Raw genomic sequence first — 114,021 nt, forward strand, 5'->3', positions numbered from 1 at the left:
TTTTTTTTTGGCAACTCCCCCCCTTCTCTTTCTTTGTTTTTTTCTCTGTTTTTTTCTTTTTTTGCCTCTGCCCCACCCACTCCTTTTTCTCTTCCCCCCCGCTACCGGAAAGCCGATCAACCGCGCTGGCGCACGGCCTCGAACAGGCTGACGCCGGCGGCTACGGAGACGTTCAGGCTCTCGATCTCGCCCGGCATCGGGATCTTGACCAGGCCATCGCAGTTCTCGCGGGTCAGGCGGCGCAGGCCGTCGGCTTCGCCGCCCAGCACCAGGGCGATATTGCCCTTCAGGTCCAGCTGGTACAGCGAGGCGGTGGCTTCACCGGCCAGGCCGTAGATCCACACGCCCTGCTTCTGCAGGTCCTTCAGGCAGCGCGACAGGTTGGTCACCGCCACCACCGGGATCAGATCGGCGGCACCGGCCGAGGTCTTGCGCACGGTGGCATTCACCGAGGCCGACTTGTCCTTGGGAATGATCACCGCGGTGGCACCGGCAGCGGCAGCCGAACGCAGGCAGGCGCCGAGATTGTGCGGGTCCTGCACCTCGTCCAGCACCAGCAGCAGGGCCTTGCCTTCGGCGGCCGTGACCAGGCCTTCCAGCTCGTTCTCGCTGTAGGTCCGGGCCGCGGCATAGCGTGCGGCCACGCCCTGGTGGCGTACTGAACCGCCCACGCCGTCCAGCGCCTGGCTGTTGACCTTGCGCACGTCAATGCCCTTGCGGCGGGCGTTTTCCTCGATCTCGGTCAGGCGCGGGTTCTTCGCACCGGCCTCGACCAGCACTTCGCGGACGTTCTCGGCGTCGTTCTCGATGGAGGAGGCGACGGCGTTGACGCCGACGATCCACTGGCTGTTCTTGCTCATGCGGGGGCCAAACCGGATAGGGGGTGGCTATGGTAGAGCATCGGCGCGGACCGCGCTGCGCGCTCGCCGGGCATGGCCCGGCGCTACCCGGTGGGTGCAGACCGTTGGTCCGGGTCGGTGCGGACCGTTGGTCCGCACGCCTTTGCTCGCCGGGCACGGCCCGGCGCTACCCGCCGCTCAGCCTTCGGAGGAGCGGCTGCGTGGCGGCCAGTGCGGGGTGTCGTGGTCGGGGTGCTGGTGGGACACGATCGTGGCCAGGAACTCCAGCGCCGCGATGTCCTCCTCGGTGCGCCGCGCCGGCAGGCCAGACAGGCTGTCGACGAACCCCAGCTTGCGCTCCACCCCGTACTGGATCGTCGGCGGCAGGCGTTCGGGTTGGTCAAAGGCACCAGCGGCCACGGCCACGCCATCAGGGGCTTCATAGGTCAACGGGGTACCGCAGTCGGCGCAGAAACCACGCCGCACCACGTTGGACGACTGGAAATAGCGCGGCTGCCCGCGGGTCCAGCTGAACTGCACGCCGCGCACCGAGACCAGCGGCGCGTAGTAGGCACCAAACGCCTTCTGGCACATCCGGCAATGGCAGATCGAACTGTCGGTCAGTTCACCGCGCGCCTGGAAGCGGATCGCGCCACACTGGCAGCCTCCGCTGTATTCGGGTTGGCCCTGCATGGTGCGTTCCTCCGAAACGTCGTGCCAACCAACGGTTGGCACCTACCGGGTGAGGTGGATACCTACCGGGTGAGGTAGGTGCCGACCGTTGGTCGGCACACCTTTCAATACTTCTTCTTGGTGCGCTTGGCCGGCGTACCGCGCTCGGGCAGCGGCGGCAGGCCGTCACCTTCTTCCTCGCCCTTGTGCTCGACCAGTCGGAAGTCGATCTTGCGTTCTTCCATGCTGGCCTTCAGCACCAGGATGCGTACCTGGTCACCCAACCGGTAGCTGCTGCCACGGCGTTCACCGGTCAGCGTCTTGCGGGTCGCATCGAACTTGTAATAGTCCTGCGGAAGCTGGGTCACGTGCACCAGGCCCTGCACCTTCGAATCGGCCAGCTCAACGAACAGACCGAAGCTGGTCACGCCGCTGATCACGCCATCGAACTGGCCACCCACGTGCTTTTCCATCCACGCCGCGCGGTAGCGCTCGTCGACTTCGCGTTCGGCCTCGTCGGCACGGCGCTCGCGCTCGGAACACTGCAGCGCCAACGCCGCCATCTCGCGCGCGTTGTAGGTGAACTTGTCCAGCGGCTTGCCGGACAACGCGTGCTTGATCGCGCGATGCACCAGCAGGTCGGGATAGCGACGGATCGGCGAGGTGAAGTGCGCGTACGCCTCCAGTGCCAAGCCGAAATGACCATTGTTGTCCGGGCTGTACACGGCCAGGCTCTGGCTGCGCAGCAGTACAGACTCCAGCAGCGTTGCATCGGGGCGGTCGCGGATCTTCTTCAGCAGCTTGGTGTAATCACCCGGGCGCACCTTCGACCACGGCGGCAGGCTCAGCTTGAATTCCTTCAGGAACTCCAGCAGGTCGGCGTACTTGGTCTCCGGCGGCTTCTCATGCACACGGTACGGGGCCGGCACATGGCGCGACAGCAGGTACTTTGCTGCCTCCACGTTGGCCGCGATCATGCATTCCTCGATCAGCTTGTGTGCGTCGTTGCGCACCAGCATCCCGGCCTGGGTCACTTCGCCACGGTTGTCCAGAACGAAGCGTACTTCGCTGCTCTCGAACTCGATGGCGCCACGCTTGGCGCGCGCCTTGGCCAGCACCTTGTACAGCTGGTGCAGGCGCTGCACCTGCGGCAGCAGGTCGCCGATGAACGCCTTGGCGCCAGCATCGTCCTCGCCCACCGCCTGCCAGACCTGGGTGTAGGTCAGGCGAGCGTGCGAATTCATCACCGCTTCGTAGAAGCGCGAGTGGGAGACCACGCCATCGCGATCGATCTGCATGTCACAGACGAAGCACATGCGGTCGACCTTCGGCATCAGCGAGCAGATACCGTTGGACAGGGTCTCCGGCAGCATCGGCACCACGAAGCCCGGGAAGTACACCGAGGTCGCACGCTTCTGTGCCTCCTCGTCCAGCGGCGTGCCGGGACGCACGTAGTTGGAGACATCGGCAATGGCCACCACCAAGCGGAAACCATCGGCGTTCGGCTCGCAGTACACCGCGTCGTCGAAATCCTTGGCGTCCTCGCCATCAATGGTGACCAGCGGCGTGCTGCGCAGGTCGACGCGGTCGCCGATCATCGCCGGCTCGACCACCAGCGGCACCGACGCGGCTTCGTCCAACACGTCCTGCGGGAACTCGAACGGCAGTTCATGGCCGTGGATGGCGGTCTCCACCACCAGCGAGGCGGTCAGCTTGTCGCCGAGCACCGCGATGATGCGACCGATCGGCGGGCGCCGGCTGTCCGGCGCCTGGGTCAGTTCGCAGACCACCAGCTGGCCGTCGCGCGCACCACCGGTCTGGTCCGGCGGTACCTGCACGTTGCGCTGGATGCGCTTGTCATCGGGCACCACGTAATTGATGCCCATCTCGATGCTGAAGCGACCGATCAGGCGGGTCATGCCACGTTCCAGCACGCGGGCGATGCTGCCCTCGCGACGGCCACGGTGGTCGATGCCAGTGACGCGGGCGAGCACCTTGTCGCCGTGCATCACCTTGCGCATTTCATACGGCGGCAGGAACAGGTCGTCGCCGCCCTCGACCGGGCGCAGGAAGCCGAACCCTTCCGGGTTGGCGATCACCACACCCGTGACCAGGTTGAGGGTCTGGATCGGCGCGAAGCCGCCGCGGCGGTTCTGCACCAACTGGCCGTCACGGACCATGGCGCCGAGCCGGCGCGACAGCGCCTCGGCACGGTCAGGCGCGCCCAGGCCCAGGCGTGCACCCAGCTCCTCGGCAGTCTGCGGTCCTTCGCAACGCTCGAGCAGGGCCAGGATGGCTTCGCGACTGGCGATGGGCTGTTCGTATTTCTCTGCTTCGCGGGCGGCATAGGGATCGTCGATCACTTTGCCTGTCGGCGGCAGCTTGCGGCCCGGGGCCGGGCCCGGGGCATCAGCGCCGCGGATCCTGCGGCCACGTGGCGGAGCGCCACCGTCGGCCAATTCCGGGAGCCAGCCCGGCAGCGGCTTGCCCGGCTTGGTGGTGCGGGCTGCGCCCGCCTTGGCGCCCTTCTTAGGGGCCTGGCTGCGGGACGTGGTCCCGCCCTTGCTTGGTTTTTTGGTAGTCATCGCCCTACATGGTAGCCGTTGATGGCGTGCAGAACGGGTCAGCGTGCCTTTTGAAGAATCTGCGTGAAAAGATTCAGGGAAGTCGTTGACAGCCTGCCAATTCATCTTCACAATTGCGCCTCTGGAACGCCCAGGTGGCGGAATTGGTAGACGCACTAGTTTCAGGTACTAGCGGGTAAAACCGTGGAGGTTCGAGTCCTCTCCTGGGCACCAACGAAAAAACTCCTCGCTTCGGCGGGGATTTTTTTTGCCTGAGATCCGGCAACGGGCTGGGCACTGGGGTCGGATCCCTTCCTGCGAAGAAAGGGCTCTGACCCCATCGCCAGAATCCATCGCGGGATTCATCCAGAAGTGTTGACACCCCCGTAACAACACCCCATAATTCTCCTCCTCGACGCCCAGATGGCGGAATTGGTAGACGCACTAGCTTCAGGTGCTAGCGGGGGCAACTTCGTGGAGGTTCGAGTCCTCTTCTGGGCACCATGTCGAGAAAGAAAACAACCCGCGCAAGCGGGTTTTTTCTTGCCTGTGATTCGGGACTCTGTAGAGTCGACCGCGACCTCCTTCAGAACAACGGCCGCAGCACCAGCTCCAGCCCGAGCAGCAGCAGGAACCCGAGGAAACACGCACGGAACACGCGTGCGCTGATCCGCTGCCGGATCACCTGCCCCAGCCACATGCCCAGCAGTGCCGGCACCACCGCCAATGCGCTCAGGCCCAGTTGCTGGATACCGAACGCGCCATGCAGCACCAGACCCGTCGTCAGTGAAATCGTCGATACGGTGAACGCCAGCCCGAGCGCCTGCACCAGCTCTTCGCGCTGCAGCCCCAGCGATTGCAGGTACGGCACCGCCGGCATCACGAACACGCCGGTCGCACCAGTCACCATGCCGGACAGTGCACCCACCAGCGGCCCCAGCCAGCGCTCGCGCCGTTCTGGCACCCGGAACACCGGTGCAAACAGCGCGTACGCGGCATAGATCACCAGCGCCATTCCCAAGGCCATGCGCGACCAGGTGCGATCCACCCGTACCAGCAACGCGGCCGAACCCAGCGTCACCACCACCACCGCCAGCATCATCGGCCACAGGCGCCGCATGATGTGGCCCAGTGAGGGGCCGGACAACAACTGCCACGCATTGGTGACGAAGGTCGGGATGAACAGCATCGATGCCGCCGCCACCGGTGACAGCGCGCCGCCCAGCAGGCCCATCGCCACCGTAGGCAGGCCCATGCCGGTCACGCCCTTGACCACACCGGCCAGCACGAACACCGCCACCAGCAGGGAATAGAAGTACGTCGTTTCGTTCATGCCGTCATTGGATCGGGCGGGCCATCGGCGCACAATGCGGTCTTCCCGGCCCTGCCTTCGGCTGAACCGAAGGCTCTGGTGTCACGAGGAGGACAACCCATGCGGATGGACATTGCCGACCTGCGCCTGTTCCTGGCGATTGCCGAGGCGGGCAGCATCACGGCCGGTGCAGCGCAGGCAAACCTGGCACTGGCTTCAGCAAGCGAACGCCTGCGCACGATCGAAGCCGATGCCGGCACCGTACTGCTGAACCGCCATCCGCGCGGCGTCAGCCTCACCGAAGCCGGCGCCGCTCTCGCCCACCATGCACGCTTGATCGTGCAGCAGCAGGCGCAGCTGCGCGGCGAAATGCAGGCGTTCGCCCACGGCGCGCGCGGCACCCTGCACCTGTACGCCAATACCGCCGCACTGACCAACTACCTGCCGTCGCGGCTGGCCCCCTGGCTGGCCGAACGGCCGCGACTGCATGTAGAACTGCTGGAACGCACCAGCCCTGAGGTTGTACGCGCGATCAGTGCCGGCCAGGCCGAGGCCGGCATCATCAGCGACGCGGTCGACGCTGACGGGCTGCAGCAGCACGTGGTTGCCGAAGATCCGCTGGTGATGATGCTGCCCGCTGATCACCGCTTCGCCCCGCAGCGCGCGCTGGCGTTTGCGGACGTGGCCGGCGAGACCTTCGTCGCCCTGGCCGATGGCAACGCACTGCAGACCTACATCGAGGACCAGGCGCACGACATCGGGCGCCGTCTCGACGTCCGCATCCGCATGAAAACCTTCGAAGGCGTGTGCATCATGATCGGCCATGGCATCGGCGTCGGTATCGTGCCGCGCTCCATTGCCCGCCAGCATCGGCGCAGTACGCATACCGTTGCGGTGCCGCTTGCCGATGCGTGGGCACAGCGTCGCCTGTGCGCCTGTTTCGCACACTGGAAAGCGCTGTCACCACCGATGCGCAGCCTGCTGCTGCACCTCGGCGTCGAAGCAGAAAAAAAAGTGTGAAACAGTGTTGACACATTCGCTGCCATGCCGCAAAATTCTTCTCCTGAGTCGCCCAGGTGGCGGAATTGGTAGACGCACTAGCTTCAGGTGCTAGCGGGGGCAACTTCGTGGAGGTTCGAGTCCTCTCCTGGGCACCATGACTCAGCAAATGATCAAACCCGCGCAAGCGGGTTTTTTCATGCCTGCGGTTTGGGATGCGCGATGCATTGCGATTGCCGCTCAGCGTGTCGTATCCGGCACCTCCCTGGCAGCCATCTGCTCGTGCGAGCTCCCACCGGCGCGTCGCTATCACGCCCTGAACGACAACCTTTTCGGGATTCATTCCACGTTTGGTTCGAATTCGTACTTCTCCTGGACGGAATCCACTCGCGATTCCTCGCCTCCGGCAGGCAGATTCTCGGGTGCCGGGTGCAGCTACCCCACCATGCCCTGCCCCTGCGCGCCTTTCCCCAATAAAGGACGCTCCATGCAGCGCAGCATCATCTGCCCCCACTGCCACACTGCCTCCAACCACGGCGTAAGCGTCTGCGTGGGATGCCAGGCCGAAGTCCACTATGGCGCTTCCAGGGAAGCGTACGCGGTTGTTTCTGTTGCCGCCCTTGTCTGCGGCGCATTCGTCGGCAGCCACCTGCAGGCCACTGCCGGCTGGGTCAGCGACGGCGTCGTGCTTGTGGCAGGAATGTGGGCGCTGGCCCAGCTGTTCCGCGATCGCGTGGTTTTCAAGCGCGTATATCGCACACGCTAGACTCGCACCAATGCGCGTGGCCTGGATGTCCTTCGGTACGCCACCTGACAGACATGACCTGGCGTTGACAGCAACACGCAAACAAGAACCCCGCCTTCCGGCGGGGTTTTGTCTTTCATCAACAATGATCGATCAGTGCCCGCCGCCCGCAGAGGCTGCACCGGCACCGGCACCGAACGGCGGCTTGGCCAGCCACAGGAAGGTGATGATCGCCAGGAAGATCCAGCCCAGCAGGAAGAAGATGTCGTTGAAGCCCATCTGCGAAGCCTGGTGGTTGATCATGTTGTTCAGTACCGCTGCGCCATGCTGCAGGTCGCCCTGCCCCATCGCCGCTACCTGGTCCTGCATGCCCGGCTGGTAGACCGAAATATGCTCGGTCAGGTCCGCATGATGCACCTGGGTACGGCGCGCCCACAGCCACGTCGTCAACGATGCCGCGAAGCTGCCGCCCAGCGTACGCAGGAACGTGGCCAGGCCGGAGCCCGCCGCGATCTCGCGGCCATCCAGGTCCGACAGCAGAATCTGCAGCACCGGCATGAAGAACAAGGCCACGCCGATGCCCATGATCAGCTGCACGCCGGCCACGTGCTGGAAGTCCACCTGCAGGTTGAAGCCGGAGCGCAGGAAGCTGGTCATCGACAGGAACACGAAGGCGATGGTTGCCAGCATGCGCATGTCGAAGCGCGAGGCGTACTTGCCCACGAACGGGGTCATGATCACTGGCAGGATGCCGATCGGCGCCGTCGCCAGGCCCGCCCAGATCGCGGTGTAGCCCATGTCACGCTGCAGCCACTGCGGGATCAGCAACGCCACGCTGAAGAACGCCGCATAGGCCACCACCATTGCCAGCGTACCGGCGCGGAAGTTGCGGTGCCGGAACAGCTTCAGGTCGACGATCGGATCCTTGTCGGTCAATTCCCAGATCAGGAACACGGTCAGCGTCACCACCGCCACGCAGGCCAGCACCACGATCTTCATCGACGAGAACCAGTCTTCGTCGTTGCCCAGGTCGAGCACCAGCTGCAGTGCGCCGACACCGATCACCAGGGTGACCAGGCCGACGTAGTCCATCTTCGGTTTCTCGATGTGCTCCGGGCGCCCCTTCAGCTGGTTGCCCACCACCAGCGCGGCGAAGATGCCCAGCGGCACGTTGATCAGGAAGATCCATTCCCAGCTGTAGTTGTCGGTGATCCAACCACCGAGGATCGGCCCGCAGATCGGCGCCACCACGGTGATCATCGCCAGCAGCGCCAGCGCCTGTCCGCGTTTCTCGCGTGGATAGATCGAGACCAGCAGCGACTGCGTGATCGGGTACATCGGGCCGGCCACGAAGCCCTGCAGCGCACGCGACAGCACCAGCATGCCCATGCTCTGCGCCAGGCCGCACAGAAGCGAAGTGATGACGAACGCCAGCGTGGCCCAGACGAACAGCTTGCGTTCGCCGAAGCGGCGGCTGAGCCAGCCGGTCAGCGGCAGCGCGATGGCCGTGCTGACCGCGAACGAGGTGATGACCCAGGTCGCCTGCTGCGAACTGGCACCGAGATTACCGGCGATGGTCGGCAGCGAGACGTTGGCGATGGTGGTGTCGAGCACCTGCATGAACGAGGCCATCGCCAGGCCGACGGTGCACAGGGCCACGCTGGGCGGCAGGAACCCCGGGGTCGCACCCGGCGCCGCCGGTGCGCCCGGGGTGCCGGGCGCGGCTGGAGCTTGTGCGGACATGGCGACCTCAGCCCACCTTCGCCTGCTGCGGCAGGTTGCCCTGGATGATCGTGTGGATCACCTCGTCGGCATCATGCAGCTGCTTGGCATACACGTCGGTGTCGAACACCGTGCCCTTGGCCGGGGTGCTCGGCAGCACTTCGCCCTTCTGGTCGCGCAGGCTCACTTCAGCCTTCATCGACAGGCCGATGCGCAGCGGATGTTCGGCCAGCTGCTTGGCATCGATGGCGATACGCACCGGCACGCGCTGCACGATCTTGATCCAGTTGCCGCTGGCGTTCTGTGCCGGCAGCAGCGAGAACGCCGAGCCGGTGCCCAGGCCCAGGCTGTCGATGCGGCCCTTGTACTTCACGTCACCGGCGTACAGGTCCGACTTCAGCTCCACTTCCTGGCCCAGGCGCATGTGGCGCAGCTGGGTTTCCTTGAAGTTGGCCTCGACCCACATCTGCTCGGTCGGCACCACCGCCATCAGGGCATTGCCGGGCTGCACGCGCTGGCCGACCTGCACCGAACGACGGGCCACGTAGCCGGTAACCGGCGCGACGATGCCGGCGCGGGCGTTGTTGAGGAAGGCCTGGCGCAGCTGCGCGGCGGCAGCCTGCACATCCGGCTGGGTGGCGATCACGGTGTCGTCGACCAGCGCGCGGTTGCGCTCGACTGTCTCGCGCGAACCGGCCACGGCCGCTTCGGCAGCGGCCAGCTCATCGCGGGCGTGGGCCAGTTCTTCGTTGGAGATGGCGCCGGTGGCGGCCAGGTCCTTGCGGCGGGCGAAGTCGTCGCGCACGCGCTTCAGGGTGACCTGACGGGCGTTCAAGTCCGCCTGCGCACCTTCCACGCTGCGGTACAGGCCACGGGTCTGGCGCACGGTCTTGGCCAGGTTGGCTTCGGCCTGCTGCAGGGCTACTGCGGTGTCGGACGGGTCCAGCTGCACCAGCAGCTGGCCGCGCTCCACGCGCATGCCGTCATCGGCGTTGATGGCGACCACGGTACCGGCCACCAGCGGGGTGATCTGCACCTGGTTGCCCTGCACGTAGGCGTCGTCGGTTTCTTCGAACCAACGGCCGAACATGAAGTACCACAGCGCCAGTGCGGCAAGCAGCAGCACGACGATCACGAACAGGCCGCGCAGCAGATTGCCGCGGCGGTTGGGGGCGGCCGGGGCCGCAGTGTCTTGGGTCTGGCTCATGGCAGGGATCTTCAGGAATGCGAGGAATCGGAATGGGGAGCAAGCGGCGCGGCGCGGTCGGCATCACTGGGCTGGAAACCACCGCCCAGCGCCTTGCTCAGGCGCACCGAGGTCTGCACCTGCTGCGACTGCAGGCCGGCCAGCTGCTGCTGTGACTGCAGCAGGGTGGATTGCGCGGTCAGCACGTCCAGGTAGCTGCCGATGCCGGCGCGATAGCGCTGCTGGGCCAGGTCGAAGGCGGAACGCGCGGTGTCCACCGCCTGCTGTTGCGCGTTCGACTGCTGCGCCAGCGAGCGCACCGCGTTGACCTGGTCAGCGACGTCGCGCAGTGCATCCAGCACGGTCTGGTTGTAGTTGGCTACCGCCAGGTCGTACTGCGCATCGGTGTTGGCCAGGTTGGCGCGCAGCTTGCCGCCTTCGAAGATCGGCAGGCTCAGCGCCGGGCCGATATAGGCGAAGGTGGAGCTGCTCTTCAGCAGGTCGCCCACGTTCGGTGCGACCACGCCAGCCAGTGCGGTCAGGTTGAAGCTCGGGTAGAACTTGGTCCTGGCGACCTTGATCTGCTTGTCGGCCGCTTCCACGCGCCAGCGCGCGGCAACGATGTCCGGACGACGGCCGAGCAGCTCGCTGGGCAGCACGCCCGGCAGCTGCAGCGCCATCGGATTCAACGCCTGCGGACGCTGGATCGACAGGCCGCGGTCCGGGCCCTTGCCGACCAGGGCGGCCAGCGCGGTGCGGGCGGCGTCGATGCGCTGCTGTGCGGCCAGCACCTGCTGCTGCGCGGCCGGCACGCGGGCCTCGGCCTGGCGCACCTGCAGATCGCTGTCGATGCCGGCGCTGCGGCGCTGGCGGGTCAGCTGAAGCGACTTCTGCGAGCGGGTCAGCTCTTCCTCGGCCACGTCGTTGAGCTGCCACGCGTAGGCCAGGTCGGCATAGGCTTGGGCGATGCCGGTCGACAGGTTCAGGCGCGCGGCCTGGGCTTCAACAGTGGCGGCATGCGCGCCATCCACGGCGGCCTCCCACGCAGCGCGCTTGCCGCCCCACAGGTCCACGCCATAGCTGAAATCAAACGCGACCTGGCTGCTGCCAGCGTAATGGCCTCCCATCTCGCTGCCGGCCATCGACTCGGGCAGGCGCAGACCGGTGTAACCACCGGACACCGACAGGCTGGGCAGGCGATCGGCACGCGCGGTGCCGACCTGCGACTGCGCCTGGCGCAGGCGTGCATCGGCGGCATCCAGGCTCGGATGGCCGGCCAGGCCTTCGCTGATCAGTGCGTCCAGCTGCGGATCGCCCAGCGCTTTCCACCAGTCCTGGGCGGGGAAGCCGGTGGCGCTCAGATCGGTGTCGGCCAGGGTGCGTTCACTGTGCAGGCTGTCCACTTCGAGCACATGGCCCTGCGGGTTGAGGCCACGACTGCTGGCGCAGGCGGCCAAGGCCAGGGCCAGCGCTGATACCAGCAGCGCGCGCCCGGACCGGCGGAGAGTGGAATGCGGGATCGGGTTCATGGGGTCGTCAGGGAATCGCGGATTCGGGTGAGGAGGGACAGCAACTGCGTGCGTTCGTCGGCGGACAGATCACGCAGGGCGTAATCCATCACCGCGTCGCCACGCAGCTTCAGCCGCGCCCACAGCGCGCGGCCTTCATCGGTCAGCACGATCTGCAGCGCACGCCGGTCCTGGGCATGCGGCTCGCGGCGTACGCAGCCCAGTGCCTCCAGCTTGTCCAGCAGACGGGTCACCGCACTGGGCACCTGGTCGATGGCCTGGGCCAGTTCATTGGCCGTGCACGGCGCCATGTTCGAAAGCACCTTCAACCCGATGTAGTGGGTGAAGCCGATGCCGAGGTCTTCTTCAGCCATGGAGGCGTCGAGTTGGCGGACCAGGCCGTCGCGCACCTGGCGCAGCAGCAGGCCGAAGCTGGGGGGAGTGGTTGCAGGACAGATCATGGGGGAGCATTCTCTTCCAAAAAAAATATTTCTCAATGGAAATATTCGATCTGGCATCGAATGCTGTGTTGCAGCAGTGGGCTGGATCAGTGAAGGCGCTCACCTTAATGGCCCACTCAGCTGGCCCGGTAGTACAATTCAGCCAATGGATGACACATTTCAGCCAGCAGATATGATGAACAAGGCAGAAATCCCCCCTCCCAAGCGCCTGCTGCGTGATGACGCACTGGACTGGTTCGAGCGCAATGACGGCCCTCCGGTTGTCGCTTTCCGCTTCGACAGCCCGCAGGGCCTGGTCCGTGAAGTGGACTGGCATCACCACCAGCGCGCACAGCTGATCTGTGTCGAGCGCGGTCTGTTGACCACCCGCACTTCGCACGGCACGTGGTCGCTGGCGCCGGGTTCGGCCGGCTGGATGCCGCCGCTGGAGCCGCATACGGTCACCCTCGACGGGCCATTGCGTGGCTGGGGCATGGCGCTGGCCGCGCCCGCCTGCGCCGCCCTGCCCTCCGACCCCTGCGTGCTGGGCCTGTCCAAGCTGGCGCAGGCGCTGGCCGACCGTATCTGCGAATGGCCGCTGGGCTATGCCACCACCCCTGAGCGCCAGCACATCATCGATGTGCTGCTGGACGAAATCCGCACCGCCCCGCGCCAGCGCATGCACCTGCCGATGCCGCACGACCGGCGCCTGCTGAAGATCGCATCGCAGCTGCTGGCCGACCCGTCCGACGAGCGCAGCCTGGCCGAATGGGCGCACTGGGCGGGCCTGTCGCCGCGCAGCCTGACCCGCCACTTCCGCGACGAGACCACGCTCAGCTTCGCCCAGTGGCGGCAGCAGGCCCGCCTGTCCGAGGCGCTGCGCCAGCTGACCGACGGCCGCAGCGTGGCCGATATCGCCCACGCGCTGGGCTTCAGCAGCGCCAGCGCCTTCGTCACCGTGTTCCGCCGCCACTTCGGTTTGCCGCCCGGGCGCTACCTGGCGCGGGCCGGACATGGCCTGGAAACCGGGCTGGACCCTGCGCGTGGCTTGGCATCCCCGGCCGCATCCGGATAATCACAGGATTGCGAGCGGCGACCGCCGTCGCCGCCTCCCGACAATAGGTAACAACGCCGCATGACCGATCTTGCCCGCCCCGTGTTCCACGGATTCGAACAACTGCCGCTGCGCGAGTACGCCGAACGCGCCTACCTCGACTACTCGATGTACGTGGTCCTGGACCGTGCCCTGCCGTTCATCGGCGACGGCCTGAAGCCGGTACAGCGCCGCATCATCTATTCGATGAGCGAGCTGGGCCTGAATGCCGCGTCCAAGCCGAAGAAGTCCGCGCGCACCGTCGGTGACGTCATCGGTAAGTACCACCCGCATGGCGACAGCGCGTGCTACGAGGCGCTGGTGCTGATGGCGCAGCCGTTCTCGTACCGCTACCCGCTGATCGAGGGCCAGGGCAACTTCGGCTCCAGCGACGACCCGAAGTCGTTCGCGGCGATGCGTTACACCGAATCCAAGCTGACCCCGATTGCCGAAGTGCTGCTGGGCGAACTGGGCCAGGGCACCACCGACTGGGCACCGAACTTCGACGGCACCCTGCAGGAGCCGACCTGGATGCCGGCGCGGCTGCCGCACCTGCTGCTGAACGGCACCACCGGCATTGCCGTAGGCATGGCCACCGACGTACCGCCGCACAATCTCAACGAGATCGTCAGCGCGCTGCTGCACCTGCTGGACAACCCCGAGGCCAGCGTGCGCGACCTGTGCGAGCACGTGCAGGGACCGGACTACCCCTCCAGCGCCGAGATCATCACTGCGGCCAATGACCTGCGGAACATGTACGAGACCGGCAACGGCAGCGTGCGTGCGCGTGCGACCTTCACCAAGGAAGCCAACAACATCGTGGTCACCGCGCTACCGTTCCAGGTGTCGCCGTCGAAGGTGATCGAGCAGATCGCCGCGCAGATGCGCGCCAAGAAGCTGCCCTGGCTGGAAGATATCCGCGATGAGTCTGACCATGCCAACCCGGTGCGCGTGGTGCTGGTGCCGCGTTCCAACCGCGTCGACGCCGAGCAGCTGATGGGCCACCTGTTCGCGACCACGGACATGGAGCGCAGCTACCGCGTCAACCTCAACGTGATCGGGCTGGACGGCCGTCCGCAGGTGAAGAACCTGAAGATGCTGCTCAGCGAATGGCTGACCTTCCGCAGCAACACAGTCACCCGCCGCCTGCAGCACCGCCTGCAGAAGGTCGAGCGCCGCCTGCACCTGTTGGAAGGCCTGCTGGTCGCGTTCCTCAACCTGGATGAGGTGATCCACATCATCCGGACCGAGGACGAACCGAAGGCGGCGCTGATCGCGCGCTTTGGCCTGTCCGACGACCAGGCCGAGTACATCCTGGAAACCAAGCTGAAACAGCTGGCGCGCCTGGAAGAGATGAAGATCCGTGGCGAGCAGGACGAGCTGGCCAAGGAGCGCGAGAAGATCCTCGGCATCCTCGACAGCAAGACCAAGCTGAAGAAGCTGATCCGCGACGAACTGACCGCCGATGCCAAGAAGTTCGGCGACGCACGCCGTTCGCCGCTGGTGCAGCGCCAGGCCGCGCAGGCCATCGACGAGACCGAGCTGGTGCCGAGCGAGCCGATGACGGTGGTGATGTCCGAAAAGGGCTGGATCCGCGCCGCCAAGGGCCACGACATCGATGCCTCGACGCTGTCCTATCGCGATGGCGACGCGCTGCAGGGTGCGGTGCGCGCACGCAGCACCCAGCAGGTCGCGTTCCTGGACAGCGAGGGTCGCGCCTACTCGACGCCGGTGCATACCCTGCCCTCCGCGCGTGGTAACGGTGAACCGCTGACCGGCCGCTTCTCGCCGGCCGCGGGCACCAGCTTCGTGACCCTGGCCAGCGCCGAGCCGGAGACCCGCTTCGTGCTGGCCTCCACCCACGGCTACGGCTTCGTCACCCGCTTCGAGAACCTGATCGGCCGCAACAAGGCCGGCAAGGCGATGCTGAACCTGTCAGCCGGTTCGACCGTGCTGACCCCGTCGGTGGTGGCCAACGTCGCCACCGACCGCATCGTGGCGGTGACCAGTTCGGGCAACCTGCTGGCAATCGCCGCCAACGACCTGCCAGAACTGGACAAGGGCAAGGGCAACAAGATCATCGAGATCCCCAAGGCCAAGCTCGCCACCGAACGCGTGGTCGCCATCGTGGCGATCAGCCCGGGGCAGACCCTGCAGGTACGCAGCGGGCAGCGCACGATGGGGCTGAAGTTCAACGAGCTCGACGCCTACCTCGGCGCCCGCGCCACCCGCGGGCACCTGCTGCCGCGTGGCTGGCAGAAGGTCGAAGGCCTGTCGGTGGAATGAGGGCTGGGGGTCGGATCCCGTTCCGTCGGAACGGGCTCTGACCCCGGGCAACGTCCCTGGTAGGTGTCAACCTTGGTTGACACGCCTTGCCGGAGATCAGACACGAAAAAGCCGGGGCATTCCCCGGCTTTTTCGTTGTCGGCTGGCGGGCGGTGGAGCAGCTGGCTGGCGAAAGCTGGCTGGCGATGCTCCGGTGCTGGCGGGCGACAGAACGCTGTGCTTCTTCTGGTAGAGCCGACCGCTGGTCGGCTGCTCTGCGAAATGCAGCCGACCAGCGGTCGGCTCTACAGTGAGCGGTGCCGGCTCAGTGCGCCGGGGCGCCGTTGCCGTCGATCTTGCTCAGCTGGTACAGCTCCAGGCCGATGCGCTTGATCAGGCCCAGCTGCTGTTCCAGCCACCAGGCGTGGTCTTCCTCGGTGTCCTTCAGCTGCGCCAGCAGCATGTCGCGGCTCACGTAGTCGCCCTTCTCTTCGCACAGCTTCATGCCGGCGGCGAGATTGTTCCGAACCGCGTATTCAGTATCGAGATCCTTCTGCAGCATCTCCTCCACGGTCTTGCCCGGCTCGGTGGCATGCGGGCGCATGTCCGGGTCGCCGCCGAGGAACAGGATCCGGCGCAGCAGCGCGTCGGCGTGCTGGGTTTCCTCTTCCATCTCGTGGTTCAGGCGTTCGTACAGCGCGAACAGGCCCTGGTCCTCGTAGCGGCGGGAATGGATGAAGTACTGGTCGCGGGCAGCGAGTTCGCCGCGCAGCAGTTCCTTCAGGCAGGCGATGACGTCCGGGTTGCCTTTCATGGGGGGGCTCCTGTGAATCGATGTGACATAGGGTGCCGCATTTCAAAATACGGTGATCTAATCGGAATCAGTCGCAGTTGCGCCTGCGGCTACAATCGGCCCACGAGTTCGGAAAGGACGTGCGATGCGACGTACATGGCGTTGGGTGCTGGGCGTGCTGATCGCCATCGTGCTGGTTACCGTACTGGGCCTGTGGCTGCTGCTGCGCGGCAGCCTGGCCGACCTCGACGGCGAACATGCACTGCCTGGGCTGGCCAGGCCGGTCACCATCGAGCGCGATGCGCTGGGCGTGGTCACCATCACTGCCGGCAGTCAGGCCGACGCGATGCGTGCACTCGGCCACGTGCACGCACAGGAGCGCTATTTCGAGATGGACCTGATGCGCCGCAGTGCCGCCGGCGAGCTGTCGGCGCTGTTCGGGCCGAAGGCCATCGACGCCGACAAGCGCATGCGCGTGCACCGGCTGCGCGCGCGCACCGAGGCGAACATGCAGGCTGCGCTGGGCGACAACATCGAAGCCGTGAGCGCCTACGTCGGAGGGGTCAACGAGGGCCTGACCGATCTCTCCGTGCGACCGTGGGCCTACCTGCTGCTGCGGCAATCGCCACAGCCGTGGCAGGCCAGTGACAGCGTGCTGGCCGGCCTGGCCATGTACGCCGACCTGCAGGACCCGAACAACCAGACCGAGCTTGCCCTGAGCCGCATCCGCGCGGTGGTGCCGCCGGCGCTGTACGCGCTGATTGCCCACGACGGCACCGAATGGGATGCACCGCTGTTCGGCGAAGCCACCGGCAACGCGGCCCTGCCCGACGCAAGCCAGCTCGATCTGCGCACATTGAAGGGAAAGCAGAGCACCGAGCAGGAGGAGGCGGACGTCATCGGCAGCAACAACTTCGCGGTGGCCGGCGCACTCACTGCCGACGGCCGCGCGATCGTCGCCGACGACATGCACCTGGGCCTGCGCGCGCCTGGCCTGTGGTTCCGGGTGCGCCTGCGTTACCCCGACCCGCAGGCTGCTGGCGGCCAGGTCGACGTCACCGGCTTCTCGCTGCCTGGCCTGCCGGCGGTAATTGTCGGCAGCAACGGCCACGTCGCCTGGGGCTTCACCAACAGCTACATCGACACGGCGGACTACCGCACGGAACCGGCCAACGCCGCCGTCACCGTGCACGAGGAACGCATTGCGGTGGCCCGCCAGGCCGATGTGGTGTTTCCGGTGCGCGAAACCGCCTGGGGGCCGATCCTGCACACCCATGCCGATGGCAGCGGCGATGCGCTCCGTTGGGTCGCGCACCTGCCCGGCGCGGTGCGCCTGGACTTCGGTGACCTGGCCCGTGCCGGCGACCTGGACGGCGCCCTGCACTTCGCCGACCACGCCGGCATTCCCGCCCAGAACCTGGTGGTCGGCGACCGCAGCGGACGCATTGCCTGGCGGCTGATCGGTGCCCGTCCTGACCGCGGCCCCGGCTGTGCACCGGCCGGCTTCAATGCCGCCAGCAACCAGGACTGCGCGCCGTGGCCGATCCGCAGCGATGCCTCGCCGGCACTGATCGATCCCCCCAACCATCGCCTGTGGACCGCCAACGGTCGCGTCCTCGACGGCGAGGCGCTGGCTACCGTCGGCAACGGTGGCTATGACCTCGGCGCGCGTGCGCAGCAGATCCGCGATCTGCTCGCCATCCAGGACCGCTTCGACGAACACGACCTGCTGGCGATCCAGCTCGATGATCGCGCTGTGTTCCTGCAGCGCTGGTGGGCGTTGCTGCATGACGTCATCGAACGCAGTGACGATCCTGCGCTGAAGCGGTTGAAGTCCGTCAGCCACCAATGGGGCGGCCGGGCCTCGGCCAGCTCGGTGAGCTACCGGGTGGTGCGCGAGTTCCGAACGCAGGTGATGGATACCCTGTCCGATGCACTGCTGGCACCGGCCAACGCGCAGCTGGGCGATGACTATCTGGACCCACGCCTGGCACAACTTGAAGGTGTGGCCTGGCCGATGCTGCAGCAACGCCCCGCCAACCTGTTGCCACCGGCCTACGACAGCTGGGACGCGCTGCTGCTTGATGCCGCACGCCGCACCGAGAGCGAGCTGGCCAAGCAGGGCCCACTGGCCCAGCGCACCTGGGGAGAGCGCAACACCGCGGCGCTCTGCCACCCTGTCACACGGGCGTTGCCCGAGGTCGCCAAGCGCTGGCTGTGCATGCCCGCCGACCCGCTGCCCGGCGACCGTGACATGCCGCGCGTGCAGACGCCCAACTTCGGCGCCTCCGAACGCATGGTGGTTTCGCCCGGCCACGAGGCCGACGGCATCGTGCACATGCCCGGCGGCCAGAGCGGGCACCCGCTGTCGCCGTACTGGGGCGCCGGCCACGAAGACTGGGTGCATGGGCGGCCGACGCCGTTCCTGCCCGGCAAAGCGCAGCACACGATGACGCTGGTACCAGCGCGGTAGTGCCGGCCGCTGGCCGGCAACCTCATGATGCTGGACACACCAGCCTGGATGCCGGCCAGCGGCCGGCACTACCGTCCAGCGCTCAGCCCCGGCGTCGCTCGATCAGGTTCAGCAGCGGCCCGGTCATCGCCGTGGTCACCAACGCCATGATCACCAGCACCGCGAACAGGCGGTCGCCGAGCAGGCCCAGCTCGTAGCCCAGGTTGAGCACGATCAGCTCCATCAGGCCACGGGTGTTCATCAACGCGCCCAGCCGCCACGCTTCGCGTGTGGGCATGCCGGCGCTGCGTGCGGCACTGAAGGTGCCCAGCAGCTTGCCGGCCGTGGCCACCGCAATCACCACCACGCACAACACGATATCGCTGGCCTGCAGCGCATCGGCGCGCATGCGCAGGCCGGTCATGGCGAAGAACAACGGCAGCAGCAGGGTCACCGCGAACGGTTCGACGCGGGCCATCAACAGGTCGCGCAGCTGCGCGTTGGACGATACCGCGACGCCCGCAGCGAATGCACCGAACAGGGCGTGGATGCCCAGCATCTCGGTGACCAGCGCACTGGCCAGCGACAGCAGCAGGATGCCCAGCAGCCAACGTCCCTCACGGCCCGGCGCGATCTGCTGGCGGGCAAACCACGGCTTCACCAGCCCCAGCATCAGCGCCACGAACACGACCACGCACAGCAGGTTGAGGCTGGCCGGCAACCAGCCGCTGGCCTGGGCCGCAGCGACGATCAAGGCCAGCAGGCACCAGGCGGTGGCATCGCCCAATGCCGCGCAGGCGATCGCGGTCTGACCCAATGGCGTCTGTGTGATCCCACGATCGGCAAGGATGCGCAGCAACACGGGGAACGCGGTGATGCTCATCGAAATACCAACGAAAAGCGCGAAGGCAGTGAAGCCCACGCCCTGCGGGCCGTGCTGCGGATACAGCCAGATCGCCAGGGCGACGCCAAGCACGAACGGCACCGCGATGCCGGCATGGCTGACCGTGAAGGCGAAGCGCCGGCGGCCACGCAGCGCCGCCAGGTCCAGCTCGGCACCGGCCACCAGCAGGAACATCAGCACGCCCAGCTGGCTGAGCATGCCCAGCGGCCCCAGCGAAATGGCCGGGAACAAGGCACCATGCAGCTGCGGCAGCAGGCTGCCGAGCACCAGCGGCCCCATCATCAGGCCAGCGGCCATCTCGCCGATCACCGCCGGTTGTCCAAAGCGCTTGAGCAGCGCGCCCGCGCCCTTGGCCACCAGCAGCAGCACCAGCAGCTGCAGCAGGAACAGGCCCAGTGGGGACTCCAGATGCTGAGCCCAGCCGCCTTCAGCGGCGGCGGTGGCACGGGCAACCACCGCAGGCGCCGCCGGCCCGGCATATCGCGCCAGCAGCACGCCGGCCAGCAACGGCACCCCGGCCCAGGCCAGGTAGCGCCATCCCCACTTGATCGGCGGCGCCCGGCCCCCGGTCTGTACGTCCATGAACATTCCCCAATGTGCAGGGGGCGATGATACGAAAAAGGGGACGGAGGGAATTAAGTCGTTTGTGGCAAAAACGACTTAATTCCCTCCGTCCCCTTTTTGGGACTTAGGCCAGTGCCTGCTCGTGCACGCCGGCAATCGCGCGGCCCGAGGGGTCCGCCGCTGCCGCGAAGCTGGCATCCCAGGCAATGGCGGCCGGCGACGAACAGGCAATCGACTTGCCGCCCGGCACGGTCTCCGCCGCAGCACGACTCGGGAAGAACTGCTCGAACAGGTGGCGGTAGTAGTACGCCTCCTTGGTCTGCGGCGGGTTGTGCGCGAAGCGCTTGTCCGCTGCCGCCAACACACGGTCGCTCACCTGCGCTTCGGCATGCGCCTTCAGCCCGTCGATCCAGCCGTAGCCGACGCCATCGCTGAACTGCTCCTTCTGCCGCCACAGGATGCTGTCCGGCAGGTAGCCCTCGAATGCTTCGCGCAGCACCGCCTTCTCGATGCGGCGCCCACCGAAGCCGGCACCGACCATCTTGTGCGCGGCATCGAAGCGCATCGCCACGTCGAGAAACTCGCGGTCGAGGAACGGGACACGCGGCTCCACGCCCCAGGCCATCATCGACTTGTTGGCGCGCAGGCAATCGTAGTTGTGCAGGGCATCGAGCTTGCGTACCAGCTCGTCGTGGAATTCGCGCGCATCCGGCGCCTTGTGGAAGTACAGGTAGCCACCGAAGATCTCATCGCTGCCTTCGCCGGAGAGCACCATCTTCACGCCCATCGCCTTGATCCGCCGCGCCAGCAGGAACATCGGCGTGGAGGCACGGATGGTGGTGACGTCATAGGTTTCGATGTGGCGGATCACTTCCGGCAGCGCATCGAGGCCTTCCTCGAAGGTGTATTCGAAGCCGTGATGCACGGTGCCGAGTGCCTCGGCAGCGATCGCCGCGGCCGCCAGATCGGGCGAGCCCTTCAAGCCGATCGCGAACGAATGCAGGCGCGGCCACCAGGCTTCGGTCTGCCCGCCATCCTCGATGCGGCGGCGCGCATAGCGCGCGGCCACCGCCGCCACCAGCGACGAATCGAGGCCACCGGACAGCAGCACGCCGTACGGCACGTCGCTCATCAGCTGGCGTTCCACCGCATGTTCGAAGGCCTGGCGCAGCTCGGCGAGGTCGGCCTGGCGGCCCTGCACGTCGCCATAGTCCCGCCACGGCTGCTGGTAGTAGCGCACCAGCTCACCGCTGGCACTGTCGAAATAGTGGCCCGGCGGGAACTGCGCGACATCGGCACAGGTATCGACCAGTGCCTTCATTTCCGAGGCTACGCGCAGCCGGCCTTGTGCATCGTGACCCCAGTACAGCGGCACCACGCCGACCGGATCGCGTGCCACCAGTACACGGCCAGCATCGCGATCCCACAGGGCGAAGGCGAAGATGCCGTTGAGCTGTTCCAGCCACTGTGCTGGCGTACCGCCCTGACGGTACAGCGCGTTGATCACTTCACAGTCCGAACCGGTCTGGAAGTCGTAGGCGGTGGTCAGCACCGCCTTCAATGCCTGGTGGTTGTAGATCTCGCCGTTCACCGCCAGCGCCAGCTGGCCATCGGCCGACAGCAGCGGCTGCGAACCACCGGCCGGGTCGACGATGGCCAGCCGCTCATGGACCAGCAGCGCACCTTCGTCGAGGTACACGCCGCTCCAGTCCGGGCCACGGTGGCGCTGGCGCTGCGACAGTTCCAGCGCATGGCGGCGCAGGGCGGGAAGATCGTCACCGGCCTGCAGGCCGAAGATTCCGAAGATCGAACACATGGCAGAGCTCCTGTTGTGGGGATTTCACGGGGAAGGTGTTCGACCGGCAACCAGGCCCGGGTGGGACTGCACCCGGGCACAAAAAAACCCGCATCGGCTGATGCGGGTTTTCTGGTGTCCGGGCGTGTGTTGCTGTCTATCTACCCAGGGCGCAGTCCCGCATCGGCCGCGCACGATTATTCGCGCGCAGATTATTGCGGTTGTTGTTATTGACGGCGGTGGCCAAGCGGATTGACATGGCATCGACCCTACCCCGGTTTCCGGCGCGGTGCAACAGTTGCGTCGGCAACCACGCCTGAAGCGCATAATGGCCCGCCCTGAACCGTGTAACAGGAATGCAACACCGCAATGGACGCACCGGGGCGCTGGCCGCCCTGCTCTGCCTAGGCCTGGCCGCCTGCCAGAGCCTGCCCCCACCCTCCACACTGCAGCTGGACCAGCAGCAGGCACTGGAGCAACGCGGAACCGATGGCAGCTTCGACGGTGCCTGGGAAACCGCGCGGACCTTCGAGCGCTTCAACGATCTGCGCGCCGTCACCTACTACGAGCGCGCCGCGGCGGTCACGCCCTGGAGCTTCCACAACACCAAGGCGGAAGAGGCGCTGGGCCGGATCTGGACCTCCGGCACGCTGCGGTATGCCGACAGTCCACACATCAACCCAGCACCGGTGCTGCGCGCGTCCTGGCGACGTGGCGAACGCTGGTCTCTGGCCGCCGCCAATCACGGCAATCCGTACGCGTTCTTCGACCTGGCCAAGGCCTATCGCGAGCGCGACGACGCCCAGCGCGCACTGCGTTGGGACCTGCGCGCGATGGTATACCAGCGCTATGCGTCGTCATCGTCGGGACTGCCCGGTGCGGTAGCGGCCACAGGCGATACCGTGCATCCGCTGGTGGCGAGGATCCAACGCCGCGCCGCTGCAGGCGACGCCGACGCACAGGTCGATCTTGGCGCGCTGCTTGAAAAGGGCGTCGGCCTGCCACGCGATCCTGCCCGTGCCCTGCAGCTGTACCAGCGCGCCGGTGAGAGGGGCAATGTGTTCGGCCAGTACTTCGCCGGGCTGCTGCTGGGCCGGAGTGCGCCGGGCGTGGAGAAGGACACCGATGCTGCGGCGCGCTGGTTCGCGCGCGCCGAGGCGCAGCACTTCTACATGGCCGCGCCAAGTTATTGGAAGAAGGCGATCGAGCCGCCGTTCTTCATTTTTTCGGAGTAGAGAAGCGGCCCCGGCGGGAGGCGTGCCGACCAACGGTCGGCACCCACCTCAGCAGGATCGAGGCATCCCCACTGCGGGGCTCACACCAGCAACCGTTCCACCAGCCGCTGGTACAACCCCGGCAGTGCTTCCAGCTCGTCCACGCGCACGTTCTCGTCCACCTGGTGGATGCTGGCGTTGACCGGCCCCACTTCGATGCACTGCGCGCCCAGCGGCGCGATGAAGCGTGCATCGGAGGTGCCTCCGCCGGTGCTTTCTTCCGGTGCGCGGCCGATGTGCTCGGCCAGTACCGCGCGCGCAGTCGCACGCAGCGTGCCTTCCGGGGTGTAGAACGGCTCACCGCTGCGATGCCACTTGAGCGTGTACTGCAGGCCATGCTGGTCCAACAGTGCAGTGATCTCCGCCTCCAGCTTCGGCGCATCCCAGTGCGGGTTGTAGCGGATGTTGAAATCCACCTCCAGCTCGCCGGGAATCACATTGTTGGCACCGGTACCGGCATGGATGTTGGAGATCTGCAGGCTGGTCGGCGGGAAACTCTCGTAGCCGTCATCCCAGCGCCGCGCACTCAGCTCGGCCAGGGCCGGCGCCGCCTGGTGGATCGGGTTACGTGCCTTCTCCGGATACGCCACATGACCCTGCACGCCCTGCACGCGCAGCTTGGCCGACAGGCTGCCGCGACGACCCACGCGCAGCAGGTCACCCAGCGTCGCGGTCGACGACGGCTCGCCGGTGATGCACCAGTCGATGCGCTGGCCGCGCTCGGCGAAAAGCCGTGCAACGTGGCGCACGCCATCGATGGCATCGCCCTCCTCGTCGCTGGTCAGCAGCACCGCCAGCGTGCCGGGATGATCGGGATGCGCGGCCACGAACTGCTCGGCGGCCACCACGAACGCCGCCACGCTGCCCTTCATGTCGGCGGTGCCACGGCCGTACAGCACACCCTCACGGATCTGCGGCGTGAACGGATCGCTGGCCCAGGCCTCGCGCGGGCCGGGCGGCACCACGTCGGTGTGGCCCAGCAGCACCAGCACCGGCGCACCCTGCCCATGGGTCGCCCACAGGTTGTCGACCTCGCCCAGGCGCAGGTGATCGCACTGGAACCCGGCCTGCTTCAGGCGTGCCGCCAGCAGTGTCTGGCAGCCAGCATCATCCGGCGTCACCGAGGGTCGTGCGATCAGTTCGCAGGTCAGGTCGAGGACCGCACTCATGCGTCACCCACGCCGAAGCGGGCCTTGAAACCGTTGTCACTGAACCCCTGGCTGACCGTGCCATCGGCAGTGACCACCAGCGGACGCTTGATCAGCTGCGGGTACTCGCGCAGCAGCAGCTTCCATTCGGCCTCGGAATCAGCAGCCTTGCGGTTGTCCGGCAGCTGCCGCCAGGTGGTGGAGGACTTGTTGACCATCGCGGCCAGGCCACCCAGCTGCGCCGCCCATGCCAGCAGCGTTTCCGGGCTGGGTTTGTTGTCGCGGTAGTCGACGAAGGTGTACGGCACGCCGAAGCGGTCCAGCCACTTGGTCGCCTTCTTGCAGGTATCGCAGTTCTTCAAACCGTAGACAGTGGTGCTCATGGCCATCTGTGATGCTGGAAAACAGAGGGCCAGAATCTCACAACAGGCGCTCGGACACGACCCGGAACGGCACCCTTGGCAGCCGGAAGGCCAGCCCCTCGTGCAGCGCCACGCCCATTGCCTGCAGGCGCGGGCACTGCGGTTCGCCTTCCAGCTGCAGCGGTTGCAGCTGTGCGATCTCCACCGGCAGCGCGATGCGGGTGCTGGCCCAGCGGGCGTCGCAGGTACGGGCGATGGCCTCGTCCTGGCAGGTGACGAAACGCAGCACGGCCTGGTGCCCGCCGAAGGCCGCCGACCACGCCGCCGCATCCTCCCGGCCTGCAGCGGCCTGCCACTGCAGGTGCAACCTCGGCGCACTGCCCTGCCCGCCTTCGATCAGGGTGTACCCATCGCCATCGGTGCGCACCACATGCTCGAAGCGTGTGGGCAGATGCGGCTGCATGGCATCGCTGAACGCACGCGCGCCAGCCACGAAGGGCAGCTGGTCCATCACATTGCGATCGAACAGCACCACCGGCGTTCCGTCCGGATCGTCGTCGCGGCGCAGGTACCAGCGCCAGTTGCTCTGCCTTGGCGACGGCATCAGGAAACGCAGCGGCCCGGCCAACGCCGGCCCGAAGTGGCCGTGACGGTAGCTGAGGATGGTGTAAGGCGTACGTCCGGCATGGACCACGTAATGATGGCCCGGTGGCGGCGTTGGTGCGTGGCGCACGTCGACCCACCAGCTCACGTAGACCACATCGCGCACGTCACTGACCAGCGCCAGCATCGGCCAGCGCCGCGACAGTGCGCGGCGCAGCCGGGTCCAGCGCGGAGCGTGCAGCAGGCGCGGCAGCATCCGCCCGACCAGGGTGTCGGACGGATGCCGGTAGATCGCGGACTGCGCCAGATCCTCCGGCGCAATCACCTTCAGTCGGCCAGGCCGCGCAGCAGGTCGTTGACGCTGGTCTTGCTGCGGGTCTTGGCATCAACCTGCTTGACGATCACCGCGCAGTACAGCGAGTGGGTACCGTCCTTGCTCGGCAACGAGCCGGACACCACCACGCTGTACGGGGGGATGTAGCCGTAGCTGATCTCGCCGGTGGCACGGTTGTAGATGCGGGTGCTCTGGCTGAGGAACACGCCCATGCCGATCACGCTGTGGTGGCCGACCACCACGCCTTCCACCACTTCCGAACGCGCACCGATGAAGCAGTGGTCCTCGATGATGGTCGGGCTGGCCTGCAGCGGTTCCAGCACACCGCCGATGCCAGCGCCGCCGGACAGGTGGCAATGCTGGCCGATCTGCGCGCACGAACCCACGGTGGCCCAGGTATCGACCATGGTGCCTTCGCCGACGTAGGCGCCGATGTTGGTGAAGCTCGGCATCAGCACCACGTCCTTGCCGAAGTAGGTGCCGCGGCGGGCGATTGCCCCCGGCACCACGCGCACGCCGCCACGGCGGAACTTCGCCTCGTCATAGCCGGCAAAGCGCGATTCGACCTTGTCCCAGAACGGCGCCGGCTTTGCGTCGACCACGGCCATGTCATTGACGCGGAAATACAGCAGCACCGCCTTCTTCAACCACTCGTTGACCTTCCAGCCGCCGTGGCCGTCCGGCTCGGCAACGCGGAATTCGCCGCTCTCCAGGCCATCGATCACGCGGTTGACCAGCGGCTTGGTCGAGCCTTCCAGCTCGTGCAGGGTCAGCGTGGCGCGGCGCTCGAAGGCGCTCTCGATGCCGAACTTAAGTTCTTCCACGCCCGGCGACGCCGGCTTGCGCAGCGACTTGCGGGCGATGGTCTCGGCGCGCGTGGTTTCAGCGCTCTTGGCCGGAGCCTTCTTCGCTGCTGCGGCTTTTTTCACCGGGGCCTTCACTGCAGCGGCCTTCTTCGGCGCAGCGGCCTTCTTCGCGGCCGGCGTGACGGCAGCAGTTTTCCGGGCCGCTGCGCTCTTGGTGGTCGCGGCAGTCTGACCAGCCTTCGGCTGTTGTGGAACTTTCTTGGCGGGCTTGGTGGCCATCAGGCGGGGTCTCCGGCGTTTCGATCAGGGTCCAGGCAGGCCAGCATTGCGTCATGCAGCTGCTGCCGGGCGGGTTCAGTCAGGGGGAGGTCGTGTTCGTCACTGATCACGAAGGTATCTTCGGCGCGTTCGCCAAAGGTGGCAATGCGCGCGTCCTGCACGCGCAGGCCCTGGTTGCGCAGCACGAACGCCACATCGGCCAGCAGGCCGGGACGGTCGGGGGCGACCAGGGCAAAACGGGTCGCGCCGGGTTCATCGCGGAACTCGATGCGCGGCGCAAAACGGAAGTGGCGCAGCTGCCGGGGCACCACACGGCGTGACGGCCGCAGGCGGGTCAGGTCACCGCTGAGCGCTTCACGCAGGGCGGCTTCCAGGTTGGCACTGCTGCCATCGGCGAAGGTATCGGCCGGGCTCACTTCAAACGTATCGAAAATGGTATCGGCCGGGCCATCCAGCACGCGCGCACGATGGATGCCGTAGCCCTTGCGGTCCAGCGTCATCACGATCGCTGCGAACAGGCCGTCGCGGTCAGGCGAGTGCACGAACACTTCCAGCGCGGGATCGTCGACGCTGATCCGGCGCACCTTCACCAGCGCCTGCCCCTGCTTCACCGGCACCAGGGCAGCGGCCTGCCAGGCCAGCTGCTCCGGGCGCAGGCGGATGAAGCCTTCGTCGGGCATCACCGCGAACTGGCGATCGATGGTGGCGTCGTCGTAACCCTGCTCGCGCACCAGTGCGCGCACGCTGTCACGTGCTTCGGCCACGCGCTCGGCGGCCGGTACCGGATGCTCCAGGCCCTCGCGCAGCGCACGCCGCGTGGCGAAGTACAGGTCGGCCAGCAGCCGGTCCTTCCATGCGTTCCACAGCTTCGGGCTGGTGCCGGCGATGTCGGCGCAGGTCAGCAGGTACAGGTAGTCCAGACGATCACGGCTGCCGATCAGGGTGGCGAAGCGATGGATCACCACCGGATCGGCGATGTCCTGCTTCTGCGCGGTCATGGACATGCGCAGGTGCTGCTCGACCAGCCACGCGACCAGCTCGGTATCGGAGGCACTCAGTCCGTGCGCCTGGCAGAACGCACGCGCATCGACCGCCCCCAGTTCCGAGTGATCACCGCCACGGCCCTTGGCGATGTCATGGAACAGGCCGGCCAGCAACAACAGTTCCGGTTTGCGCAGGCGTGGCCACACCTCGTGCGCGATCGAGAAGCGCTCGTCGGCACGGCTGCTGGCGAACAGGCCGATGTTACGCAGGACCATCAGCGTGTGCTGGTCGACGGTATAGACATGAAACAGATCGAACTGCATGCGCCCGCTGACCTGGGCGAAGGCGGGAATCCACTGCCCGAGCACGCCCAGCCGCGCCATGCGCGAGAGCGTATCGACCGGGCGCTGACCGCGCAGCAGCGCCAGGAAATGCTCGCGTGCATCGGAATCGGCCTGGTCGTAGGCCGGCAGCAGTGGCAACGATTCGGCCAACGCGCGCGCGGTCAACGAATGCAGGCCGCGTACCTGCGGGTTGTTGGCCCAACCGGCGAACAGCGCGAATACCTGGCCGATGTCGCCACGCGGCCATTCGGCCTCGTTGGCGGCCAGATAGCCACGACGCAGGGAGAAACCAACGGTCAGCGGTTCCGGCTGCGCCTCGCCATCGAACTGCTCCTCGAAGCGCTGCAGCAGGCGGTCGCTGATCCGGCGCACCACCAGTGCGGCGCGGTAGAACCCCTGCATCATTTTCTCGACACCGAGGTTCTCGGCGTCGTCTTCGAAGCCCAGGCGCGCGGCCAGGGTCTTCTGGTAATCGAAGCGCAGGCGCTCTTCCGGGCGACGTGCCACCAGGTGCAGGCCAAAGCGCAGGCGTGCCAGCACCGCGCGCTCGCGCTTCAGTGCAGCCGCTTCGTCGGCCCCCAGGTGGCCCAACCCGACCAGCGCTTCCAGATCGCGCACACCGAACGCGCGCAGCGCCATCCATCCCAGCGTATTGAGGTCACGCAGGCCGCCGGGACCATCTTTCAGGTCGGGCTCCAGGTTGTCGGCGGTGTCGCCGAAACGCTGGTGACGGTTGCGCAGTTCTTCCAGCTTGGCCAGGAAGAACGCACGCGCCGGCCACAGCTCACGGTCATCGATGGCTTCGCGCAGCGCGCGCCGGATCGCATCTTCGGCAAGTATCGGGCGCGCCTCGATCAGTGCGGTCATCACCGTCTGGTCGGCAGCAGCCTCACGGCACTGCGCGGCCGAGCGCACGGCGTGGCTGACCGCCAGCCCGCAATCCCACAACAGCGCGAACAGGCGCGCCAGCGCGGCCTCGTGGGCCAGCTGCGCCGCCGGCTCTCCGAATACCAGCAGGTCGATGTCCGAACACGGGAACAGTTCCCCACGCCCGTAGCCGCCCACCGCGAACAGCGACAGGCCGCTGTCGGTGGGCAGGCATCGCTGCCAGGCAAGGCGGATCAGGTGGTCGGCAGCGCGCGCTCGCAGCGCCAGCAGGCGCTCGATGTTGTCGCCCTGGTCGAAGCGGCGGTAGAGGCGCGCGTCGGCCTGCTGCAGCGCCTGGCGCGCGGCAGCAGCCCAGTCCGTGTCATTGAGCGACGCGGCCGGCGTGTCCAGCAGCGAACTCGCCGGCAGCATCCTCAGGAGACCTGCGACTCGCCCGGCGACAGGGTCAGCACGTCGACGCCGGTCTCGGTGACCGCGATCATGTGCTCCCACTGCGCCGACAGCTTGCGGTCCTTGGTCACCACGGTCCAGCCATCCGGCAGCACCTTGTTGTAGCGGGTGCCCTCATTGATCATCGGCTCGATGGTGAAAGTCATGCCCGGCTGCAGTACCAGGCCCTGGCCGGGACGGCCGTAGTGCACCACCTGCGGTTCGTCGTGGTAGACCTTGCCGATGCCGTGGCCGCAGTACTCGCGCACCACGCTGAAACGCTCACCTTCGGCATAGCTCTGGATGGCATGGCCAATGTCGCCCAGCGTCGCGCCCGGACGCACCGCGCGGATGCCGCGCCACATGGCTTCGTAGGTGGCTTCCACCAGCCGCCGCGCCATCACCGAGGGGGTGCCGACGAAGAACATGCGGCTGGTGTCGCCGTGCCAGCCATCCTTGATGACGGTGACGTCGATATTGATGATGTCGCCATCCTTCAGGACCTTCCCTTCGCTGGGAATGCCGTGGCAGATGACGTTGTTGACCGAGGTGCACACGGTCTTCGGGAAGCCGCGGTAGCCGACGTTGGCCGGAATGGTGCCCTGCACGTTCACGATGTGGTCGTGGCAGATGCGGTCCAGTTCCTCGGTGGTGACACCGGGCTTGACGTGGGGGGTGACGATGTCGAGCACTTCGCTGGCCAGGCGGCCGGCGACTCGCATCATCTCGATTTCCTGCGGGGTTTTCAGATTCACGCTCATGGCGCCCATTATCGCCGATCCGGCCGCAATCCGAACGAACGCCACCCAACTGGCGATCCGGGCCATGCACGGTTCCGGCAAGGAATGTGAAAGCGTGATGGTCAACACCCTTTCGATTCCCCGATTCTCACGGAATACAGACACTTGCGATGCCTAAGCTGGGGCCACTGTCGTCAAAGCGGCGCCGAACGTGCCGTCTTCGCTCTGTTCAACAGACCTTCGGGTCAGGGAGGTTGTCCATGCGATCCACAGTTCGTCTCCCCTTGGCCCTGGTCCTGGCCCTGCTGGTTGCCGGCCCCGTCGCCGCTGCCGACACCGTCACTTTCAACGTGCTGCTGACCATCAACAAGGCCTGCACCATCACCGCGGCTGCGGCGACCAACGTCAACTTCGGCAATGCTGATTCAAGCTCCGTCACCCCGCTGAATGCGCAAGGCACGGTAACTGCCCAGTGCAGCGTGACCACCCCCTACACGATCGCGCTCAATGCCGGCCTCAACCCAGGCACCGCCGGCGATGTGACCACCCGCCGCATGCGCAACACCGACTCCGGGGTGACCGCCAACAACTTCGTCGGCTACCAGCTCTACCAGGATTCGGGCCACAACACGGTATGGGGGGCCAGCACCGGCACCAACACCGTGGCCGGCACCGGCACCGGCGCCAACCAGGTCTACCAGGTGTATGGCCAGGTGGCCAACCCCAGCGTCAACAACGCTGCCCCAGGTTCCTACCAGGACACCATCACCGCCACCATCACCTATTGAGGGCGTGCTGATGCCAATGCCCCGCGGACGCCGCTTGCAACAGCTGGCGTTGATGGTGCTCGCGTTGCCGCCTGCCTTCTGCATGGCGGCCAGCCTGCAGGTATCCCCCACCCAGTTCGAACTGCGCGCCAACCAGAACGCCGAGGCGCTGTGGATCAGCAACAGCGGCACCGAGCCGGTGCAGGTGCAGGTGCGTATCTACCGATGGCAGCAGGCCGACGGGCGTGACCAGCTGGAAGCCAGTGACGCCCTGCTGCCCAGCCCGCCCATGCAGTCACTGGCGGCCGGCCAGCGGCAGCTGGTCCGCCTGGTCCGCGTCGATGCCAGCGCCCCCGCCGTCCAGCAGGCATTCCGGGTCATCGTCGATGAGATCCCTGCCTATGACCCCACCCGCCAGGGGATGCAGTTCGTATTGCGCTATTCCATTCCCGTGTTCGTGCAACCCGAGGGCAAGCCACCCGCACCCCGGCTGCAGGCGCGGCTGATCCAGGACGGTGCCGGCCCGGCAATGCTGGAAGTGCACAACAGCGGCGATGGACAGGCGCAGGTCGCCGACCTGGCCGTCCTGCTGGGCCAACGCAGCACGCCGTTGCTGCCTGGCCTGGTCGGCTATGTGCTGCCCGGGCAGACCATGCGCTGGGCGCTGCAGCAGGCCCCTGCACAACTGGCAGGCGGCATCTTCAGTGCGAGGATCAATGGTGGGTCGCAGCTTACGCCCCTGCCCACGACGCCGCCGGCTCGCTGAGGCCTGCGTGCTGGCCTGCTGCACCGGACTGGCATCGGTTTCCGTGCATGGCGCCGGCCGCGGACTGCCGGCTGGCGCCGACATCTCCGCTGAAGTCTCTCTGCCGGCCCCCACGCCATTGACCGCGCCGCAGGCGCTGTATCTGGACACCAGCCTCAACCACGCCCCGCGCGGGCTGCTGCTGTTCCACGAGCAGGCCGGGCGACTGCAGGCGCCCGCTGCCACGCTGCGCCAGCTCGGCTTTCCGGTGCAGGGCGATGCACCGGTTTATCTGGATCAGATCACGCAGCTGGTGGTGCATTACGACGCCAGCCTTCAGGTTCTCGACCTGCAGGTGCCGCTGCAGCAGCTGCAGCTGCCGGTGGCACAGCTGGGCAGGGGCAGCGAGACCGCTCCGGAGGCGCAGGTATCGCCGGGCATGGCTCTCAATTACGACGTCTATGCAAGCCACAGCGACGGGCTGGGCAACGTCAGCCTCAACAGCGACCTGCGTCTGTTCGGGTTCGGCAACGGCACCCTGCGCAACACCACACTGATGCGCAGCTACCAGTTGCCCGGCGAAGGCTGGCAGCAGGAATCGGTTCGGCTGGATACCAGCTGGCGCCTGGACCTGCCAGAGCAGGCACTGACCCTGACCGTAGGCGATTTCTACAGCGGCTTTCTGGAATGGTCACGGCCGGCGCGCATGGCCGGCATCCAGATCGGTCGAAACTACGGGCTGCAGCCGTACCGTGTCCTGACCCCGACGCCGGCCTTCCTCGGCGAGGCGGTGGTCCCCTCCAGTGTCGAGCTGTACATCGACGGCCTGCGCCAATACAGCGGGCAGGTGCCGGTCGGCCCGTTCCAGCTGGCGGCGCAGCCAGGCATCAACGGCACGGGCACGGCGCAGGTGGTGGTCACCGATGCGTTCGGCCGCATGCAGACGCTGGATTTTTCCTTCTACGGCACCCAGCAGCTGCTGGCCGCCGGCCTGTCCGACTGGTCGGCGGGCATCGGCCGGCTGCGGCGCGACTATGGCATCCACTCCTTCCGCTACGACGCCGACACGGTTGCCAGCGCCACCCTGCGACGGGGCGTCAACAACCGCTTCACTGCAGAGGCCCATGCCGAAGGCGGAGGCGGCATCGTCAACGCAGGGCTTGGCGGCGCCTGGCTGCTGGGGCGGGCCGGTGTGCTCAGCGCCAACTGGAGCGAAAGCCGCGACGGCCAGCGCAATGGCCGCCAGTACGGCATGGGCTACAACTGGAACAACCGCCGCTTCAACGTCAATCTGGCCAGCCGCCGTACCAGCGGCGACTACCGCGATCTGGGCAGCCTGCAGGACAACGTACCGCCCCGGGTGAGCGAGCAGGCCTCCTTCGGCGTTGACCTGGAGCATCTGGGCTCGTTCAGCATCAGCTATCTGCGCCTGGACCAGCCGCAACCATTGCTGGACGCACCGCAGCCGGCGCCGCCGCAGGCGCTGCCCTTCAGCCGCAGCCGCTACCTGAGCCTGTTCTGGTCGCGCGCGTTCGGCCGCTGGAATGCCTATCTGTCAGCCACCCAGGACATCGACCAGCGGCGCAACCGCAGCGTCTATCTATCGCTGGGCACCCGGCTTGGCGAGGATCGCCAGGCCAGCCTGTCGGCCCAGCGCAATGGCGAGCGCCACTACGCCAGTGCCGAGATCATGCGCCCGGTGCCCGGCGATGGCAGCCGCGGCGGCCCCGGCTGGCGCCTGCAGGCACGCGATGATGGCGGCGGCCTGGCCGAGATTGGCGCACTGGGCGCTCATGGCCGCTATTCGGCCGGCATTTCCCGCAACAGCGGCCAGACCTTCGCTTACGGCAATGCCAGCGGCAGCCTGGTATGGATGGCCGGCAGCGTGTTCGCCGCGCGCGAGGTACCCGATGCCTTCGCGGTGGTGTCCACCGGCCGCCCCGGCGTTCCGGTGCTGCTGGAGAACCGCCCGGTCGGCGTCACCGATGACAAGGGCCTGCTGCTGGTCACCCCCCTTCTGTCGTGGCAGCGCAACCGCTTGACCATCGACACCCTTGGCCTGCCCGCCGATCTGCGCGCCGAACAGGTGGAGACACTTGCTACCCCACGCCAGAGCGCCGGCATGCGGGTGGAGTTCCCGCTGCGGCAATCGCATGGTGCATTGCTGACGCTGACAGACGCCGATGGCAAACCACTGCCGCTGGGTGCACGGGTGCAGGGTCAGGGCATCGCACCGACCGTTATCGGGCACGACGGCCAGGCCTGGCTGGAGTTCAGCGCCGAGGCGGCGACTCTGCTGATCGACAGTGAGCTCGGCCGCTGCCGTGCGCAGGTGCAGCGGCCGGCAGCGGGCACGCGCCGGTTGCCGGCGGTGCGCTGTATCGCCGAGCCACGGCCATGATCCGTCTACTGGGTGCGCTGCTGGCGCTGTGGCTGGGCATGCAGGCCCTGCCCGCGCAGGCCGCGACCAGCTGTTCGCTGAGCAGCCCCACCCTGGCCTTCGGCACGGTTTCCAACGGCCTGGTCGATACCACCACCTCCTTCACCATCACCTGCACCACCGGAGCCGTCGCCCTGCTGGCCAATGTACGCGTCACCTTCTGCGTGGGCCTGCCGGCGGGAACGGGCGGCACCACCATCACGCCATCGCGCACGTTCGCCAACAGCTTCGGCGACCGCCTCAACTACCAGATCTACAGCGACGCCAACCGCACCACCGTGATCGGCAGCAGCGTTGCCAGCAGTCCGGCCTGGGCCATGTACCAGATGCAGTACCCGGTGCCGGCGCTGGGTGGATCGGGGTCGGGCACGGTCATCCTCTATGGCCGCTATCCCGCCAGCCAGGTGCTGTCGGCCGGCACATTCACCAGCACCCTGGCGGCGACATTCCAGTACGCCTACAACGAACCCCTGCTGGGTACGCCGCCCTACCCGGCCAACTGCACCGTGGCTGCCCCCACCGTCACCGGCAACTCGGGCCTGATCACCGCGACGATGTCGGTGATCGCCAACGCCACGGTCAATCCAGCCTGCGGCACCTATGTAACCGCACCGATGGATTTTGGCAGCAGCACCGGCACGGTCCTGGCAAACATCGACCGCACGGCGGTGTTCAGCCTGACCTGCGTCAACCGCAGCCCGTTCCAGATCGGCCTGGACAATGGCAGCAATGCCGATGGCAGCGGCAACCGGCGCATGCGCGTGGGCACTACCGGCGCGACCGTGCCCTATGAGCTGTACCAGAACGCGGCCCGCACACTGCGCTGGGGCAACGTGCTCAACACCAGCACGGTGGCCGGGACAGGCAATGGGTCCGCCCAGAACCTCACCATCTACGGCCGGGTCGCGCCAACGCCTGCGACCTCCACACCGCCGGGCGTCTATACCGATACGGTCACGGTTACCATTACCTACTGACGACTCACTGCCTGCCGCCGCCGATTACAGATCGCCGCGCATGCGCCGATACCGGCTGCGTCCCTTCCGCCCTTCCATGCGATGCACCTGCGTTTCCTTCTCGCCCTCGCCTTCGTCGGCACGGCACCCTGCGTAGGGTCCGCACAACCTGCCGCCCTGCCGGCACAGGACAGCCTGACCATCACCCTGCGGATCACCGATGCACGCGCGCAGCCCCTGCAACGCAGCGACGCCCCCACACCGGTGCCACCACAAGTGCAGGCGCTGACGCCCGCACCACCCGCGGAGGCGGCGGCTACCCTGGTGACGGTGACCTATTGATGCTGCGCCTGTTGCTGTGTCTGGCGCTGTCAGCTGTACCGCGCCTCAGCTACGGCCTGGAGCTGTCCAGCACCGAAGTGCGGTTGTCGGCTGCACGCGCCGACGGTGAACTGTGGTTGCGCAACACCGACGCCACCGGCTGGAGCGGCCAGGCCCGACTGTACCGCTGGGAGCAACAGGAGCAGAGCGAAGTGCTGTTGCCCGCCGACGACGTGGCCGTGAGCCCGGCCCGACTGGAGATCGCTGCAGGCCAGCGGCAGAGGCTCCGCCTGGTCAGCCTGGCCCCGCCCCCGGCCGGCGTGCAGCGGGCCTACCGGCTGGTGATAAGCCCGGCGCCAGACCTGCCATCTGCGCTGGCCATCCGCTACTCATTGCCGGTGTTCCTGGACCCACCCACCCCGGTGACAGCAGCCCTGCAGGTGCAGGTGCGCTCCCCTCCCGGCCTGCCCCCGCAGCTGTGGCTGCATAATGGCGGCTCCGGCCGTGCCCAGCTGGTGGACCTGGTGTTTGTTGATTCCCGCGGCCACCGCCAGCACCTGATCGACGGGCTGGTCGGCTACGTGCTGCCGGGGCGCGCCCGCCTGTGGGCGCTTCCATGGCGAGCCGATGCCTACGCGGGCGGGGGGTTCAGGGCCCGCCTGAACCATGCCGGCGAGGCCGCGCTGGACGCCGCTCCCCCGTCATTTGCGGCAGCTGCCGCCGCCGGGCTATAATCGCCGGGATGACCTGCCGCCTTGTGCGCGGGACACCGTCCACACCGGACGTCACCGGTGAATCCACACCTGCTGCCCCCATCCGTGCCGGGGTGCTCCGCAAGGAGTTCGGCCACGGAGGCAACAGGGAAGCCCAACCCCGGAACCATCCGCGCTTCCACGCGTCCCGCATACCTATCCCCGCGGGCGGAATCGCCGGTTCCATATCAGGAGTATTGCAATGCCCCAGGTCACCATGCGTCAGATGCTGGAAGCCGGCGTCCACTTCGGCCACCAGACCCGCTACTGGAACCCGAAGATGGCTCCGTACATCTTCGGCGCCCGCGGCAAGATCCACATCATCAACCTGGAAAAGACCGTCCCGCTGTTCAACGATGCGATGAACTTCATCTCGTCGGTTGCCCAGAAGCGCGGCACCGTCCTGTTCCTGGGCACCAAGCGCAGCGCCCGCGAAACCATCAAGGAAGAAGCCGAGCGTTGCGGCATGCCGTTCATGAACCAGCGTTGGCTGGGCGGCACCCTGACCAACTTCCGTACCGTCAAGCAGTCGGTTGCCCGCCTGAAGGAACTGGAAGCCGGTGAAACCGACGGCACCTTCGAAAAGCTGGTCAAGCACGAAGTGCTGGGCCTGCGTCGCGAGCGCGACAAGCTGGAAGCCTCGCTGGGCGGCATCAAGGACATGAACCGCCTGCCGGACGCCATCTTCGTGATCGATATCGGCCACGAAGACATCGCCATCAAGGAAGCCAAGAAGCTGGGCATCCCGGTCATCGCCGTGGTTGATACCAACTACAACCCGGAGCTGGTGGATTACGCGATCCCGGGCAACGACGACGCCATCCGTGCCGTGCAGCTGTACTCGCGCGCCGCTGCCGACGCCGTGCTGGAAGGCAAGGCTGCTGCTCCGCACGCTGCTACCGTCCGTGAAGAAGAGTTCGCCGACGCTCCGGCCGAAGACGCCAAGCCGGCCCGCCGCGCTCCGGCCAAGAAGGCTGCTGCCGACAAGGGCGAAGCCCAGGCCTGATCCAGGCCCCGATGGGCGCCACGCGCCCACCAGTCCTGTCCGCTGCCGATGGCGCGACGACAGGACACTGTCACACGGGCCGGCCACCATGCCGGCCCAACCCCTTTCTTTCGTGAGGTAATCCCGTGGAAATCACTGCTTCCCTGGTCAAGGAACTGCGCGAGCGCACCGGCGCCGGCATGATGGAATGCAAGAAGGCTCTCACCGAAGCCAACGGCGACATCGACGCCGCTGCTGAAGCCATGCGCAAGTCCGGCGCTGCCAAGGCCGACAAGAAGGCTGACCGCGTGGCCGCCGAAGGCCGTCTGGGCCTGGCCCAGGATGGCGGCAAGGCCGTGCTGGTCGAAGTCAACTCGGAAACCGACTTCGTCGCCAACGACGTCAACTTCAAGAATTTCGTCGATTCCGTCGCCGCTGCCGCCCTGGCATCGGGCGCCAACGACGTCGAAGCTGTGAAGGCTGCCAAGCTGGCCGACGGCCGCACCGTTGAAGAAGCCCGCGCCACCGCCGTGCAGACCCTGGGTGAGAACATCCAGATCCGTCGCATGGTGAAGGTTGATGGCAACAACACCATCGGCGCCTACGTCCACACCAACGGCAAGGTTGGCGTGCTGGTCGACCTGGTCGGCGGCGACGTCGAGCTGGCCCGTGGCCTGGCCATGCACGTGGCTGCCCTGAAGCCGCCGCACAACAAGGCTGCGGACGTCCCGGCCGAGTTCGTCGAGAAGGAAAAGGAAATCGAGCTGGCCAAGATGTCCGAAAAGGACAAGGCCAAGCCGGCCGACATCCTGGAAAAGATCATCAGCGGCAAGATCAACAAGATCGTCAGCGACGTGACCCTGTACGGCCAGACCTACGTGCTGGGCGACACCACCGTCGAGCAGGTGGTCAAGGCCGCTGGCGCCGACGTGGCAGGCTTCAAGCTGCTGGTCGTCGGCGAAGGCATCGAGAAGGTGGTGGAAGACTACGCCGCCGAAGTTGCCAAGGCGATGCAGGTCTGATTCCAGCCTCCCGGCTGTGATGCGACCAGAAGGAGCCGCGGGAAACCGCGGCTCTTTTTTTATGTACGGGCCAAGGGGTGAACCCATGCCCCGCCGGTGGATGCGCACCGCTGGTGCGCACACCGACACCTTTGCGTTGCGCGCGAATCAGGCCGATACTCGGCGCAGGGAATCCACAGTCACATAGCAGGAACGAAAGTCGCGGACTGTGATGCAATCCTAGGTATTCTTGTCCTAATGGAATTGAACGACCCGACATGCCTCCTGAGCTGACAGCTGCCCTGGCGCTCTGCCGCAACCTGCCTTCGCCACCCGGTATTGCCCTGCGCATCATCGAACTGGCCCAGGACCCGGAAGCGGACATCGCCACCGCCGCCGACATCATCGCCATCGACATGGCGCTGAGCGCTCGCATGCTGCGCATCGCCAATTCGCCGCTGTATGCCAGCCGCCGCCGGATCGAGAACCTCGGCCAGGCACTGACCATGCTCGGCCTGAACGCCACGATCAGCCTCGCTCTGGGCTTCACCGTCACCCAGGGCCTGACCGGCGGTGCCGGTGCCGACCACGACCTGCGCCAGCGCGCCTGGAAGCGCAGCATCCTCAGCGCACTGGCCGCCAGCCAGCTGGGCCAGGCCCGCGGCCTGCGCCGGCTGGAGGAGCTGATGCTGGCCGGCCTGCTGCAGGACCTCGGCGTGCTGTGCCTGGCCCAGGCCGAGTCGGAACGCTACCTGCCGCTGCTGCGCGAGGCCGGCGACAACACCGACCTGGTGGCGCGCGAGCGCAGCGAACTGGGCTGCAGCCACGCCGATGTCGGCGCCTGGGTGGCCGAACAATGGGGCCTGCCGCGCTACCTGGTGGAAAGCATCAGCCACAGCGAGGACGAAGGCGCTGCCGAATCGCCGTTCCAGGCGTGCGTGCAGCTGTCCGGCGCGGTGGCCGACATCTGGCTGGATAGCGATGCCGACGCTGCCCGCGAACGCGCCCTGCAGCAGGTTCACGACCGCCTGGAGCTGGACAGCGCCCGCTTCGACCAGGTGCTGGCCCGCATCAGTGCCGCCCTGCCGGACATCGCCAGCCTGTTCGAGGCCGGACTGAACTCGCCGTCGCGGGTGCGCGAACTGATCGACCACGCCCAGGAACTGGCGACCCTGCGCAACCTGCGCGAACTGCAGGATGCCGACCAGGCACGTCGTCGCGCCGACGAATTCGAGGCCCGGGCCAAGCGCCTGGCCGACCAGGCGCACCGCGACGCACTGACCGGCGTGCTCAACCGCCGCCAGTTGGAGGCGGTGCTGGAACAGGAATTCCTGCGCGCCGGCCGCCAGGGCTGGCCACTGTCGGTGGCCTTCATCGACCTCGACGACTTCAAGAAGATCAACGACGCGCACGGCCACCTGACCGGCGACGAAGTGCTGCGGGCCTTCGCCGGCAAGCTGCAGGGCCAGCTGCGCAACAGCGACACCGTAGCCCGCTTCGGCGGCGAGGAGTTCGTTGCGCTGCTGCCCAACACCAGCGAATCGGTGGCACTGGACGTAATCCGCCGGGTATTGGCCAACATCGTTGCCACGCCGATGGCCGAGATCGAGAGCGGGCCGCTGTTCGTCACCTTCTCCGCCGGCGTGGCCACCCAGGGCGGCTACGAGCGCTTCGCTGACGTGCAGGACCTGCTGCGCGCCGCAGACGACGTGCTGTACCGCTCGAAGAACCTGGGCCGCAACCGGGTGATCGCCCGCTCGCCCGGCGCCCTCGGCCACGACGAGCTGTCAGCCACTGCCGGCGCCGAACTGGGCTGAACGAACGCCCCGGATGACCGGGGCGAACGCCGGTATTTTACGCCGCAGTGCACAAAACACTTTGGCGCAACGCTGCATGCGCGTAGAATCGCCCGCGATTTCCACGCACCCGAGGTCCCTATGTCCAAGCTCGCCTATCGCCGCATCCTTCTGAAACTGTCCGGGGAGGCGCTGATGGGAGATGAGGACTACGGCATCGACCCGAAGATCATCAACCGCCTGGCCCGCGAAGTCATCGAAGCCCAGCAGGCCGGTGCGGAAGTGGCACTGGTGATCGGTGGCGGCAACATCTTCCGCGGCGCCGGCCTGGCCGCCGGCGGCATGGACCGGGTCACCGGCGACCAGATGGGCATGCTGGCCACGGTCATCAATGCGCTGGCCATGCAGGATGCCCTTGAAAAGCTGGGCGCCAAGGCCCGCGTGATGAGCGCGATCAAGATCAACGACGTGTGCGAGGACTACATCCGCCGCCGCGCCATCCGCCACCTGGAAAAGGGCCGCCTGGTGATCTTCGCCGCCGGCGTCGGCAGCCCGTTCTTCACCACCGATTCGGGCGCCGCCCTGCGCGCCATTGAAATCGGCGCCGACCTGCTGCTGAAGGCGACCAAGGTCGATGGCGTCTACGACAAGGACCCGAACAAGTACAGCGACGCGGTCCGCTTCGACAGCCTGAGCTACGACGAAGTGATCCGCCGCGGCCTGGAAGTGATGGATACCGCCGCCTTCGCGCTGGCCCGCGACAGCGACCTGCCGATGCGCGTATTCGACATGGGCCAGCCCGGTGAGCTGCTGAAGATCCTCAACGGCGAGAACATCGGCACCCTGGTCCAGGGCCGCGATCCGGCCTGAGCCTGAGCGCCAGGCGAGCTGCGGGCCGATTCAGGCCCGGCAGCGTCCCGTATTCGCCTATAATCGCCCGATTCCAGTTACACCCAGGACCGGGCGATGCTCAACGACATCAAGAACAACGCGCAGACGCGCATGGCCAAGAGCATCGACGCTCTGAAGCACACCCTCACCTCGATCCGCACTGGCCGCGCCACGCCGGCCCTGCTGGACCGCGTCACGGTCAATGCCTACGGCAATGCCAGCACCCCGCTGAACCAGGTTGCGTCGATCTCCAACGCCGACGCCCACTCGCTGCTGGTCACGCCGTTCGACAAGAGCATGATCAAGGAGATCGAGAAGGGTCTCTACAACGCCGAGTTCACCCCGAACACCTTGGGCACCGCGATCCGCATCAACATGCCGCCGCCGACCGAAGAGCGCCGCAAGGAGCTGGCCAAGCAGGTGCAGAAGGAAGGTGAAGGCGCCAAGATCGCGATCCGCAACATCCGCCAGGACGCGAACAAGGAAATCGCCAAGCTGGACAAGGACAAGGCGATCAGCGAAGACGAGAAGAAGCGCGGCGAAGACGACATCCAGAAGCTGACCGACGCCAATATCAAGGACGTCGACAAGGTCGTCGCCGACAAGGAAAAAGAACTGCTGTCGGTCTGAAGTCGATGCCTTCAGTCCCGCCTCCGCTGCCGGCTGCCCTGCCCCGCCACATCGCCATCATCATGGATGGCAATGGACGTTGGGCACAGCAGCGCCGTCGTCCGCGCGTGATCGGCCACCGTGCCGGCGCGCGCGCGGTCAACCGCACCATCGAGCGCTGCCTTGAACTGGGCATCCCGGCGCTGACCCTGTTCGCCTTTTCCAGCGAGAACTGGGGCCGGCCGCAGGAAGAAGTCGATGCGTTGATGAAGCTGTTCCTCGGCGCGCTCGATCGCGAAGTGGACGAGCTGCATCGGCGTGGCGTGCGCGTGCGCTTCATCGGCGAGCGCGAACGCTTCGGCGCCGGGCTGGTCAGCCGCATGCAGCTGGCCGAGCAGCGCACCGCCGACAACACCACCCTGACCCTGTCGATCGCCGCAAGTTACGGTGGCCGCCAGGACATCGCGCGTGCCGCGCGCGAACTGGCCGCCGAAGTCGCGGCAGGCCGCCTGCTGCCCGAACAGATCGACGAATCGCTGCTGGGCCGCCAGGTCGCGCTGGCCGATCTGCCACCGCCGGACCTGTTCATCCGCACCGGTGGCGACACCCGCATCAGCAACTTCCTGCTGTGGCAGCTGGCATATACCGAGCTGTGGTTCACCGAGGCACTGTGGCCGGACTTCGACGCCGCCCTGCTGCAACAGGCGCTGGACGCCTATGGCAGCCGCGAGCGCCGCTTCGGCCTGACCAGCGCCCAGATCGCCGCACTGGCCACCGAGACCACCAGCCCATGACCAAGACCCGAGTCCTCGCCGCGCTGATCATGGCGCCGGTCGCCATTGCCGCGATCCTGCTGCTGCCGACGCAATGGCTGGCCGCCGCCGCCGCTGCCGTGCTGCTGATCGGCCTGTGGGAGTGGCTGAAACTGGCCGGGATCGAAGACACCCTGGCGCGTACCGTGCTGCTGGTGCTGAACCTGCTGCTGATGGTGCTGCTTGTCTGGGCCGATGGCAGCACGCTGGTGCTGTTCCAGATCACCACCCTGGCCGGCGTTGCCTGGTGGCTGGCAGCGCTGGTCTGGCTGCGCTTCTTCAACTTCGGCGCACAGCCTTCGGCGCCCTCGCGGATCGTGAAGATGCTGGCCGGCACCCTGGCCATCGTCCCGGCCTGGGCCGCGCTGGTACTGATCCACGCTGGTGGCGATCCGCCTGGCAAGCAGGGCCACCTGTGGCTGCTGGCCGCGCTGGCGCTGGTCTGGGCCGCCGATTCGGGCGCCTATTTCGCGGGTCGTCACTTCGGCAAGCACAAGCTGGCCCCGCGCATCAGCCCGAACAAGACCTGGGAAGGCCTGTTCGGTGGCCTGCTGGCCGGTGTCGCCGTGGCCGTCGGCCTGGGCTGGCTGGCCGGCATCGACATCGCACACCTGCCGGGCCTGCTGATCACCTCGGTGGTGGCCGTGTTCGCCTCGGTGCTGGGCGATCTGTTCGAGAGCCTGATCAAGCGCCACGCCGGTGCCAAGGACTCGGGACACCTGATCCCGGGCCATGGTGGCGTGCTCGACCGTGTCGACGGTGTTCTCGCCGCCGTGCCTGTGTTCGCGCTGGGCAAGGAAATCTTCGGGTTCTGACCATGAATGCTGTCGCAGACCTGCGCCGGGTCGCCGTGTTCGGCGCCACCGGCTCGATCGGTGCCTCCACGCTCGACGTGATCGCCCGCCATCCGCAGCGTTACCGGGCCACCGTGCTCGCCGCCGGCCGCCAGGTGCAGGCGCTGCTGGCGCTGTGCCGGCAGCACCAGCCGGAGCATGCGGTGATCGCCGACGAATCGCTGTTTGCCGAGCTGCGCGACGGCCTGCGCCAAGCCGGCCTGTCCACCGAGGCCCACGCCGGCCATGCCGCGCTGGACCAGTTGGCTGCCAGCGACGCCTGCGACACCGTAGTCGCGGCGATTGTCGGTGCCGCCGGGCTGTCCTCGACCCTGGCCGCTGCTGCAGCCGGCAAGCGCATCCTGCTGGCCAACAAGGAATCACTGGTGCTGGCCGGCGAACTGCTGACCCGTACTGCCCAGCAGGCGGGCGCCGAGATCATCCCGATCGACAGCGAGCACAGCGCGATCTTCCAGTGCCTGCGCTCGCGCGACGCCAGTGTCGATGGCGCCGGCGTGCGTCGCATCCTGCTCACTGCGTCCGGCGGTCCATTCCGCGGCCGCAGCCGCGCCGACCTCGCCGCGGTCACCCCGGCGCAGGCCGTAGCCCACCCGAAGTGGTCGATGGGCCCGAAGATCTCGGTCGATTCGGCGACGTTGATGAACAAGGGCCTGGAAGTGATCGAGGCCCACCACCTGTTCGGCGTCCCCGGCGAGCGCATTGACGTGCTGGTGCACCCGCAGAGCCTGGTCCATTCGCTGGTCGAGTTCGTTGACGGTTCGACCCTGGCCCAGATGGGCCTGCCGGACATGCGCACCACCCTGGCCGTTGGCCTCGGCTGGCCGCAGCGCATCGAATCGGGCGTGGCCGGGCTGGACCTGCTGGCGCAGGGCCGGCTCGATTTCGAGGCCCCGGATACCGAGGCCTTCCCGTGCCTGGCGCTGGCCTGGCAGGCCATGCAGGCCGGCGGCACCGCCCCGGCCGTGCTGAACGCCGCCAATGAAGAGGCGGTTTCAGCGTTTCTTCAGGGCCGGATCGGTTTCCTGACCATTCCGGAACTGGTTGCTAACGCTCTTTCAACACTGCCGACCCAAGCAGCCGATACACTTGAGGTTCTGTTGTCCGCCGACCAGCGGGCACGCCAGCTCACCCTGAACACCATCGCCGCCGCCTGAACGAACGCCTCGCCCAGCATGACGACGCCGCCCCTGCCCGCCAATGTGAGCCTGCATGACTGATTTCATCGGATCGGTCTGGTGGATGATTGTCAGCCTCGGGCTGCTGGTCACCTTCCACGAATTCGGGCATTACTGGATCGGCCGCCTGTGCGGGGTCAAGGTGCTGCGCTTCTCGGTCGGCTTCGGGCGCCCGCTGTGGTCGCGTCGCGACAAGCACGGCACCGAGTTCGCCATTGCCGCCATCCCGCTGGGTGGCTACGTGAAGTTCCTCGACGAACGCGAGGTGGAGGTCCATCCGCACGAACGCGGCCAGGCTTTCAACCACAAGACGGTCTGGCAGCGCATCGCCATTGTCGCCGCCGGACCGATCGCCAACCTGCTGCTGTGCATCCTGCTGCTGTGGGCGATGTTCGTGATCGGCAAGCAGGACTACTCGCCGACCATCGGCCGCGTCAGCGGCATCGCTGCCACAGCAGGCCTCGGCAGTGGTGACCGTGTGCTGCGCGTGGACGAGCGCCAGGTGGTGACCCTGGGCGAGGCCAGCATGGCGCTGACCGCTGCGGCAATGGACCGCCGTGACGTGAAGCTGGAAGTGCTGGACCCGGCCGACCAGGTGCGCGTGCGCACCCTTCCGCTGTCGCAGCTGCCAGCCGGTTTCGATGAACGACGGGTGCCGATCCTGGCGGGCCTGTACTGGCAGTCGTGGCTGCAGCCGGCGCTGGTGGAGTCGCTGACCCCGGATTCGGTCGTCAGCGGACAACTGCAACCGGGCGACCTGATCGTGGCCATCGACGGCCAGCGCATCGACGGCGCCGACCAGGTGATCGGTGAGATCCAGGCGCTGGGGCGTGCTGGCGGCCCGGGCATGATCGAGGTCCTGCGTGGCGGCGAGCGCCTGGCGCTGGAAGTCACGCCACGCAAGGGCCAGGACGCCAAGGGCGACCCCACCTGGCAGATCGGCGTTCAGTTCCCGACCAAATTCAGCCCGCCCTACGACACCCTGCTGCGCTACGGCCCGTTGGACTCGGTCACCGTCGCGGTACGTGAAACCGGCCGCCTGGCGGCCGATTCGCTCGGCATGATGGGCCGCATCGTCACCGGCAAAGCCTCGCTGCAGAACGTTTCCGGGCCGGTCACCATCGCCCGCGTAGCCAATGTCTCGGCCAAGCGAGGCCTCGACTGGTTCCTGCAGTTCCTTGCCCTGCTGTCGCTCAGCCTGTGCATCATCAACCTGCTGCCGATCCCGATCTTGGACGGCGGCCACCTGCTGTATTACCTTATCGAGTTGGTCAAGGGCAGCCCGCTGAGCGAGCGTGCCATCGCCGCCGGCCAATACATCGGCCTGGCGTTGCTGGCCGGGCTGATGGGGTTGGCGTTCTACAACGACATCCTCGGCCTGGTCCCGCGATGAACTTTTCCACGTTGTTGCCGTCTACAGCGTCGGCATCCCGCACCAATGAAATCGACCTTCCTACCGGACGTGACATGACGCGACTCCCCAATCGCCGCCTGCTGGCCCTCGCCCTCGCCGCCGTCACCGGCGCCCCCGGCCTTGCCCAGGCAGCCGAGCCCTTCACTGTCAGCGACATCCGCGTCGATGGCCTGCAGCGCATCAGCTCGGGCACGGTGTTCACCTACCTGCCGGTGGAACGTGGCGAGACGGTCACTGACAACAAGGTCGGCGAGACCATCCGCGCCCTGTACAAGACCGGCTTCTTCGAAGACGTGCAGCTGGATCGCCAGGGCAGCATCCTGGTGGTGACCGTCAAGGAACGCCCGGCGATCAACAAGCTGACCGTGACCGGCAACAAGGACATCAAGTCCGAGCAGCTGCTCAAGGGCCTGTCCGACATCGGCCTGACCGAGGGTGGCACTTTCGACCGCCTGAGCCTGGACCGCGTGACCCAGGAACTGCGCCGCCAGTACAACGACCGTGGCAAGTACACCGTCGAGATCACCCCGACGGTCAGCCCGCTGGACCGCAACCGCGTGGACATCGCGATCGCCATCAAGGAAGGCAAGGCGGCCAAGATCCGCCACGTCAACCTGGTTGGCACCGAGAAGTTCGAGAGCAAGGACATCCTGGAAACCTGGGAGTCCAAGGAGCACAACTGGGCGTCGTGGTACCGCCGTGACGACCAGTACTCCAAGGAAAAGCTGTCCGGCGACCTGGAAAAGCTCAACTCCTGGTACCTGGACCGCGGCTACGTCGACTTCAGCATCGACTCGACCCAGGTGTCGATCAGCCCCGACAAGCGCGACATGTTCCTCACCGCCGGCGTGACCGAAGGTGCGCAGTACAAGATCTCCGAGATCAAGGTCAGCGGCGACACCATCCTCCCGCAGGAGGATGTCGAGCGCATGGTGATCCAGAAGTCCGGCGACACGTTCTCGCGTGCGCTGCTGGAATTCAGCTCGGACACCATCACCAACTCGCTGTCCAACATCGGCTACGCCTTCGCCAAGGTGAACCCGATTCCGACCACCAACCGCCCCGAGCAGACCGTCGCCATCAACATGCAGGTCGTTCCCGGCCCGCGCGTGTCGGTGCGCCGCATCCTGTTCCGCGGCAATACCCGTACGTCCGACGAAGTGATGCGTCGCGAAATGCGCCAGTTCGAGAACAGCTGGTACTCGCAGGCCGCGATCGACCGCTCCAAGATCCGCCTGCAGCGCCTGGGCTACTTCGAGTCGGTGGACGTGGAAACCCCGGCCGTCAGCGGCAGCAACGACCAGGTCGACGTCGTCTACAACGTCAAGGAAACCACCTCGGGCAGCTTCGTGTTCGGCCTGGGCTATTCGCAGTCCTACGGTATGACCACCTCGGTGCAGCTGTCGCAGAACAACTTCCTCGGCGGCGGCAACCGCGTGTCGGTCGAAGCCTCGCGCAGCAGCTACCTGCAGCGTTACGGCTTCAGCTACACGAACCCGTACTTCACCGATGACGGCGTCTCGCTGGGCTACAACCTGTCCTGGCGCGAGCTGGACTACTCCGACTTCAACACCGCGCAGTACAACAGCACCAATGGTTCGGCGCAGGTGGTGTTCGGCGTGCCGATCACCGAGACCGATACCGTCTCGCTGATGTTCGGCATCGACAGCAACCAGATCACCACCTACCAGGGCTCGACGCCGCAGTCGATCATCGACTACATCAACGTACTGGGCAGCAAGACCTTCCATGCCTGGCGCACGGAGCTGGGCTGGGCACGCGACTCGCGCAACGACTACTTCATGCCGACCCGCGGTACCTACCAGCGCGTTGGCCTGGAAACGACGCTGCCGGGCTCGACCATCGAGTACTACAAGCTGAACTACCAGATCAGCAAGTACTGGCCGATCATGCCGTCGCTGGTCATCAACACCCGCGCCGAAGTCGGTTACGGCGACAGCTATGGCAGCGACAAGACCGCGATGGTGCCGGACGAAGCCGGCAACCTGCGTTCGGTCACGGCCAAGGGCCTGCCGTTCTACGAGAACTTCTACGCCGGTGGTACCAACTCGGTGCGCGGCTTCGAGGACAACACCCTCGGCCCGCGCGAAGTGACCCGTGGTTATCCGGAAGGCCAGCCGCTGGGTGGTTCGCTGAAGACCGTCGGTTCGGTCGAAGCCTACTTCCCGCGCCTGTTCGACAGCCCGTCGGCACGCGTGTCGGCCTTCGTCGACTTCGGCAACGTCTACACCGGCGTGGACAACTTCAAGGCCAACGAACTGCGCGTGTCCACCGGTGTGGCCCTGCTGTGGCGCGCCCCGGTCGGCCCGATCTCGATCAGCTACGCCTTCCCGCTGAAGAAGGAAGACGGCGACAAGGTCGAGCGGCTGCAATTCACGTTCGGTGGCCAGTTCTGAGGAACGTCGTTCCTCAGAACTGATCCACCTCCGGTGAATTGCCCGCGCATTTCACCTATCCCCCGCGCCGCTGGCGCGCCCCCCTTAACAGAAGGGGGGCTCTCCACCAGACGGGATGCGAAGCGCCGGGCATTGCCCGGCGTTTTCGTTGATGCAGATGTCACTGCAGGGGACAGGCTTTTGGCCGCGCTCGCAGGAAACTGACCAGAGGCGGCGGGTGGCCCTGGACAGGACCGTTGGCGCCATGGGCCCGAGGCATGCCTCGGGCGGGTTGGGCAGGACGCCCAACCCCGGTCTTGCCGTGTGCGCAGGACAGCGCACACGAGCAAGGCGCCATCGAGCACCATGGAGGGGCTTTTGCGTGTCCTGGCCAGGGCCACCCGCCGCCTCCCGCTCGTACCAGGCAGGCGCCAAGCCTTCGCCCCCGCATGACCGCAATGGCGTCACACGTTAAACTCCCGCCGTGAATACTCCCACCTACACCGCCCAGCAACTCGCCGAGCAGTTCGGCCTGCAGGTCCATGGCGACCCCGCCACCGCCATCCATGGCGTGGCCACCCTCGCCCATGCCGGCCCAGGCCAGCTGACCTTCCTCGCCAACCCGCGCTACCGCGCGCAGCTGGCCGACAGCCACGCCTCGCTGGTGGTGCTGCGTGCCGAAGACGCCGAGGCCGCCCCCGGCGCCGCGCTCGTGGCCAAGGACCCGTACACCACCTTCGCCAAGATCGCAGCACTGTTCGACATCGCGCCGACGCGCCCGCCGGGCATCCATCCCAGCGCCGTCATCGATCCCAGCGCCCAGGTCGCGGCCAGCGCGCATATCGGTCCGTTCGTCTCCATCGGCGCACGCAGCGTGGTCGGCGAGAACTGCATCATCGGCACCGGCAGCGTGATCGGCGAAGACTGCAGCCTGGACACCGGCTGTGAACTGATTGCCCGGGTTACCCTGGTGACCCGGGTCAAGCTCGGCAAGCGCGTGCGCGTGCACCCCGGTGCCGTGCTCGGCGCCGATGGCTTCGGCCTGGCGATGGACGCCGGCAAGTGGATCAAGGTGCCGCAGCTCGGTGGCGTCCGCATCGGCGACGATTGCGAAATCGGCGCCAACACCTGCGTCGACCGTGGCGCGCTGGAAGACACCGTGCTGGACGAGGACGTGCGCCTCGACAACCTGGTGCAGATCGCGCACAACGTGCAGATCGGCGCGCACTCGGCCATCGCCGGCTGCACCGGCATCGCCGGCAGCGCCAAGATCGGCCGCTACTGCCTGCTCGGCGGCCACGTCGGTGTGGTCGGCCACCTCGAGATCTGCGACAAGGTCGTGATCACCGGCAAGTCCGTGGTCCGCAACTCCATCCATGAGCCGGGCGAGTATTCGTCCGGTACCCCGTTGACCGATAACCGCACGTGGCGCAAGAACGCCGCGCGCTTCAAGCAGCTGGACGCATTGGCTCGCCGCGTCCTGGCTGCTGGCAAGGAGAAAGAATGAACGACACGCTGCAGCTTCCGATCGACGTCTGCCAGATCCAGGAACTGCTCCCGCACCGTTACCCGTTCCTGCTGGTCGACCGGGTGCTTGAGCTCGACATCGAGGCCAAGCGCATCCTGGCGCAGAAGAACGTGAGCATCAACGAGCCCTTCTTCCAGGGCCATTTCCCGGGCCGCCCGATCATGCCCGGCGTGCTGATCATCGAAGCGCTGGCCCAGGCCGGTGGCGTGATGACCCAGCTCACGCTCGGCCGCGACTCGCAGTCCAAGCTGTTCTACATGGTCAAGGTGGAAAACGCCCGCTTCAACAAGCAGGTCGTCCCCGGCGACGTGCTGCTGCTGGATGTGCAGATGAAGCGCTTGATCCGCAACATGGGCTGGTACTACGGCGAAGCCAAGGTCAACGGTGAAGTCGTTGCCTCGGCCGAAGTCATGTGTGCCGGCGCCAAGGGCTGATCCACTGGAGGCAGGAATGACTGACAACGCACCCCGGATCCACCCGACTGCCGTCATCGATCCGGCCGCGCGCCTGGCCGATGACGTTCAGGTGGGCGCCTTCACCCTGATCGGTGCCGATGTGGAAATCGGCGCCGGTACGGTGGTCGGCCCCCATTGCAGCATCCACGGCCCGACCCGGATCGGCCGCGACAACCGCTTCGTCGGCCACGCCGCGATCGGTGGCGAACCGCAGGACAAGAAGTTTGCCGGCGAGCGCACCGAACTGGTGATCGGCGACCGCAACGTGTTCCGTGAGTTCGTGACCGTGAACCGCGGCACCGGCGGTGGCGGTGGCATCACCACCATCGGCAACGACAACTGGATGCTGGCCTACACGCATGTGGCGCACGATTGCCATGTCGGCAACTTCTGCGTGTTCTCCAACAACACCACCCTGGCCGGCCACGTGACCGTGGGCGACTACGTGATCATCAGCGGCTTCGCCGGTGCCCACCAGTTCTGCCGCATCGGCGCGCATGCCTTCCTCGGCATGGGCGCGCTGACCAACGGTGACGTACCGCCGTTCACCATGGTCGGCACCGACTCGCTGGGCCGCCCGCGTGGCATCAACAGCGAAGGGCTGAAGCGCCGTGGCTTCGATGCCGAGCGCATCTCCGCCATCAAGCGTGCCTACCGCACCCTGTACGTGGCCGGCCTGCCGCTGGCCGAGGCCAAGCAGCAGCTGACCGAGCAGGCGCGCGGCAGCGATGACGTGAAGGCCATGCTGGACTTCATCGAGCATGCCGAGAGGCCGTTGCTGCGATGAGCAGCGCGACCGGCCAGGCGCCGGCCGGCGCCGCCGTGATCCCGCTGGCCTCGATGGCCGGCAGCGTCCCTGCGCAGCGGGTGCTCAGCGAGCGCCCACTGCGGATCGCCCTCGTCGCCGGTGAAGCCTCCGGCGACCTGCTCGGTGCAGGCCTGGTGCGTGAACTGAAGGCGCGCTTCCCGAATGCCGAGTTCGCCGGCATCGGCGGCGATGCCATGCGCAGCGCCGGCTGCCAGACCTGGCACGATGCCAGCGAACTGGCGGTGATGGGCCTGACCGAAGTGCTGCGCCACCTGCCACGCCTGCTGAAGCTGCGCTCGGCGTTCCGCCAGCGCGCGCTGGAATGGCAGCCGGACGTGTTCATCGGTATCGACGCCCCTGACTTCAACCTCGGTATCGAGCGCTGGCTGAAGCAGCGTGGTGTGCGCACCGTGCATTACGTCAGCCCATCGGTCTGGGCCTGGCGCGAGAAGCGCGCCGAGAAGATCGGCAGCAGTGCCGACCTGGTGCTGTGCCTGTTCCCGATGGAACCGCCGATCTATGCCAAGCACGGCGTCGACGCGCGCTTCGTCGGTCATCCGATGGCCGATGACATTCCGCTGCAGGGCAACCGTGAGGAAGCCCGGGCCGCGCTAGGCCTGCCGACCTCGGCCAAGGTGCTGGCGGTGCTGCCGGGCAGCCGCCTGGGTGAAATCTCGCGGCTGGGTGAACCCTTCTTCGAGGCCGCCTGGCAGGTCTCCGAGCGCATCCCGGGCCTGCATGTGGTGGTGCCTGCCGCCAACCCGGCCTGCAAGCGCCTGATCGAAGAGCAGCTGTCACGCTCGGCGTTGCCGGTGGCGTACTCGCATGTGCTCGACGGCCAGGCCCGCAACGCGATGATTGCCGCCGATGTGGTGGTGCTGGCCTCCGGCACCGCGACCCTGGAGGCAATGCTGGTGAAACGGCCGATGGTGGTCGGTTACCGCGTCAACGAGCTGACCTACCGGCTGGTCAAGGCGCTGGGCCTGATCAAGGTGGACCGTTTCGCACTGCCCAACATCCTGGCTGGCCAGGACCTGGCGCCGGAACTGATGCAGCACGACTGCACGCCGGACAAGCTGGCCGCTGCCGTCCAGCAGTGGTTCGACCACCCGCAGCGGGTGACCGACCTGCAGGGCACCTATGCCCGGCTGCATGAGCGCCTGCGCCGCAATGCCTCGGCCCGCGCCGCCGACGCCGTCGGCGAACTGCTGATGCGCGAGCAGGACCGGGCATGAGCCGCCGCCACGCCGCAGCGGCCAGCCTGGCGCTGTTCGACGGCAACGCGGTGATCGAGCCGGAGCGCCTGGTCGCCGGCGTCGACGAAGCCGGCCGCGGCCCGCTGGCCGGGCCGGTAGCGGTGGCGGCGGTGGTGTTCGACCCGGCGCGGCCACGCATCAATGGCCTGGACGATTCCAAGCAGCTGACCGCGGCCCGTCGCGAGCAGCTGCATGACCGCATCATCGAACGGGCGCTGGCCTGGCACGTGGTGCTGGTGGACGTGGACACCATCGACCGCCTGAACATCTACCAGGCGACCCTGCAGGGCATGCGCGACGTGGTCGCGGCCGTAGCCCATGTGGCGGGCTTCGCCCGCATCGATGGCAACGTGGTGCCGAAGGGCCTGGTGCTGCCGGCACAGGCGCTGGTCGGAGGCGACGGCATCGACCGCGCGATCATGGCGGCCTCGATCCTGGCCAAGGTCTCGCGCGACCGTTACATGCTGGACGTGCACTCCCGCCACCCGCAATACGGCTTCGAGCAGCACAAGGGCTACGGCACCCCGGCCCACCTGGCCGCCCTGCGCGAGCACGGTCCCTGCGTGGAGCACCGGCGCAGCTTCGCCCCGGTGCGCGAGTGCCTGGAAGCGCCGCCGGCTGCGGCTGACATCGCCATCGCGATCGCCTGAACAATGGCCGCCGGGCATGGCCCGGCGCTACCACGGCAACGTGGACGCACCCGGCGACCGGGAATCCGCGTACTCGGCAATATGAACGCATCCGATAGCGCCGGACCATGCCCGGCGGCATGCGCGCAATCGCCGTACCGTCAAGCCTTGTCGCCACCCCCTGCCCTCGCTACCCTGACCGGGCACTCCAGCGCTTCCCGACCCCGGCGACGATTCCCCCGTCAGCACCCGGGGCCCGCGCGCTCCAACCTGGTCCGGCATGTCCAACTCCCGCTTCGTACATCTCCACGTCCACACCGAGTTCTCGCTGGCGGACTCGACCATCCGTGTGCCGGCCAAGCCCGATCAGGCCGACCCGAAGAAGGCCAAGCAGGCCAACCTGCTGTCGCGCTCGGTCGAGCTTGGCCTGCCCGCGCTGGCGGTGACCGACCTCAACAACCTGTTCGCCCTGGTCAAGTTCTACAAGGCGGCCGAAGGCGTGGGCATCAAGCCGATCGCCGGCGCCGACGTGCTGATCGCCGAGGAAGGCCAGGACCCGTGGCGGATGACCCTGCTGTGCCGCGACCGTGAGGGCTACCTGAGCCTGTCGCGCCTGCTGACCCGCGCCTGGATGGAAGGCCATCGCCCGGAAGGCGGCGTGGCAATCCACCCGGACTGGCTGAAGGCCGGCAACGCCAACCTGTTCGCACTCGCTGGCCGGCAGAGCCTGGCCGGGCGCCTGGCGCTGGACGGCAAGCATGAACTGGCCGAGCAGCAGCTGGCCGACTGGCAACGCGTGTTCGGCGACGGCCTGCACCTGGAGCTGACCCGCACCGGCCGCGAGGGCGAGGAAACCTTCAACCAGTTCGCGCTGATGGCCGCAGGCCAGCGTGGCCTGCCGGTGGTGGCCAGCAACGACGTACGCTTCCTGTCGCCGACGGATTTCAGCGCGCACGAAGCGCGCGTGTGCATTTCCACCGGCCGCGTGCTGGACGACCCCAAGCGCCCGCGCGAGTACAGCGACCAGCAGTACCTGAAGTCGGCCGAGGAGATGTGTGCGCTGTTCGCCGACATCCCCGATGCGATCGACAACACACTGGCGCTGGCCGAACGCTGCAACATCGAGATGCGGCTGGGCACCTACTTCCTGCCCAACTACCCGGTGCCCGACGACGAGACCCTGGACACCTGGATCCAGAAGATGTCGCGCGACGGCCTGGAAGAGCGCCTGGAGAAGAATCCGCTGGCGCCGGGCAAGACCCGCGAGGAGTACTTCGAACGCCTGGAGTTCGAGCTCAACACCATCATCAAGATGGGCTTCCCGGGTTACTTCCTGATCGTTGCCGACTTCATCCAGTGGGGCAAGAACCAGGGCATCCCGATCGGCCCGGGCCGTGGTTCGGGTGCCGGCTCACTGGTGGCGTGGGCGCTGAAGATCACCGACCTGGACCCGCTGCCGTACAACCTGCTGTTCGAGCGATTCCTCAACCCGGAACGCGTGTCGATGCCCGACTTCGACATCGACTTCTGCATGGATCGCCGCGACGAAGTGATCGACTACGTTGCGCGCAAGTACGGGCGCGAGCGCGTCAGCCAGATCATCACCTACGGCACCATGGCCGCCAAGGCAGTGGTGCGTGACTCCGGCCGCGTGCTCGGTTTCCCGTACGGCCTGGTCGACGGTGTCTCCAAGCTGATCCCGAACATCCTCGGCATCCACCTGAAGGATGCGCTGGGCAAGGGCAAGGAAGGCCCGAGCTCGGAAATGGCCTCGGCCGAACTGATCCAGCGCTACGAGAGCGAGGACGATGTCCGCGACCTGATCGACCTGGCGCTGCAGCTGGAAGACCTGACCCGCAACGCCGGCAAGCACGCCGGTGGCGTGGTGATCGGGCCGGAGCCGCTGAGCGAGTTCTGCCCGTTGTACGCCGAACACGACGAGAACGGGCTCGGCAAGAACCCGGTCACCCAGTTCGACAAGAACGACGTGGAAGAAGTGGGCCTGGTGAAGTTCGACTTCCTCGGCCTGCGCACGCTGACCATCATCGACTGGGCGGTGAAGGCGATCAACAAGCGCCATGAGCGCGCCGGCATTCCGCCGGTGGACATCGCCGCAATCCCGCTCGACGACACGCCCACCTACAAGGACATCTTCGCCAACGGCAATACCGGCGCGGTGTTCCAGTTCGAATCCTCGGGCATGCGGCGCCTGCTGAAGGACGCGCGCCCTGACCGGTTCGAAGACCTGATCGCGCTGGTGTCGCTGTACCGCCCCGGCCCGATGGACCTGATTCCTTCCTTCAACGCGCGTAAGCACGGCCAGGAAGAAATCATCTATCCCGATCCGCGTACCGAAGCGATCCTGAAGGACACCTACGGCATCATGGTGTACCAGGAGCAGGTGATGCAGATGGCGCAGATCGTCGGCGGCTACTCGCTGGGCGGCGCCGACCTGCTGCGCCGCGCGATGGGCAAGAAGGTGCCGGCCGAAATGGCCAAGCACCGCGAGATCTTCCGCGAAGGTGCGGCCAAGGACGGTGTGGACGAAGCCAAGGCCGATGCGATCTTCGACCTGATGGAGAAGTTCGCCGGCTACGGCTTCAACAAGTCGCACGCCGCCGCCTACGCGCTGGTCAGTTACCAGACCGCCTGGCTCAAGCGTCATTACCCGGCCGAGTTCATGGCGGCCACGCTGTCCTCGGACCTGGACAACACCGAGAAGGTGGTGGGCTTCCTGGACGAGGTGCGCAACCTCGGCCTGACCGTGCTGCCGCCGAAGGTGAACCACTCGGCCTTCATGTTCGAAGCGGTTACCCCGGACACCATCCAGTACGGCCTGGGCGCGATCAAGGGCGTCGGCCAGGGTGCCTGCGAGGCGGTGGTGGACGAACGCCTGAAGGGCGGCGACTACAAGGACCTGCTCGACTTCTGCACCCGCGTCGGTTCGGCCAAGCTCAACCGGCGCACGCTGGAGGCGATGATCAACTGCGGCGCGCTGGACGAGCTGGGCCACAACCGCGCCTCGTTGATGCTGCAACTGCCGGAAGTGATCAAGGCCACCGAGCAGATGGCGCGCGAGCGTGCCTCCGGCCAGAATTCGCTGTTCGGCGGCCCCGACCCAAGCACGGTGACCATCCAGCTGGACCTTCCCGAAGCCGAGGAATGGCCGCTGCTGCAGCGCCTCAATGGCGAGCGCGACACGCTGGGCTTCTACCTCAGCGGGCATCCGTTCGACCCGTGGCGCGACGACGTGCGCGACCTGGTCGGTACTGACCTGGGTTCGGTGGAAAAGATCTGGAGCGCCAACAGCGGTGGCGGTGGCGGCGGCGAGAAGCGCTGGCGACCGGAGGTGCAGACGGTGCTGGCCGGCCAGGTGGTCGGCGTGCGCCGCAAGGGTGAGAGCCAGATCTTCATCCAGCTCGAAGATGGTCGCGGTCGCGTCGAGTGCAGCGCGTTCTCCGACGCGATGGCCGAGTTCGGCCACCTGATGACCAAGGACCGCATCCTGGTGGTCAAGGGCGGCCTGCGCGAGGACGAATTCAACGGTGGTTTCGCATTGCGCATCCGCCAGTGCTGGGACTTTGACGAAGTCTGCGCCAACTACGCCACGAGGTTGTCGCTGCGCCTGGACCTGCGCCAGCAGCGCCCGGTCTGGGAACGCATCGATGCGCTGCTCGACCGCCATCGCCCCGGCCGCACGCCACTGCGCCTGGACCTGCTGCTGAAGGGCCCGCATGGCGGTGTTGCCGGCATGCTCGATGTCTCCGGACAGAGTGCGGTACGCATCGATTCCAAGCTGATGGAGGCGCTGCGCGCCGACCCGGCCGTGCGCACGCTGAAGGTGCGCTACAGCCCGCCATGGGCCAGCTGAGGCTGGCTCCCTCGTGTTCCTGTTCCTCCGTTCCAAATATCAAGGACGATTGCCGATGAAGACCCTGCTGTTCCCGTTCGCCGCTGCGCTCGCGCTGGCCGCCTGCTCCCCGTCGAAGATCGAGTTCCAGATCGACAACCCGACCGACACGCCGCTGGCAGTGAGCATCGACGGCCAGGACCTGCCGGTGGCCGCACAGGGCTCGCGCCCGATTTCGCTGGCCGTGGGCGAGCATCGCCTGCACACCGACAAGCTCGGCGACGTGCGCTTCATCGTCTACGTCGACGGTCGTGGTGGCCTGATCAACCCGACCCTGAGCGAGTACGTGGTCGCCCGCGAAATCTACGTCACCGACGAGAGCAAGCTGAAGAACTTCGGCACCGGCAAGGCCGGCATCGAGCTGGGCGGCGTCGACTTCGAAGGCCCGTTCGAGAAGAGCCACGCGCTGTTCATCGACAAGACCTGGACCTACGGCGTGCGCGAACCGTTCCCCAAGGAAAAGGTGGTCGCCCACGTCGATTCCAGCGGCGGCCAGATCGTGGCCAAGGTGTTCACCGCGCCGGACTTCATCGCCTACGTGGAAGAAGGCATGGGCGAGCCCGGCGCATTCAAGCGCGAGCAGCCGGCCGGCTACGTGGCGCCGGCGTTCAGCCTGGAACCGGCCCCGGCCAGCCTGCCGGCGCTGGTGCCAGCCTTCGAGGCGCATGCCGCGCCGCTGCGTGAGGTCTATGCGCGCTGGCTGAAGGCCACCACCGCCGATGAACAGAGAGCCCTGCGCAAGCAGGACTTCGCCGCGCAGATGGCCTTCACCTCGGCCACCGCCACGCTGGGCAGCGGGCTGGGCCGTGAGGCCAACGAGGCCTACAACGACTTCGTTTCCCAGCGCAGCCAGCTGATGGGCCGCAGCGCCCTGGTGGTGCCCTGAGTTGACTGGCGCCCCCCGCCCGGCTGCGTTACCGTCGCCTTCCAGACGAAGGCGTACGGGTGCTTTGCACGCATTCGGCTAGAATTCCCCTCTTCTTTACACGACGGCTTCCGATGAATCCGAACTACCTCGACTTCGAGCAACCCATCGCCGACCTGGAAGCCAAGATCCAGGAACTGCGCAACGCCAGTGCCGGGCCGGCGGTCAATGTCGAGGCGGAAGTGCACGCGCTGCAGGACAAGCTGCGCCTGCGCACCGCGCAGATCTTCCGTAACCTGACCTCGTGGCAGGTACTGCAGCTGGCCCGTCACCCGTCGCGCCCGTACACCGCCGACTACCTCCGCGTGATGTTCGATGAGTTCCAGGAGCTGGCCGGCGACCGTGCCTTCGCCGACGACAAGGCCATCATGGGCGGCCTGGCCCGCATCAACGGCCGTTCGGTGATGGTGATCGGCCACCAGAAGGGCCGCGACACCAAGGAAAAGATCAAGCGCAACTTCGGCATGCCCAAGCCGGAGGGCTACCGCAAGGCGCTGCGCCTGATGAAGATGGCCGAGCGCTTCGGCCTGCCGGTGCTGACCCTGATCGACACCGCCGGCGCTTGGCCGGGCATCGACGCCGAGTCGCGTGGCCAGTCCGAAGCGATCGCGCGCAACCTGATCGAGATGGCTGAGCTGAAGGTGCCGATCATCTGCACCGTGATCGGCGAAGGCGGCTCCGGCGGCGCGCTTGCGCTGGGCGTGGGTGACCGCACCGTGATGCTGGAATATGCGGTCTACTCGACCATCACCCCGGAAGGTTGCGCCTCGATCCTGTGGAAGGACGCCGGCAAGGCCAAGGACGCAGCCGAGCAGCTGGGCCTGACTGCCCCGCGCCTGAAGAGCCTGGGCCTGGTCGACAAGGTCGTGCGCGAGCCGACCGGTGGCGCCCACCGCAACCCGACGCAGATGGCCAAACGCCTGAAGGCGGTGCTGCTGAACGAACTGGACGCGCTGGAAAAGCTGTCCACCGAGCAGCTGCTGGAGCAGCGCTACACCCGCCTGCGCAGCTACGGCACGTACGAAGCGGCATAAGCCCGGTAGTGCCGGCCGCTGGCCGGCAACACGCAGGTGATTGCAGAAATGAAAGAGCCGGGCAGATGCCCGGCTCTTTCGTTTGCACCCTGACAGCATCCACGCATGGCGTCGATCTACCGGGTGCAGATGACCCCGCCTCAGAACGGCTTGGCCAGCACCAGCCACACGATCGGGATGAAGGCCAGCAGCGGGATCTCGTTGATCCAGCGCAGCGCGCGCGACGACGGCAGCGCCCTGCCCTTGGCCACGCCCTTGAGCAGGCGCCCGATCCAGATGAAATACGCCAGCAGCACGACCACCAGGCCCAGCTTGGCGTGCAACCAACCGGCACCGCCCGCGGCGACCATGGTCGGGAAATCCGGGATGACCTTGTAGCCCAGCCACAGCACCAGACCCAGCAGGAATGCCAACCCGAACATCGAGTGGCCGAAGCGGTACAGGCGCAGGCCCATCAGCTGCAGGCGCTCGGTCACCGCCGGCTGGCCAGCGGTCTCGGCCAGGTTCACCAGGATGCGCGGCAGATAGAACACCGTCGCCATCCACGCCACCACGAACACGATGTGGAAGGTCTTGACCCAGTAGTAGCTCTGCATGCGCTCGCTCCGGCGGCTGGCGTAGGTTGGCGGCCATTCTCGCATGCCGTGGCCGGGCCACCCCACGCGCCAGCGCCGCGACACATCGACGCATGGCACGCCGCAACGCCGTACGATAAGCGCCGTTTTCACCACTGCGACCGCCCCATGGACAAGACCTACGACGCCGCCTACTTCCAACGCTGGTACCGCAGCGCCGACATCGGCGGCAGCGCTCGACTGGCGCGCAAGGTCGCTCTGGCCGTGGCCAGCGCCGAGTACTACCTGGAACGGCCGATCCGCAGCGTGCTGGACATCGGCTGTGGCGAAGGCGCCTGGCGCGCACCGCTGCTGAAGCTGCGTCCGAAGGTCGAATACCTCGGCTTCGACAGCAGCGAGTACGCTGTGCGCCGCTACGGGCGGACCCGCAACCTGCACCTGGCCAGCTTCGGTGATTTCGCCTGGCTGCGGCCCTGTGCCCCGGTCGACCTGCTGATCTGCTCGGACGTGATGCACTACGTACCCAATCGCGAACTGCGCGCAGGCCTGGCCGGCGTGGCTGAACTGACCGCGGGCGTGGCCTTCCTGGAGACCTTCGCCGCCGAGGATGCGTTCGAAGGCGACCACGATGGCTTCCAGGCCCGCCCGGCGCGCTGGTACCGGCGTGAACTGGCCCGGCAGGGCCTGCAGCCGGTAGGGTCGCATTGCTGGCTCGGCCCCGCTCTGGCAGGCGATACGGCCGCGCTGGAGCGGATGTGAATCCGGATTCATTATTTTCAGTCAACTTAACCTGCGGGACACCCGGATGGGATATGCTGCGCGGCAACATATGACCATACATATTCGGTCGGCATGCTCTATCAACTGCACGAACTGACCCGCAACCTGCTCGCCCCCTGGGTGCACCAGGCCCAGGCCAACGCCAAGTTCTTCGCCACCCCGGGCCACTGGTGGTCGCAGATGCCCGGTGCCGATCGACTGGCGGCCGTCAATGAGCTGTTCCATCGCATCGGCAAGGATTACGAGAAGCCCGAATGGGGCATCAACGAAATCGATGTCGAAGGCGAGCGCGTGCCGATCGTCGTGCACGAGGAAGTGAGCAAGCCGTTCTGCAAGCTGCTGCGCTTCAAGCGCCACAGCAATGAAGCCGACCAGCTGCACACCATGCTCAACCAGCCGTTCGTGCTGGTGGTGGCGCCGCTGTCCGGCCACCACGCCACGCTGCTGCGCGACACCGTGCGCACCCTGCTGCGCGACCACCGCGTGTATGTGACCGACTGGGTCGACGCGCGCATGGTGCCGGCCAGCGAGGGCGAGTTCGGCCTCGACGACTACATCGCCTACATCCAGGAGTTCATCCGCCACCTCGGCGTCGAGCGCCTGCATGTGGTGAGCGTGTGCCAGCCGACGGTGCCGGTGCTGGCGGCGGTTTCGCTGATGGCCAGCCGTGGTGAACCGACCCCGCGCACGCTGGTGATGATGGGGGGCCCGATCGATGCGCGCTGCAGCCCAACCGCCGTCAACAACCTGGCCACGCAGAACCCGCTGTCGTGGTTCGAGAACAACGTCATCCACACCGTGCCGGGCAGCTATCCCGGCGCCGGCCGTCGCGTGTACCCGGGCTTCCTGCAGCACGCCGGCTTCCTGTCGATGAATCCCAGCCGCCACTTCAGCTCGCACTGGGATTTCTACACCGACCTGGTCAAGGGCGATCTCGAAGACGCCGACGCTCATCGCAACTTCTATGATGAGTACAACGCCGTGCTGGACATGCCGGCCAAGTACTACCTGGATACCATCCGCGTGGTGTTCCAGGACTTCCTGCTGCCGCGTGGCGAGTGGGTGGTCAACGGCGAAAAGGTCGATCCGTCGGCGATCCGCGATACCGCACTGTTGAGCATCGAAGGCGAGCTGGACGACATCGCCGGCCTCGGCCAGACCGAAGCGGCGCAGGCGCTGTGCACTGGCATCGGCGCGGACCGTCGCGAGCATTTCATCGTTGAAGGCGCCGGCCACTACGGCATCTTCAGCGGCCGTCGCTGGCGCGAAGTGGTGTACCCGAAGGTGCGCGATTTCTTCGCCGCGCATGCCGAAGCACCGGCGGCGAAGGCCTCAAAGAAGAAGAGCAACGTCACCCCGTTGCGCCGAAAGGCGGGGTAAACCGCCCGTGGTGGGTGCCGACCTTGGTCGGCGCTCCCGGGGTCGGATCCCTTTCCAGCGGAAAGGGCTCTGACCCCAGCACGATCGAATCCGGGGTCAGAGCCCTGTTCTGCGAACAGGGATCCGACCCCTGACCGCTTACAACCGCACCAGCAGGTTCTTGGCGATCAGCCCATGCAGCTTGCCGATGCCGCGTGCCAGATGCAGGGTCAGCACCAGCAGCAGCGCCCCCACTGCGGCAACCGCGATCGCCACCAGCGGCGAGGCCGCCATCGGCAGCACGTTCACGTCGTTGATGTACACGCCGGGGATGTCGCCACTGAAGATCGCTGCGACCGGTGCCCAGATCAGGCTCAGCGACAGCGACAGCAGCGTCACCGCGATGGTGAAGTAGATGATGCCCAGCGGCAGCATCAGCACGAAGTACAGCAGCGTCAGCCAGGTGCGGCCATCGGTGAACATGTCGCCAATGCGCTGCAGCCAGCTGCGGCTGCGGTCGGTGTACTGCGGCCGGCGCGGCATGCGCTCGCCCAGCAGCGCTTCCACCAGTCGCCCTTCCAGCAGCGCCAGCCCGCGCACCGAACCGAAGAACAGCACCGTCAACGGGATGCCGATGATCAGGATCATCAGACCCAGCGACAGCGACAGCCCGGTGACCACCCAGGTGAAGAAGAAGGTGCCAGTCGCCAGCGACAGCAACATGTAGAACAGCGCACCATAGGTATGCGGATCGGCCACCACGCCGAAGAAACGCGCCAGCAGCGAGCGCTGCACCGACGTCGGCGGCGGCGCGGCAGGCTCCACACCGCTCGCTTGCGCGGCCGCACGCAGCATCGGCGCAGTATCCGCACGCGGCGAGCGCAACGCACGGTTCACCGTCACCTCGGTCTCGCGGTAGATCTCGGCCACTTCGTCCGGCGCGCCATAGCTGCCGGCGACGTCGGCGATCACCTCGGTTTCGCTGCGCCCGGGCTGCGCTGCCAGCTCCGAGCGCAGATATTCCTCGGCGTCGTACAGCGCGTCCTGCACCATCGCCGGGTCGGCGCCTTCCAGCGCCGCGCGCAGCTGCGCCAGATACTGCGGAATGGTGGTCGGCAGGGCACTGCCTGCCAGGCTCGGGTCGTTCATTGTGGTACCCCCTCCAACACGGAATCGACGGAATCACGGGTGGCCTGCCAGGCCTGGCGCCATTGCGCCAACACCTCGCGGCCACGTTCATTGATGCGGTAGTAGCGCCGCGGCGGCCCGCTGCTGGACGGCTCCACATGGCTTTCCAACAGGCCGGCGCCCTCCAGGTTGCGCAGTACCGGGTACAGCGCGCTCTGCTTGCCGCTCAGCACGCCCTCGCCCACCCGCTCCAGTTCCTTGGCAATGAGGTAGCCATACAGGGGCTCCCCGGCCCGGGCCAGTACCGCCAGCAGGGCCAGCGACACCGTTCCGGCGCTGAGTTCCTTCTGGAACTTTTTCAGGTGGACATCGTCCTCGGACATGACCGGCCCTCCACTACGTTGAAGTCAACAGTAGTGCGAAGTTCGGTATAGCGAATGTGTCGTTAGTCACTCTGCCGGTTGGCGAGGCTGGGCGGCTCGCGCAGAATCGAAGCCTCGTTCATGTTCCGGGGTTCCCATGCCGCACCGTCGTCGCCTTGCCCTGACCGCCCTCACCCTGTCCTGCCTGCTGCCCGCCCTGGCCAGCGCGGCGCCCTACCGCAGCCCACAGCAGATCCTCGATGCGTCGGCGGCCAGCGACTGGCGCACGCCGGACCCGGCCAACCTGCTGTACATGGACCTGCCGACCGGTCGGGTGATCATCGAGCTGGCGCCGCAGTTCGCCCCACGCCATGTCGCCAACATCCAGACTTTCGCCCACGAGCACTTCTGGAACGGCACCAGCATCTACCGTTCGCAGGACAACTTCGTGGTGCAGTTCGGCGATGCCGACGCCGATGATGCGGCCAAGGCAAAGCCGTTCGGCAGTGCCGCGCGCAAGCTGCCGGCCGAGTTCGAACGTGCCAGTGCCGGCCTGAAGGTCAGCGTGCTGCCGGACCGCGATGGCTGGGCCGCGCAGACCGGTTTCGTCGACGGCTTCCCTGTGGGCCAGGACCCGCAGGCCGGCAAGGCCTGGCTGGCGCACTGCTACGGCATGCTGGGCGCGGGCCGCAGCAACGAGGAAGACAGCAGCATCGGTGCCGAACTCTATGTGGTAACCGGCCAGTCGCCGCGCCAGCTGGACCGCAACATCACCCTGGTCGGTCGTGTGCTGAAGGGCATGGAACTGATCAGCGCGACCCCGCGCGGCCCGGCGCCGATGGGCTTCTACACCGACCCAAAGCTGCGCACGCCGATCGTGTCGATCCGCCGCGCCAGCGATGTGCCGGCGGCCGAGCGCACGCCGATCCAGGTGCTGCGCACCGACTCGAAGACCTTCGCCGATACGGTGGAGGCGCGGCGCAATCGCGTGGATGATTTCTACAAGCGCCCGGCGGGGCATATCGATCTTTGCAATATTCCGGTACCGGTGAAGTAACGCCGTCGCGGGTTCTGCGCGTGGCGCGTGCTGAAGGTGCTTCACTGTTCATGGGCGTTGCTTTTCTTTGTACGCAAAGAAAAGTAACCAAAAGAAACGTTCCGCCAGCCGCGAGCCGATGCTGCGCACCGGTGCCCTGTGCTCCTCGGCCCGTCGAGGGACGGCGCGGGAACTCGCTGCGCTCAGACACCCGCGCCTCTTCGCCCTCGCCGGACCTGCGGTGCTCGGCTCGCTCAAGGCGGACCCAACGTCCAAGGCGACCGCATCATTCGCCGTGCATGGTCCGGCACTGTCGCTGCCCGCACTCGCGGCTGTGGCCTTTGATCTGGGTCCGCCTTGAGTGAGCCGAGCATCGCAGGGGAATCAGGGGCGAAGAGGTGCCGATGTCTGAGCGTAGCGAGTTCGGCACCGTCCCCTGATTCACCGAGAAGCGCAGGGGACCGACGTGCGAAGCACGGCGGCTCGCGACTTGGCGGCGCGTTTCTTTTGGTTACTTTTCTTTTCGCGCGAAAAGAAAAGTGACGCCCATGAACGATGAAGCACCTTCAGCACGCGCCACGCGCAAAACGCCAACGCATCAGCCCTTCTGACTCACCGCCACACTCCCCAGAATCAATGCACCGGCAATCAACATCTGCACCGTGACCGCTTCACCCAGGAACAGCCAGGCGAACGCTGCGCCGAACAACGGCACCAGATAGGTCACCGTCGATGCACGCGACGGGCCGATGCGGCCGATCAGGCGATAGAACATCAGGAAGGCGAATCCGGTGCAGACCACACCCAACGCGATCGCCGCGCCCCAGGCCTTGCCCGGGATCGGCCCCTGCGGCAGATGGGTGAGCGCCATCGGCAGCACCCACAGCGAGGCGCACGACAGCGTGGCGGCCGCCGCAGCAGCCGAGGGCAACCCGGTCATGTGCCGCTTCACCAGGTTCACGCCCATACCGTACAACAGCGAAGCGGCCGCGCCGGCCAGCACCGCCGTGCCGATGCTCAGGCCGGAGATCTTGGCCGTGGCCAACACCACTACGCCGGCAAAACCAACCAGCAGCGCACCCGCACGCCGCGCGCCGATCTTCTCGCCAAAGAACAGGAAGGCGATCAACGCAGCGAACAGCACCGTCATCGCATTGCAGATCGCGCCGATCGCTGCCGGTGCACGTTCGGCTGCGTAGGCGAACAGCACGAACGGCAATGCCGAATTGACCAGGCCGATCGGTGCCAGCCACAGCCAGCGCCGCGGCGGAAACTGCGCCCGCGCTTGCCACAGGAATGGCAGCAGCACCAGCGCGCCCAGTCCCAAACGCATCTCGACCAGCGCAAAGGGGCCGAACGACGGCACTGCCACCCGCATGAACAGGAACGAGCAGCCCCAGATGGCGCCCAGCAGGGTCAGTTCCAGCGGTGTGCGCCAGTCACGTTCGGCCGTCTGTGGCACCGCATTCATATCCGTTCTCCAACCATCACTGCATTCCTCGTCCGGCCTCACAGGATCGGCCGCAGACGACCGCCACACAAGCGCGTAGTATCGCTGCCAGCCACAAATATGGTTTGAGGCTCGACATGTTGCTACGTCCTTCCCTGCTGCCGGCACTGGCCGTGTTCGCGGTCGCCGCGCGCCATCAGAACTTCGCCCAGGCCGCGCAGGAGCTGCACCTGACCGCCAGTGCGGTCAGCCACCACGTGCGCAGGCTGGAAGAGGTGCTGGAGACCCGGCTGTTCCTGCGTCATGCGCGAGGCGTCCGCCTCACCGCCGAGGGACGGCAGCTGGCCGATGCCGCCAGTGCGGCCTTCGCTGATGTGGCTGCGGTCGCCCATCATCTGCAGCCTGACGCCGACAGCGTGCCGCTGCGGATCACCACGCTGCGCTCGTTGTCATACTGCTGGCTGCTGCCACGGCTGCCGCGCTTCACCCAGGCCCATCCGCACATACGCATCGAGCTGCACACCGGCAGCGGCCTGGACCGCTACGACGACAACGGGCCGGAGGTCGGCATCCGTTACGGCCTTGGCCAATGGCCCGGCCTGCATGCGCAGCATCTGATGGACGACAACCTGTTCCCGGTCGCCTCACCGGCGCTGGCCGGGGTCGAAACGCTGCAGGACCCGGCACGCATCGCCGAGCTGCCGCTGCTCAGTGATCTGTCACCGCAGGGTTGGCGCGACTGGTTCCGCCACGCCGGCGTACGCCCGCCCTCGCCGATGCCGCCGATGCACACCTTCGCCGACAGCACCGATGCGATGCGTGCGGCGGTGTACGGCATGGGCGCGGTACTGGCCCGCACGCATGTCGCACAGCCCTATCTGCAACGCTATGAGCTGCTGCGCCTGCCTGGCCCGGCGTTGAAGGCGCGCTATGCCTACTACGTGGTGCATGCCGAAGGACAAGCGCCGAGCCCGGCCGCGCGCCTGTTCATCGACTGGTTGCTGGAACAGGCCCAGGACGAACGCACGCCGATCCCAGCGCTGCCGGACAGCCTGCTGGGGCGCATGCCTACAGCCGGCTGACCGTGCCCTCACCCGGTCTTTGCCCGCGGCCGGCTAGGCTGCAGGCAACCCCACACCGTACCTACGCCATGGCCATGCTGCGACTGCGCATCACCGGAACCGAAGACGACGCCCGCGCGATCAGCGACCTGCTGCTCGGCCTGGATGGCATCGAACATGTCGAGGAAACCGACGACCTGATGCCGCACATGGACGACGACGATTCCAGTTCGGCCGGGCTGTCTGATGACATCGGCCCGGGCACCCACGAACTGGAGGTGGAAGTGGGCAACGAGAGCACCGCGCAGAAGGTGCGCGATGCAGTGCAGGAGCTTGCGCTGGAGCTTGATGTGTTCGTCGAGTACGAGACCGACGAGGGCTGAGGGCTCGCCGGGCATGGCCCGGCGCTACCCGATGCTCGAAGCACCCCGGTAACGCCGGGCCATGCGCCGTCTGTTCCGGTAGCGCCGGGCCATGCCCGGCGAACACGTGCGATTACGGCTTGCGACGGCGGCGACGCCACCACGCCCGCACACCCCAGGCCGCGATCAACGCCAGCACCGCTACCGGCAACAACGCGGCGGCAGCGCGGATCAGGAACGCAATGCTGGTGCTGAGGATGCTGCCCGATTCGCTCAGCGCTTCGCCGATCTCGCTGCGGCTGCGCTGGCCCGAGGTGGTATCGAAGTGCATCGTGACCAGCTGGGTATCGATGCGCCGGCGTTGCTGCGCCGAATCCTTGTTGGCCTGTTCGACGCCCGCTTCGATCTCCGACAGGCGCGTGGTGATCGCCATCAGGTCCTCGATCTTCAGGTCCTTGCGATCCTGGTAGGACAGCAGCCGCGCGTGTTCCTTCTCCAACCGCGCCTTGGTCAGTGCGGTGTCGGCGACCTGCTGCGCGAGATCTTCGGCGCGCGTGTTACGCGACTGCAGCGTGCCACCCTCACCGGCCATCGCGATCAGTGGCTCGGTGCCCTTCGGCGCGATGCGTACCTTGACCTCACCGCTGGGCTGCTCGCCACTGCGCTGGTCGACCTGCAGCACCGCGCAGTCACCGAACTTCGCGCTCTGGCAGGCCTGCGCCACCTGCTGGATGCGCACAGCGATCTGCGCCGCTTCCAGCTGGATCTGCACGTCATGCTCGTAGGCCAGGAACGCACCTTCCGGCGAAGCAACAGCAGCATCGGCAGCAGCGGCACCCGCCTCCTGCGCCCTCTCGCCGTTCTTGGCACAGGCCGCCAGCGCCAGCAGCAGCACCGGCATTGCCACCACACGCGTCCACGCCCGCAGCGGCCTCACAGTGCAGCTCCGTCGTAGGACATCACCGCCAGCGTGGCCAGGTCTACCTGCGGTACGCAGCGCACGTTCACCGCCACCATCGGCGTGCCGGTGCGCGGGTCCACCGCTTCGCTGTAGGGAGCAACGCCGCACTCGCGGCAGTGGTGATGATCGATGTGGGCTTTGTTGAAGTGGTAGGTGGCCACGTCCGCGGGATTGGTGCTCAGCTGGAACGCCTCGCGCGGGGCAAACCACAGCAGGCTGCCGCGACGACGGCACATCGAGCAGTTGCAGTCGATGACATCGCTGATCGGCGCCTCGGCCTGTACGGTGAATGCGATCCTGCCGCAATGGCAGCTTCCCTGGTATTCCATGTCCTGCGCTCCGCTGGAGGGTCCTTGTCATTGTCCATGGTAATCCTATGGCACGGGGACAAAGCAGCCCCGGAGGCCTATGCTCGGGAATTGATCCCAGTACAGGAACGCCGATGCGCCCGCATCTCCTTGCCCTCGCCCTGGTCGCCGCCCTGGCCGGTTGCCAGCCGGCCGACGCCCCGACCAATGGTTCCACCCCGGCCGCCAGCCAGCAGGCCGGTGTCGCGGCGGTTGATGCCGCCTTCGCCGACCTGTCCAAGCGTGCCCTGGACACCTGGATGCAGCTCTCGCCGGTCAGCGCCACCCAGATCGGTGACCACCGCTACGACAGCGAGATCGACGACCTGAGCGCCGCCGGCCAGCAGAAGACCCTGGCCGCCTACAAGGCGCTGCTGGGCGAGCTGGACAAGATCGAGGTGGCCAAGCTCGGCCGCGAAAACCAGGTGGACGCGGCGATCCTGCGCAACCAGCTGCAGTCCGAGATCTGGAATGCCGAGGTCATGCAGTCCGGCAAGTGGGACCCGCAGCTGTACAACGGCGTGGCCGGCAGCGCGATCTACGGCCTGATGGCCCGTGAGTTCGCACCGCTGCCCGAGCGCCTGAAGTCGGCCACCGCGCGCATGGAGAAGCTGCCGGCGATCTTCGCCCAGGCCCGCGAGAACCTGGATCCGGCCCGCGTGCCGAAGATCCATGCCGAGACGGTGGCCAAGCAGAACAAGGGCATCCTCAGCATCGTCGATACCTTCATCACCCCGCACATCGGCGAACTGCCGCAGGCCGACCAGCAGCGCCTGCAGGCCGCCATCGATGGCCTGAAGAAGGCCGTGGACGAGCAGCAGATCTGGCTGGACAAGACCCTGGTGCCGAACGCCAAGGGCGACTTCCGCATCGGTGCGGAAAAGTACGACCAGAAGCTGAAGTTCGCGCTGAACTCGTCGCTGTCGCGCCAGGAGATCGGCGAGCGAGCACGCGCCGAACTCAAGCGCGTGCGCGAAGACATGTACGGCATCGCGCAGACCGTGCTGAAGGACAAGCCCGGCGCACCGGAAATGCCGGCCCAGCCGACCGACGAGCAGCAGCAGAAGGCGATCGAGGCCGCGCTGGAACTGGCCTACGCCGACAAGCCGGCGCGCGACAAGGTCGTGGACGATGCCAAGGCCGCGCTGGACCAGTCCACCGCGTTCGTGCGCGAGCACGACCTGATGACCCTGCCCGACGCGCCGGTGGACATCATCCTGATGCCGGAATTCCAGCGCGGCGTGGCCGTGGCCTACTGCGATTCGCCCGGCCCGCTGGACAAGAACCTGAAGACCTTCTACGCCGTCTCGCCGATTCCGGAGGACTGGAACGACAAGCAGGTCGACTCGTTCCTGCGTGAGTACAACTCGCGCATGATTCACCTGCTCAGCATCCACGAAGGCACCCCGGGGCACTACCTGGAAGGCTGGCATTCGGCCAAGTTCCCCTCCACCCTGCGTGCGGTGCTGCGTTCTGGCCTGTTCGCCGAAGGCTGGGCGGTCTACACCGAGCGCATGATGCAGGAGCAGGGTTACCTCAACAACGACCCGCTGTTCCACCTGGTGCAGCTGAAGTTCTACCTGCGCACGATCTCCAACGCGATCCTCGACCAGGGCGTGCACGTGGACAACTGGGATCGCGAAAAGGCGATGCACCTGATGACCCACGACGCCTTCCAGCAGGAGAGCGAAGCCTCGGGCAAGTGGGTGCGCGCGCAGCTGACCTCGGCACAGCTGCCGACCTACTTCGTCGGTGCGCAGGAACACTTCGACACCCGCAAGGCGATGCAGGACAAGCTGGGCGACAAGTTCAACCTCAAGGCCTATCACGACCAGATGCTGTCCTACGGCGCCCCGCCGGTGCGCTTCGCACGCCAGCTGATGCTGGACCAGCCGATCGAGTGATCGCGCCGGTGTGAGCGGAAGCAGAACGGCCCGGGGAAACCCGGGCCGTTTTCTGTTCGGCGTCCCGGGATGGACCCATCCACGCATGGCGTGGATCTACTACCCGCCTGCCAGTAGATCCACGCCATGCGTGGATGGCATTCAATTCACCGCGCGATGCAGCACGCGCTCGAACTGCACGTCACTGCATCCATTCTGCCCACACCCGGGAAGCGCGAGCTCCACCCGACCGGGTGGCTGTACATCGCTCAACGGGAGCGCATCTCGCAGTTGCGCGGTGGTCGGGTAGACGTAGGCCAGGCGGAAACGCACTTCGCCGGCCCCACGATCACGCCAGCGTTCAAACTGCAGCAGGCCGCCGATCGGTGTCTTCTCATACTGGCCCGGCAACGTGTAGTCCGTGATTCCCAGCGCCGCCAGCACGGAACCGATGTTGGAATCGTGGCCGACCAGCAGGCTCACCTTCGGTGACGCCGGATCTTCGAACAGCCCGTTTATTCTTGCCAAAAGCGGCGCGGCCACGTCCCGCGCCACCTCGGGTGTTCCGAACAGGATGTCCTGGTAGCGGTTGCGGATCTGCGCCAGCGCCTGCCATTTGGCCTCCGTGTTCAATCGGCCCCACCCTTCGCGGGGGATGCCACTTCCCTGGTAGTGCTCCATCAACAAGGCATCGACCAGCCCGCTGGCCAGGGCCAGCGCACCGGAAGTACGCGGTTCTTTGCCCGGCTCTGCGCTGAAAATGGAATCGGCCGGCGTCAGGTGGCATTCGCTGCGGCCTGCGCACGCAGCCGACTGCGGGTAGCGGGTGATCGCCTCCACCGCCGCCAACCCCGGTGCCAGATCCGATGCGGCCTGCGCCTGTTGCATCGCCGACAACGCGCGTTCGCGGAAGGCCGCATCACCCTTGTGGATCACCGGATTGAACAACGGATCCATCGTGCCCAGCGGCATGCGCTGTTCCACCGTCACGTGGCAGCCCGGGAACGCACCGGCAACGAAAAACTGCGCGGTGGCCTGGGTGCGCTGCAGGCTGTTGGCGTGCGCGTGGAAGTCGCTCGGCTGCGGGCAGCCCGTTGCCGGCAGCAACTTTGCCTGCCGCAGCCACTGGCCGATGTAACGGCCCATGTAGACCTCCAGCACGCCGCCCTTGTTGGTCAGCTCGCCGGCGCCTACGTCCCAGCTCGGCCAGCGCTCCGGAGTCGCATTGGCCAACGCGCCCGATGCCACCACCGGTGCGCGCAGGTTGTGGCGGCTGAGCAGGACAACCTGCTCGAGGTGGTCGCCTTCCACGGGCGCTGGCGCAGCGGCTGCAACCGTGGTGGCGAGGGTGAGCGCCAGCAACAGGGGGCACAGGGATCGGATCATGCTGGTTTCCGGAAAGGGCTCGGGGTCAGAGCCTTTTCCTGCGGAAAAGGATCCGACCCCGAGGGACGTGATGTGAGGTCGGTTCCCTTTCCACCGGAAAGGGCTCCACCCCGAAACGATCACTGATCAGCAGCCACAAAACCACCGGTCTGCCGCGCCCACAACCGCGCGTACAGGCCACCGGCCGCAATGAGCTCGGCATGGGTGCCGGTCTCGACAATGCGGCCCTGGTCCATTACCACCAGCCGGTCCATGCGTGCGATGGTCGACAACCGGTGCGCGATCGCGATCACCGTCTTGCCGCCCATCAGCTGGTCCAGGCTGTCCTGGATCGCCGCTTCCACTTCCGAGTCCAGCGCCGAGGTCGCCTCATCCAGCACCAGGATCGGTGCGTCCTTCAGCAACACGCGGGCGATCGCGATGCGCTGGCGCTGGCCACCGGACAGCTTCACGCCGCGCTCGCCCACGTGCGCGTCGTAGCCACGCCGGCCCTGCCCGTCCACCAGCGTATCGATGAAGGCTGCGGCGCGCGCCTTGGCCACGGCGGCATGCAGCTGCTCGTCAGTGGCATCGGGGCGGCCATACAGCAGGTTGTCGCGGATCGAGCGATGCAGCAGCGAGGTGTCCTGGGTGACCACGCCGATCTGCTGGCGCAGGCTCTCCTGGGTGACATGGGCGATGTCCTGATCGTCGATCAGGATGCGGCCGCTTTCCAGGTCGTACAGCCGCAGCAGCACGTTGACCAGGGTCGACTTGCCGGCACCGGACGGGCCGACCAGGCCGATCTTCTCGCCCGGCTTCACCACCAGGTCCAGTCCGGCAATCACACCGCCCTTCTTGCCGTAGTGGAAGTGGATGTCCTGGAAGTGCACGCCACCACGGGTCACCTGCAACGGCACTGCATCCTCGCGGTCCTGCACGGTCAGCGGCTGGGCGATGGTGGTGATGCCATCCTGCACCGTGCCGATGTCCTCGAAGATGCCGTTGATGGTCCACATGATCCAGCCGGACATGTTGTGGATGCGGATCACCAGGCCGGTCGCCAGCGTGATCGCGCCAACAGTGATGTGGCCACCGTTCCACAACCACAGCGCCAGGCCGCAGGTACCGGCGATCAGGAAACCGTTGACGATGGCGATGGCCAGGTCCATGCCGGTGGTGACCCGGGTCTGCGCGCGGTGCTTGACCGCCAGTTCCTGGATCGACTCGGCCACATAGGCCTGCTCGCGGCCACCATGGGCGAACAGCTTCAGCGTGGGGATGTTGGTGTAGCCATCAACGATGCGGCCCATCGCCTTGGAACGTGCTTCGGAGGCGATCCACGCACGCTCCTTCGCGCGCGGCACGAAGTACACCAGGATCACCGCATAGGTCAGCAGCCACAGGATCAACGGCACCATCAGGCGCCAGTCGGCCTGTGCGAACAGGTACAGCGCAGTGCCGGTATAGACCACGATGTACCACAGCGAATCGACCATCTGCACAGCCGATTCGCGCAGCGAGGTACCGGTCTGCATCACCCGGTTGGCCACGCTTCCAGCGAAGTCGTTCTGGAAGAAGTTCAGGCTCTGCCGCACCACGTAGTTGTGCATCAGCCAGCGCGAGCGGTTGCTCAGGCCGGGCACGATCGCCTGGTTGACCAGCAGGTTGTGCAGGCCGACCAGGATCGGCCGAGCGATGACCGTGATGAACAGCATCCAGCCCAGCTCGTTGGCATGGCGCTGGAAGAAGCCGGCACCGGGCTGCTCGGCGACCATGTCGACGATGCGGCCCAGGTAATCGAACATCGCCACTTCCACCAGCGCCAGCAGCAGGCCGGCGATCAGGGTGGCCAGCAGCACCGGCCACACCGGGCGCAGGTAGTGCAGGTAGAACGGCACCACCTTGCGCGGCGGCATGCGCCCGTCCACGGGCGGAAACACCGGGATCAGGGATTCAAACCAACGGAACATCGCATTCCCTCGCCATCAATAGCCGGCGGAGTATCCCACGCCGGATGTGTACGCCAGCCGATGATGCTCCGGTTCTGGTAGCGCCGGGCCATGCCCGGCGGGTCCCCTGCAACCGCGCTGCGCGCTCGCCGGGCGTGGCCCGGCGCTACCGATCATCTGGACCGCATCGGTTTACGTTGCCGGGGTGAACAGCAGGTCCTGGAAATCGAAGCTGAAATCGGTCAGGTCGGAGATCGACTGCATGCGCACCTCGCGCACCTTGCCGTCCGGGTCCAGGCTGAAGTTCACGAACGCATCGGCGTTGAGCGAACGGTCGTCCCAGCGCACGATGAAGGTGTCGTGCTGCCAATGCTCCAGCCGGCCGCTCAGCTGCGCGGTCTTCATGAAGCGCAGGCGCAGGCCCTTGCCCTCGGCGCTGACCTGCATGTCGCCGTACCAGCGGTCGCGGAAGGTGCCGCTGTAGCCAGCCAGTACCAGCGACGGCTTGCTGCCCTTGTCGCGCGCCGCCTGGTGCTTGGCCCAGGCCTCGTCGGCCTTGTCCTGGCCCTTGGCCACGGCCTTGGCATAGGCATCCACCCAGTCGTGCTTCTCGCCGCCCAGATAGGCATCAAGCACGCTCAGGGTGATCGCGTTGAACGCTGCGCCCACTTCCTGGTTGGTCAGCACCACCACGCCCAGCTTCTCGCCCGGCACCAGAGTCAGCCGTGAAACCATGCCCGGCCAGCCACCGGTGTGCCAGACCAGTTTCTGCCCGCGGTAGTCGCTCAGGCTCCAGCCTTCGCCGTAACCGGCAAAGTTGGCCCGCGCCGGTGCCAGCTCCGGCACGCTCGACGCCGGGATCGACTGTGGCGTGATCATCCGCCACATCTGCTGCTGGCTCTTGTCGCTGAACAGCTGCGTGCCATCGGCCAGCTTGCCCTCGGCCAGCTGCACCTGCATCCAGCGCGCCATGTCGTGCGCGCTGGAATAGATGCCACCGGCGCCGGCGTTGTTCGACCAGGTCAGCGGTGCAACGGTACGCAGGTCCTTGAAATCGTACTTGGCGTGGCCGACCGCCGCCTTGTCGCCCGGCTTCAGGTGATCGGCGTTGTAGCGCGTGCCGGCCATGCCCACCTTGTCGAAGATGCGGGTCTGCAGGAACTGCTGGTAGCTCATGCCGGAGACATGTTCGATCACCTGCTGGGCGACCGCGTACAGGATGTTGTCGTAGGCGTAGCTTTCGCGGAATCCACCCTTCAGTGGCACCTTGCCCAGACGCTCCACCACTTCGGCGTTGCTGTAGGAGGTGGTCGGCCAGAACAGCAGGTCACCGGCGCCCAGGCTCAGGCCGCTGCGGTGCGACAGCAGGTCCCGGATCGTCATCTGGCCGGTCACGAACGGGTCGGACATGCGGAACGACGGCAGGTGGTCGATCACCTTGTCGTCCATCTTCAGCTTGCCGTCCTCTGCCAGCAGGTTCAGCGAAGTAGCGGTGAACGCCTTGGTATTGGAAGCGATGGCAAACAGGGTATCGGCCTGCACCGGCTCCGACTTGCCCTGCTCGCGCACACCCCAGCCGCGTTCCAGCACCACCTGGCCATCCTTGACCACGGCCACGGCAATGCCGGGCACGTCGAACTGTGCGCGCACGCGCTCGACGGTGGCATCCAGGTCCTGCAGCTGCTCCGGGGTCGCAGCATTCGCCATGGTCGTGCACGCCAGCAGCACGGCTCCTCCAATCCAGGTTTTCATCCAGCACGATCTCCGAACAGGGGTGGCGGCCATGTGCAGGCCGTCACCAGGGTTTCGCGCGATGGTAACGGCCCCGGGCGCAGCCTGCCCTGTGCCATAGGAGGGGTGTCATGGGCGAGAACGGACAACCGAGCAACGGGTCGACCATCATTCCGTGCCTGCGCTACCGCGACGCGCAGGCCGCCATCGAGTGGTTGCAACGCGCCTTCGGTTTTCACGTCCAGGCGGTGTATGCCGACGGCGATACGGTGTTCCATGCGCAGCTGACATACGGCAACGGCATGATCATGCTCGGCTCGAGCAGCAGTAGCGGCGAATGGTCCAAGCTGGCGGTGATGCCGGACGAGGTCGGCGGCCGCCAGACGCAGAGCGCCTGCGTGATCGTCACCGATGCCGATGCGCACTATGCGCGGGCCAAGGCTGCCGGTGCCCGCATCGTCATCGACATTGCCGACCAGGACTACGGTGGCCGTGGCTACGCCTGTGCCGACCCGGAAGGTTACCTGTGGTGGTTCGGCAGCTACGATCCGTGGCGCGCGGACCACGGCCAGTGATGGCCGCAACGACGCAGGCCGCGATCCGCTGCGGTATCGGTGGCTGGGTGTTTCCCGAATGGCGCGGTGGCATGTTCTATCCGCCTGGCCTGCCGCAACGCGAGGAACTGGCCCATGCCAGCCGCGCCCTGCGCTGCATCGAGATCAACGGCACCTTCTACCGCACGCCCACTGCCGCCCAGTGCGCGCAATGGGCGGCGCAGACGCCGGACGGCTTCCGTTTTTCGATGAAGGCGCCACGCTACCTGGTGCAGCGCCGCGACCTGTCCAGCACTGTGGAGGCTGCAGCGCCGTTCCTGCAGGCGGCGCTCGCGCTGGGTGACCGGCTCGGCCCCTTGCTGTGGCAGTTCGACCCACGCCATCCGGCCGATGCCGAAGCGCTGGACGCACTGATGGCACAGCTGCCGAAGCAGTTGGACGGCGTGCCGCTGCAGCATGCGCTGGAGGTCCGCAACGCCGAGGCACATGGCCCGGCACTGGTCGCCGCCGCGCGCCGCCATGGCGTGGCGCTGGTGATCGAGGACAGCGACGAGGCGCCATTGCAGGGTGATGTCAGTGCCGGCTTCGTCTACGCGCGGATCAAGCGCAGCCAGGCACGCTTGAACGAGGGCCTGCCGGCACCCGTGCAGCAGCGCTGGGCGGAGCGCGCACGACGCTGGTCACGCGGCGAGCCGGTAGCCGACCTGCCCTGCCTCACCGGGCAGGCACCGTCAGAGCCGCGCGAGGTCTACCTGCTGTGCATCGGCGCCGCCAAAGCGCGCAATCCGGCGGCGGCGATGGCGCTACAGCGGCACGTGGACGGCGGCGCATAGCACGACCGATGCGCGACGGGCGCCGCCTTGCCTCACAATAGGCGGATGAGCACACCCGACACCCGCAAAGCGCTGTGGCAGATCCACTTCTGTGTCCTGCTGTGGGGCGTCACCGCCATCCTCGGCAAGCTGATCACTCTGCCCGCGCTGCCGCTGGTCTGGTGGCGCATGCTGCTGGTGACAGCGATGCTGGCCCTGCTGCCGCGGGTCTGGCGCGGGTTGCGCACCCTGCCACTGCGACTGGTGGCCGGTTATGCCGGCATCGGCGCGCTGGTCGCCCTGCACTGGTTGACCTTCTATGGCGCGGTGAAACTGGCCAACGCTTCGGTGGCCGCCACCTGCATCGCGCTGGCCCCGGTGTTCACCTCGATCATCGAACCCTGGGTGGCCAAGCGGCCGTTCCAGCTGCGTGAACTCGCCTTCGGCCTGGCCGTGCTGCCGGGCGTGGCACTGGTGGTCGGGGGCGTACCCGATGGCATGCGCCTGGGCGTTCTGATCGGTGCGATCTCGGCGCTGCTGGTGGCGGTGTTCGGCTCGCTCAACAAGCGCATGGTCAGCCACGCCGATCCGCTTACGGTCACGGCACTGGAACTGGGTGCAGGTACCCTCACCCTGACCCTGCTGGCGCCGCTGATGCCCTACCTGCTGCCGGCGCTGGCCAGCCCCCTGTGGGTGGTGCCCGACCTGCACGACGGCATCCTGCTGTTGGTGCTGGCCGGGTTCTGCACGCTGCTGCCGTTCGCGCTGGCGCTGGTCGCACTGCGTCACCTGAGCGCCTACACCGTGCAGCTGGTGACCAACCTGGAGCCGGTCTACGCCGTGCTGCTGGCAGTGGTGCTGCTGCGCGAGCAGCACGAAGTGACCCCGTGGTTCTATCTGGGTGTGGCGATCATCGTCGGTGCGGTGTTCCTGCACCCGTTGTTGAACCGCCGCAAGCCGGTGCAGCACCCGGAGATTCTCGGTACGTCGGAAGCACGCAACATCGCCGACTGAGCGTATCCGCGCAGGGTGCGAATCGCCTTGTCAGCGCTGCGGCCAATGCCATGCCGGTGCATCCAGCAGGCCCTGCCCGCTCAACAGCGTGCGTCCCTGTTCCTTCTGCAGGTGCAGCGAGTGGCATCCGGGTGCCTGTTCCAACGCCGCGATCAGGCGGCTGGCGTGTGACACCACCCATACCTGGCTTCGTGCGCTGGCGGCGATGATCAGCCGCGCCAGCGCCGGCAGCAGGTCAGGATGCAGGCTGGTCTCCGGCTCGTTGAGTACCAACAGCGGCGGCGGGCGCGGCGTGTGCAGTGCCGCGGCCAACAGCAGGAAGCGCAGCGTGCCGTCGGACAGCTCGGCCATCGACAACGGCCGCAGCAGGCCGGCTTGGTGGAAGCGCAGGGCCAGCCGGCCATCCAGCGGCTCGAAGCTGACCGTGGCACCCGGGAAAGCATCGTCCACGCTGCGCGCCAGTGCGCCCGGATCGCCGATCTCGAGAATGGTCACCCACGCTGCGGCCAGATCGCGGCCGTCGTGATGCAGCACCGGCGTGCGTGTGGCCATCGCCGGCTGTCGCGCTGGAGCATCGGCATCACTGCGGAAATGATCGTAGAAGCGCCAGCGACGGATGTACTCGCGCAGGGCGATGGTCTCCGGCATGCGCTGCGGATCGCCAACCTGGGTGAACAGGCTGTCGAACAGTGACAGGTGGTCGTCAACCAGATCCCAGCCATGTGCATGGCGTTGCCGCACCATTGCACCACGGCGGTCGACCAGCAGGTTGGCACTGCGCAGGAACGGCCCGGCCCAGATCGCCTCGGCCTTGATCTGCGGGTCCAGTGCGAAGGCCGAACGGCTGGGCGGTGGGTAGCCCAGGTCGATGGCATAGCCGAACTCGTCGGTGGTGAAGCCCAGCTTCAATCCCACCGATTCCTGCCGTGGGCCGCCCTGCAATGGGATTTCGCCGGCAGCAACCCGACGGTCCATTTTTTCCGGACCCGCCCACAGCGCCGAAGCGAGGCCGCCTTCCCGGGCCAGCACCGCCGCGACGCCGCCCTGCGCGGTCTCCGCCAGCAGGCGCAGCGCGCGGTACAGGCTGGATTTGCCGCTGCCGTTGTCGCCGGTGACCACGTTCAGCTGCTGCAGCGGCAGCACCAACCCGTGCAACGAGCGGTAGTGGGCGATGGCCAGAGTCTGCAGCATGGTCGGCGTCCGTGGGAACAGGAACGGCATGGTGCAGCACGTGGATCGCAGGGAATGCGACGCGCATGGCGTTCGAATGGATTTTTCATCCACGCGTGGCGTGGATCTACCTGGGGCTTCAGCCCGCCCGTTCCACCCGGTTGCGGCCATTGCCCTTGGCGCGGTACAGCGCCTTGTCGGCGCGGGCCAGCGTGTCATCCACACTTTCACCTGGCTGGTGCTGGGCAACACCGATGCTGACCGTGACCGGGAATCCAAGCGGCAGGTCGGCCACCGCCAGGCGTAGGAACTCGCACTGCAGTTCGGCCGTGTGCAGGTCGGTCGACGGCATCACCGCCACGAACTCCTCGCCGCCGTAGCGCGCAGCCATGCCGCGGCCGGCGAAGTGCGAGCGCAGCAGCACACCCAGCTCGGCCAGCACCCGGTCACCGGTGGCGTGGCCCTGGAAATCGTTGATGTGCTTGAAATGGTCGATGTCGAGCAGCGCCACGCAGGCGACGCCGGGTTGATCATCCACCACCGCAACCGCCTCTTCCAGCGCCACCGCCATCGCGCGGCGGTTGGGTAGGCCGGTCAGCGCATCGGTGCGGCTCTGCTCGGCCAGGTCGGCATTCTGCGCCAGCAGCACGTCTTGGTATTCCGACAGCAGGCGCTCGTAATCATCACGTTCCAGCATGTGCTTCTGGATGTCGAGCGCGAAACGGCGCAGCTCCATCACCAGCATCACCTGCCGCGACAACGCCGCCAGCGCCTCGGCCTTGTCGCTGGGCAGGTGCTGCGGATGCGCATCGAACACGCACAGCGTGCCCAGTGGCAGGCCATCGGAACTGATCAGCGGCGCGCCGGCATAGAAGCGGATGTGCGGGTCGCCGGTCACCACCGGGTTGTCGTGGAAGCGGACGTCCTGCAGCGCATCCTCCACCACCATGATTTCCTGCGGTTGCAGGATGGCGTGGCCACACATCGAATCGCTGCGCAGGTTCTCCGCCGCATCGATGCCCTGGATCGATTTGAACCACTGCCGTTCCACATCGATCAGGGTCACCGCCGCCATCGAGGTACCGCAGACCGCCTTGGCGATCGCGACCAGGTCGTCGAAGGATTTCTCACGCTGCGAATCGAGGATCCGGTAGCGGTACAGCGCCTCGAGCCGCAGGGCTTCGTTGGCAGGCTTGTCGGGCTTGATCATGCAGCGTCACGTTCCGGCAGGTCACTGCGGAGTCTAGCCGATGCCGGTCCGCAATCCGCACAACGGGTAGTGCCGGCCGCTGGCCGGCACCCCGCGCTCATCCTATGCCTGGTGCAGCCGGCCAGCGGCCGGCACTACCTCGCGTTACCAGTCCAGCTGCTTCGGCAGCAGGCCCTGCAGTTCCTGCTCGGTCAGGTTGCGCCACTGGCCCGGCTTCAGCGCGCCGATCTTGATGTTGTCGATGCGCACGCGGCGCAGCTGGGTCACGCGATAGCCGAACTCGGCGGCCATCAGGCGGATCTGCCGGTTCAGGCCCTGCTGCAGGGTGATGCGGAAACCGAACTTGGCGATGCGCGAGGTCTTGCACGGCAGCGTCATCTGGTCGTGGATGCGCACGCCGCGGGCCATGCCACGCAGGAATTCGTCGGTGACCGGCTTGTTCACCGCTACCAGGTACTCCTTCTGGTGGCCATTCTCGGCGCGCAGGATCTGGTTGACGATGTCGCCGTTGCTGGTCATCAGGATCAACCCTTCCGACTCCTTGTCGAGGCGGCCGATCGGGAAGATGCGCTGCTCATGGCCAACGAAGTCGACGATGTTGCCCTTGACCGAGGTTTCGGTGGTGCAGGTCACGCCCACCGGCTTGTTCAGCGCGATGTAGACGTGGCGGCGGGTACCGGGCTTGCGTGCAACGCGCGCGCGCAGCGGCTGGCCGTCGACCAGCACCTGGTCTTCTTCGCCCACCACCGCGCCGGTACCGGCCGGGTGGCCGTTGACGGTGACCCGGCGGGCGGCGATCAGGCGATCGGCCTCGCGGCGGGAGCAGAAGCCGGTGTCGGCGATATGTTTGTTGAGTCGGGTGGTCATCGGCCCATTATCCGGCATCGCCGCCCGCTGCGCTTCATTCCGGCACGGGTGGGTCGAGTTCTTCACCATCGAAGACCCGGTTGCGGCCCGCCCGCTTGGCCACGTACATGGCATGGTCGGCCCGGCGCAGCAGCGCGGCCAGATCATCCTCGCCCGGCCGCCACTGTGCCAGCCCGATGCTGGCAGTGACCTCCAGCCCAGGGACCTGCAACGCCTGGCCGGCCTCGATGATGCGCTGGCGCAGCCGATCCAGCCGCGCCGACGCCGCTTCGCGCGGCATGCCCGGCATCAGCAGCAGGAACTCCTCGCCGCCCATCCGCACCACCTCGTCCTGGCTGCGCACTGCCGTGCGCAGCGCGCGCGCCACCGCCACCAGCACCTGGTCGCCCACCGCGTGGCCATGGCGGTCGTTGATGTCCTTGAACAGGTCGATGTCCAGGAAACCGATCACCAGCGGGCCGCGCTCACGGTCGACCTGCGCCAGGTGACGGGCCAGCTGCTGCAGGCCGGCCCTGCGGTTGGGTAGCCCGGTCAGGCCATCGGTTTCGGCCAGCTGGCGCAGTTCATCGCGCTGCTGGCGCAGTCGGCCCAGCCGCTGGTTCATGGCATAGGCGGCCATCATCAGCAGCCAGGTCACCGACAGCTGCAGCGCTTCCACCCGGTATTCCAGCAGCCACCCCGCACTGCTGGCATCGGCGGCGATCATCACCAGCAGCGGCACCAGCGCCGCCAGGCCTGCCAGCGCCCAGCAGTCACCACGCAACCACGCCCGTATGCCGGCGGCCAGTGACAGCAGGCAACCGAGGATGAAGCTCAGCTGCAGGCCCTCCGCGACCAGCGCCAGGGTTTCCCAGCGCAGCCACGGCACCAGCGCGGCCAGCCCCAGCAGGCCCCATAGCACGCCCTGCTGTGCCGGCCGCGAGCGTGGCAGCAGGCGGTCCCCGCCGTTGAGGCGCCACAGAGCAGGCAGTACCAGCGCCTGGGTCGCAGCGGTCAGCGCCAGCAGCCACCATGCGCCGCGCTCCCCCACCGGCAGCCAGGGTTCGGGGTAGCCGCTCAAGCCGCCAAGAATCGCCTGCCACAACACCACCACGAACGTCGCGCCGATGTAGACCAGGAAGCTGCGGTCACGGGTGGTCAGGTAGGCCATCAATGCCGACAGCGCCAGTGCGATCGCCACCGCGATGCACGCCGCGCGCACTAGCAGGCGGGCGGTATCGTTCTGCTGGACCGGACTGGGCGCACCCAGCCGCAACGTCGGCACCCAGCACGCCTTCAGCGGCGCCTGCCACGACACCAGGAACGGCTCATGGCTGCCAGCCGCCGGCACCGCCACCAGGCCGATGCCGGCACGGAAGCGCGAATCACGGGTACGTGCATCGTGCATGTTGCCGCAGATCTCGCGGTCGCCATGCTGTACGCGGACTTCGCCAGCGAACACGTTGAACACATCCAGGGCCTGGGGTTGCCCCGACCAGCCCCCGGGAGGCGCCGATACCTCTACCTGCTCGCGTGGCCCGGCCAGCATCGCGGGCGTGCAGCCACGATGCGGCGTCGGTTCATCCGTAGGTGCACCAACCAGCAGGAAATCCCGGCCGGCCTCGGCCATGCGCGCGTGCGCCGGATCGGGAAACAGCACTCCCATCAGCAGGACGACCAGCAGCGTCCCTGTTTCGTACCGCCACTGCCTGACGCCCACGCCACATCCTGTTCCTGCTTACGTCCGCGCCCACTGCGCGTCGCCCCTGGCGCGCATTATCGCAGCCGGGCGCGCAGCGCATGTGTAGACCAAAGTCGCCACCGGCCGTTCAGCCAGCTGCCGGAGGCCCCTTCACCGCCACCAGGCGCACCGGCCTCAGGTCACTCAGGGTCATCCGTTCCAGCGGCTGCGGTCGCTCGATCGCATACCCCTGCAGCCCCTGCACGCCAAGCCGGGTCAGTGCGCCGGCCACCTCGGCGGTCTCCACCCATTCGGCCACCACCTCCATCTGCAGCTCGCGGCCGAGCTCGCTGATCGCACGCACGGTGGCGTGGCTGATCGGGTCGGTATCCATGTCACGCACGAAGGTGCCGTCGATCTTGAGGATGTCGGCCGGCAACTGGCGCAGGTAGCCGAACGAGGACAGGCCGGAGCCGAAATCGTCCAAGGCCATCCGGCAGCCGCGTGCCTTCACCGCATCGATGAAAGCGCGGGCCTGGCTGAGGTTGCTGATCACCGCGGTCTCGGTGATCTCGAAACACAGCTTCGAGGCCAGCGCGCGGTTGCGCTCGAGCAGATCGCAGACGAAGGCAAGGAAGCCGGGCTCGGCGATCGACTGCGCAGACACATTGACATTGCACAGCCCCAGCTGGCGCACGTGTGCCGGGCAGACCTGCAGGTGGCGGAACAGCAGCCCCAGCACGTGCCGGTCCAGCGCCACCGCCATGCCATAGCGCTCCACGGCCGGCATGAACTGGCCGGGCAGGTGCAGGCTGCCATCGGTACCACGCATGCGCACCAGCACTTCGTAGTGCAGGTAGGACGGATCCCCCACCCGGGCGATGCGTTGTGCATACAACAGCATGCGGTTCTCGGCCATCGCCAGGCTGACGCCCTGCAGGCGCTCGGCTTCCTGGCGCCGCTCCTCCAGCGCCATGCGGTTCTCGTTGAAGCAATGCACACGGTTGCGGCCGGCCTGCTTGGCCGCATAGCAGGCGCTGTCGGCGGCGCTCATCAACCAGTTCGCGTCCGGCGCCTCGGCACTGACCTCGACCACGCCGATGCTGCAGCTCAACTGCGGGCTGCCCTCGCTGATCGGGAACGTGGCCTGGCCCAGGTTGCGGATTACCCGTTGCAGTACCCGCTTGGCCTCGTCCTGCCCGGCATGGGCGAGGAACACCGCAAATTCGTCGGCACCGAGCCGGCCCACCCAGTCGCCATCACGCACCGCTGCCACCAGGTAGTCGGCGAAACTGCGCAGCATCTGGTCACCGGCAGCGTGGCCGAAACTGTCGTTGACCAGCTTGAAGTGATCCAGGTTGATGTAGCACAGCGAATGCGTGCCGCCCTCGCTGCGCACCTGCAGCAGCGAACGTTCCAGCAACCGCTCGATCTCTCGACGGTTGATCAGACCGGTCAACGGATCGTGGCTGGCGTGATGCTCGATCTCGCGCGCCAGTGCATGGTTCTGGCTGACGTCCTCGATGATCGCAAACACCGACAGCCCACCACCGGCACTGCGCACGCCGGTACCACTCCAGCGCCCCCAGACCAGGCTGCCATCGCGGCGGCAGAAGCGCAGCTCGCTCGGTCGCAGCTGCCGGTCCCAGTCGATGCGGCCCACGCCATCGATGACCAGTTCGCCCTCCATCAGCAGATCACCCAGTGACATCTGCAGCAGCACGTCGCGGCGATAGTCGAGGATATCGGCCATCGCCTGGTTGGCTTCCATCACCTTGCCATCGGTGTCGAGCTTGAGCATGCCGACGTTGGCCTGGTAGAACGCGGCTCGGAAGCGGCTCTCGTGCTCGGTCAGGTCCTTGCCGACGCGACGCGCCAGGGCCACCGCCATCAGGCTGATCGCCAGTACCGAGAGGCCGCCGACCATCAGCGTCGCCACCCGCACCATCGTGGCCATCCGCAGCAGCGCCTGCGAGAACGCCTGCGCCTGTACCTGCAGGCGTCGATCAAGATCCCGCAGCTGCTGCAGGTAGCGATCGCGATCGGCCACCGGCAAGCTGCCTCCGGCATGCCGTCGCTGCAGCTCCGCGACCAGATTCTGCACCGCCATCAGGTCGCCATCGGTCTGCCGCCACAGCGCGGTTGCTTCGCGGAAAGCGCCCAGATCGCGCGCATAGCGGAACGAGAACACCAACCGCGGTACATCGGCACGGGCATTGCCGCCCTGCAGGAAGCCCTGCCGGGCCCGTGACTCATCGGGTTCAGCCTGCTCCAGTGCCAGCCGCCCCTGCAGGTCGCCCAAGGGCACCTGCAGCGCCTGCCGCGCATCGTCCAGGTCCTGTGCGTCGCCGCGCGCCAGATAGCGGCTGAGCGCAGCGGTCGCATCCTGCTGCCCCCGCGACCAGTAGCCCTGCCCGGCAATCCAGGCCGTGGACGCCGCCTGCAGCTCCTGGATCAGGGCGGACAAGGCGACCAGCCCGATCGCCATGCCCGTCAGCAACGCAAATCGCAGTCCCAGCCCACGGGTCATCGGCACCCGCCGGCTGTGTTGGTCCGTGCCACTCCTACCCATCCCGGATCCCCCCGAATGTGCTGCGGTGACAACCTCCCTTGGAACCGAGCCAGCCTATGACCGCCAATGTGTTTGCCATGCGAAAAGGGGACGGAGGGGATTAAGTCGTTTTCGGCATAAGCGCACTGCCGGGCATAAACGACTTAATCCCTCCGTCCCCTTTTCCGGGCCGACAACGGACAACGCCAGCCCGGAGGCTGGCGTTGTTCAGGACCGCAGGTGGGGCTTAGTAGCTGCGCGGGCCGCGCGGCTTGAAGCCGTCACGACGCGGCGGGCGGCTGTCGCGGTCACCACCGCGGTCGCCACCAGGGCCACCCGGGCCACTGCGGCGAGGGCCACCCGGACCACCCGGACCACGCTTGTCGAAGCGCGGCTTGAACGGACGCGGCGCCGGGTTGATCTCTTCACCAGCCGCCAGCGGACGCATCTGCAGCTGCTGGCCGGAGACCCACACCTTCTGCAGGTGGGTCAGCACGTCCGACGGCATCTGCGCCGGCAGGTCCAGCAGCGAGAAGTCATCGTGAATGTCGATGCGGCCGATGAAACGGCTTTCCAGGCCGGCCTCGTTGGCGATGGCGCCGACGATGTTGGCCGGCTTCACGCCGTGCTGGTGGCCGACCGAAATGCGGTAGGTCTCCATGCCCTGCTCCGGTGCACCGCGCGGCGGCACATCACGGCGCGGGCGCTGCTCGAAGCCACCCTCGGCATCGTCACGACGCGGGCCACGCTCGAAGCGCGGACCACGCTCGTTGCGATCGCCACGTTCCGGGCGCTCAGTGCGCTCGAAACGCTCACGCGGCGCACGTTCTTCGCGCGGTGCACGCACCGGCGGCTGCAGCAGGAACGGGGTATCGCCCTGCATCATCTTCGCCAGCGCAGCAGCCACTTCGATGGCCGGCACGTTCTGCTCGGTCTCGAAGCGTTCCAACAGCTGGCGGTAGAAGTCCAGGCCGCCCTGGCCGAGGGTCTCGGTGATGCGCGAGGTGAACTTGTTGATGCGGTTGTCGTTGACCGCTTCCACGCTCGGCAGCTGCATTTCTTCGATCGGCTGGCGGGTAGCACGCTCGATCTGGCGCAGCATGCCCTTCTCGCGCGGGGTGGCGAACAGGATCGCCTCGCCGCTGCGGCCGGCACGGCCGGTACGGCCGATGCGGTGCACGTAGCTTTCGGTGTCGTACGGGATGTCGTAGTTCAGCACGTGGCTGATGCGTTCCACGTCCAGGCCGCGGGCAGCCACGTCGGTGGCGACCAGGATATCCAGCTTGCCTTCCTTCAGCATGGCGATGGTGCGCTCACGCTGCGCCTGCTGCATGTCACCGTTGATGGCGGCAGCGGCCAGGCCACGGGCCTGCAGCTTGCTGGCCAGTTCCTCGGTACCGGCCTTGGTGCGCGCGAAAATGATCATCGCGTCGAACGGCTCGACTTCCAGGATGCGGGTCAGCGCGTCCAGCTTGTGCATGCCGCTCACCCACCAGTAGCGCTGGCGGATGTTGGCCGAGGTGGTGGTCTTGGCCGCGATGGTCACTTCCACCGGGTCCTGCAGGTAGGTCTGCGCGATGCGGCGGATCTGCGGCGGCATCGTGGCCGAGAACAGGGCGACCTGGCGCTTGGCCGGCAGCTTCTTCAGCACGGCTTCGACGTCGTCGATGAAGCCCATGCGCAGCATTTCGTCGGCTTCGTCCAGCACCAGCGTCTTCAGCTCGGACAGGTCCAGCGTGCTGCGATCCAGGTGGTCGATGACGCGGCCGGGGGTACCGACCACGATGTGCACGCCGCGACGCAGCGCCGACAGCTGCTGGCCGTACGGCTGGCCGCCGTACACCGGCAGCACGCGGAAGCCGGGGATCTTCGAGGAATAGGACTGGAACGCCTCGGCGACCTGGATGGCCAGCTCGCGGGTCGGGGCCAGCACCAGCGCCTGCGGCTTGATCTGCTGCAGGTCGATGTTGGACAGTACCGGCAGCGCAAAGGCGGCGGTCTTGCCGGTACCGGTCTGGGCCTGGCCCAGCACGTCACGGCCTTCCAGCATCGCCGGAATGGTGGCAGCCTGGATCGGCGACGGGGTTTCGTAGCCGATGGCGGTGACCGCCTGCATGACAGACTCGGACAGGCCGAGCTGCGCGAACTGCAGCTGCGCTTGGGATTCTTGGGACATGGGGAACTCCGAAGACACTGCCGTCTTCCTGGCAGTGCGATAAAAAAGGTGATGGTCCGCGCTTTGGGCGCCCTTCTTATCGCGTGCCCTGGCGCTGCTCGGTTGGAGGAGATTTCACTCGCTCAGAGCGGAATCATACCGCATTGATCCTGAACCATGCATACAGGTTGCCGTGCGTGTGCCGTCATGCCCCGTGCTGGCGCACAATACGCGCCCTCTCCCGGCCCGGCCAGAATCCGGCGCCCCTTCCCAGGAAACCCGTTCCATGCAGATTCTCGAATTCGACCTCGACGGCGACTACGTCGAGCTCAAGCAGCTGCTCAAGCTGGCCGACCTGGTCACCAGCGGCGGCGAGGCCAAGATGGTCATCAGCGACGGCCAGGTGCTGGTCGACGGCGAGGTCGAACTGCGCAAGGCCTGCAAGATCCGCGCAGGCCAGGTGGTTGAATTCGCCGACAGCCAGATCCGCGTGCTGGCCGCCGGCTGATCTGAACGGCCTGATCTGAACCGGTTCAGGCCACGCGCTGGGTCAGGTGCGAGGCGATCAACTGCCTGAACGGTGCCACGCCCTGTGCCAGACGCAGGCCGGCCGCGCGCAGCAGCCGCGCCGGGCGGCGATCGTCGGTATACAGGCTGGCGATCGCGTTGGTGGCCTCGTACAGTGGCCGCGATGCCAGCCGATGACCGCGCTGGTAGCTGGCCAGCATGCCGGCGGCGGCGATATCGGCACCGCGACGCTGCTGTTCGACGATGCCCTGCGCCAGCCGCTGCGCGCTGGCCAGGCCCAGATTGAAGCCATGGGCGGTGACCGGATGCATGCCCACCGCGGCATCGCCGATCAACGCCGAACGCTCGCCGACAAAACGGTGCGCATAGACGCCGACCAGCGGATACGCCTGCGGCGTCGCCACCGGCTGCATGCGGCCCAGGCGGTGCTCGAAGCAACCGCTGATGGCCTCACCGAAGGCCACCTCATCCATCGCCAGCAGTTCTTCAATCTGGCGCGGCGGCAAGGTGATCACCGCAGACGCCTGGCCCTCGTTGAGCGGCAGCAGCGCCATGGTGCGGCCGTAGCCGAACCATTCCCAGGCAGTGTGGTGATGATCGCGCTCGACCTGCATGCGGCACACCAGCATCGACTTGCCGAAGTCGCGCATCTGCGCGCCGATGCCGAGCATGCGGCGGGTTGCGGAGAAGCGGCTGTCGGCGGCCACCAGCAGTCGCGCGTGCAGCGTGCTGCCGTCGTCCAGCGTGACCACATGGCCCTGCGCATCGGCCTGCACGCTCTGCACCTTGCGCCCGTCGAACAGTTCCAGTCCATCCTGGTCCTGCACGGCATCCCATGCGGCGCGGCGGATCAGATGGTTGGGTACCAGCCAGCCCAGCGGCTGGCCATCGACCTGGCCGCTGGCGAAGGTCAGCGCGAACGGCGAGCCGCCGTTCATCACCTTGGCATCGCGCAATTCGGCGACTTCGGCGTCCGGCAGGCGCTGCCACAGGCCCAGCTGTTCCATGCTCTGCCGCGAGGCATGGGTCAACGCGATCTCACGGCCATCGAAGGCAGCCTCGGCCAGTGCCTGGCGCGGCTGCACTTCGACCATGCCGACCTGCAGGCCGCTACCGGCCAGCGCACGCGCGAAGCACAGACCCGCCGGTCCGGCGCCGACCACCACCACGTCCATCCTGCGCATGCGCGCCTCCTGCCGTTGATTCAGTCGCCGCCAGCATAGCGCTGCGGACCTGAGCGGCCTTGATCTGGATCAGGCCGCAATCACAGCAGCGCGAACACCAGAGCCAGGATCGACAACAGCGACACCAGCCAGACCAGGCTGCGCACGTACGGCACGCCTGCGGCATACAACGGCAGATAGACCACCCGTGCCCAGAAGTAAGCCTGCGCCGCCAATGCGGTGGTGTCGTTGCCGCGCCCAGCCACCACCACTGCGATCGCAGCAGCGGCGAAGAACGGGAAGGTCTCCAGGAAGTTGGCCTGGGCCCGCTGCAGGCGACCGGCCAGCGGGCTGAGTGGCCTGGCTTCGCCATCACGCGCCGAGGCATTCCACTTCATTCCGCGCTCGCGGGTGACCACGGTGGAGGTAGCGAAGATGTAGACAAAGCCCAGCAGCATCGCCCAGGCCAGCATTGTCAGTTCGGTTGCCATGGTCTATCTCCTCAGGGCCCGGACGCGCGCAGGCTGTAGCCGGCCAAACGCCACACCTGGTCCTCGTCGAAACGGAACGACACCAGTTCGCGCACCGGTTGTGCGCTGTTGGCGAAACGGGTCGGGAAGCTGACGTTGATGTACAGGCCTTCGGGCACCGCAGCACCGGCGTTGTACTTGACCCGGGTGATGGTCGGCTGGCCACGGCCAGCCAGGGCGCCCAGCCGCGCACGCTCGCTGGTCAGCTGGCTGACGAAGGCCGCCTTCGGTACTGCGCGGCGCGCGACGGCCGAAGCGCCATCCCACAATTCACCTGCGCGGTTGGCATCGACCAGCTGCGCAGCCTTCACTGCGGCCGCGCCCATTTCCGCGTCCTGTTTCTGCACCTGGGCCTGCTGCGCGGCCGTCAGCGCCGGCGCGCCGGCCGTGGCCGGTTTTGCTGCTGCTGGCGACGTGGGTGCCGGGCGGGCGGGCGCCGGGGCGGGCGTGACGGGTGCAGGCGCCTGCGCCAATGCAATCAAGGGCAGCAAGGACAGCAGCAGGAGCACGCGCTTCATGGACACCGCCGGTTCTCGGGAAAGAACCGCAGTCTACGCCAGCGCAGTGACTACGCCGTCAGCGTGCCGGGGCGTTGCCTTCCACCACTGCTGCATCGACCTGTGCAGCGGGCGCGGCAGTGTTCACCGGTGCCTGTTCGGCCACCGGCGGTGGCTCCGAAGGCGCAGGCGGCAGCGTTGCTACATCGATCTCCGACAGCGGGCTTTCTTCCGGGCACACCGCATCGGGGAAGCCGAAGCGCTGCTTCAACGCCTGGCCGCAGCTGTTGATCGATTCCATGTCGGCGCCTTCGTGCTTGCACTGCTGGTCGAAGGCAATCAGGAACGCGTCCTTGCGCTGCACGAAGTCGTCACCACACGCACGCATCTGCTTGATCCGCTCCAGGTCGTCCTGCACCGCGTTGGTGCCGTCCAGGCCGTACTGGCGCAGTTCGTCCGGCGTCAGCAGGCGCAGGCTGCGATTGGGCACCGTCATCATCAGGTCGGCCACGCCTACCGCCACGCCGTTGCGCTGCAGGTAATCCTTCACGTTGTCGTAGACCTCGTGCAGCTCGCGGTTGAGCTCAGCGCGCGAGGTGGCCTTGGAACTGATGCGCATCATGCGGTGGATGCCGACCTTGCCTGACAGCAGGCGGTTGTCACCGGCGGCCAGCACGAACACGCAGGCGCTATGGCAGATCGAGCCTTCGCGCACCCAGATGGTCCAGCCCGATTCACCGATGCTGTCGCCGGCGACGATCGCCGATTCGACCTGGCCACCACTGGAGTCCAGGTCGAGGATGCGCTTGTGGATCTTCTGTTCGTCGGCGACCACGGCCAAACGCCACATCATCTCGGCAAAGCCGGGATTGATCTTGCCGGCGTAGCGCACGCGCAACAGGCCACGCTCGGCGCACGGCGCCAGCGCCTGGCTGATCTGGTCGCGTTGCAGGCCTTCCAGCTCGGTGCCGTCGCCGGCATCGCCGGCATACTCGGTGCTGCAGCTGACCCAGGCGCGGCCATTCTCCAGCTGGGCCTGCGGCCACGGCCGATCCGCCCGGCTACGCGGCGGCGCCGGCGGCGGCGGTGCATCGGCGGCATTGATCGACACCATGTTCTCGCCATCGCTGGCTGGCGCCCGCGCCGCCTTGTCGGCCGCGGTCACATTGCCCGGATTCTCCAACTGACTGCAGCCCGCCAGGGCCAGGCACAACAGGGGCAACCAGCGGAATTTGGCGGACATCGGGCAACCGGGATTCATGGGAGCAAGAGCCACAGTCTACCCGTCCACGACGCGCATTCAGCGCGTGGCACTGAACCCCTTCTGACCTTTGGGAAAGTGTGTCGACCAAGGTCGACACCTACCAACAGCAAAAGCGTGCCGACCAACGGTCGGCACCCACCAACTGCAGCGACCAACTGTCAGAGGTGGGGCGGTGTGGGCTGACAGGACCGTTGGCGCCATGGATGGCGCCATCGAGCCCCCAGGGACGGGTTTACGGCGTGTCCTGCCAGCCCACACCGCCCCGCCATCCCACGGACTGCCAGCTTTTGATTGAGACGTTGACGGTGACGTTGCGGGTGCAGGGCTGCAAGCCCTGCCAGAACCCCCTCCAGCATCCATGTCCGAATCCGGCGAGTATCGCCGCCCGCACGCGCCTAGACTGGCGCCATGGACACCGCCCTCGCCCTCGACACCGCCGCTTGCGACCGCGCCCGCCTGGCCCGCGACGCACGCTTCGACGGCGTGTTCTACACCGCCGTGCGCAGCACCGGCATCTATTGCCGCCCCGTGTGCCCGGCACCGCCACCGAAGTCGCGCAACATCACTTACTACCCGACTGCGGCCGCTGCTGCGGCAGCCGGTTACCGCCCGTGCCTGCGCTGCCGCCCCGAGCTGGCACCGCAGGCGCAGCAGGCACTGGCCGGGCAGACCGTGCAGCGCGCACTGGCCCTGATCCATGGTGGCTTCCTGCAGGAACAGCCGGTAGCCGACCTCGCAGAGAAGATCGGACTCAGCGCGCGCCAGCTGCAGCGCCTGTTCGTTGAACATCTGGGCGCAACGCCAGGGCAGATCCACGCCACCCATCGCCTGCTGCTGGCCAAGCAGCTGCTGACCGAAACCACGCTGCCGGTGACCGACGTCGCACTGGCCGCCGGCTACAACAGCCTGCGCCGTTTCAACACGGCCTTCCTGCAAGGCTGCGGCATGGCGCCGACCGCACTGCGTCGCCAGCACCAGCCGCTGGCCGCCGACGATGGCTGCCTGGTACTGCGTCTGGCATACCGGCCACCACTGGATTTCCCACGCATGCTGGCCTTCCTGCGCAAGCGCAGCCTGCCCGGCATCGAGCTGATCGGCGAAGACAGCTACCAGCGCGTGCTCGGCACACCCGAGCGCCCCACCCTGCTGCGCGTCACCGCCGACCCGAAGCGCCCGGAACTGCGCCTGCAGCTGGGCGCGGTCGATCCGCGCCTGATCCCGGACATCGTGCGCCGCGTACGTCGCGTGTTCGATCTGGACGCCGACCTGCAGCAGGTACACGCCGCGCTCGGCGAAGAGCCGCTGCTGGCGCGCGGCATTGCCGAACGTCCCGGACTGCGCGTCCCGGGCGGCTGGGATGGCTTCGAAGTGGGCGTGCGCGCGGTGCTCGGCCAACAGGTCAGCGTCGCTGCGGCCACGACCTTCGCCCGGCGGCTGGTGGATGCCTATGGCGCGCACCTGCCGGGCATGCCGCCGGAATTCGATCGCCAGTTCCCGGCGCCGGAGCTGCTGGCCGAAGCGCCGCTGGAGTCGATCGGGCTGCCACGGAGCCGCGCCGCCACCGTGCGTGCGCTTGCCGCCGCCTGTGCCAGTGGCGCGCTCGACTTCGGCCCGGGCCAGGCGCTGGAAGAGTTCGTTTCCCGCTGCGTGGCACTGCCGGGCATCGGTCCGTGGACCGCGCAGTACATCGCCTTGCGCGGGCTCGGCCAGCCCGATGCCTTCCCCGCCGGCGACCTGGTACTGCAGCAGGTGCTCGGCCATGCGCAGGGCGAGCGCCTGAGCGAACGTGCCACCGAAGCACGCTCGCAACCGTGGCGCCCCTGGCGCGCCTATGCCGTGCTGCATCTTTGGCACCTGTCCGGCACTTTCGTTGGAGAACCGACATGACCCTGTTGTTCGATCGTTTCGACAGCCCGATCGGCGTGCTGACCATCGCCGGTGACGAACGTGGTCTGTCCCACGTGCTGTTCCCGGAAAACCGCCACCCGGCACGCGGGCGCGACGACTGGCACTACGCGCCGGATGCGCTGCCGGAAGCACGCGAGCAGCTGCTGCAGTTCCTGCACGGCGAACGCAGCAGCTTCGACCTTGAACTGGCGCCACGCGGCACGCCGTTCCAGCTGCGCGTGTGGCTGGCGCTGGCGCTGATCCCGTTCGGCCAGACCTGGAGCTATCTGCAGTTGGCGCAGCATCTGGGGCAGCCCAGCGCGACCCGCGCCGTCGGCGCGGCCAATGGCCGCAATCCGCTGCCGATCATCCTCCCCTGCCATCGTGTAATCGGCAGCAACGGGGCACTGACCGGCTTCGGTGGCGGACTGGAAACCAAGGCCGCACTGCTGCGACTGGAACAACGCCAGGCATCGCTGTTCGCCTGAGAGGTAGGTTTTCCGGCAGGGCTGCGCCCTGCACCCGCCGAATCACCGTCAACGTCAACGTCAAAAGCGGGCTATCCGTGGGTTGGCAGGGCGGTGTCGGATTGCGGGGACGCCGCAAGTACGTCCTTGTAGGCTTGGCCGCGGCATCCATGCCGCGGACACCCCGCAATCCGACACCGCCCCGCCTTCGACAGGTTCACGCGGCTGCTGGTAACGGCGATTATTGGTACGCGCGGCTGTGGGTAGGTGGCGACCTTGGTCGACACGCTCCGGCCGCATCAGGGGTGGAATGAAATCGACGGGGTATGTCTGGTGAGGAGCCCCCTTCTTGTTGAAGGGGGCGCGCCGATGGCGCGGGGATAAGGAAAAATGCGCGGACACGGCGCGCGATAGCGCGCCGTGTCTTGGGGTGGTCATTGCACCGGCTTATCATGGGCGGATGACTTCCGTACGCCTGACCTGCGCGCTGGCGCTGCTGCTGCCATTGGCGGCCTGCACCACCACCGCGCCCGCCCCTTCCGCCTCCGTTCCCACTTCCGTCGCTGCGGCTGCGCCGCCGAAGCTGCTGCTGATCTCTATCGACGGCCTGCGCGCCGATGCGCTGGACCGCGGCCTGACTCCGAACCTGCAGCGACTGATCGACGGCGGCGTGCGTGCTCGCTGGATGACCCCGTCCTATCCGTCGCTGACCTTCCCCAACCACTACACCATCGTCACCGGCCTGCGCCCGGACCACCACGGCATCGTCAACAACAGCATGGACGATGCAACGCTGGGCCGGTTCGAACTGAGCAACCGTGAGGCGGTCACCACCAGCGGCTGGTGGGGCGGCGAACCGATCTGGGTCGGCGCCGAGAACGCCGGGGTGCGTTCGGCCACCACCTCGTGGCCGGGCAGTGAATCGGAAATCCGCGGTGTGCGCCCGAGCCAGTGGCGCGTGTACGACGGCAAGGAACCGCTGGAACAACGCGCGGGCACCGTGCTGGACTGGCTTGCACAGACCGATGCCGACGCACCGCGCCTGACTACGCTGTACATGGAACACGTGGACAAGGCCGGCCACAACTACGGCCCCGAATCGAAGCAGTACGCCGACGCCATCGTGCGCGCCGACCAGATCATCGGCCAGGTACTCGACGGCCTGCAGCAACGCGGCCTGGCCGCGACCACCAACGTGATCGTGGTCTCCGACCATGGCATGGCCAGCGTCCCGGTCGGCCAGGTGATCTCCACCGAATCAATGGTCGACCCGGCCATCGCACGCAACGTCAGCCAGGGCCAGTCGGTGGGTTTTGCGCCGTTGGCCGGTCACGAAGCCGCCGCCGAGCGCGCCCTGCTCGGTCGTCACGACCGGTATGAGTGCTGGAAGAAAGAGAACCTGCCGGCGCGCCTGCACTACGGCACTCACCCGCGCGTTCCCGCCATTGTCTGCGTGATGGATGAAGGCTGGGATGCCCTGCATCAGGAGAAGATCGCCAAGCGCGACCATCAGGATCGTGGCTCGCACGGCTATGACAATGCCCTGCCGTCGATGCGTGCGGTGTTCGTGGCCAGCGGCCCGTCGTTCCGCCAGGGCCTGGTGATCGACGGCTTCGACAATGTCGACGTCTACCCGCTGCTGGCGCACCTGCTGCAGGTACCGGCGGCGCCGAACGACGGGAATGCGGAGACGCTGACGAAGACGCTGCGCTGATCGTACGTCATCCGCCGTGCATGGTCCGGCGCTACCGTGCCAGCAATGGGTAGCGCCGGGCCATGCCCGGCGAACGCAGCAAGCGGAACGACGAGCACAAAAAAACGCGGCGCCAGGCGCCGCGTTTTTCTTTGAAGCGGTCGACCAGCCGGATCAGGCCTTGGCGACGGCCTTCTTCGCCACAGCCTTCTTCGCCGGAGCCTTGGCCACGGTCTTCTTGGCAACCGGGGCGGCGGCGCCTACGGCGACCTTGCTCGCGGTGTGCGAACGGGCGTTGCCGTAGCTGGCGTTGTAGCGCTTGCCCTTGGCGGTCTTGCGGTCACCCTTACCCATGTCTTCAACTCCTCAAATGTGAAATCTGGTTACCCCGTACTGACACGGGTTCGGCGGGGCCGCCTTGCTGGGCGCCCCCGCGCACGATCAGAAAGCCTATCACGGAGCGCCTAGTGCGCGCAGCTGGCGTCGTGTACGTGGCCGTGGTTGAGGCGCAGGTTGACCAGGTGCGCGACACCGACCAGCAGGCCGCCGATGGTCATCACCACCGCATGTGGCACCGCGTTGTGGTGCAGCGGGTCGTACAGCACGCCAGCCCACAACGCGACCAGGCCGGGAATCAGGAAGCCCAGCGCGCGCAGTGCGCCATGCCGGCGATAACCCCAGACCAGGCTGAACAGCCCCAGCAGGGTCACGAACACCACCAGCGCCTGCTCCACCCCATCGCTCAGCCAGAACGACAGGCCCAGCGACGGCGCCGCCGCCAGCAGCACGGGGATCACCGCGCAGTGCACCGCGCACAGCATCGAACCAGTGGCGCCGAAACGGTCAAGCAGGTGGCGCAGGCGTGAGGACAGGGACATGACTTCCAGCAGGGTCGGCGAATCGTTATGGAATAATATAACATCTGTTCCCGACCCGCACGGTTTCCCTCCCCCTGTCCCGCTGACGGGATTCGTGCGCCCAGTGATTGATACACTGTAACAAAGGACCCGCTCCATGCCCGCCCACACCCCGCGGCTCAAGCCGCATTCCCTGGCCCTGGCCCTCGCCACCCTCCTGCCGTCCGTCGCTTTTGCAGCCGGCCAGGACTCCTCGCATCGTGACCGCCACCTGACCGAACTGTCGTCGGTGCAGGTGACTGCCTCGCCGCTGCAGGGCGATGCCGAATCGCTGGCGCGCCCGGTCGATGTGCTGGCCGGTGAACGACTGGACGAGCAGAAGGCCGGCACCCTCGGCGATACCGTAGCCAAGCTGCCCGGCGTGCAGAGCACCTTCTTCGGCCCTGGCGTCGGCCGCCCGATCATCCGTGGCCAGGAAGGCCCGCGCGTGGCCGTGCTGTCCAATGGCATGGGCAACATGGATGCCTCCACCGTCAGTGCCGACCATGCCACCAGCATCGAGCCGTTCCTGGCCGACCAGATCGAAGTACTGAAGGGCCCGGCCACGCTGCTGTTCGGCAGCGGCGCCATCGGTGGCGCGGTCAATGTGGTGGATGGCCGCATCGCGCGCGAACTGCCGGAGCGCCCGCTCAGCGGCCGCGCCGAACTGCGCGGCAATTCGGTGAACAACGAGCGCAGCGGCATGTTCCGCCTCGATGGCGTCAGCGGCAATGTCGTGCTGCATGTTGACGGCCTGGTCCGCAACGGCGACGACTACCGCATTCCCGGCTATGCAGTGATCGACAGCCTTGAAGACCATCACGATCACGACCATGAGCACGCGGGCGAGGAAGGCGAAGAGCCGCGCCGCGGCCGCCTCGACAACAGCTCCATCCGCACCCGCGCCGGCGGCGTCGGCGCGACCTGGCTGGGCGACGGCGGCTACTTCGGCGTATCGGCCAGCACCTATCGCACCAACTACGGCATTCCCAATGGCGCGCACGTGCATGCCGATGGCGATGATCATGGCCATGACCACGGCCACGACCATGGCGATGAAGAGGAAGGCGGCGACGAGCATGACGTGCGCATCGACATGGTGCAGAACCGCTTCGAGACCAAGGCCGGCATCTACAACCCGGTCTCGTTCCTGAAGAACATCAACGCACGCGTGGCCTATACCGACTACGAGCACGTGGAGGTGGAAGCCGGCACGCCGTCCACCCGCTTCACCAACCGTGGCATCGAGGCGCGCTTGGAAGCCGTGCAGCAGCAGATCGGCGGCTGGGACGGCGCCTTCGGCCTGCAGTTCGGCAACAGTGATTTCGGTGCCAAGGGCGAAGAGGCGTTCGTTCCGGATACCGGCACCAGGAACATCGGCCTGTTCGTACTGCAGGAAAAACAGTTCGGCCCGTTCAAGCTGGAACTGGGCGGCCGCCACGATCAGGTCAAGCTGGACCCGACCGGTGACTATCGCCGCCGCACCTTCGGCGCCACCAACCTGTCTGCGGCCGGCATCTGGAAGCTCAACGACACCGTCGACCTGCGCATCGGCGTGGACAGCTCCGAGCGTGCACCGACCAACGAAGAGCTGTATGCCGCCGGCGCGCATATCGCCACCCGCTCGCTGGAAATCGGCGACGCCAACCTGAAGACCGAGCGCGGCCAGCGCGTAGAACTGGGTATCCACACCCACAGCGAACGCCTGGACTTCTCCGCGTCGGTCTACCAGACCAGGTTCAAGGACTTCATCTACCTGGCCGACACCGGCGTCACCGAGGGCCTGCCGGTCCGCGCCTGGACGCAGCAGGATGCGGTGTTCCGCGGTGCCGAAGCCGAAGCGCTGGTGCACCTGTTTGAAGGCGGCGCCGGTGATTGGGACCTGCGCGTGTTCGGCGACTATGTGAAGGCCAAGCTGGATGGCAGCGGCAGCCGCAACCTCGACATCGCCGTGCCGCATGGCGACCACAACCACAACTACAGCGTGGAGCTGGCCAACACCGGCTACCTGCCGCGTATCGCCCCGGCCCGCGTCGGCGCCGATCTGCGCTGGTCGAAGGACGGCTGGCGCGCCTCGGTCGGTGCGGTCCGCTACAGCCGCCAGAAGGATGTCGCCCAGAACGAAGCGCCGAGCGACGGCTACACCCTTGTCGACGCGCACCTGGCCTACCGCTGGGATCGCAACGCGAGCAACAGCTACGAGGTGTTCCTGGATGGCAGCAACCTGACCAACCGCGAAGTGCGTCCGCATACCTCGCTGCTGCGTGACTACTCGCCGCTGCCGGGCCGCGGTGTCGCATTCGGCATCCGCGCGTTCTTCTGATCGTGCCGCGGGGTCGGATCCCATTCCGCAGGAATGGGCTCTGACCCCAGCCTCAGACCACGCATGGCGTGGATCCACTGCAAGCAGATCCGATGGGGGCCTTCTGGCCCCCATCTCTCTGTGCAGCGTCCATCACGCATCCGTCACAAAGATGTGCGTACCACAACAAGCGGACAATCCCGTCACTCAATGTCTCGCCAATCGGACACTTTTGTCCGAAAATGAACCCATGACAGCCCAACGTGCCGATGCTGCTGCCCGCCGCGCCCTTATCCTCGACGCCGCCGATCATGTGTTCGGCCAACACGGTGTCACCGCCCCGCTCGACCTGGTGGTCGAACGCGCCCAGGTGGGCCGCGCCACCCTGTACCGCAACTTCCCCGACCGCACCGCGCTGATCCAGGCACTGCTGCAACGTACGGTCGATCGCATCCGGCGCCAGGTCGAGCAGCTCGGCGACCGCGACGATGCCCTGTTCGAAGTGTTCGAGGGTATGGCCCAGCGCATCATCGATTCGCCGGCACTGGCCGATTACTGGCGTGCAGTCGATTCGGACGTGCCGGCCATGCGCACCGCGCGCGAGACCGTGCGCGATCTGCTGGAAGCACCGATCGCCCGTGCCAAGGCCGCCGGACTGTGCCGTGCCGACCTGGAGAAGACGGACATTTCACTGATCTCGGGCATGCTGGGCGCAGCCCTGCGCGGCAAGACCCGCGACGAGCGCGCCCACCTTGCCGGGCGTGCCCTGCAGCTGCTGCGCGGGGGTCTCCAGGGAGCAACCAGCGAGGCCCGCTGATGGTCCAGCCGTATCTGAAGCCGGTTCCGGATTGGGAGGAGCACGAGAAGCCGACCATGCCCGGTTCGGCGTCGATGCCCTGGCACCCACCGTATCGACGTGTGGCCTACGCACTGGTGTCGCTGCTGGTGGCGATCACCGGTGGCCTCGGCAATGCGCTGGTCACCGCCAACCTGCCCTTCCTGCAGGGCCAGCTGGCACTGACCCCGACCCAGGGCAGCTGGCTGGTGGCGGCCTATGCCATGGTCAACGTCACGGCCAACCTGCTGGCCTTCAAGTTCCGCCAGCAGTACGGCATCCGCCTGTTCGCCGAGATCGGGCTGGGGCTGTACGCAGCTCTGGCCGTCCTGCATCTGTTCGTCGGCAGCTTCGAGACCACGATGCTGACCCGTGCCGCCAGCGGCTTCGCCGGCGCGGCCTGTTCGACACTGGGCACGCTGTACATGCTGCAGGCGCTGCCACGCCGATTCACCGGCAACCTGCTGGTGGTTGGCGTGGGCCTCTCGCAGCTGGCGGTGCCGATCGCCTGGATCGTCTCGCCAGGCCTGGTCGATACCGGCCAGTGGCACCAGCTGTATTCGTTCGAAGCCGGGCTGGCGCTGTGCGCGTTCGCGGCGGTGGTGGTGCTGAAGCTGCCGCCCGGCATCCAGGTGAAAGCCTTCGAGCCGCTGGACTTCCTCACCTTCGCCCTGCTCGCCCCCGCCGTCGCCCTGCTGGTGATCGTACTGGCGCAGGGCTACACCCGCTGGTGGCTCAACACACCGTGGCTGGGCTGGGCGCTGGTCGCCGCGATCGTGCTGTCCACCACCGCCTTCATCATCGAACACTACCGGCGCAATCCGCTGCTGCAGATCCGCTGGCTGTCGAAGCTGCCGGTACTGCACTTCATCGTCGGCGCGTTCCTGATCCGCTTCCTGACCACCGAACAGTCCTACGGCGTGGTCAACCTGATGCGCACACTGGGCATGGGGCCTGACCAGATGCGCCCGCTGTTCGTGGTGATCCTCGCGGGCGTGGTCACGGGCATCGCTGGTGCATCGCTGACCTTCGGCCCGAAGCGGCTGATTCCGCAGCTGCTGATGGCGATCCTGCTGCTGGGCGCTGCCGCCTTCTTCGATCAGCACCGCACCAGCATGGATCGGCCGCACGATTTCTACGTCAGCCAGTTCCTGGCTTCGGTGGGTGCCGGCATGTTCATGGGCCCTCTGATCATGCTCGGCATTTCCGCCGCGCTGAAGCAGGGTGTGGACCACATGATCACCTTTCTGGTGACGCTGTCGATCACCCAGACGCTGGGCGGCCTGGCCGGTTCGGCGGTGCTGGGTACCTTCCAGCTGCACCGCGAGCAGCTGTACTCCAGCGCGTTGACCAGCCAGCTCGACCCGGCCGACCCGGTGGTGGCGCAGCGCCTGCGCATCCAGCAACAACTGTACAGCGCACAGATCACCGACCCGGTGCTGCGCAGTGCGCAGGGCAGCGCGCAGCTGGCGCAGACCACGCGCCGCGAAGCCAACGTGCGTGGCTTCAATGATGTGTTCACGCTGAGCGGTTGGCTGGCGATCGGCTTCCTGGGCTGGTTGCTGCTGCTGTCGCTGCGCACCGCCGTGCTCAAGCAATGGCGCAAGCGCCACCCCACTTCCCCCGCTGCGGCCACGCCGGCCGCACCCCGCTGAGTCCTCTTCCATGCCTCCCGTCCCGCCCCGCCCCGACGACATCGACGCCGACAACGTCACTCCACCGCCGCCGACCGATGCGGCACCTGCGCCCACGCCGGCGGCACCGGCTGCCGCGCCGAAGTACCTCAAGCCCAGCGCGCGCAGCGTGGTGGTGATGGTGGTGGTCGCCTTGCTGGGCATTGCGCTGATCCTGCGCGCCTGGCACCTGTGGCCGTTCACCAGCAGCGTGATGGTGACCGACAACGCCTATGTGCGCGGGCAGATCACGGTGATGGCGCCACAGGTGAACGGCTACGTGACCGAAGTGCTGGTGAAGGACTTCCAACACGTAAGGGAGGGCGAGCCGCTGCTGCGTATCGATGACCGCATCTACGCGCAGCGTGTCGCCCAGGCGCAGGCAACGCTGGACAGCGCACGTGCGGCACTGGCCAACTCGGATCAGTCGCAGGCACAGAACCGTGCGCAGATCGCTTCGGCGCACGCCACGCTGTCGGCCGGCCAGGCCGAGCTGCAGCGTTCGCGCAATGAATTGAAACGCTACGAGGAACTGGCTGCGCAGCAACTGGTGTCGGTCAACGACCGCGACAAGTTCCGCACCACCCAGGCCTCGGCACAGGCCAGCGTGCAGCAGTCGCAGGCGCAGATCCGCATCGCCGAGGAAACGCTGGTGTCGACCCAGGTGGCGCGCAAGAGCCTGGAGGCACAGGTGGAAAGTGCACAGGCACAACTGGAACTGGCGCGCATCGACCTGGCCAACACGGTGATTCACGCACCGCGCGACGGCCAGATCAGCGAAGCCAGCGTGCGCGTGGGCCAGTACGTCGCCGCCGGTTCGCAGCTGCTGTTCCTGGTACCTGACACGCTATGGGTGGTGGCCAACTACAAGGAAGGCCAGACCTGGGGGATGGCGATCGGTCAGCCGGCCACGTTCTCGGTGGACGCGTTCCAGGGCCAGGTGCTGCGCGGCCGCGTGCAGGAGATCGCGCCAGCCACCGGGTCGGAATTCAGCGTGCTGCGCCCTGACAACGCCAGCGGCAACTTCACCAAGGTGGTGCAGCGGCTGCCGGTGCGGATATCGATCAATGAAGGCCAGAAACTGGCCGCGCAGCTGCGGCCTGGCATGTCGGTGATCGTGCGGGTGGATACCGCGAGCAAGCCGATGGACTAGCCTTGTCATGAAACGGGGTCAGATCCCTTTGCCAATGGCAAAGGGATCTGACCCCGCTCCTATGCCGGCCAGCGGCCGGCACTACCGTTGCGTTACCCGGCGCAGCGCGCGCAGAGGCCGTGCACTTCCAGGGTCTGTGCCTGCGGCTGGAAACCCAGCTCCTTGGCACGCTTTTCCAGCTGGGTGACGATCTCGCGGTCTTCCAGTTCCACCGCGCTGTGGCAGCTGTTGCAGATCAGGAACGGCACCGAGTGCGCGGCGCTGCTGGGGTGGTGGCAGGCCACGAAGGCATTCACCGACTCCAGCTTGTGCACGAAGCCATTGGCCATCAGGAAGTCGAGCGCACGGTAGACGGTGGGCGGGGCATCAGCGCCCACGCCCTTGCCGTTGCGCACCCATTCCAGCAGTTCATAGGCCTTGACCGGCTTGCCGGCCTCGGCGATCAGCTTCAGCACGTTGGCGCGGATCGGGGTCAGGCGCAGCCCGCGTTCGCGCGAGACACGCTCGACCACCGCCACGAAATCCGATGCGTCGTGGACGTGGTGGTGCGGGGCGGTACAGGCTGTGGCGGTCTTGGCGGGCATGCGTGTTCTCCGGTTCGGGCCTGGCAAGGATGCCTCAGGCCGTTGCTACCTTGGTGATGGCCACATCAATGCGTTTCAAGGCCTGATCGCGTCCGGCCAGATACACAGTATGGGAAATGTCAGGACTGACCTGGGTGCCGGTGATGGCCACGCGCAGCGGCTGGGCGACCTTGCCCATGCCCATCTCCAGCGCGGCGGCGGTGTCGTGCAGGGCTACGCCCACCGCCTCGGCGGTCCACTCCGGCAGCGCCGCCAGCAGTTCGCGGGCCTTGCCCAGCGCCACTTCGGCACCGGCCTTGAAGTGCTTGGCCACCGCCGCTTCGTCGTACTCGGTCAGCGGCTGGTACCAGACCACGGCCTTCTCGGCCATTTCCTTCAGGGTCTGTACGCGTTCACGCAGGGCGATCACCACGTCCTCCGGGGCGGGGCCGGCGGCCACGTCCAGGCCCAGCTTCTGCAGCTGGTAGACCAGGTGCGGGACGATGGCGGCCACGTCCTCGGTCTTCAGGAAGTGCTGGTTGACCCAACCCAGCTTGGCCATGTCCAGGCGCGAGGCCTTGGAATTGCAGTCCTTCACGTCGAACAGCTCGATCAGTTCCTCGCGGCTGAACAGCTCCTGGTCACCGTGCGACCAGCCCAGGCGGGCCAGGTAGCTCAGCAGCGCGTCGGGCAGGTAGCCGGCGTCCTTGTACTGCATCACGTCGGCCGCGCCGGTGCGCTTGGACAGCTTGGCGCCCTGCTCGTCCAGGATCATCGGCATATGGCCGAACTTCGGTACCGGCGCGCCGATGCCTTCGTACAGGTTGATCTGGCGCGGGGTGTTGTTGATGTGGTCGTCACCGCGGATGACCTCGGTGATGCCCATGTCCCAGTCGTCCACCACCACCGCGAAGTTGTAGGTAGGGAAGCCGTCCGGGCGGAAGATGACCATGTCGTCCAGCTCGCTGTTGGCGATCTCGATGCGGCCCTTGATCAGGTCGTCGAACACCACGGTGCCTTGCAGCGGGTTCTTGAAGCGGATGACGCGGTTCGGGTCGTCCTTGCGCGGCAGGCCCAGCTCGCGCGCGGCGCCGTTGTAGCGCGGCTTTTCCTGCTTGGCCATGGCCGCCTCGCGCATCGCATCGAGCTCTTCGCGGGTCTCGTAGGCGTAGTAGGCCTTGCCGTCGGCAACCAGCTGCTCGGCCACTTCCAGGTAACGGGCGACGCGGTCGGTCTGGTAGATCGGGCCTTCGTCATAGTCCAGGCCCAGCCACTCCATCGCCTCCAGGATCGCGTCGATCGCGCCCTGGGTGCTGCGCTCACGGTCGGTATCCTCGATGCGCAGCACGAACTCGCCGCCACGGTGGCGGGCCTCCAGCCAGCAGTACAGCGCAGTGCGGGCACCACCGATGTGCAGGTAGCCGGTGGGACTGGGGGCGAAGCGGGTGCGGCAGGTCATGGACGGCTCGAGGAACGGGAATCCCCCGATTTTACCAGCCCACCGCCGCCTACGGAAAAAGGGGACGGAGGGGATTAAGTCGCGATTGCCCAGCTCCTGGAGCTGCGGCCGGGAAACGGAGGGGAGAAACGACTTAATCCCCTCCGTCCCCTTTTACGGTTCTACCTTGCGTGGGAAGGACTGCTCGCGCGTCGCGGCGTTGTAGGCGAACGAGGCGACGATGGCCGCGGCCTGCTTCAGGTCTTCCGGCTCGGCGTGATCCCAGGTATCGAGGTGGCTGTGGTGGACGTTGGTGAAGTAGTCCAGCCGGTCCTGGATGAACTGGAAGCCCGGCAGGCCGATGCGGTCGAAGCTGATGTGGTCGGTGCTGCCGGTGTTGCGGGTGGCCACGGTGGTGGCACCGACGTCATGGAACGGCGCCAGCCAGGCTTCGAAGATCGGCATCGCCGCCAGGTTTTCCTGCGCATAGATGCCACGGAAGCGGCCGGAGCCGTTGTCCATGTTGAAGTAGACTTGGAACTTGCCGTAGTCGCGGGTCTTCTGCAGTGCGCCGGTCGGCTCGCGCAGCGAGGCCGGCAGCGCCTTCTGCGCCGGATCGGTGGGTTCCGGGAACCGGCCGAAGTGCTTGGCCACATAAGCCTGCGAGCCGATCAGGCCCTGTTCCTCACCGCTCCACAGCGCCACGCGGATGGTGCGCTTGGGCTTGGCGCCGGTGGCCTTGAGGATGCGCATCGCTTCCATCATCACCGCCACGCCGGCCGCGTTGTCGGCCGCACCGGTACCACTGTGCCAGGAATCCAGGTGCGCGCCGATCATCACCACTTCATCGGGCCTGCTGCTGCCACGGATCTCGGCCAGCGTGTTGTAACCGGGCTGGTCGGCCTCGTCGGTGAAGCGCGCGGCCACGTCCACGCGCAGGCGCACGGTCTGCTTGGCCTCCAGCGCGCGCACCAGCGGATTGAAGTGCTCGGCGATCATCGCCAGTTCGGGGATGCCCACCGACTCACCGGCCTTGCGCGAGCCGCCACCGGCAACGCGGATGACGCCGTTGTCCCAGCTGCTGATGCTGATCGAGGCCAGCGCGCCCTCTTCCACGAAGAACGCATTGACCTTGGTCGCCAGCTGCTGGCGCTCCTGGTACTCCTTGACCCGCTTCGCACGCTCGGCGGTGGCGTCCTTGTCCTTGGGCAGGGTGAATTCCTGCAGGCCCTCCAGCGAGGTGGCGTCGTGGCGGTGCGAATCCGCTTCGGTGCCGCGCTTGTATTCGCGCGCCTCGCCCAGCAGCAGGATCTTGCCACGCAGCTTGCCGCGGTACTTCTCGATGTCCTCGGGCTTCTTGATCTCGACCTGCACCAGCTCGCCTTCAACCGGGCCCTTGGTACCAGGGGTCCAGGCCTTGGGCAGCGCATGCAGCGGCTGCACGCGGTCACCGAGCATCTCTACGCTGGCCGAAGTGAACTCCCAGCCACGCCCGAAGTCGTCGAAGGCTTCGTCGTGGACGTTGTCCAGCTTCCATTCGTTGAACTTGCCACGCGTCCACGCATTGGCGCGGCCCATCGCCGGCGAGTTGGTCAGGCGCGGACCGATGCGTTCGGTGAGGTAGCTGAAGGTGTCCATCACCTGCGAACGATGGAAGGCCTCCTGGCGGATGCGGCTGACCATGTCCAGGTCCACCGTCTCGCGCTGCTGCGCGCCTGCATTGCCACCCATCGCCAGCGCTGCGGCCAGCATGCCCCACTTCAACACATCGCACCCCTGCCCTTCGGCTCGATCATCAACCCATCGAGTCTAGCCAGCAGGGGCGCGCCGATACCGTCCCATCGGTCATGGACAGCGACAGTAGATCCACGCCATGCGTGGATGAACAACCGAATCATCCACTCCAGCCCAGCCACAACTGCGCCCGTTCCGGCAGCAGCAGCAACCAGTGCCGCCGGTCGATGCTGCTGCAGCCGTACACCGCCGCATGCTCAGGCCAGTCCTCGGGCAGGCCACCGATGCCGATCTCGGCCAGCGCCTGCGCCCCGGCCTTCCATGGCCGGTAGCGCGGCACCCTGCCGGCCAGCGCGCCGCGTCCCTGCCGCGCGCCCTGCAGCCAGGCCAGTCCCTGGCCCTGCAATCCCTCACAGGTCACCGCTGCCAGCTGGAAGCGGACCAGGCCAGGGGCGATCCGTGCCCCCGGCAGGGCCGCCAGCACGCCATGTGCCTGCAGCAGCGCATCCACTTCCAGCAGGGCAGGAATGCCCTGCCGTGCCCGTTGCCGCAATCCCTGGCGCCAGCTCATGGCCTGCTCCTTACTTCAGGTCCGCGCCGAGCGCGTACCAGTCGACCCGGCGCGTCACCCACATCGCCAGCGCCAGGATCACGAACAGCAGCAGCGAGCCCATCAGCAGCGCGTTGTTTTCCGATACCAGCAGGCCATACAGCGCGCCATACAACACAGTCAGCAGCGCAGCGAAGCCAAGGCCGCGCTTCCAGTGACCCAACACGTTGGCCAGGTACACCGCCTGCAGGCCGATACAGGCCACCGCCGATACCAGGTACGCCTTCCAGAAGGCGATGTGCTCGGACAGGCTGATCAGCAGCAGGAAGAAGATCGCCAGTGCGAGGCCGACCATCAGGTACTGCAGCGGATGGATGCGCAGCGACTTGATCAGCTCGAACAGGATGAAGCCGACGAAGGTCAGCACCACGAACAGCACGCCGTACTTGGAAGCACGATCGGCCTGGGTATAGGCATCGACCGGATCGACCAGCGACACCGTCACCGCCTGCGAATCAATCGCACCGTCGCTGCGCAGTTGTCGCTGTGCGTCGGAGGCCAGCGAGGACACCGCCCAGCGTGCATCGAAGCCCTGTGCATCGACCCGACGCTCGTTGGGCAGGAACGCACCGCTGAACGACGGGTGCGGCCAGCTGGAGCGCAATGCGATCTTGGTGTCATCGCCCACCGGCACCACCGACAGCATGCGGCTGCCGTCCAGGCGCAGCTCCAGTTCAACCGTACTGCCGGCCAGGGTGCCGCCCTGATCCTCGGCGAAACCGGCCACCGGTGCATGCAGGCCACGACCGACCTCGCTGGCCGCACCAACGCCCGGCAACAGGCGCAGCTGCTTGCCATCCACGCGCAGGTTCGGTGTGCCAACCAGGCCACGCACATCGGAAATGCCCAGCGCCACGTACGGCTGGCCATAGCTGCGGCCGGCCTTCACCGGATAGTCGTCAGCGGCGAAGGTGGCCTTCAACTGGCCGTTCCAGCTGTACACCGGCACCTTGAACAGGCCCACCTCGCGCTGGCTCGGCAGCATCTCGCCACCGACATCCAGCGACGCCGGCATCTGCAGCCAATGGCCCTCGGTGACCTGCACTTCGGTCTTCTTGACGCCCAGCGAGTCGACCAGTTCAACTTCCTTGCGTTCCACCCACGGCACCACACGCACCGGCCCCACCAGGCGCTGCACGCCGGCGCGGCTGTCAGCCACCCGTGCAAAGGCCTCATCGCGGTACTGGCTGCGCTCGTTGATGACCCCGCGGATCATCATCAGCGGGATCAGCAGCAGCAGGATCAGCCCGCCGACAATGGCGAACCGCAGCAGCATCTTCAGGGATTTCATGGTCCATCCTCGTTGGAGAGGACTGCAGGATGGACCGCTGCGGTGAGCAGGGTTTGTGGCGAATTTGAAGCGAGTGTGAAGTCAGCGCCGCGGGCGCTGGCCAGGCACGACCAGCGGCAACCACAGGCTGGCTACGGTGCCGCCGCCCTCGCGGTCGTCAACGCTGGCGCGACCGTCATGCAGGCGCGCAACCTCCTGCACGAACGGCAGCCCCAGGCCGGAGCTGCGCCGGCCGCTGCCGGGGCGGGCCAGTGAATAGAAGCGTTCGAATATGCGTTCGCGCGCATAGTCGGGAATGCCGGCACCGCGGTCGGCCACCTGCAGGCGAACGCCCTGGCCGTCCAGATCTGCGTGCAGCGCGATGTCCGCGCCCGCCGGTGAGAAGGCGATCGCATTGTCGATCAGGTTGTGCAGTGCCTGCCGCAGCAGATAGGTGTCGCCCTGCACACGCAGGTCGGGCACGCTGCCGATGCGGACCTGCACCCCGGCCGCCTGTGCGCGCACCTGCGCCGCCGCAGCAGCATCGGCCAGCAGCACCGGCACGGCGATCGGGTCGCGGGTCTGCAGCCAGCCGTGCTGCTCTACCTCGGCCAGCGCCAGCAGCTTGTCGATGGTCTCGGTCAGGCGCTCCTGCTGGTCGACGATGCTGCGTGCGAAGTGCACGCGGTCGGCCTCGGGCAGCGGCTCCTGCAGCAGCTCGGCGGCACCACGGATCGCTGCCAGCGGGCTCTTCATCTCGTGGGTCAGTGACTGCACGTACTGCTCGACGTAGGCCTTGCCTTCCAGCTTGCGGCGCATGGTTTCCAGGGCCTGGCCGAGATCACCGATCTCGTCGCGGCGGCGGCGTGGCGGTGGCACCGGTTCGCCGGCGGTGACCGCGCGCGCATAGCGGCTGAGCTGGCCAAGGCCAGTGGTCAGCCACATCGTCACCAGCACACCGACCAGCGCCGACAGCCCGATCAGCCACGCACCACGCTCGATGATGGCGCGCTGGCTGGCGGCGATGAACGGATCGATGCTGCGATTGGGCTGGGCCAGGCTGAGCACGCCGATCAGGGTTCGGCCATCCACCGGGTCGTATACCGGTGCCGCCACGTGCATCACCGTATCGCCCTCTTCACCGGCAATCTCGGGGCTGGAACGGGCGCCGTACTCGCCACGCAGGGTGCGGTAGACATCGTTCCAGCGCGAATTGTCACGGCCCAGGTCACGGCCCAGCGAGTCGTAGATGACGATGCCCTTGGCATCGGTGATGGTCACCCGGTAGTCGAGCGAGCGCTTCGGGAAGCGCCAGACCATCGCCTTCAGGTCGCGCTGCCGCGCCTTGGCCAGGTTGCGGGTGAAGCTGCCGCTGCGGATGGTGCCGTCCTTGACGTCGGCGGCAGCCATCTCGGCCAGCACGTTGGCCGCGTCGACCAGGGTCGATTCCATCGCCTGACGCACACCGGGCTTCACTTCGTTGACGAACACGCGCATCACGAAGAACGCGGCGATGCCGGTGATCAGGAAGAAGCCGAGGAACAGCTTCAGCACCAGGCGCATCGCTAGACCTCCAGCGCGTAGCCGAGGCCACGGTGGGTACGGATCGGATCGTCGCTGGCACCGGCCGCACGCAGCTTGGCGCGCAGCGTCTTGACGTGGGTATCGACGGTGCGGTCGGCACTGTCGGCACTGCTGTCCCAGCCCCGGTCCATCAGCTGGGCGCGGCTGAGGATGGCGCCAGGACGCTGCAGCAGCGCCTCCAGCAGCGCATATTCGTAGCGGGTCAGGTCCAATGCCTGGCCACGGAAACGGATACGCCGGCCCTCGCGGTCGATGGCGAAGGTGCCCAGCTCCTGCCAGCCACCTTCGGTGCTGGCTGTGGCCGATACCGCCGGCAGCGCACGGCGCAGCCGCGCACGCACCCGCGCCACCAGCTCGCGCGGCGAGAACGGCTTGGTCATGTAGTCATCGGCACCCAGCTCCAGGCCGAGCACGCGATCCACCTCGTCGTTGCGGGCGGTCAGGAAGATCACCGGCAGCTGCGCCTCTGGGCCCGGCAAGGCGCGCAGCCGGCGGCAGACCTCGAAGCCACCGAGGTCGGGCAGGCCGACATCCAGCACCACCACGTCGATGCCGCCGGCCTGCAGCCGCAGCAGAGCCTCACCGCCCAGCAGGCAATGGCTGGCGGCATAGCCTTCGCTGCGCAGCGCATAGAGCACGGTTTCGGCGATGGCGGCTTCGTCCTCGACCAGCAGGACATGGGCAACGGGAGCTGTCATGGCGCGCAGCATAGCCGCTGCGGCCGCCGCCCCGTACACTGCCGCCCATGAACTATCGCCACGCCTTCCATGCCGGCAACCACGCCGATGTGCTCAAGCACATCGTGCAGCTGGCCCTGATCGACAGCTTCAAGCGCAAGGACAGCCCGTTCTTCGTGCTCGACACCCACGGCGGTGCCGGCCGCTACCTGCTGGCCAGCGAAGAGAGCCGCAAGACCCTGGAGGCCGAGTCCGGGATCATGCGCCTGATGGCCCAGCCCAAGCTGCCGGAGGTGGTCGAGCGCTACCTGAAGGCGGTACAGGCCGGCAATCCGGTCGGCGCGATGACCAATTATCCGGGCTCGCCGCTGCTGAGCGCGCAGGCGATGCGCGCACAGGACCGCATGGCGGTCTGTGAGCTGCAGGAAGCCGAAACGGCCACGCTGAAAGCGCTGTTCGCCCATGACAGCCGGGTCGGCGTGCATCCCGGCGACGGTTACGCGCTGCTGCGCTCGCTGCTGCCGCCGAAGTTCAACGGCAGCAAGATCGGCCGCGGCCTGGTGCTGATCGATCCGCCCTACGAAGCCCAGGATGCCGAATATCAGGCGGTCCTGGCCGCCCTGGCCGAGACCCTGGCGCGCTGGCCGCAGGCCACCTGTGCGGTCTGGTTCCCGATCAAGCAGCGCCGCACCATCCTGCATTTCCTGCGCAAGGCCAGCGCGCTGCCGGTGAAATCGGCGATGACGATCGAATTCCTGGTGCGCCCGGACGACTCGCCGCTGCGCCTCAACGGCAGTGGCATGTTGCTGCTCAACCCACCCTGGCAGTTCGACCGGGTGGTCGGCCCGGCCCTGCCGGCGCTGCGCCAGCACCTGGGCGAGCCCGGCGCCAGCACCCGCCTGGATTGGCTCAAAGCACCCGAATAACGGCCTTCACGAGGCTGTACCGCCGTGAGCCTTTCGTTCACGGAATGCAGCCCCGGTGATGCCACAATCGATGGACCACCAAGGAATCACCCGGTATGGCCACTCGCAACCGCATGCCGCCCTGGCATGAGATCTTCAAGGCTCCCAGCGGCCACGAGCTGCTGATCCGCCCCATCCGCCCGGAAGATGGCGCGCCGCTGCAAGCAGCGTTCAGCCTGTTCGGGCCGGAAGAAATCCGTGATCGTTTCCTGCAGGCGGTGACCGAGCTTTCGCCGGAAACCACCCAGCGCCTGACCCACCCGAATCCGAAGACCGAGATCACCCTGGTCGCTGCCGAATCCCTGCCCGCCGGTGAGGCGGTAGTCGGCGCGGTCGCCCGGGCCTCGATCATCCCCGGTACCCGTGAAGCCGAGTACGCGATCCTGATCAGCCGCTTCCTGATCGGCCAGGGCCTGGGCCGGCAGCTGATGCGCAAGCTGGTGAAATGGGGCCGTGGCAAGTACCTGGACCGCCTGTACGGCGACGTTGCCGCCGAGAACGAGCCAATGAAGCAGCTGGCCGCCTCGCTGGGCTTCAAGCCGGTCCCGCACCCGACCGGTGCCGAGGGCCTGGTGCGGATGGTGCTGGAACTGGACAACTGATGGATGCGCCGGGCATCGCCCGGCGCGTCATTCCGGTAGTGCCGGCCGCTGGCCGGCATTGCGTTCCCCCAACGGCACATGAGGCTGCCGGCCAATGGCCGGCATGACCCACCGGGCTTCGATCGGGCTTCTGCTAAAATCCGGGGTCCATGTCGCGTACCTCATACCCCGCCCCGCCGCTGCCGCGCGCCGGCCAGCTCCGCGCCTGGTGGCGCGCTCCCGCATCGCCGACCGCCCTGGCCTGGTATCTGGCCCAGGCCGCGCGTGCGCACGACGCCCCGCTGCTGGTGATCGCCCGTGACAACCACGGCGCCAACCAGCTCGAAGCCGACCTGCAGACCCTGCTCGGCGGCGACCCTGCCCTGCCAGTGGTTGCCTTCCCGGACTGGGAAACCCTGCCCTACGACCGCTTCAGCCCGCATCCGGACATCATCTCGCAGCGCCTGTCCGCCCTGCACCGCCTCCCCGAGCTGAAACGCGGCCTGGTGATCGTGCCGGTGCAGACCCTGCTGCAGCAGCTGGCCCCGCGCAGCTATGTGATCGGTGGCAGCTTCGACCTGAAGGTTGGCCAGCGCCTGGACCTGGAAGCCGAGAAGCGCCGCCTGGAAAGCGCCGGCTACCGCAACGTGCCTCAGGTGATGGACCCGGGCGACTTCGCGGTGCGCGGCGGCCTGCTCGACGTGTACCCGATGGGTGCCGAGGAGCCGCTGCGGGTGGAGCTGCTGGACGAGGACATCGACTCGATCCGTGCCTTCGATCCGGAAAGCCAGCGCTCGCTGGACAAGGTCGAGGCGGTGCACATGCTGCCGGGCCGCGAAGTGCCGATGGACGAAGCCAGCATCGCCCGCGTGCTGGCCACGCTGCGCGAGCGCTTCGATGTCGATACCCGGCGCAGTTCGCTGTACCAGGACCTGAAATCCGGGCTGGCCCCGGCCGGCGTCGAGTATTACCTGCCGCTGTTCTTCGAACGCACCGCCACCCTGTTCGACTATCTGCCCGAAGGCAGCCTGCCGGTGGTCTGCGTGGGCGCTGGCGAAGCAGCAGAAACGTTCTGGGCGCAGACCGCCGAGCGATACGAGCAGCGCCGCCACGACGTCGAACGGCCGCTGCTGCCGCCGTCGGCGCTGTACCTGTCGCCGGAACTGCTGCGCGAACGCCTCAACGATGCACCACGCATCGAGGTCTGGGCCGCCGATCACGCACGCATTGCCGACGCGCACGCGCTGGGCGACCAGCCGCTGCCGCCGCTGCCGGTGGCCGCACGCGAAGCACCGGCCGGCGATGCGCTGAAGTCCTTCCTCGGCCACTACCCGGGCCGCGTGCTGATCGCCGCCGATTCACCCGGCCGCCGCGAGGCATTGCTGGAAGTGCTGCAGGCCGCCGAGCTGAAGCCACCGGTGGTGGCCGACCTGCCCAGCTTCCTCGCCGACGATGCGCGCTTCGCGATCGCGGTGGCGCCGCTGGAAGATGGCTTCGCGCTGGACGACCCGCGCATCGCGGTGCTGACCGAGCGCCAGCTGTTCCCCGAGCGCGCCGGCAGCACCCGCCGCACGCGCCGTGCCGGCCGTGAGCCGGAAGCGATCATCCGCGACCTCGGTGAACTGACCGAGGGCGCGCCGATCGTGCACGAGGACCATGGTGTCGGCCGCTACCGCGGCCTGATTGCGATGGACGTCGGCGGCATGCCCGGCGAATTCCTGGAAATCGAATATGCCAAGGGCGACCGCCTGTATGTGCCGGTCGCCCAGCTGCACCTGATCAGCCGCTACTCCGGCGCTTCGGCGGAAACCGCGCCGCTGCATTCGCTCGGTGGCGAGCAGTGGAGCAAGGCCAAGCGCAAGGCCGCCGAGAAGGTGCGCGACGTTGCTGCCGAACTGCTGGAGATCCAGGCCCGCCGCCAGGCACGTGCCGGCCTGGCACTGCAGGTCGACCGCGCGATGTACGAGCCGTTCGCGGCCGGCTTCCCGTTCGAGGAAACCCCGGACCAGCTGGCCGCGATCGACGCCACCCTGCGCGACCTGGCCAGCAGCCAGCCAATGGACCGCGTGGTCTGCGGCGACGTCGGCTTCGGCAAGACCGAGGTCGCCGTACGTGCTGCATTCGCCGCTGCCAGTGCCGGCAAGCAGGTGGCCGTGCTGGTGCCGACCACGCTGCTGGCCGAACAGCACTACCGCAACTTCCGCGACCGCTTCGCCGACTATCCGATGAAGGTCGAGGTGCTGTCGCGCTTCAAGAGCACCAAGGAAATCAAAGCGGAGCTGGAGAAGGTTGCCGCCGGCACCATCGACGTCATTGTCGGCACCCATCGCCTGCTGCAGCCGGACGTGAAGTTCAAGGACCTGGGCATGGTCATCGTCGACGAGGAGCAGCGTTTCGGCGTGCGCCAGAAGGAAGCGTTGAAGGCGCTGCGCGCCAACGTGCACCTGCTGACCCTGACCGCTACGCCGATCCCGCGCACGCTCAACATGGCCATGGCCGGCCTGCGCGACCTGTCGATCATCGCCACGCCGCCGCCGAATCGGCTGGCGGTGCAGACCTTCATCACCCAGTGGGACAACGCGCTGCTGCGCGAAGCCTTCCAGCGCGAGCTGGCGCGTGGCGGCCAGCTGTACTTCCTGCACAACGACGTGGAAAGCATCGGCCGCATGCAGCGCGAGCTGTCCGAGCTGGTGCCCGAGGCGCGCATCGGTATTGCCCACGGGCAGATGCCGGAGCGCGAGCTGGAAAAGGTGATGCTGGATTTCCAGAAGCAGCGCTTCAACGTGCTGCTGTCGACCACGATCATCGAATCGGGCATCGACATCCCCAACGCCAACACCATCATCATCAACCGCGCCGACCG

The 114,021-nt window shown here is 67.0% G+C and carries 95 protein-coding genes and 3 tRNA genes (1 of these 98 only partly in view); 53 read left to right on the forward strand and 45 right to left on the reverse strand.

The window, feature by feature from the left end:
* Positions 1-116: 116 nt before the first annotated feature.
* The 3 genes from rlmB to rnr all read right to left on the reverse strand — a co-directional run bounded on the left by rlmB (position 117) and on the right by rnr (position 4,096).
* Positions 117-860 (reverse strand): 23S rRNA (guanosine(2251)-2'-O)-methyltransferase RlmB, encoded by a 744-nt coding sequence (gene rlmB, locus AC0Z6F_RS06490; protein WP_012510538.1) that lies wholly within the window; start codon positions 858-860, stop codon positions 117-119.
* Positions 861-1,037: 177 nt separating this feature from the next.
* A complete protein-coding gene (locus AC0Z6F_RS06495; protein ID WP_485616815.1) occupies positions 1,038-1,532 on the reverse strand; it encodes a GFA family protein in 495 nt (164 codons plus the stop codon).
* A gap of 104 nt (positions 1,533-1,636) precedes the next feature.
* A complete protein-coding gene (gene rnr, locus AC0Z6F_RS06500; RefSeq protein WP_065722394.1) occupies positions 1,637-4,096 on the reverse strand; it encodes a ribonuclease R in 2,460 nt (819 codons plus the stop codon).
* A gap of 128 nt (positions 4,097-4,224) precedes the next feature.
* Between rnr and AC0Z6F_RS06505 the strand changes: the two genes are divergently transcribed.
* Both AC0Z6F_RS06505 and AC0Z6F_RS06510 read left to right on the forward strand, forming a co-directional pair.
* A tRNA-Leu gene (locus tag AC0Z6F_RS06505) sits at positions 4,225-4,309 on the forward strand.
* A 183-nt stretch (positions 4,310-4,492) separates the two neighbouring features.
* Positions 4,493-4,579 (forward strand) — tRNA-Leu (locus tag AC0Z6F_RS06510).
* Positions 4,580-4,661: 82 nt separating this feature from the next.
* Here AC0Z6F_RS06510 and AC0Z6F_RS06515 read toward each other — a convergent pair.
* Entirely contained in the window at positions 4,662-5,408 is a 747-nt protein-coding gene (locus tag AC0Z6F_RS06515) for a sulfite exporter TauE/SafE family protein (protein ID WP_012510535.1), read from the reverse strand.
* A 99-nt stretch (positions 5,409-5,507) separates the two neighbouring features.
* Here AC0Z6F_RS06515 and AC0Z6F_RS06520 point away from each other — a divergent pair, with 99 nt between their 5' ends.
* The 3 genes from AC0Z6F_RS06520 (at position 5,508) to AC0Z6F_RS06530 (ending at position 7,152) form a co-directional block, all read left to right on the forward strand.
* The gene (locus tag AC0Z6F_RS06520; protein WP_485616816.1) at positions 5,508-6,407 is read left to right on the forward strand and encodes a LysR family transcriptional regulator; all 900 of its coding nucleotides are present in this window, start codon (positions 5,508-5,510) and stop codon (positions 6,405-6,407) included.
* 50 nt (positions 6,408-6,457) lie between these two features.
* A tRNA-Leu gene (locus tag AC0Z6F_RS06525) sits at positions 6,458-6,544 on the forward strand.
* A 329-nt stretch (positions 6,545-6,873) separates the two neighbouring features.
* The gene (locus AC0Z6F_RS06530) at positions 6,874-7,152 is read left to right on the forward strand and encodes a hypothetical protein (protein WP_485616817.1); all 279 of its coding nucleotides are present in this window, start codon (positions 6,874-6,876) and stop codon (positions 7,150-7,152) included.
* Positions 7,153-7,284: 132 nt separating this feature from the next.
* Here AC0Z6F_RS06530 and emrB read toward each other — a convergent pair whose 3' ends face one another.
* Genes emrB through emrR form a run of 4 tightly spaced genes read right to left on the reverse strand, consistent with a single transcriptional unit; the run spans position 7,285 to position 12,008 of the window.
* Entirely contained in the window at positions 7,285-8,874 is a 1,590-nt protein-coding gene (emrB, locus tag AC0Z6F_RS06535; protein ID WP_485616818.1) for a multidrug efflux MFS transporter permease subunit EmrB, read from the reverse strand.
* Between the two features lie 7 nt (positions 8,875-8,881).
* The gene (gene emrA, locus AC0Z6F_RS06540; RefSeq protein ID WP_153675187.1) at positions 8,882-10,060 is read right to left on the reverse strand and encodes a multidrug efflux MFS transporter periplasmic adaptor subunit EmrA; all 1,179 of its coding nucleotides are present in this window, start codon (positions 10,058-10,060) and stop codon (positions 8,882-8,884) included.
* A gap of 11 nt (positions 10,061-10,071) precedes the next feature.
* Positions 10,072-11,568: a multidrug efflux transporter outer membrane subunit EmrC gene (gene emrC / locus AC0Z6F_RS06545; RefSeq protein WP_485616819.1), complete on the reverse strand. Its 1,497-nt coding sequence runs from the start codon at positions 11,566-11,568 to the stop codon at positions 10,072-10,074.
* Positions 11,565-12,008, reverse strand: a complete 444-nt coding sequence (gene emrR, locus AC0Z6F_RS06550) for a multidrug efflux system transcriptional regulator EmrR (protein ID WP_025877626.1) — start codon at positions 12,006-12,008, stop codon at positions 11,565-11,567. The genes emrC and emrR overlap by 4 nt, the downstream gene beginning before the upstream one ends.
* A 172-nt stretch (positions 12,009-12,180) precedes the next feature.
* On the opposite strand from emrR, the gene AC0Z6F_RS06555 reads away from it, so the two are divergent.
* Together AC0Z6F_RS06555 and parC are read left to right on the forward strand one after the other, a co-directional pair.
* Positions 12,181-13,062, forward strand: coding sequence for a helix-turn-helix domain-containing protein (locus AC0Z6F_RS06555; protein ID WP_012510528.1), 882 nt, complete (start codon positions 12,181-12,183; stop codon positions 13,060-13,062).
* A 60-nt stretch (positions 13,063-13,122) separates the two neighbouring features.
* On the forward strand, positions 13,123-15,366 hold the full coding sequence (gene parC / locus AC0Z6F_RS06560) for a DNA topoisomerase IV subunit A (protein WP_004151158.1): 2,244 nt from the start codon (positions 13,123-13,125) through the stop codon (positions 15,364-15,366).
* A 304-nt stretch (positions 15,367-15,670) separates the two neighbouring features.
* Here parC and bfr read toward each other — a convergent pair whose 3' ends face one another.
* Positions 15,671-16,159 carry a bacterioferritin gene (bfr, locus tag AC0Z6F_RS06565; protein ID WP_004151115.1) on the reverse strand — a complete coding sequence of 163 codons (489 nt, stop codon included), beginning with the start codon at positions 16,157-16,159 and terminating at the stop codon, positions 15,671-15,673.
* Between the two features lie 124 nt (positions 16,160-16,283).
* Here bfr and AC0Z6F_RS06570 point away from each other — a divergent pair, with 124 nt between their 5' ends.
* A complete protein-coding gene (locus AC0Z6F_RS06570) occupies positions 16,284-18,611 on the forward strand; it encodes a penicillin acylase family protein (protein ID WP_485616820.1) in 2,328 nt (775 codons plus the stop codon).
* 82 nt (positions 18,612-18,693) lie between these two features.
* Here the strand turns inward: AC0Z6F_RS06570 and AC0Z6F_RS06575 are convergent, their stop codons facing one another.
* Together AC0Z6F_RS06575 and asnB are read right to left on the reverse strand one after the other, a co-directional pair.
* A complete protein-coding gene (locus AC0Z6F_RS06575; protein ID WP_485616821.1) occupies positions 18,694-20,082 on the reverse strand; it encodes a cation:proton antiporter domain-containing protein in 1,389 nt (462 codons plus the stop codon).
* Between the two features lie 100 nt (positions 20,083-20,182).
* Positions 20,183-21,874, reverse strand: coding sequence for an asparagine synthase B (gene asnB, locus AC0Z6F_RS06580; protein WP_004151104.1), 1,692 nt, complete (start codon positions 21,872-21,874; stop codon positions 20,183-20,185).
* 335 nt (positions 21,875-22,209) lie between these two features.
* Here asnB and AC0Z6F_RS06585 point away from each other — a divergent pair, with 335 nt between their 5' ends.
* Positions 22,210-23,088 (forward strand): tetratricopeptide repeat protein, encoded by an 879-nt coding sequence (locus AC0Z6F_RS06585; RefSeq protein ID WP_004151093.1) that lies wholly within the window; start codon positions 22,210-22,212, stop codon positions 23,086-23,088.
* Positions 23,089-23,168: 80 nt separating this feature from the next.
* On the opposite strand, the gene dapE is transcribed toward AC0Z6F_RS06585, so the two are convergent.
* From dapE to map, 6 genes are read right to left on the reverse strand one after another with little or no spacing between them, the layout of a single operon-like run.
* Positions 23,169-24,296 carry a succinyl-diaminopimelate desuccinylase gene (dapE, locus tag AC0Z6F_RS06590; protein WP_004151090.1) on the reverse strand — a complete coding sequence of 376 codons (1,128 nt, stop codon included), beginning with the start codon at positions 24,294-24,296 and terminating at the stop codon, positions 23,169-23,171.
* Positions 24,293-24,664, reverse strand: coding sequence for an arsenate reductase (locus AC0Z6F_RS06595; RefSeq protein WP_012510522.1), 372 nt, complete (start codon positions 24,662-24,664; stop codon positions 24,293-24,295). Before AC0Z6F_RS06595 ends, dapE begins: the two co-directional genes overlap by 4 nt.
* 31 nt (positions 24,665-24,695) lie before the next feature.
* Positions 24,696-25,565: a hypothetical protein gene (locus tag AC0Z6F_RS06600; RefSeq protein WP_012510521.1), complete on the reverse strand. Its 870-nt coding sequence runs from the start codon at positions 25,563-25,565 to the stop codon at positions 24,696-24,698.
* Positions 25,566-25,567: 2 nt separating this feature from the next.
* Complete coding sequence (dapD, locus tag AC0Z6F_RS06605; protein ID WP_012510520.1) at positions 25,568-26,659, reverse strand: 2,3,4,5-tetrahydropyridine-2,6-dicarboxylate N-succinyltransferase; 1,092 nt, start codon at positions 26,657-26,659, stop codon at positions 25,568-25,570.
* Positions 26,659-29,268 carry a [protein-PII] uridylyltransferase gene (locus AC0Z6F_RS06610; protein WP_485616898.1) on the reverse strand — a complete coding sequence of 870 codons (2,610 nt, stop codon included), beginning with the start codon at positions 29,266-29,268 and terminating at the stop codon, positions 26,659-26,661. Before AC0Z6F_RS06610 ends, dapD begins: the two co-directional genes overlap by 1 nt.
* A gap of 20 nt (positions 29,269-29,288) precedes the next feature.
* Positions 29,289-30,131, reverse strand: coding sequence for a type I methionyl aminopeptidase (gene map, locus AC0Z6F_RS06615; RefSeq protein ID WP_079993540.1), 843 nt, complete (start codon positions 30,129-30,131; stop codon positions 29,289-29,291).
* A 173-nt stretch (positions 30,132-30,304) separates the two neighbouring features.
* On the opposite strand from map, the gene AC0Z6F_RS06620 reads away from it, so the two are divergent.
* The 24 genes from AC0Z6F_RS06620 to AC0Z6F_RS06735 all read left to right on the forward strand — a co-directional run bounded on the left by AC0Z6F_RS06620 (position 30,305) and on the right by AC0Z6F_RS06735 (position 58,503).
* Entirely contained in the window at positions 30,305-30,832 is a 528-nt protein-coding gene (locus tag AC0Z6F_RS06620; protein WP_004151083.1) for a Csu type fimbrial protein, read from the forward strand.
* 10 nt (positions 30,833-30,842) lie between these two features.
* A complete protein-coding gene (locus tag AC0Z6F_RS06625) occupies positions 30,843-31,577 on the forward strand; it encodes a fimbrial biogenesis chaperone (protein ID WP_004151081.1) in 735 nt (244 codons plus the stop codon).
* Positions 31,528-33,957 carry a fimbria/pilus outer membrane usher protein gene (locus AC0Z6F_RS06630; RefSeq protein ID WP_079993539.1) on the forward strand — a complete coding sequence of 810 codons (2,430 nt, stop codon included), beginning with the start codon at positions 31,528-31,530 and terminating at the stop codon, positions 33,955-33,957. The genes AC0Z6F_RS06625 and AC0Z6F_RS06630 overlap by 50 nt, the downstream gene beginning before the upstream one ends.
* Positions 33,954-34,973, forward strand: a complete 1,020-nt coding sequence (locus AC0Z6F_RS06635) for a Csu type fimbrial protein (protein WP_012510517.1) — start codon at positions 33,954-33,956, stop codon at positions 34,971-34,973. Before AC0Z6F_RS06630 ends, AC0Z6F_RS06635 begins: the two co-directional genes overlap by 4 nt.
* An 81-nt stretch (positions 34,974-35,054) precedes the next feature.
* A complete protein-coding gene (locus AC0Z6F_RS06640; protein WP_012510516.1) occupies positions 35,055-35,294 on the forward strand; it encodes a hypothetical protein in 240 nt (79 codons plus the stop codon).
* The gene (locus AC0Z6F_RS06645) at positions 35,294-36,007 is read left to right on the forward strand and encodes a fimbrial biogenesis chaperone (RefSeq protein WP_012510515.1); all 714 of its coding nucleotides are present in this window, start codon (positions 35,294-35,296) and stop codon (positions 36,005-36,007) included. The genes AC0Z6F_RS06640 and AC0Z6F_RS06645 overlap by 1 nt, the downstream gene beginning before the upstream one ends.
* Positions 36,008-36,227: 220 nt before the next feature.
* On the forward strand, positions 36,228-37,031 hold the full coding sequence (gene rpsB, locus AC0Z6F_RS06650) for a 30S ribosomal protein S2 (RefSeq protein WP_012510514.1): 804 nt from the start codon (positions 36,228-36,230) through the stop codon (positions 37,029-37,031).
* A gap of 125 nt (positions 37,032-37,156) precedes the next feature.
* The gene (gene tsf, locus AC0Z6F_RS06655) at positions 37,157-38,032 is read left to right on the forward strand and encodes a translation elongation factor Ts (RefSeq protein ID WP_004151069.1); all 876 of its coding nucleotides are present in this window, start codon (positions 37,157-37,159) and stop codon (positions 38,030-38,032) included.
* A gap of 257 nt (positions 38,033-38,289) precedes the next feature.
* On the forward strand, positions 38,290-39,828 hold the full coding sequence (locus tag AC0Z6F_RS06660) for a GGDEF domain-containing protein (RefSeq protein WP_004151067.1): 1,539 nt from the start codon (positions 38,290-38,292) through the stop codon (positions 39,826-39,828).
* A 120-nt stretch (positions 39,829-39,948) separates the two neighbouring features.
* Positions 39,949-40,677, forward strand: coding sequence for a UMP kinase (gene pyrH / locus AC0Z6F_RS06665; protein WP_012510513.1), 729 nt, complete (start codon positions 39,949-39,951; stop codon positions 40,675-40,677).
* Between the two features lie 96 nt (positions 40,678-40,773).
* Positions 40,774-41,328, forward strand: a complete 555-nt coding sequence (gene frr / locus AC0Z6F_RS06670; RefSeq protein ID WP_004151064.1) for a ribosome recycling factor — start codon at positions 40,774-40,776, stop codon at positions 41,326-41,328.
* A 5-nt stretch (positions 41,329-41,333) separates the two neighbouring features.
* A complete protein-coding gene (gene uppS, locus AC0Z6F_RS06675) occupies positions 41,334-42,101 on the forward strand; it encodes a polyprenyl diphosphate synthase (protein ID WP_012510512.1) in 768 nt (255 codons plus the stop codon).
* The gene (locus AC0Z6F_RS06680; protein WP_012510511.1) at positions 42,098-42,934 is read left to right on the forward strand and encodes a phosphatidate cytidylyltransferase; all 837 of its coding nucleotides are present in this window, start codon (positions 42,098-42,100) and stop codon (positions 42,932-42,934) included. Before uppS ends, AC0Z6F_RS06680 begins: the two co-directional genes overlap by 4 nt.
* A gap of 2 nt (positions 42,935-42,936) precedes the next feature.
* Complete coding sequence (locus AC0Z6F_RS06685; protein WP_012510510.1) at positions 42,937-44,127, forward strand: 1-deoxy-D-xylulose-5-phosphate reductoisomerase; 1,191 nt, start codon at positions 42,937-42,939, stop codon at positions 44,125-44,127.
* Positions 44,128-44,182: 55 nt separating this feature from the next.
* Entirely contained in the window at positions 44,183-45,541 is a 1,359-nt protein-coding gene (gene rseP / locus AC0Z6F_RS06690) for an RIP metalloprotease RseP (protein WP_004151030.1), read from the forward strand.
* A 74-nt stretch (positions 45,542-45,615) separates the two neighbouring features.
* Complete coding sequence (gene bamA / locus AC0Z6F_RS06695) at positions 45,616-47,979, forward strand: outer membrane protein assembly factor BamA (protein ID WP_012510509.1); 2,364 nt, start codon at positions 45,616-45,618, stop codon at positions 47,977-47,979.
* Positions 47,980-48,442: 463 nt separating this feature from the next.
* Positions 48,443-49,465 (forward strand): UDP-3-O-(3-hydroxymyristoyl)glucosamine N-acyltransferase, encoded by a 1,023-nt coding sequence (gene lpxD, locus AC0Z6F_RS06700; RefSeq protein ID WP_004150979.1) that lies wholly within the window; start codon positions 48,443-48,445, stop codon positions 49,463-49,465.
* On the forward strand, positions 49,462-49,920 hold the full coding sequence (gene fabZ / locus AC0Z6F_RS06705) for a 3-hydroxyacyl-ACP dehydratase FabZ (RefSeq protein ID WP_004150978.1): 459 nt from the start codon (positions 49,462-49,464) through the stop codon (positions 49,918-49,920). Before lpxD ends, fabZ begins: the two co-directional genes overlap by 4 nt.
* Positions 49,921-49,936: 16 nt before the next feature.
* Positions 49,937-50,728, forward strand: coding sequence for an acyl-ACP--UDP-N-acetylglucosamine O-acyltransferase (lpxA, locus tag AC0Z6F_RS06710; protein ID WP_012510508.1), 792 nt, complete (start codon positions 49,937-49,939; stop codon positions 50,726-50,728).
* Positions 50,729-50,781: 53 nt separating this feature from the next.
* Complete coding sequence (lpxB, locus tag AC0Z6F_RS06715) at positions 50,782-51,984, forward strand: lipid-A-disaccharide synthase (RefSeq protein WP_065722854.1); 1,203 nt, start codon at positions 50,782-50,784, stop codon at positions 51,982-51,984.
* The gene (locus AC0Z6F_RS06720; protein WP_012510506.1) at positions 51,981-52,655 is read left to right on the forward strand and encodes a ribonuclease HII; all 675 of its coding nucleotides are present in this window, start codon (positions 51,981-51,983) and stop codon (positions 52,653-52,655) included. The genes lpxB and AC0Z6F_RS06720 overlap by 4 nt, the downstream gene beginning before the upstream one ends.
* A 259-nt stretch (positions 52,656-52,914) precedes the next feature.
* Entirely contained in the window at positions 52,915-56,505 is a 3,591-nt protein-coding gene (gene dnaE, locus AC0Z6F_RS06725) for a DNA polymerase III subunit alpha (protein WP_004150958.1), read from the forward strand.
* A 55-nt stretch (positions 56,506-56,560) separates the two neighbouring features.
* On the forward strand, positions 56,561-57,430 hold the full coding sequence (locus AC0Z6F_RS06730; RefSeq protein WP_485616824.1) for a hypothetical protein: 870 nt from the start codon (positions 56,561-56,563) through the stop codon (positions 57,428-57,430).
* A 113-nt stretch (positions 57,431-57,543) separates the two neighbouring features.
* Positions 57,544-58,503: an acetyl-CoA carboxylase carboxyltransferase subunit alpha gene (locus AC0Z6F_RS06735; protein ID WP_012510504.1), complete on the forward strand. Its 960-nt coding sequence runs from the start codon at positions 57,544-57,546 to the stop codon at positions 58,501-58,503.
* A gap of 140 nt (positions 58,504-58,643) precedes the next feature.
* Here AC0Z6F_RS06735 and AC0Z6F_RS06740 read toward each other — a convergent pair whose 3' ends face one another.
* Positions 58,644-59,099, reverse strand: coding sequence for a CopD family protein (locus AC0Z6F_RS06740; protein WP_012510503.1), 456 nt, complete (start codon positions 59,097-59,099; stop codon positions 58,644-58,646).
* A 147-nt stretch (positions 59,100-59,246) separates the two neighbouring features.
* On the opposite strand from AC0Z6F_RS06740, the gene AC0Z6F_RS06745 reads away from it, so the two are divergent.
* On the forward strand, positions 59,247-59,837 hold the full coding sequence (locus AC0Z6F_RS06745; protein ID WP_012510502.1) for a class I SAM-dependent DNA methyltransferase: 591 nt from the start codon (positions 59,247-59,249) through the stop codon (positions 59,835-59,837).
* 93 nt (positions 59,838-59,930) lie between these two features.
* On the forward strand, positions 59,931-61,238 hold the full coding sequence (locus tag AC0Z6F_RS06750; protein ID WP_012510501.1) for a polyhydroxyalkanoate depolymerase: 1,308 nt from the start codon (positions 59,931-59,933) through the stop codon (positions 61,236-61,238).
* A gap of 138 nt (positions 61,239-61,376) precedes the next feature.
* Here AC0Z6F_RS06750 and AC0Z6F_RS06755 read toward each other — a convergent pair whose 3' ends face one another.
* Together AC0Z6F_RS06755 and AC0Z6F_RS06760 are read right to left on the reverse strand one after the other, a co-directional pair.
* Complete coding sequence (locus AC0Z6F_RS06755) at positions 61,377-62,366, reverse strand: sensor domain-containing protein (protein WP_485616826.1); 990 nt, start codon at positions 62,364-62,366, stop codon at positions 61,377-61,379.
* Complete coding sequence (locus AC0Z6F_RS06760; protein ID WP_004150914.1) at positions 62,363-62,728, reverse strand: PadR family transcriptional regulator; 366 nt, start codon at positions 62,726-62,728, stop codon at positions 62,363-62,365. Before AC0Z6F_RS06760 ends, AC0Z6F_RS06755 begins: the two co-directional genes overlap by 4 nt.
* A 136-nt stretch (positions 62,729-62,864) precedes the next feature.
* Here AC0Z6F_RS06760 and AC0Z6F_RS06765 point away from each other — a divergent pair, with 136 nt between their 5' ends.
* Entirely contained in the window at positions 62,865-63,764 is a 900-nt protein-coding gene (locus AC0Z6F_RS06765) for a peptidylprolyl isomerase (RefSeq protein WP_448122735.1), read from the forward strand.
* Between the two features lie 577 nt (positions 63,765-64,341).
* Here the strand turns inward: AC0Z6F_RS06765 and AC0Z6F_RS06770 are convergent.
* Positions 64,342-65,214, reverse strand: a complete 873-nt coding sequence (locus AC0Z6F_RS06770) for a DMT family transporter (protein ID WP_012510498.1) — start codon at positions 65,212-65,214, stop codon at positions 64,342-64,344.
* A gap of 116 nt (positions 65,215-65,330) precedes the next feature.
* Between AC0Z6F_RS06770 and AC0Z6F_RS06775 the strand changes: the two genes are divergently transcribed.
* Positions 65,331-66,275, forward strand: coding sequence for a LysR substrate-binding domain-containing protein (locus tag AC0Z6F_RS06775; RefSeq protein ID WP_004150868.1), 945 nt, complete (start codon positions 65,331-65,333; stop codon positions 66,273-66,275).
* A 68-nt stretch (positions 66,276-66,343) separates the two neighbouring features.
* A complete protein-coding gene (locus tag AC0Z6F_RS06780) occupies positions 66,344-66,637 on the forward strand; it encodes a hypothetical protein (RefSeq protein WP_012510497.1) in 294 nt (97 codons plus the stop codon).
* Positions 66,638-66,749: 112 nt separating this feature from the next.
* Here the strand turns inward: AC0Z6F_RS06780 and AC0Z6F_RS06785 are convergent, their stop codons facing one another.
* The gene (locus AC0Z6F_RS06785) at positions 66,750-67,517 is read right to left on the reverse strand and encodes a DUF4349 domain-containing protein (RefSeq protein WP_174238320.1); all 768 of its coding nucleotides are present in this window, start codon (positions 67,515-67,517) and stop codon (positions 66,750-66,752) included.
* Between the two features lie 32 nt (positions 67,518-67,549).
* A complete protein-coding gene (locus AC0Z6F_RS06790) occupies positions 67,550-67,906 on the reverse strand; it encodes a GFA family protein (RefSeq protein WP_046983156.1) in 357 nt (118 codons plus the stop codon).
* Positions 67,907-68,019: 113 nt separating this feature from the next.
* Between AC0Z6F_RS06790 and AC0Z6F_RS06795 the strand changes: the two genes are divergently transcribed.
* Positions 68,020-69,828 carry a DUF885 domain-containing protein gene (locus AC0Z6F_RS06795; RefSeq protein ID WP_485616829.1) on the forward strand — a complete coding sequence of 603 codons (1,809 nt, stop codon included), beginning with the start codon at positions 68,020-68,022 and terminating at the stop codon, positions 69,826-69,828.
* 141 nt (positions 69,829-69,969) lie between these two features.
* Here the strand turns inward: AC0Z6F_RS06795 and agp are convergent, their stop codons facing one another.
* The 3 genes from agp to AC0Z6F_RS06810 form a co-directional block, all read right to left on the reverse strand.
* Positions 69,970-71,193, reverse strand: a complete 1,224-nt coding sequence (gene agp, locus AC0Z6F_RS06800; RefSeq protein ID WP_485616830.1) for a bifunctional glucose-1-phosphatase/inositol phosphatase — start codon at positions 71,191-71,193, stop codon at positions 69,970-69,972.
* A 119-nt stretch (positions 71,194-71,312) separates the two neighbouring features.
* A complete protein-coding gene (smrA, locus tag AC0Z6F_RS06805) occupies positions 71,313-73,145 on the reverse strand; it encodes a multidrug efflux ABC transporter SmrA (protein WP_012510494.1) in 1,833 nt (610 codons plus the stop codon).
* A 171-nt stretch (positions 73,146-73,316) separates the two neighbouring features.
* The gene (locus AC0Z6F_RS06810) at positions 73,317-74,876 is read right to left on the reverse strand and encodes a serine hydrolase (protein ID WP_485616831.1); all 1,560 of its coding nucleotides are present in this window, start codon (positions 74,874-74,876) and stop codon (positions 73,317-73,319) included.
* Between the two features lie 110 nt (positions 74,877-74,986).
* Here AC0Z6F_RS06810 and AC0Z6F_RS06815 point away from each other — a divergent pair, with 110 nt between their 5' ends.
* From AC0Z6F_RS06815 to AC0Z6F_RS06825, 3 genes are read left to right on the forward strand one after another with little or no spacing between them, the layout of a single operon-like run.
* Positions 74,987-75,430 carry a VOC family protein gene (locus AC0Z6F_RS06815; protein ID WP_032969344.1) on the forward strand — a complete coding sequence of 148 codons (444 nt, stop codon included), beginning with the start codon at positions 74,987-74,989 and terminating at the stop codon, positions 75,428-75,430.
* Complete coding sequence (locus tag AC0Z6F_RS06820; protein ID WP_485616833.1) at positions 75,430-76,242, forward strand: DUF72 domain-containing protein; 813 nt, start codon at positions 75,430-75,432, stop codon at positions 76,240-76,242. Before AC0Z6F_RS06815 ends, AC0Z6F_RS06820 begins: the two co-directional genes overlap by 1 nt.
* Positions 76,243-76,287: 45 nt before the next feature.
* Positions 76,288-77,235: a DMT family transporter gene (locus AC0Z6F_RS06825; RefSeq protein WP_065722423.1), complete on the forward strand. Its 948-nt coding sequence runs from the start codon at positions 76,288-76,290 to the stop codon at positions 77,233-77,235.
* Between the two features lie 30 nt (positions 77,236-77,265).
* On the opposite strand, the gene AC0Z6F_RS06830 is transcribed toward AC0Z6F_RS06825, so the two are convergent.
* The 6 genes from AC0Z6F_RS06830 to AC0Z6F_RS06855 form a co-directional block, all read right to left on the reverse strand.
* Positions 77,266-78,426, reverse strand: coding sequence for an AAA family ATPase (locus tag AC0Z6F_RS06830; RefSeq protein ID WP_485616834.1), 1,161 nt, complete (start codon positions 78,424-78,426; stop codon positions 77,266-77,268).
* Positions 78,427-78,544: 118 nt separating this feature from the next.
* Positions 78,545-79,615, reverse strand: a complete 1,071-nt coding sequence (locus AC0Z6F_RS06835; protein WP_065722424.1) for a sensor domain-containing diguanylate cyclase — start codon at positions 79,613-79,615, stop codon at positions 78,545-78,547.
* A 144-nt stretch (positions 79,616-79,759) separates the two neighbouring features.
* Positions 79,760-80,482, reverse strand: coding sequence for a pseudouridine synthase (locus AC0Z6F_RS06840; RefSeq protein WP_012510490.1), 723 nt, complete (start codon positions 80,480-80,482; stop codon positions 79,760-79,762).
* 34 nt (positions 80,483-80,516) lie between these two features.
* Positions 80,517-82,181, reverse strand: coding sequence for a sensor domain-containing diguanylate cyclase (locus tag AC0Z6F_RS06845; RefSeq protein WP_485616835.1), 1,665 nt, complete (start codon positions 82,179-82,181; stop codon positions 80,517-80,519).
* A gap of 109 nt (positions 82,182-82,290) precedes the next feature.
* Positions 82,291-84,714 carry a putative bifunctional diguanylate cyclase/phosphodiesterase gene (locus tag AC0Z6F_RS06850; RefSeq protein ID WP_485616836.1) on the reverse strand — a complete coding sequence of 808 codons (2,424 nt, stop codon included), beginning with the start codon at positions 84,712-84,714 and terminating at the stop codon, positions 82,291-82,293.
* A 226-nt stretch (positions 84,715-84,940) separates the two neighbouring features.
* Positions 84,941-86,869 carry a DEAD/DEAH box helicase gene (locus AC0Z6F_RS06855; protein WP_485616837.1) on the reverse strand — a complete coding sequence of 643 codons (1,929 nt, stop codon included), beginning with the start codon at positions 86,867-86,869 and terminating at the stop codon, positions 84,941-84,943.
* Between the two features lie 265 nt (positions 86,870-87,134).
* On the opposite strand from AC0Z6F_RS06855, the gene AC0Z6F_RS06860 reads away from it, so the two are divergent.
* Positions 87,135-87,356, forward strand: a complete 222-nt coding sequence (locus tag AC0Z6F_RS06860) for an RNA-binding S4 domain-containing protein (RefSeq protein ID WP_004150681.1) — start codon at positions 87,135-87,137, stop codon at positions 87,354-87,356.
* A 25-nt stretch (positions 87,357-87,381) separates the two neighbouring features.
* Here AC0Z6F_RS06860 and ubiM read toward each other — a convergent pair whose 3' ends face one another.
* The 4 genes from ubiM to AC0Z6F_RS06880 all read right to left on the reverse strand — a co-directional run bounded on the left by ubiM (position 87,382) and on the right by AC0Z6F_RS06880 (position 90,809).
* Entirely contained in the window at positions 87,382-88,560 is a 1,179-nt protein-coding gene (gene ubiM, locus AC0Z6F_RS06865; protein ID WP_004150679.1) for a 5-demethoxyubiquinol-8 5-hydroxylase UbiM, read from the reverse strand.
* Between the two features lie 80 nt (positions 88,561-88,640).
* Positions 88,641-89,030, reverse strand: a complete 390-nt coding sequence (locus AC0Z6F_RS06870; RefSeq protein WP_004150677.1) for an MAPEG family protein — start codon at positions 89,028-89,030, stop codon at positions 88,641-88,643.
* An 11-nt stretch (positions 89,031-89,041) separates the two neighbouring features.
* Entirely contained in the window at positions 89,042-89,587 is a 546-nt protein-coding gene (locus tag AC0Z6F_RS06875) for a DUF4019 domain-containing protein (protein WP_012510487.1), read from the reverse strand.
* 58 nt (positions 89,588-89,645) lie between these two features.
* Complete coding sequence (locus AC0Z6F_RS06880; protein WP_448122725.1) at positions 89,646-90,809, reverse strand: COG3904 family protein; 1,164 nt, start codon at positions 90,807-90,809, stop codon at positions 89,646-89,648.
* 429 nt (positions 90,810-91,238) lie between these two features.
* On the opposite strand from AC0Z6F_RS06880, the gene AC0Z6F_RS06885 reads away from it, so the two are divergent.
* The 3 genes from AC0Z6F_RS06885 (at position 91,239) to AC0Z6F_RS06895 (ending at position 94,898) form a co-directional block, all read left to right on the forward strand.
* Entirely contained in the window at positions 91,239-92,717 is a 1,479-nt protein-coding gene (locus tag AC0Z6F_RS06885) for an AlkA N-terminal domain-containing protein (protein WP_485616839.1), read from the forward strand.
* Positions 92,714-93,205, forward strand: a complete 492-nt coding sequence (locus tag AC0Z6F_RS06890) for a methylated-DNA--[protein]-cysteine S-methyltransferase (protein ID WP_485616840.1) — start codon at positions 92,714-92,716, stop codon at positions 93,203-93,205. Before AC0Z6F_RS06885 ends, AC0Z6F_RS06890 begins: the two co-directional genes overlap by 4 nt.
* Before the next feature lie 439 nt (positions 93,206-93,644).
* The gene (locus tag AC0Z6F_RS06895; protein WP_485616841.1) at positions 93,645-94,898 is read left to right on the forward strand and encodes an alkaline phosphatase family protein; all 1,254 of its coding nucleotides are present in this window, start codon (positions 93,645-93,647) and stop codon (positions 94,896-94,898) included.
* 153 nt (positions 94,899-95,051) lie between these two features.
* Here the strand turns inward: AC0Z6F_RS06895 and AC0Z6F_RS06900 are convergent, their stop codons facing one another.
* Together AC0Z6F_RS06900 and AC0Z6F_RS06905 are read right to left on the reverse strand one after the other, a co-directional pair.
* Positions 95,052-95,231: a 30S ribosomal protein THX gene (locus tag AC0Z6F_RS06900; protein ID WP_004150462.1), complete on the reverse strand. Its 180-nt coding sequence runs from the start codon at positions 95,229-95,231 to the stop codon at positions 95,052-95,054.
* 110 nt (positions 95,232-95,341) lie between these two features.
* Entirely contained in the window at positions 95,342-95,755 is a 414-nt protein-coding gene (locus AC0Z6F_RS06905; RefSeq protein ID WP_008264835.1) for a MerC domain-containing protein, read from the reverse strand.
* A gap of 136 nt (positions 95,756-95,891) precedes the next feature.
* Here AC0Z6F_RS06905 and AC0Z6F_RS06910 point away from each other — a divergent pair, with 136 nt between their 5' ends.
* From AC0Z6F_RS06910 to AC0Z6F_RS06925, 4 genes are all read left to right on the forward strand, one after another.
* Positions 95,892-98,096 carry a TonB-dependent receptor gene (locus tag AC0Z6F_RS06910; RefSeq protein WP_485616843.1) on the forward strand — a complete coding sequence of 735 codons (2,205 nt, stop codon included), beginning with the start codon at positions 95,892-95,894 and terminating at the stop codon, positions 98,094-98,096.
* Between the two features lie 229 nt (positions 98,097-98,325).
* Positions 98,326-98,892, forward strand: a complete 567-nt coding sequence (locus AC0Z6F_RS06915) for a TetR/AcrR family transcriptional regulator (RefSeq protein ID WP_010483118.1) — start codon at positions 98,326-98,328, stop codon at positions 98,890-98,892.
* Positions 98,892-100,565 (forward strand): MFS transporter, encoded by a 1,674-nt coding sequence (locus AC0Z6F_RS06920; RefSeq protein ID WP_100468079.1) that lies wholly within the window; start codon positions 98,892-98,894, stop codon positions 100,563-100,565. Before AC0Z6F_RS06915 ends, AC0Z6F_RS06920 begins: the two co-directional genes overlap by 1 nt.
* Before the next feature lie 10 nt (positions 100,566-100,575).
* Positions 100,576-101,736: an HlyD family secretion protein gene (locus AC0Z6F_RS06925; RefSeq protein WP_100468078.1), complete on the forward strand. Its 1,161-nt coding sequence runs from the start codon at positions 100,576-100,578 to the stop codon at positions 101,734-101,736.
* Positions 101,737-101,828: 92 nt separating this feature from the next.
* On the opposite strand, the gene AC0Z6F_RS06930 is transcribed toward AC0Z6F_RS06925, so the two are convergent.
* The 7 genes from AC0Z6F_RS06930 to creB form a co-directional block, all read right to left on the reverse strand.
* Positions 101,829-102,320 (reverse strand): Fur family transcriptional regulator, encoded by a 492-nt coding sequence (locus tag AC0Z6F_RS06930; RefSeq protein ID WP_004150412.1) that lies wholly within the window; start codon positions 102,318-102,320, stop codon positions 101,829-101,831.
* A gap of 34 nt (positions 102,321-102,354) precedes the next feature.
* On the reverse strand, positions 102,355-103,758 hold the full coding sequence (gltX, locus tag AC0Z6F_RS06935) for a glutamate--tRNA ligase (protein WP_485616844.1): 1,404 nt from the start codon (positions 103,756-103,758) through the stop codon (positions 102,355-102,357).
* 153 nt (positions 103,759-103,911) lie between these two features.
* Positions 103,912-105,489 carry a M20/M25/M40 family metallo-hydrolase gene (locus AC0Z6F_RS06940; protein ID WP_485616845.1) on the reverse strand — a complete coding sequence of 526 codons (1,578 nt, stop codon included), beginning with the start codon at positions 105,487-105,489 and terminating at the stop codon, positions 103,912-103,914.
* A 142-nt stretch (positions 105,490-105,631) separates the two neighbouring features.
* Positions 105,632-106,042 (reverse strand): hypothetical protein, encoded by a 411-nt coding sequence (locus AC0Z6F_RS06945; RefSeq protein ID WP_012510479.1) that lies wholly within the window; start codon positions 106,040-106,042, stop codon positions 105,632-105,634.
* A gap of 10 nt (positions 106,043-106,052) precedes the next feature.
* Positions 106,053-107,372 (reverse strand): cell envelope integrity protein CreD, encoded by a 1,320-nt coding sequence (gene creD, locus AC0Z6F_RS06950; protein WP_012510478.1) that lies wholly within the window; start codon positions 107,370-107,372, stop codon positions 106,053-106,055.
* A gap of 81 nt (positions 107,373-107,453) precedes the next feature.
* Positions 107,454-108,914: a two-component system sensor histidine kinase CreC gene (gene creC, locus AC0Z6F_RS06955; protein WP_004150402.1), complete on the reverse strand. Its 1,461-nt coding sequence runs from the start codon at positions 108,912-108,914 to the stop codon at positions 107,454-107,456.
* 2 nt (positions 108,915-108,916) lie between these two features.
* Positions 108,917-109,645 carry a two-component system response regulator CreB gene (creB, locus tag AC0Z6F_RS06960; protein ID WP_012510476.1) on the reverse strand — a complete coding sequence of 243 codons (729 nt, stop codon included), beginning with the start codon at positions 109,643-109,645 and terminating at the stop codon, positions 108,917-108,919.
* Between the two features lie 35 nt (positions 109,646-109,680).
* On the opposite strand from creB, the gene AC0Z6F_RS06965 reads away from it, so the two are divergent.
* The 3 genes from AC0Z6F_RS06965 to mfd form a co-directional block, all read left to right on the forward strand.
* Positions 109,681-110,538 carry a 23S rRNA (adenine(2030)-N(6))-methyltransferase RlmJ gene (locus AC0Z6F_RS06965; RefSeq protein WP_004150342.1) on the forward strand — a complete coding sequence of 286 codons (858 nt, stop codon included), beginning with the start codon at positions 109,681-109,683 and terminating at the stop codon, positions 110,536-110,538.
* A gap of 95 nt (positions 110,539-110,633) precedes the next feature.
* Positions 110,634-111,179 carry a GNAT family N-acetyltransferase gene (locus tag AC0Z6F_RS06970; RefSeq protein WP_004150340.1) on the forward strand — a complete coding sequence of 182 codons (546 nt, stop codon included), beginning with the start codon at positions 110,634-110,636 and terminating at the stop codon, positions 111,177-111,179.
* A gap of 149 nt (positions 111,180-111,328) precedes the next feature.
* Positions 111,329-114,021, forward strand: partial view of a transcription-repair coupling factor gene (gene mfd / locus AC0Z6F_RS06975; RefSeq protein ID WP_100434309.1) — the 5' portion only. It continues 772 nt past the right edge of the window; only the first 2,693 of its 3,465 coding nucleotides appear in the window; the start codon lies at positions 111,329-111,331; its stop codon lies beyond the right edge, outside the window.

The organism is Stenotrophomonas sp. 1L-E-5-B-C3 (genome assembly GCF_057292075.1).

Bases quoted from the DNA above. Each gene is read 5' to 3' on its own strand.
- rlmB (WP_012510538.1), bottom strand. From the start codon at position 860: ATGAGCAAGAACAGCCAGTGGATCGTCGGCGTCAACGCCGTCGCCTCC.
- AC0Z6F_RS06495 (WP_485616815.1), bottom strand. From the start codon at position 1,532: ATGCAGGGCCAACCCGAATACAGCGGAGGCTGCCAGTGTGGCGCGATC.
- rnr (WP_065722394.1), bottom strand. From the start codon at position 4,096: ATGACTACCAAAAAACCAAGCAAGGGCGGGACCACGTCCCGCAGCCAG.
- AC0Z6F_RS06515 (WP_012510535.1), bottom strand. From the start codon at position 5,408: ATGAACGAAACGACGTACTTCTATTCCCTGCTGGTGGCGGTGTTCGTG.
- AC0Z6F_RS06520 (WP_485616816.1), top strand. From the start codon at position 5,508: ATGCGGATGGACATTGCCGACCTGCGCCTGTTCCTGGCGATTGCCGAG.
- AC0Z6F_RS06530 (WP_485616817.1), top strand. From the start codon at position 6,874: ATGCAGCGCAGCATCATCTGCCCCCACTGCCACACTGCCTCCAACCAC.
- emrB (WP_485616818.1), bottom strand. From the start codon at position 8,874: ATGTCCGCACAAGCTCCAGCCGCGCCCGGCACCCCGGGCGCACCGGCG.
- emrA (WP_153675187.1), bottom strand. From the start codon at position 10,060: ATGAGCCAGACCCAAGACACTGCGGCCCCGGCCGCCCCCAACCGCCGC.
- emrC (WP_485616819.1), bottom strand. From the start codon at position 11,568: ATGAACCCGATCCCGCATTCCACTCTCCGCCGGTCCGGGCGCGCGCTG.
- emrR (WP_025877626.1), bottom strand. From the start codon at position 12,008: ATGATCTGTCCTGCAACCACTCCCCCCAGCTTCGGCCTGCTGCTGCGC.
- AC0Z6F_RS06555 (WP_012510528.1), top strand. From the start codon at position 12,181: ATGATGAACAAGGCAGAAATCCCCCCTCCCAAGCGCCTGCTGCGTGAT.
- parC (WP_004151158.1), top strand. From the start codon at position 13,123: ATGACCGATCTTGCCCGCCCCGTGTTCCACGGATTCGAACAACTGCCG.
- bfr (WP_004151115.1), bottom strand. From the start codon at position 16,159: ATGAAAGGCAACCCGGACGTCATCGCCTGCCTGAAGGAACTGCTGCGC.
- AC0Z6F_RS06570 (WP_485616820.1), top strand. From the start codon at position 16,284: ATGCGACGTACATGGCGTTGGGTGCTGGGCGTGCTGATCGCCATCGTG.
- AC0Z6F_RS06575 (WP_485616821.1), bottom strand. From the start codon at position 20,082: ATGTTCATGGACGTACAGACCGGGGGCCGGGCGCCGCCGATCAAGTGG.
- asnB (WP_004151104.1), bottom strand. From the start codon at position 21,874: ATGTGTTCGATCTTCGGAATCTTCGGCCTGCAGGCCGGTGACGATCTT.
- AC0Z6F_RS06585 (WP_004151093.1), top strand. From the start codon at position 22,210: ATGCAACACCGCAATGGACGCACCGGGGCGCTGGCCGCCCTGCTCTGC.
- dapE (WP_004151090.1), bottom strand. From the start codon at position 24,296: ATGAGTGCGGTCCTCGACCTGACCTGCGAACTGATCGCACGACCCTCG.
- AC0Z6F_RS06595 (WP_012510522.1), bottom strand. From the start codon at position 24,664: ATGGCCATGAGCACCACTGTCTACGGTTTGAAGAACTGCGATACCTGC.
- dapD (WP_012510520.1), bottom strand. From the start codon at position 26,659: ATGGCCACCAAGCCCGCCAAGAAAGTTCCACAACAGCCGAAGGCTGGT.
- map (WP_079993540.1), bottom strand. From the start codon at position 30,131: ATGGCCCGGATCGCCAGTTGGGTGGCGTTCGTTCGGATTGCGGCCGGA.
- AC0Z6F_RS06620 (WP_004151083.1), top strand. From the start codon at position 30,305: ATGCGATCCACAGTTCGTCTCCCCTTGGCCCTGGTCCTGGCCCTGCTG.
- AC0Z6F_RS06625 (WP_004151081.1), top strand. From the start codon at position 30,843: ATGCCAATGCCCCGCGGACGCCGCTTGCAACAGCTGGCGTTGATGGTG.
- AC0Z6F_RS06630 (WP_079993539.1), top strand. From the start codon at position 31,528: ATGGTGGGTCGCAGCTTACGCCCCTGCCCACGACGCCGCCGGCTCGCT.
- AC0Z6F_RS06635 (WP_012510517.1), top strand. From the start codon at position 33,954: ATGATCCGTCTACTGGGTGCGCTGCTGGCGCTGTGGCTGGGCATGCAG.
- AC0Z6F_RS06640 (WP_012510516.1), top strand. From the start codon at position 35,055: ATGCACCTGCGTTTCCTTCTCGCCCTCGCCTTCGTCGGCACGGCACCC.
- AC0Z6F_RS06645 (WP_012510515.1), top strand. From the start codon at position 35,294: ATGCTGCGCCTGTTGCTGTGTCTGGCGCTGTCAGCTGTACCGCGCCTC.
- rpsB (WP_012510514.1), top strand. From the start codon at position 36,228: ATGCCCCAGGTCACCATGCGTCAGATGCTGGAAGCCGGCGTCCACTTC.
- AC0Z6F_RS06660 (WP_004151067.1), top strand. From the start codon at position 38,290: ATGCCTCCTGAGCTGACAGCTGCCCTGGCGCTCTGCCGCAACCTGCCT.
- pyrH (WP_012510513.1), top strand. From the start codon at position 39,949: ATGTCCAAGCTCGCCTATCGCCGCATCCTTCTGAAACTGTCCGGGGAG.
- frr (WP_004151064.1), top strand. From the start codon at position 40,774: ATGCTCAACGACATCAAGAACAACGCGCAGACGCGCATGGCCAAGAGC.
- uppS (WP_012510512.1), top strand. From the start codon at position 41,334: ATGCCTTCAGTCCCGCCTCCGCTGCCGGCTGCCCTGCCCCGCCACATC.
- AC0Z6F_RS06680 (WP_012510511.1), top strand. From the start codon at position 42,098: ATGACCAAGACCCGAGTCCTCGCCGCGCTGATCATGGCGCCGGTCGCC.
- AC0Z6F_RS06685 (WP_012510510.1), top strand. From the start codon at position 42,937: ATGAATGCTGTCGCAGACCTGCGCCGGGTCGCCGTGTTCGGCGCCACC.
- rseP (WP_004151030.1), top strand. From the start codon at position 44,183: ATGACTGATTTCATCGGATCGGTCTGGTGGATGATTGTCAGCCTCGGG.
- bamA (WP_012510509.1), top strand. From the start codon at position 45,616: ATGACGCGACTCCCCAATCGCCGCCTGCTGGCCCTCGCCCTCGCCGCC.
- fabZ (WP_004150978.1), top strand. From the start codon at position 49,462: ATGAACGACACGCTGCAGCTTCCGATCGACGTCTGCCAGATCCAGGAA.
- lpxA (WP_012510508.1), top strand. From the start codon at position 49,937: ATGACTGACAACGCACCCCGGATCCACCCGACTGCCGTCATCGATCCG.
- lpxB (WP_065722854.1), top strand. From the start codon at position 50,782: ATGGCCGGCAGCGTCCCTGCGCAGCGGGTGCTCAGCGAGCGCCCACTG.
- AC0Z6F_RS06720 (WP_012510506.1), top strand. From the start codon at position 51,981: ATGAGCCGCCGCCACGCCGCAGCGGCCAGCCTGGCGCTGTTCGACGGC.
- dnaE (WP_004150958.1), top strand. From the start codon at position 52,915: ATGTCCAACTCCCGCTTCGTACATCTCCACGTCCACACCGAGTTCTCG.
- AC0Z6F_RS06730 (WP_485616824.1), top strand. From the start codon at position 56,561: ATGAAGACCCTGCTGTTCCCGTTCGCCGCTGCGCTCGCGCTGGCCGCC.
- AC0Z6F_RS06735 (WP_012510504.1), top strand. From the start codon at position 57,544: ATGAATCCGAACTACCTCGACTTCGAGCAACCCATCGCCGACCTGGAA.
- AC0Z6F_RS06740 (WP_012510503.1), bottom strand. From the start codon at position 59,099: ATGCAGAGCTACTACTGGGTCAAGACCTTCCACATCGTGTTCGTGGTG.
- AC0Z6F_RS06745 (WP_012510502.1), top strand. From the start codon at position 59,247: ATGGACAAGACCTACGACGCCGCCTACTTCCAACGCTGGTACCGCAGC.
- AC0Z6F_RS06750 (WP_012510501.1), top strand. From the start codon at position 59,931: ATGCTCTATCAACTGCACGAACTGACCCGCAACCTGCTCGCCCCCTGG.
- AC0Z6F_RS06755 (WP_485616826.1), bottom strand. From the start codon at position 62,366: ATGAACGACCCGAGCCTGGCAGGCAGTGCCCTGCCGACCACCATTCCG.
- AC0Z6F_RS06760 (WP_004150914.1), bottom strand. From the start codon at position 62,728: ATGTCCGAGGACGATGTCCACCTGAAAAAGTTCCAGAAGGAACTCAGC.
- AC0Z6F_RS06765 (WP_448122735.1), top strand. From the start codon at position 62,865: ATGCCGCACCGTCGTCGCCTTGCCCTGACCGCCCTCACCCTGTCCTGC.
- AC0Z6F_RS06770 (WP_012510498.1), bottom strand. From the start codon at position 65,214: ATGAATGCGGTGCCACAGACGGCCGAACGTGACTGGCGCACACCGCTG.
- AC0Z6F_RS06775 (WP_004150868.1), top strand. From the start codon at position 65,331: ATGTTGCTACGTCCTTCCCTGCTGCCGGCACTGGCCGTGTTCGCGGTC.
- AC0Z6F_RS06780 (WP_012510497.1), top strand. From the start codon at position 66,344: ATGGCCATGCTGCGACTGCGCATCACCGGAACCGAAGACGACGCCCGC.
- AC0Z6F_RS06785 (WP_174238320.1), bottom strand. From the start codon at position 67,517: ATGCCGGTGCTGCTGCTGGCGCTGGCGGCCTGTGCCAAGAACGGCGAG.
- AC0Z6F_RS06790 (WP_046983156.1), bottom strand. From the start codon at position 67,906: ATGGAATACCAGGGAAGCTGCCATTGCGGCAGGATCGCATTCACCGTA.
- AC0Z6F_RS06795 (WP_485616829.1), top strand. From the start codon at position 68,020: ATGCGCCCGCATCTCCTTGCCCTCGCCCTGGTCGCCGCCCTGGCCGGT.
- agp (WP_485616830.1), bottom strand. From the start codon at position 71,193: ATGATCCGATCCCTGTGCCCCCTGTTGCTGGCGCTCACCCTCGCCACC.
- smrA (WP_012510494.1), bottom strand. From the start codon at position 73,145: ATGTTCCGTTGGTTTGAATCCCTGATCCCGGTGTTTCCGCCCGTGGAC.
- AC0Z6F_RS06810 (WP_485616831.1), bottom strand. From the start codon at position 74,876: ATGAAAACCTGGATTGGAGGAGCCGTGCTGCTGGCGTGCACGACCATG.
- AC0Z6F_RS06815 (WP_032969344.1), top strand. From the start codon at position 74,987: ATGGGCGAGAACGGACAACCGAGCAACGGGTCGACCATCATTCCGTGC.
- AC0Z6F_RS06820 (WP_485616833.1), top strand. From the start codon at position 75,430: ATGGCCGCAACGACGCAGGCCGCGATCCGCTGCGGTATCGGTGGCTGG.
- AC0Z6F_RS06825 (WP_065722423.1), top strand. From the start codon at position 76,288: ATGAGCACACCCGACACCCGCAAAGCGCTGTGGCAGATCCACTTCTGT.
- AC0Z6F_RS06830 (WP_485616834.1), bottom strand. From the start codon at position 78,426: ATGCTGCAGACTCTGGCCATCGCCCACTACCGCTCGTTGCACGGGTTG.
- AC0Z6F_RS06835 (WP_065722424.1), bottom strand. From the start codon at position 79,615: ATGATCAAGCCCGACAAGCCTGCCAACGAAGCCCTGCGGCTCGAGGCG.
- AC0Z6F_RS06840 (WP_012510490.1), bottom strand. From the start codon at position 80,482: ATGACCACCCGACTCAACAAACATATCGCCGACACCGGCTTCTGCTCC.
- AC0Z6F_RS06850 (WP_485616836.1), bottom strand. From the start codon at position 84,714: ATGGGTAGGAGTGGCACGGACCAACACAGCCGGCGGGTGCCGATGACC.
- AC0Z6F_RS06855 (WP_485616837.1), bottom strand. From the start codon at position 86,869: ATGTCCCAAGAATCCCAAGCGCAGCTGCAGTTCGCGCAGCTCGGCCTG.
- AC0Z6F_RS06860 (WP_004150681.1), top strand. From the start codon at position 87,135: ATGCAGATTCTCGAATTCGACCTCGACGGCGACTACGTCGAGCTCAAG.
- ubiM (WP_004150679.1), bottom strand. From the start codon at position 88,560: ATGCGCAGGATGGACGTGGTGGTGGTCGGCGCCGGACCGGCGGGTCTG.
- AC0Z6F_RS06870 (WP_004150677.1), bottom strand. From the start codon at position 89,030: ATGGCAACCGAACTGACAATGCTGGCCTGGGCGATGCTGCTGGGCTTT.
- AC0Z6F_RS06875 (WP_012510487.1), bottom strand. From the start codon at position 89,587: ATGAAGCGCGTGCTCCTGCTGCTGTCCTTGCTGCCCTTGATTGCATTG.
- AC0Z6F_RS06880 (WP_448122725.1), bottom strand. From the start codon at position 90,809: ATGTCCGCCAAATTCCGCTGGTTGCCCCTGTTGTGCCTGGCCCTGGCG.
- AC0Z6F_RS06885 (WP_485616839.1), top strand. From the start codon at position 91,239: ATGGACACCGCCCTCGCCCTCGACACCGCCGCTTGCGACCGCGCCCGC.
- AC0Z6F_RS06890 (WP_485616840.1), top strand. From the start codon at position 92,714: ATGACCCTGTTGTTCGATCGTTTCGACAGCCCGATCGGCGTGCTGACC.
- AC0Z6F_RS06895 (WP_485616841.1), top strand. From the start codon at position 93,645: ATGACTTCCGTACGCCTGACCTGCGCGCTGGCGCTGCTGCTGCCATTG.
- AC0Z6F_RS06900 (WP_004150462.1), bottom strand. From the start codon at position 95,231: ATGGGTAAGGGTGACCGCAAGACCGCCAAGGGCAAGCGCTACAACGCC.
- AC0Z6F_RS06905 (WP_008264835.1), bottom strand. From the start codon at position 95,755: ATGTCCCTGTCCTCACGCCTGCGCCACCTGCTTGACCGTTTCGGCGCC.
- AC0Z6F_RS06910 (WP_485616843.1), top strand. From the start codon at position 95,892: ATGCCCGCCCACACCCCGCGGCTCAAGCCGCATTCCCTGGCCCTGGCC.
- AC0Z6F_RS06915 (WP_010483118.1), top strand. From the start codon at position 98,326: ATGACAGCCCAACGTGCCGATGCTGCTGCCCGCCGCGCCCTTATCCTC.
- AC0Z6F_RS06920 (WP_100468079.1), top strand. From the start codon at position 98,892: ATGGTCCAGCCGTATCTGAAGCCGGTTCCGGATTGGGAGGAGCACGAG.
- AC0Z6F_RS06925 (WP_100468078.1), top strand. From the start codon at position 100,576: ATGCCTCCCGTCCCGCCCCGCCCCGACGACATCGACGCCGACAACGTC.
- AC0Z6F_RS06930 (WP_004150412.1), bottom strand. From the start codon at position 102,320: ATGCCCGCCAAGACCGCCACAGCCTGTACCGCCCCGCACCACCACGTC.
- gltX (WP_485616844.1), bottom strand. From the start codon at position 103,758: ATGACCTGCCGCACCCGCTTCGCCCCCAGTCCCACCGGCTACCTGCAC.
- AC0Z6F_RS06940 (WP_485616845.1), bottom strand. From the start codon at position 105,489: ATGCTGGCCGCAGCGCTGGCGATGGGTGGCAATGCAGGCGCGCAGCAG.
- AC0Z6F_RS06945 (WP_012510479.1), bottom strand. From the start codon at position 106,042: ATGAGCTGGCGCCAGGGATTGCGGCAACGGGCACGGCAGGGCATTCCT.
- creD (WP_012510478.1), bottom strand. From the start codon at position 107,372: ATGAAATCCCTGAAGATGCTGCTGCGGTTCGCCATTGTCGGCGGGCTG.
- creC (WP_004150402.1), bottom strand. From the start codon at position 108,914: ATGCGCCTGGTGCTGAAGCTGTTCCTCGGCTTCTTCCTGATCACCGGC.
- creB (WP_012510476.1), bottom strand. From the start codon at position 109,645: ATGCTGCGCGCCATGACAGCTCCCGTTGCCCATGTCCTGCTGGTCGAG.
- AC0Z6F_RS06965 (WP_004150342.1), top strand. From the start codon at position 109,681: ATGAACTATCGCCACGCCTTCCATGCCGGCAACCACGCCGATGTGCTC.
- AC0Z6F_RS06970 (WP_004150340.1), top strand. From the start codon at position 110,634: ATGGCCACTCGCAACCGCATGCCGCCCTGGCATGAGATCTTCAAGGCT.